Source organism: Streptomyces fuscichromogenes (assembly GCF_014645815.1).
GTDB lineage: Bacteria > Actinomycetota > Actinomycetes > Streptomycetales > Streptomycetaceae > Streptomyces > Streptomyces fuscichromogenes.
In genome coordinates this window covers 1-84,204 of the sequence record NZ_BMML01000036.1, presented here as the reverse complement: position 1 = coordinate 84,204, position 84,204 = coordinate 1, and the positions used below count along the sequence as shown (strand labels likewise).

Below are 84,204 nucleotides of genomic sequence, written 5' to 3'. Positions count from 1 at the left end.
GGGGGCCCCGCGTCCAGTTCGACACCGTCCCGCCAGACCCGCAGCGGACCGAGAATCTGCAGACGCAGGCGTCCACCGGAGGCAACCATGCCTGTTCCCACTCCTCCTCACGGCTGCCGGCCGACCGGGATCGGCTGCCGGCCAAGTGCTCCAGGAGTAGTCCGCGGCCTGCGGCCATCCGCTGTCAAGCGCTGCCGCTGCGACGGCCTCCCGCCAGTCCGCCGAGGCGGCCGAGCAGGCATGAACGCCTGGATACTATGTACACGTCCCAGGGTCTCCCCGGGCCGCGTCACACGGGAGCAGGCCATGGAACACAGGACAGACGGACCATGGGGGCCTGGAAGGTGCTGAGAGAGGTCACCGCGACCCGCTACGTCGAGCCCCTCCACTCCGGCGGCTCGGTTCCCGGTGTCGTCGAGGCCGACGACCTCGGCACCTACGTCGTCAAGTTCACCGGGTCCGCGCAGGGACACAAGGCGCTGGTCGCCGAGGTGATCGTGGGGGAGCTGGCGCGGGCGCTCGGACTGCGGTTCCCCGAGCTGGTCCTGGTGGACTTCGACCCGGCGATCGCCGCCGACGAGCCGCACCAGGAGGTGCGCGACCTGCACGCGGCCAGCGCCGGGGTGAACCTCGGGATGGACTTCCTGCCCGGCGCGCAGGACTTCACCCCGCAGCTCGCCGAGCTCTTCCCGGTGGACCCGCTGGAGGCGGGCCGGATCGTCTGGCTGGACGCGCTCACCGTCAACGTCGACCGCACGGTGCACAGCTCCAACCTCATGGTCTGGCCGACCCTGGGCGTCGCACCCCCGCGCCTGTGGCTCATCGACCACGGCGCCGCCCTCGTCTTCCACCACCGCTGGGACACCTCGGTGCCCGAGAAGGCGTACGACTTCCGCCACCACGCCCTCGGCCGGTACGCCCCCGACACCCGCGCCGCCGACGCCGCACTGGCGCCCAGGGTCACCGAGCGGCTGCTGCGGGACGTCCTCGCCGAGGTCCCGGACGCCTGGCTCACCGACTTCGGCTCACCCGGCGAGATGCGGGAGGCCTACGTCGGGTATCTGCTGGCCCGGGTGCGGGCCTCCGCCGAGTGGCTCCCCACCGATTTCCCGGGCCGTGACCAGGTCGCGGCGGAGGAGGCCGCCCGTACGGCCAGGACGCAGCGGGGGCGTCCGGACTGGCTGAAGCGGGTGCCCGACCTGCACGGCAAGCCCGCCGCCGAGCAGGACTGGTCCGTGCACCTCGGATGACCGACGGCGGGCGAGCGCCGGGCCGCCTGTCGCTTCGCGGGTGATCTCACCGTGTGATCACGTTCGGTTAGCATGCTCGGATGACTGAGAGCCGGCGCGTCGAGATCGAGTACTGCACACAGTGCCGCTGGCTGCCGCGCGCGGCCTGGCTGGCGCAGGAGCTGCTGACCACCTTCGAGACCGAGCTGACGGAGCTGGCGCTGAAGCCGGGCAAGGGCGGGATCTTCGTCGTCCGGGTCGGCGACGAGGTCGTGTGGGACCGGCGCGAGCAGGGCTTCCCCGAGCCCACGGCCGTGAAGCAGGCCGTACGCGACCGAGTGGCCCCGGGGAAGTCCCTGGGCCACTCGGACAAGCCCGCGCCGGAGTAGGTCAGCCGCGCAGCTGCTGGTACGCGGGCAGCGTCAGGAAGTCCGCGTAGTCCTCGTCGAGGGAGACGGTGAGCAGCAGGTCGTGGGCCTGCTGCCAGTGGCCGGCCGCGAAGGCCTCGTCGCCGATCTCCGCGCGGACGGCGGCGAGTTCCTCGGCGGCGATCCTGCGGGCCAGCTCCGGGGTGGCCTTCTCGCCGTTCTCGAACTCGACACCGGCGTTGATCCACTGCCAGATCTGCGAACGCGAGATCTCCGCGGTGGCCGCGTCCTCCATGAGGTTGAAGATGGCCACCGCGCCGAGCCCGCGCAGCCACGCCTCGATGTAACGGATGCCCACCTGCACGGCGTTGACCAGACCCGGGTAGGTCGGCCTTGCCTTCAGCGAGTCGACCGCGATCAGGTCGGCGGCCTCGACGTGGACGTCCTCGCGCAGCCGGTCCTTCTGGTTGGGCTGGTCGCCGAGGACCTTGTCGAAGGACTCCATGGCGATCGGGACCAGGTCGGGGTGGGCGACCCAGGAGCCGTCGAAGCCGTCGTTCGCCTCGCGGTCCTTGTCGGCGCGGACCTTCTCGAAGGCGACCTTGTTGACCTCGGGGTCGCGGCGGGACGGGATGAAGGCCGCCATGCCGCCGATGGCGTGCGCGCCGCGCTTGTGGCAGGTGCGGACCAGGAGTTCGGTGTACGCCCGCATGAACGGGGCGGTCATCGTCACGGCGTTGCGGTCCGGCAGGACGAACCGGGGCCCTCCGTCACGGAAGTTCTTCACGATGGAGAACAGGTAGTCCCAGCGCCCGGCGTTCAACCCCGAGGCGTGGTCCCGGAGTTCGTAGAGGATCTCCTCCATCTCGTACGCGGCCGTGATCGTCTCGATCAGCACCGTGGCGCGCACCGTGCCCTGCGGGATGCCGACGTGGTCCTGCGCGAACACGAACACGTCGTTCCAGAGCCGGGCTTCGAGGTGCGACTCGGTCTTCGGGAGGTAGAAGTACGGACCCTTGCCGAGGTCGAGCAGCCGCTGTGCGTTGTGGAAGAAGTAGAGCCCGAAGTCGACGAAGGCGCCGGGCACCTGCTCGCCGTCGACCTCGATGTGCCGCTCGTTCAGGTGCCAGCCGCGCGGTCGCATCACGACCGTCGCGAGTTCCTCGTTTGGCCGCAGTGCGTACGACTTGCCGCTCGCCGGGTCCGTGAAGTCGATGTTCCGGGTGTAGGCGTCGATCAGGTTCAGCTGTCCCAGGACGACGTTCTCCCAGGTCGGCGCGGAGGCGTCCTCGAAGTCGGCGAGCCAGATGCGGGCCCCCGAGTTGAGGGCGTTGACGGTCATCTTGCGGTCGGTGGGGCCGGTGATCTCGACCCGGCGGTCGTTCAGCGCCGCGGGGGAGGCGGCCACCCGCCAGGAGTCGTCCGCGCGGACGGCGGCGGTCTCCGTGAGGAAGTCCAGGGTCGAGGTGCGGGCGATCTCGGCGCGGCGTTCGGCGCGGCGGGCGAGGAGTTCGCCGCGGCGCGGCGAGAACCGCCGGTGCAGCTCGGCCACGAAGGCGAGCGCCGCGTCGGTGAGGACCTCCTCCTGCCGGGGCAGGGGCTCGGCGTCGACGACGGCCGGCGGAGACGGCGCTGGTGCGGACATGAGCGGTCACTTCCTTCAGCGGTGGCACCGGGTGCCAGTCGTTCCGGGCGGAGCGAAGCGCGCCCTATCAGGGACAGACGCTTCTGGGCAGTGGATACTAGTTTCCTCATTGTGGAAGTTCAATGGTTTGTTGACATCGAGATTCTCGGCGTCGAACCAAGGTGGCGCTCGGTGCCGTCCCGTTCACTCAAGGTGGCCCAGGTCCGCCTCCGTGTCGATGTCGTACGGCTCGGCCACGTCCCCGCACTCGACGAGCGTGATCGCGTCCTCGTGGGCCTTGAGATAGGCGCGGGCGCCCCGGTCCCCGGTCGCGCCGGCGGCGATCCCGGCCCAGTGCCGGGCGCCGAACAGCACGGGATGCCCGCGGACCCCGGCGTAGGCGGCCGACACCAGTGACGACTCGTCCCGGAAACCGGCGACGACCCGCGCGACCGCCGCTGCTCCGATCCCCGGCTGGTCCACCAGCGACACCAGGGCCGCCCGCGCCCCCGTCCCGGCGAGCGACTCCAGGCCCACCCGCAACGAGGACCCCATGCCCCGCGTCCAGTCCGGGTTCTCCACGACCGCGCAACCGTCCAGTGCGGCCCGCTCCCGCACCTCGTCCGCGCGGGCCCCCAGCACCACGACCACCTGCCCGCAGCCGCCCGCGCGCAGCGTCCCGACCGCGTACTCCACCAACGGCCGCCCGCGATGCGTCAGCAGCGCCTTGGGCCGCCCGCCGAGCCGTCTGCCGCCGCCGGCGGCGAGCAGCAGCCCGGCGATCTGGTCATGCGTGTCCGTCATGCGTCCTGCATACCCGACGCCGGAGCGGGCGGCCGGTTCCGAAGGACTGAAATTCGGTCCGCGCTGTAGCGCTTTCCGTACGGCAGGGCGTTTACTGACCCGCGTCCCCGGGCGCCCGACCACCGCCCTGGGGTACCTGGTGAGGGGGGAGCTGTGTTGCGGAGCTTGGGACAGAGGCCAGTGACCGGCAGTGACGAGGACCCGAGGGTGACAGAACTGCGCACGGCGGTCTCCCGGCTGCGCCGCGAACTGGCCGCGCATCCGGCCGAGTTCCCGGACCGCGCGATAGCCGAGGACGAGCTGGCGGCGCTGGCGGCGATGGCGACGGGCGGCATCCCGGAGATCCCGCGCCTGCGCCGCTCGCTGTTACTGATCGCGGGCGCGATCGGTTCGATGAGCGCCCTTTCCCGGGGTCTGTCGGAGGTGCGCCAGGCGGTGGACCTGTTCGGTCAAACGCCGAGAGCCTGAGCGCCCCGGAAGGGGCGCGGGGAACTGCGCGAGCAACCACGCACCCGCCCGCACCCGCCGACGCTCGTGCCGGCCCTGCCCCTTACGCTCCCGAACTCGCCAGCGCCTGGGACAACTCGACCGCCACCTGCTGCAGCACCGGCACGATCTTCTCGACCGCCGCCTCGGTCACCCGCCCCGCCGGCCCGGAGATCGAAACGGCCGCCGCGGTAGGCGAATCGGGCACGGACACCGCCAGGCACCGCACCCCCACCTCCTGCTCGTTGTCGTCCACGGCGTACCCCAGCCGCCGTACCTCCGCCAGAGCCGTCAGGAACCCCTCCGGAGTGGTGATCGTCTTCTCGGTCGCCGCCGGCATCCCGGTCCGCCCCAGCAGCGCGCGCACCTCGGCATCCGGCACGTTCGCCAGCAGTGCCTTGCCCACCCCTGTGGAGTGCGGCAGCACCCGCCGCCCCACCTCGGTGAACATCCTCATCGAATGCTTCGACGGCACCTGCGCCACGTACACGATCTCGTCGCCGTCGAGCAGCGCCATGTTCGCCGTCTCCCCGGTCTCCTCGACGAGCCGCGCGAGATACGGCCGGGCCCAGGTGCCGAGCAGCCGGGACGCCGACTCGCCGAGCCGGATCAGCCGCGGCCCGAGCGCGTACCGCCGGTTCGGCTGCTGCCGCACATAGCCGCAGACGACCAGGGTCCGCATCAGCCGGTGGATCGTCGGCAACGGCAGCCCGCTGCTCGCGGACAGCTCGCTGAGGCCCACCTCGCCGCCCGCGTCCGCCATCCGCTCCAGCAGATCGAAGGCGCGCTCTAGGGACTGGACCCCGCCGGACCTGGCGGAGTCGTTGGTGCTGGCGCTGGACGTCGGCACGGCGCGTTCCTTTCGGGACTGGCGGGAAGGGCAGAAGCCTACCCGGCAGCCGGTTGACTCCCTGGTGGTACGTAGCTACGTTCTGCTTGCTGGAATAATAATTCCGCTTTGTGGAAAGGTCCAGAGCATACGCTTCCGGGGCCCTGAAGGCGCAGTGTGCCCTTGACGGCACGGGAGCGGGAGTGAAGACTCCTTCAACAGAACGTTGAATTCCGTTACGCGGGTGTAAATCCCGTTTCGCGGAAGTAAATCGGCGGCAGGGAGAGGGGTCCGGGTGTCCGACGCTGAACTGGCGCTGCGCTCGACGCGCGTCATCACCCCGGAGGGGACACGGGCCGCCTCGGTCGCCGTGTCCGCCGGGACGATCACGGCCGTACTGCCGTACGACGCCCCCGTCCCGGAGGGCGCCCGCCTGGCGGACCTCGGCGACGACGTCCTGCTGCCCGGCCTGGTCGACACCCATGTCCACGTGAACGACCCCGGCCGCACCGAGTGGGAGGGCTTCTGGACCGCCACCCGCGCGGCGGCGGCCGGCGGCATCACCACGCTGGTCGACATGCCGCTCAACTCCCTCCCGCCGACCACGACCGTCGAGAACCTGCACGTCAAACAACGGGTCGCGGCCGACAAGGCACACGTCGACGTCGGCTTCTGGGGCGGCGCGCTGCCGGACAACGTCAAGGACCTGCGCCCGCTCCACGAGGCCGGCGTCTTCGGCTTCAAGGCGTTCCTGTCGCCGTCCGGCGTGGACGAGTTCCCGCATCTCGACCAGCGGCAGCTGGCCCGGTCGCTGGCGGAGATCGCCTCCTTCGACGGCCTGCTGATCGTGCACGCCGAGGACCCCCGGCACCTGGCGGCCGCCCCGCAGCAGGGCGGCCCGAAGTACGCCGACTTCCTCGCCTCCCGCCCGCGCGGCGCGGAGGACACGGCGATCGCCCAGCTGATCGCCGAGGCGAGACGCCTGCACGCACGCGTGCACGTCCTGCACCTGTCCTCCTCCGACGCGCTGCCGCTGATCGCGGCGGCCAAGGCGGACGGCGTCCGGCTCACCGTCGAGACCTGCCCGCACTACCTCACCCTGACCGCCGAGGAGGTCCCGGACGGCGCCAGCGAGTTCAAGTGCTGTCCGCCCATCCGGGAGGCGGCCAACCAGGACCTGCTCTGGCAGGCGCTGGCCGACGGCACCGTCGACTGCGTGGTCACCGACCACTCGCCCTCCACCGCCGACCTCAAGACGAGCGACTTCGCGACCGCCTGGGGCGGCATCTCCGGCCTCCAGCTCAGCCTCGCCGCCGTATGGACGCAGGCGCGCAGGCGCGGTCACGGTCTGGAGGACGTGGTCCGCTGGATGTCGGCCCGCACGGCCGCGCTGGCCGGCCTGGACGACCGCAAGGGCGCCATCGCGGTGGGCCGGGACGCCGACTTCGCCGTCCTCGCACCCGACGAGACCTTCACTGTGGATCCGGCGGGCCTCCAGCACCGCAACCGGGTCACCGCGTACGCGGGCAAGACCCTGTACGGCGTCGTGAAGTCCACCTGGCTGCGCGGCGAACGCATCGTCGCGGACGGCGAGTTCACACCCCCGAAGGGCCGCCTCCTCACCCGCACCCACTGACCTTGCGCACCCGCAACGGCCCGAAAGGAAGACCTTTGACGGCGATCCCGACCTTCACCGGCGACGCGCGCCCCTACGCCGGCGGCGACCCGTACGCGGACTACCGCACCGCCGGCTTCCCCTTCACCCGGTACGCCGACCTCGCCGCCCGGCAGCTCGGTGGCGCGGTCGTCGCCGCCAACGACGAGTTCTTCGCCGAGCGGGAGAACCTGCTGGTCCCCGGGCGGGCCGAGTTCGACCCCGAGCACTTCGGGCACAAGGGCAAGATCATGGACGGCTGGGAGACGCGCCGCCGCCGCGGGGTCTCGGCCGGCCACCCCTGGCCCACCGCCGAGGACCACGACTGGGCCCTGGTCCGGCTGGGCGCGGCCGGTGTCGTCCGCGGGATCGTCGTCGACACGGCCCACTTCCGCGGCAACTACCCGCAGGCGGTGTCGGTCGAGGGCACGACGGTCGCCGGCGCGTCGTCCCCGGCGGAACTCCTCGGCGACGACGTGAAGTGGACGACGCTCGTCCCCCGCACCCCCGTCGGCGGCCACGCGGCGAACGGCTTCACCGTCTCCGTCGAACAGCGCTTCACCCACCTCCGCGTCAACCAGCACCCCGACGGCGGCATCGCGCGCCTGCGCGTCCACGGCGAGGTCGTGCCCGACCCCGAGTGGCTCGCCGTGCTCGGCACCTTCGACGTGGTCGCCCTGGAGAACGGCGGCCAGGTGGAGGACGCCTCCGACCTCTTCTACTCGCCGGCCACCAACACCATCCAGCCGGGCCGCTCCCGCAAGATGGACGACGGCTGGGAGACGCGCCGCCGCCGCGACCTGGGCAACGACTGGATCCGCTACCGTCTGGCCGCCCAGTCCCGGATCAGGGCCCTGGAGATCGACACGGCGTACCTGAAGGGCAACAGCGCGGGCTGGGCGTCGGTGTCGGTGCGGGACGGCGAGGACGGCCCCTGGACGGAGCTGCTCCCGCGCACCCGCCTCCAGCCGGACACGAACCACCGCTTCCTGCTCCCGGCCCCCGCCGTCGCCACGCGCGCGCGCGTGGACATCTTCCCGGACGGCGGAATCTCGCGGCTGCGACTGTTCGGGTCCCCGACGGAGGCGGGAGCGGCGGCGCTGGTGACAAGGCACCGCGAGCTGTCCTGACCGGCATCTCCCACCCTGACCGGCACTCCCCACCCCGGGCGGGCGAAGGGAACCGCCGGGCCACCCGCTACGTTCTTCTCCCGTGACCCTTCAGCAAGAAATCGTCGGCAACGCCATGCAGATGGCGATCGTGAACCTCCACCCCGGCCAGACCGTCTACTGCGAGGCCGGCAAGTTCCTGTTCAAGACGACGAACGTGACCATGGAGACCCGGCTGAGCGGCCCGCAGGGCAGCGGCGGGCAGGCCCAGGGCGGCAGTGGTGGCGGCATGGGCGGCATGCTGCGCCAGGCCATGGGCACCGCCATGCAGGTCGGCCAGCGCATGCTCGCCGGCGAGTCGCTGGCGTTCCAGTACTTCACCTCCCAGGGCGGCGAGGGCACCGTCGGCTTCGCGGGCGTGCTCCCGGGCGAGATGCGCGCCCTGGAGCTGAACGGCACGCGCGCGTGGTTCGCCGAGAAGGACGCCTTCGTCGCGGCCGAGTCCACCGTCGAGTTCGGCATCGCCTTCGCCGGCGGCCGTACCGGCATGAGCGGCGGCGAGGGCTTCGTCCTGGAGAAGTTCACCGGCCACGGCACCGTGATCATCGCCGGCGCGGGCAACTTCATCGACCTGAACCCCGCCGACTTCGGCGGCCGTATCGAGGTCGACACGGGCTGCGTCGTCGCCTTCGAGGAGGGCATCCAGTACGGCGTCCAGCGCGTCGGCGGCCTCAACCGCCAGGGCCTCATGAACGCCGTCTTCGGCGGCGAGGGACTCTCCCTGGCCACCCTGGAGGGCAACGGCCGGGTGATCCTCCAGTCGCTCACCATCGAGAGCCTCGCCAACGCCCTGAAGAAGGCGCAGGGCGGCGACAAGCAGGGCCCGACCGGCGGACTGTTCTCGACGCACGCGGGGTGAGGCCACACCGGAGGCCGGCCGGCCGATGAGCCGTCGGCGCCACAGGGGTCCGGGGCGCCTGGTCAGGCGGTCAGACGGCGGATCTCGGTGACGAGAGCGGTGAGGGCCGCACGCTCGGGGAGCGTAGTCTCCGGGTGCCACAGGTCCACGAGCAGACAGGTACGGGGCCGTGTGCCGTGGTTCCACGCCTCGTGCTCGAAGGAGTAGTCGAAGAGCGGACACTCGCCCTCCTTCCACTCCCGGGCCTCGTCGGCCACCCGGATGCCGCAGTGCGGCTTGATGGCCGCCCCCGGCAGCAGGGTCGAGAAGTGGGCCTCCAGCAGCGGACAGTGCTTGCCCGTGTCCACGGCCTCCGTGGTGAGCACCCGCATGGCGACGGGGACCACCTCGGCCGACTCGGGAACGAGCTGTCCGGACCTGAAGAGGTACCGGGCCTGCCAGTTCTGCTGGCGCATCAGGTAGTGCTCGTAGTCCGCGAACTCCTTGCGGCGTTTCTCCCGGGCCACGGTGAGTTCTGCCTTGACGGCCGAGTGCGCCGTCTCGAAGGCGCGCACGACCGGTTCGATCTCCCGGTGTTCGTAGGGGTCGTGCCAGGGGCGTGAACTGATCCCCGGCAGAATCCATTTGGCATCCTTCTGAAGAGGGTGCCGGTTCTCGCCGCCGCCGTACAGCATTTCCTCGACCCGGTCTGTCGAACCCGAGTCGTGCGCACGTCTTATCTCTGCGCAAGCGGGATCGATTTCGGGCGTCATGTGCCCACTCCGTAACGGGAATCGAGGGCGGCCGAGGGGTTCGGTCACCGATATTCGCGCAGTGACTGCGCGGTGGCTAGTCACGAACATTCGTGTATCACCAAGAGCCTGCCAGGGCGTCATGCTGAGGGCCGGCGCATGCGACGCCCCGTCCCGACGGGTGCGGATCCCGGTGGCGCGGCGGCGCGGGTGGCTTCGATTCGTGACTTCCCGATGAGGTGCGAAGCCTTTCAGAATTTCCGGTGTGGGTGACGTGGAGCAGCGTTCCTGGCTGTGGAAGATTGGATGACGCAATGTCTGCTGACGGGCGCGGCGATCTGCCGCTGACATCGGCGCAGGTCGGTATATGGCTTGCGCAACAACTCGATCTGTCGCGTTCGGACTACAACATCGCGGAGTACTTCGATATCCGCGGTGAATTGGACGTGGAACACTTCCGCACGGCGGTGCGGGTGCTCCAGGCGGAGACCGACGCACTCAATGTGCGGTTCGTGGTGGAGAACGGCGAAGTCCGTCAGGTGCCCGTCCCCTACAGCGGCGAGGACGTGTGCGAGGTGGTGGACCTGACGTCCCGGTCGGACCCGCCGGCGACCGCCGTGGCCCTCATGCGCGAGGCGTTGGCACGACCGGTCGACCTGGTGGCGGGCCGGCTCGGCACCGTCGTGCTGTACCGGCTCGGTCCGGAGCGGTTCTTCTTCCTGCACGGCAGGCATCACCTCATCGCCGACGGGTTCACCGGATCGCTGCTGTCCCGGCGGATCGCCGACATCTACACGGCTCTGGTCGAGGGTGCCCGGATTCCGGTCGTCGCCCCGGCCTCCCCGCGGCGCATGGTGGAGATCGACGACGACTACCGTACGTCCGAGGCGTTCGCCCAGGACCGCGCCTACTGGCTCGCGCGCATGTCGGATCCGCCGGAGCCGGTCGGCTTCGGCGGCCGGAGCGAGGCGACGCCGTGCGGCCGTCCGGAGCGCTGTGCCGCGGAGTTCACCCAGGAGGACACCGAGGCCCTGCGTACCGCGGCCCGCGCGGCCGGGACCGGCTGGCCCGCCCTGGTGTACGCGGCGGCCGCCGCCTACCTGCACGGGGTCAGCGGTGCCGAGGACGTCGTCGTGGCGATGCCGGTCACCGGCCGGACCACCCCGGAGACCCGTGAGATGCGCGGTGTCCTCTCCAACATACTGCCGCTGCGGCTGGCCGTACGGGACGAGATGACGCTGAGGGAGCTGGTGCGGGCGACGTCCACGGCCATCAAGGAGGCGTTGCGGCACCAGCGTTACCCGCGGGAGGACCTGCGCAGGGACCTCGGGATCGGTGAGGGCGACCGCGAACTGTGGGGCGCCGAGGTCAACATCATGTCCTTCGACTATGACCTGACCTTCGCCGGAGCGTCCGCGACCGCGCACAACCTCGGGGTCGGTCCCGTGGACCACCTCTCGTTCAACATCTACAACCGGCGCACCGGCACCCCCTTCGCCATCCAGGGCGAGTACGACTCGGCCCGGGGCAGCGCGCCGGAACTCGCCGCCCACCAGCGCCGCTTCATGACGTTCCTGAGCACCTTCGCGCACGCCGGGAACGAGGCGACGGTCGGCGACCTGGAGGTGCTGACGCCCGCCGAGACCGCGTGGCTGCTCGCGGCCGGGGACGGCGGCACCGCGCCGGTCCCCGACCGGACGCTGCACGAGCTCTTCGAGGACCGGGCCGCCCGCACCCCCGACGCGACCGCCGTCCGCTGCGGGGACGAGGAGGTCGGCTACCGGGAACTCGACCAGCGCGCCGAGGCCGTCGCCGCCCGGCTGCGCGAGGTGACCGTTCCGGAACAACGGGTGGGCGTGTGCGTCGAGCGTTCCGCCGACATGGTGGCCGCGCTGCTGGGCGTCCTCAAGGCCGGGTGCGCCTACGTACCGCTCGATCCGGGGCTGCCTGCCGGCCGCCTGCGGTTCATCGCCCGGGACGCGGGCATCGAGGTGGCCGTCACCCGCCGGTCGCTGGCCGAGCGACTGCCGGCCGACATCGCCACCAAGGTCCTCGTCACCGCCGACCACGACGCCGAGACCGACCACGACGCCGGGACCGGCGACGGCGTCGCGACCGGTGCGGGCGGCGGCGCCGTGTCGCCGCTCGTGGAGGGCCGGCGCGTACTGCCCGCGAACGCGGCGTACGTGCTCTACACGTCGGGCAGCACCGGCCGGCCCAAGGGCGTGGTCGTGTCCCACGCGTCCGCGGTCAACTTCGTCGTGCGGTATCTCGACGCCGCCGGATTCGAGGCGACGGACCGGTGCCTGGGCTTCGCCGCCCTCACCTTCGACGTGTCGGTGCTGGAGGTCTTCGGCTCGCTGCTGGGCGGCCTGACCCTGGTCCTGGCCACCGACGAGGAGCGGACGGACGCGGACCGGCTCCAGGCGCTGCTCAAGGACCGCGAGGTCACCGTGGCCGACCTGCCCACCGCGCTGCTGCCGCTGCTCGACCCGGCGGAGCTGCCCGCCCTGCGGTTCCTCTCGGTCGGCGGCGAGGCCCCGTCGGGCGACGCGGTCGACCGGTGGACGGCGCCCGGCCGCCAGGTCTGGAACACCTACGGCCCCACCGAGACCGTGGTCGTCGTCACCATGCAGCACTGCACGGGCCCCTCGCACGGGCGGACCCCGCCGATCGGCCGGCCGACCGTCAACCACCGCGGCTACGTCGTCGACCGGCGGCTGCGCCTCGTCCCTCCCGGCTTCCCCGGCGAGCTGTGCGTGGCGGGCGCCGGCGTGGCCCGCGGGTACCTGGGCAACCCCGCCCTCACCGCGCAGCGGTTCGTTCCCGACCCGTGGGCCGCCGAACCCGGCACCCGGATGTACCGCACCGGTGACCTCGTCCGCTGGACCGAGGACGGCGAGCTGGAGTTCCTCGGCCGGATCGACCAGCAGGTGAAGATCAACGGGCACCGGATCGAGCTCGGGGAGATCGAGGCGGAACTCTCCCGCCACCCGCGGGTGGCGCAGTGCGCCGTCGTGGTGCGGGAACTGTCCGGGACGGGCCGGAGCCTGGTGGCATACGTCGTCGGGCGGGACGGCGCGGCCCCCGGTCCCGAGGACCTCCAGCGGCACCTGGCACAGGAACTGCCCCGCTACATGGTGCCGCACCACTACCTCGCCCTGGCCGGGCTGCCGCTCACCGTCAGCGGCAAGCTGGACCGGTCGGCCCTGCCGGCGCCGCAGCCGCGGCAGGCCTCCGAGGCACCGGCGCCGCAGACACCACGGGAAGCGCTGTTCTGCTCACTGTTCGCCGAAGCGCTGCGGACGCCCGCGGTCGCCGCGGACGACAACTTCTTCACCCGCGGCGGTGACAGCATCACCGCGATCACCCTGGTGAGCCGCGCCCGTGCCGCCGGGATCGTCCTCACCCTCCGCGACGTGTTCGCCCACAAGACGGCGGCCGCCCTGGCGGCCGCGTACCCCGAGGACGGGCAGCCCGCCGCCGGGGAACCGGAATCCGCCCGCGACTCGGCCGACGCCCACGGCCAGGTGCCGCTCACCCCGGTGATGCACGCACTGCGGGCGGCGGGCGGCCCCATCGGGCGGTTCAGCCAGTCGGCACTGCTCCAGGTGCCGCCCGGCGCCGGCCGCGACCCGCTGGTGACGGCCCTGCAGACGGTGCTGGACCACCACGACGCCCTGCGCACACGGGTCCTGACGGGCACCGGCCCCGCCGACTGGACCTGTGTCATCACACCCCCGGGATCGGTGGCCGCGGCCGAGTCGTTCCTGCGGGTCGGGATCTCCGGACTGCCCGACGAGGACGTACAGGAGACGATCGGACGGGAGACGCAGGCGGCGCTCGGACGCCTCGACCCGACGGCCGGCCGGATGCTCCAGGCCGTCTGGTTCGACGCCGGAGTCCGCGGGCCCGGCCGCCTTCTGCTGGTCCTGCACCACCTCGTCGTCGACGGGGTCTCCTGGCGGATCCTGCCCGCCGACCTCGCCGCCGCGTGGGAGGCGGCCACCGCGGGCCGGCCGGCCGCGCTGCCCGCGCCGACCACCCCCTTCCGGTCGTGGGCCCGGCGCACCGCGGCCCTGGCCCGGGCGGACACGACCGTCGCCGAACTGCCGTACTGGCTCGACGTCACGGCCGGGTCCGAGCCGCTCCTCGGCAGCCGCCCCCTCGACCCCGGCCAGGACACCGTCGCGGCCGCCGGAAGGCTGACCGTCACCCTGCCCGACGAGGTGGCCCGTCCCCTGCTGACCGGGGCACCCGCCGCGTTCGCCACCGGCCCCCAGGAACTCCTGCTGGCGGCACTCGCCGTGGCCGTCCGCCGCCGGCGCGCACGCCTCGGCCAGCCGGACGGACCGGGCCTGCTGCTGGACCTCGAAGGACACGGCAGGGGAGACGGACGGGGCGAGGAGGACCTGACCCGGACCGTGGGCTGGTTCACCACCCAGTATCCGCTCCGCGTCGACCTGGACGGCCTCGGCCCGGACGGTGCGGAACCGGCGTACGGTCCCCTGGTCCAGCGCGTCACGGACGCCCTGCGCGGGACGCCCGACGCCGGTACCGGGTACGGACTGCTGCGGTACCTCAACCCCGAGACGGGGCCGCGGCTGGCCGCCGCGGCCGCCCCGCAGATCCTCTTCAACTACCTCGGCCGGTTCGAGTCGCCGCACGGCGACTGGCTGCCCGCCCCCGAGGCGGATCCGCTGCGCGCCGACAGCGACCCGGCCATGCCGCTGGAGCACGCCCTGGAGGTGAACGTCCTGGCGCGCGAGCGGGACGGCCGCCTCGAACTGGACGCCGACTGGACCTGGGCGAGCGGGGTGCTCGGCCCGGACGAGGCGGCCGCCCTGGCCGACGACTGGACCGCGGCGCTGCGCCGGCTGGCCGGCGGACCCGACGGGTGCGACGGCCCCGGGGAACCCGCCGGCACCGCACCGGCCGTCCGCGCGCCGCTACCGCAGGACTTCCCCCTCGTACGGCTGGACCGGGCGGCGCTCGCCGGGCTCCTCGCCCGGCATCCCGGCACCGAGGACGTACTGCCGCTGGCGCCCCTGCAGTCCGGCATGTACTTCCACGCCTCCTTCGACGAGGCGGCGGTCGACGCCTACACCGGACAGGTGATCCTCGACCTGCACGGCGAGCTCGACGTGGCGGCGCTGCGCGCGGCCGGTGGCGAGGTGATCCGCCGCCACCCCGCGCTGCGCGCCGGTTTCACCGACCGCGCCCTGCCCGAGGCGGTGCAGTTCGTGCTCCGCGAGGTGGAGCTGCCGGTGGCGGAGGCCGACCTGAGCGGGCTGGGTCCGCAGGAACGCGAGGCCGCCCTGGAACGGCTGCTGACGGAGGACCGGCTGCGCCGCTTCGACCTGGCGGCGCCACCCCTGCTGCGGCTCACCGCCGTACGCCTGGAACCGGGCCGCCACCGGCTCGTCCTGACCAACCACCACATCCTGTGGGACGGCTGGTCGACACCGCTGATCCTGACCGAACTCCTGCACTGCTACGCCGCCCGTACCGCCGGTGCCGGGCCACGTGCGGACCGGCTGGAACCCGCCCGGCCGTTCCGGTCCTACCTGGAGTGGCTGGACCGGCAGGACCGCCCGCGGGCGCTGTCGGCGTGGCGGCAGGCGCTGGACGGCCTGGCCGCACCGACCGTGCTGGCCGGCGCGGACCCGCACCGCATGGACACCCTGCCGCGGCGGGTCGGCCTGGAGCTCGACGAGGAGACCACCGGGCGGCTGACCGAGTTCGCCCGCGGCCGCGGTCTCACGCTCAGCAGCGTGGTGCAGGGCGCCTGGGGAATCCTGCTCGGCCGTCTCACCGGACACTGCGACGTGGTCTTCGGCGGAGTCGTCTCCGGGCGCACCCCCGAACTCGACGGGGTGGAGGGCATGGTCGGACTCTTCATCAACACCCTGCCCGTACGGTTCCGGGTCCGCCCCGGTGAACCCCTGGTGGCGGCACTGGAGCGGTTCCAGGACGAGCAGGCCGCCCTGCTGGAACACCAGCACGTGAGCCTCTCCGACGTCCAGGAGGCCGCCGGACTCGGCACCCTCTTCGACACCGTCGTGGCCTTCGAGAACTACCCCCTCGACCAGGACGCGCTCCGGGACGCGGGCGGTGGCCTGCGGATCGTCGCGGCGCGTGCCACCGACGCGACCCACTACTCCGTGAACCTGGTCGCGCTGCCCGGCCCCCGGCTGCGGTTCGACCTCGACCACCGGCCCGAGGTGCTGGCCGGCCCGGCCGCCGAGCGGCTGGTCGCCGAGCTGCGGGACCTGCTGGTCGCCGTGGCCGAGGACCCGGAGACCACCGTCGACGCACCGCCCGCGCCCGCGGCCGAGACCGGCGGCCGTGCGGGAAGTGCCGAGGACACGACAGCGGCCGGTGTCTTCGAAGCCCCCGCCTCGGAGACCGAGGAGCTGATCGCCGACGTCTGGTCCGAGGTGCTCGAACGATCTCCGGTGGGGCGCCGGGACAACTTCTTCCTCTCCGGGGGCCAGTCGCTCAAGGCCATGCGCGTCGCCTCCCGGCTGCGCAGCGCCCTGGACCTGGAACTACCGCTCCGGCTGGTCTTCGAGAACCCGACCCTGGCCGAACTGGCCACCGCGGTCGAGGCGGCCCTGCTGGCCGACCTCGCCCCGGAACCGGCCACACAGGCTTCCCTCATCGGCTCGCACCCCCAGGGAGACACCCAGTGACCTCCGGGAGCCCGGACATCCCGCTCGACGCGCAGGCACGGATACGAGCCCGTATCCGCGCCGCCCGCGCCGCGGCGCCGCCGGCCGAAACGGCCGTGGAACGCGGCACCGCGCCCGACACACCCTCGTACGCCCAGGAACGCATGTGGCTGGTCGACCGGATGACCGGCGGCGCGCCCGGCTACGTCATACCCGAGGTCCTGCGGCTGCGCGGGCCGCTCGACACCGACGCCCTGCGGCGCGCCCTGACCGCCCTGGTCGACCGCCACCACCCGCTGCGTACCGTCTTCGAGGAACACGACGGCCGTCCGCGACCGGTCCTGCTCGGCACGGCGGAGGCGGCGCTGCCGGTGGTGGACCTGAGCGAGGTGGCCGCGGACCGGCGCGAGGACCGGGCCGCCGCGATCGCCCGGGAGACCGCCGCCCGCCCCTTCGACCTGGCCACCGGACCGCTGCTGCGCGCCACCCTGGTACGGATGGGCGCGCAGCACCACATCCTCGCCCTGGCGGTCCACCACATCGCGACCGACGGCTGGTCGATGTCCGTGCTCTGGGACGAACTCGGGGCGGACTACGCCGCCGAACCGCACGCCCGGCCCCGTCCACGGCCCGCGCCGCCGGTCGGCTACGCGGACTACGCGCGCTGGCAGCGCCGACGGCTGGACGCCGGCGCGCTGGCCGGCCAGACCGAGTACTGGACGCGTCGGCTGGCCGACCTCGCCCCGCTGGAGCTGCCCACCGACCGCAGGCGCACCGGGCGGCGCACCGGCCGCGGCCACACGGTCGCGTTCGACCTGCCCGCGGAGCTGACCGCCCGGCTGCGTCTGCTGGGCGAGCGGCACGGCAGCACGCTGTTCATGACGCTGCTGGCCGGTTTCCAGAGCCTGCTGGGCCGCTACAGCGGCCAGCACGACATCGCCGTCGGCACTCCGGTCGCCGGCCGGGACCGGGTCGAGTTCGAGCGGCTGATCGGCTTCTTCGTCAACACGCTGGTGATGCGCGCGGACCTGTCGGCGGACCCGTCGTTCGGGGAACTGCTCGACCAGGTCCGCGACACCGCCCTTGAGGCGTACACCCATGCCGAACTGCCGTTTGAGAAGCTGGTGGCACAGCTCCAGCCCGAGCGGGTCGCCAACCGCAACCCGCTCGTGTCGGTGATGTTCGTCGAGGCGAGGAACGAGACGGCCGGTTTCCGGCCGCCCGGACTCACGGTGGAGCCCGTCGACATCGACTTCGGCGGATCGCTCTTCGACGTCAACGTCTTCGTCACGGACACCGGCGACGGCGTCACCGGTTCGCTGACCGTGGACGCGGACCTGTTCGACGTCCGCACCGCGGACCAGCTGGCACGTCACTACCGGCGGCTGCTGGAGGCCGCCGCCGACGCCCCGGACCGGCCGCTCTCCCGGCTCGACCTGCTGGGCGACGCCGAGCGGCGGCGACTGGACGTCTGGAACGCCACGGACGGCGACCACCCGCCCCACACCCTGACCGAGCTGTTCGCCGCCCAGGTCCGGCGGACCCCGGACGCTCCCGCGGTGGTCACCGACGACACCGAGCTGACCTACGCGGAACTGGACGCCCGGTCCGCCCGGCTGGCCGATCGTCTCGCCGCGGCCGGTGTGCGCCGCGAGAGCCCGGTCGCACTGCTGGCGGAGCGCTCCGCGGACCTGGTGGTGGCGATCCTCGCGGTGCTCCGGGCGGGCGGCGTCTACGTTCCGCTGAACAGCCGGTTCCCGGCCCGGCGGCTGCGTACCGTCGTCCAGCGGTCCGGTGCCGTGCTGCTCCTGGCCGACGCCGCGGCGCTCGGGCACGAGTTCCTCGCCGACCCGCCCGTCCCGGTGCTGCCCCTCGCCCCGCAGGACGACGGTCCGGGCGACCGCGCCCCGGACACCGTGCCGTGCGCGCCCGACCAGGCCGCGTACGTGATGTACACCTCGGGGTCGACCGGTGAGCCCAAGGGCATCGCGGTGACCCACGCCAATGTCGCGGCGCTGGCCCTGGACCCCTGCTGGCGTGACGGCCACCACACGGTTCTCCTGCACTCCCCGCACTCCTTCGACGCCTCCACCTACGAGCTGTGGGTGCCGCTGCTCACCGGCGGCACGGTGGTGGTGGCGCCGCCCGGACCGCTGGACACCGAGACCCTGCGCCGACGGATCGTCCGGCACCGGGTCAGCGCGCTGTGGCTGACCGCGGCGCTGTTCAACCTGGTGGCCGAGGAGTGCCCCGAGGCGCTCGCCGGCGTCGGCCACGTGTGGACCGGCGGCGAGGCGGGATCGCCGGAGGCGTTCGCCCGGGTACTGGCCGCCTGCCCCACGACCACCGTCACCAACGGCTACGGGCCCACCGAGACCACCACGTTCGCCGCCCGCCATGCGCTGCCGCCCGGCTCCGCGGCCGACGGGCCACTGCCGATCGGACGGCCGCTGGCCGACACCCGGCTCCATGTGCTGGACGACGCGCTGCTGCGGGTACCGGTGGGCGTCGTCGGCGAGCTCTACATCGCCGGCAGCGGGGTGGCGCGCGGTTACGCCGGCCGCCCGGGAGCCACCGCCGAGCGCTTCGTGGCCGACCCCTTCGGGCCCGCGGGCTCCCGCATGTACCGCACCGGGGACCTCGTACGGCGCCGGGCGGACGGGGTCCTGGAGTACTGCGGGCGAGCCGACGACCAGGTGAAGGTGCGCGGTTTCCGTATCGAACCCACCGAGATCGCCTCGGAGTTGGCCCGCTGCCCCGGTGTGGGACGTGCCGTGGTGACGCTGCGTCAGGAGTCGGCACAGACAGCGGAGGGCGCGGGGGCGGAGAGGACGGAGAGGGCGGAGAGCCGGCTCGTCGGCTACGTCGTGCCCGCTCCGGGCGCCGCCCTGGACCCCGCCGAACTGCTGCGGCAGGCCGGCCGCGTGCTGCCCGACTACATGCTGCCGTCCGCCGTCGTGGTGCTGGACGCGCTCCCGATGACGCCGAACGGCAAGCTCGACCGGCGGGCGCTGCCCGCCCCGCCGACGCCGGCCGCCTCCCGCGGACGACCGCCGGCCACCCCGCGCGAGGAACTGCTGTGCGGGCTGTTCGCCGACGTCCTCGGGACCGAGGCGGGCGCCGACGACGGCTTCTTCGCGCTGGGCGGTGACTCGATCACCGCCATCCAACTGGTCGCCCGGGCACGGCGGGCCGGGCTGGTGCTGACGCCCCAGGACGTCTTCCGGCACCACACGCCGGCGGCGCTGGCCGAGGCGGCCCGCGAACACGAGCCCGAGCCCGACGGCCCGGCCCGGCCGTCCGGCGACGCCGTCGAGGTCCCGCCGGAGCGGGACGAACCGATCCCGCCGGAGCAGGACGAACCGATCCCGCCGGAGCAGGACGAACTGATCCTGCTGGAGCAGGACGAACTTGCCGAATTCGAGTCCGAATGGGAGATGTCCCGGTGAAACAGCCCCCTCTCGCGTCGTCGCCCACGGTGGAGGCGGTGCTGCCGCTCACCCCGCTCCAGGCGGGCATGCTCTTCCACGCCTCCTACGACGACCAGGGCGTCGACGTCTATCTCACCCAGACCCCCGTCGAACTCACCGGCCCCCTGCGCGTCGCCGATCTGCGGGCCGCCTGCGAGGCGCTGCTGCGACGGCACCCGGCACTGCGGGCCGGTTTCCTCACCCGGAAGTCCGGCGAACCCGTCCAGGTCATCCGCCGTGCGGTGGAGGTGCCGTGGCGGGAGGTGGATCTGAGCGGGTCCGCGGGGTCGGAGGGGGAGGTGGCGTTGGGGGAGTTGTTGCGGGCGGATCTGGCGGAGCGGTTCGATCCGGCGGTTCCTCCGTTGGTGCGGTTCCTGTTGGTGCGGTTGGCGGCGGAGCGGCATGTGCTGGTGATGACGAATCATCACATTCTGTTGGACGGTTGGTCGTTGCCTCTGGTGTTGCGTGATCTGTTGGCGTTGTACGGGGAGGGGGCGGTGGGTCTGCCGGAGCCGGTGGCGTTCCGGGAGTATCTGGTGTGGTTGTCGCGGCAGGACCGGGAGGCGGCGGCGGGGGCCTGGCGGCGGGCGCTGGACGGCCTCGACGAACCCACCCTCCTCGCCCCCGCGGACAGCCCGCGCGACTCGGCCCCGCCCCGCCGTGTCGTGGTCGACCTGGGGCAGGCGGAGACGGAGGCGTTGTCCCGGGCGGCGCGGGCGCGCGGGCTGACCCTGAACAGTGTGGTGCAGAGTGCGTGGGCGCTGACGCTGGCGCAGCTCACGGGGCGTCGGGACGTGGTCTTCGGGGCCACGGTCTCGGGGCGGCCGGCGGAGCTGGCGGGGGTCGAGGACATGGTGGGCCTGTTGATCAACACCGTTCCGGTGCGGGTCCGGGTCGATCCTCGGGAGCCGTTCGAGCGGCTGGCGCGGCGGGTCCAGGACGAGCAGGCGGAGCTGGCTCCGCATCAGCATCTGCCGCTCGCCGACATCCAGCGGGGCAGCGGACTCGGTGAACTCTTCGACACCGCCCTCGTCTTCGAGAACGCCCCGCTCGACCAGGACGCGCTGCACCGGGCGGCCGACGGACTCGGCATCGCCCTGCTCGACGGCGACCTCTCCTCCGGCGCGATGCACTACCCGCTGAGCCTGCTGGCCGTCCCCGGCCGACGGCTGCGGCTCGACGTCAACTACCGGTCCGACGTGGTGAGCCGGCCGCGGGCCGAGCGGATCGCGGAACGGCTGCGGCTCCTGCTGCTGGCCGTCGCCGACGACCCGGGCACCAGCACCGGCCGGCTGGCCCTGCTCGCACCCTGGGAGCACGAGCAGGTGCTGCACGCGTGGAACGCCACGGCCGCCGGGGACTCGGTGCTGCCCGGCGCCACCATGCCGGAACTCTTCGCACGACAGGTGGCACGCACCCCCGACGCCACCGCCCTCGTCCTCGACGGCGCGCACCTGACCTACGCGGAACTGGACCGGCGCGCCGAGCGGCTGGCCCGTGCCCTGCGCGCCCGGGGCGCGGGACCGTCCCGGCTGGTCGCCGTCCGGCTGCCGCGCTCCTTCGAACTGCTCGTCGCCCTGTACGCGGTCCACAAGGCCGGCGCGGCCTACCTGCCCATCGACGTCGGCCATCCGGCCGAGCGGGTGCGGTTCATGCTGGAGGACGCCGATCCCGTGGTCGTCGTCACGGAGGAGAGCTACCCGCTACTGGCCGCCGAGGGCGACGCCGCCGCCCCGCTCGAACCGGTACGGCCCGACCCGCGGCAGCCCGCCTATCTGATCTACACCTCGGGGTCGACCGGCCGTCCCAAGGGCGTACTGGTCCCGCACGAGGGAGTCGTCAACCACCTGCGGTGGAAGCAGTCGGCGTACCCGCTGGGCACCGGAAACCGGGTCCTGCACAAGACGCCGGTCACCTTCGACGTGTCGGTGTGGGAGCTGTTCTGGCCCCTCGCCACCGGCGCGACACTGGTGATCGCCCGCCCCGACGGCCACAAGGACCCCGCCTACCTGGCCGGCCTGATCCAGCGGGAACACATCGACCTCGCCCACTTCGTCCCCTCGATGCTGGAGTCGTTCCTCCACCTGCCCGAAGCCGCCGGCTGCACCACGCTGCGCCGGGTGATCTGCAGCGGGGAGGCCCTCTCGCAGAGCCTCGCCGACCGCTTCCACGCCGTGCTCGACGCGGAGCTGCACAACCTCTACGGCCCCACCGAGGCGTCGGTGGAGATCACCCACGGACAGTCCCGCCCCGGCGCGTCCGACGTGTCGGTGCCCATCGGGCGCCCCATCGCCAACTCCCGTACGTACGTGCTCGGTCCGGGTCTGCGGCCCGCGCCGATCGGCACCCCGGGCGACCTCTACCTCGCCGGTGTCCAGCTCGCCCACGGCTACCAGGGACGGTTCGGCCTGACCGCCGACCGGTTCGTCGCCGACCCCTACGGCCCGCCCGGCAGCCGGATGTACCGCACCGGCGACGTGGCGCGCTGGACGGAGGAGGGTGACCTGGTGTTCCTCGGCCGCTCCGACGACCAGGTGAAGATCCGCGGGTTCCGGATCGAACTGGGCGAGATCGAGGCGCTGTTGCTGCGCCGCCCCGACGTGCTGCGCGCGGCGGTGCTGGTCCGCGAGGACCAGCCGGGCGTCAAGCGCCTGGTCGCCTACGTCGTCCCCGCGGCGGCGGACGGCTGGGACGCGGAGGCGCTGCGCGCCCACGTCGCCGGGGAACTGCCCGAGTACATGGTCCCGCAGGCGTTCGTGTCCCTGCCGGAACTGCCCCTGACCACCAGCGGCAAGCTGGACCGGCGGGCGCTGCCGGCCCCGCGGTTCGCCGCCGCCGCGCGGGGACGGGCGGCTTCGTCGGACCGGGAGCGGACGCTGTGCGCCCTGTTCGCGGAGGTGCTGGGCGTGGACGGGGCCGGTCCCGACGACGGGTTCTTCGCGCTCGGCGGTGACTCCATCCAGTCGATCCAGCTGGTCGCCCGCGCCCGGCGGGCGGGCCTGGTCATCACCCCCCGCGATGTCTTCCAGTGCCGTACCCCGGCCGCGCTGGCGGCCGTCGCCCAGGAGGCCGACGCGGCCCGGGGCGAGGCCGAGGACGCCGGTCTCGGTGCCTTCGCGCCCACCCCGATCACGCACTGGCTGCGCGAGCAGGGGGCGGACCGGTTCGACGGGTTCAACCAGACCATGCTGGTGCGCACTCCGGCGGCGGCCGGCCTGCCGGCGCTGACCGAGGCGCTCCAGGCCCTGCTCGACCGCCACGACGCCCTGCGCATGCGCCTGGTGGAGCAGGACGGCACCTGGTCGATGCACGTGCCGCCGCCCGGTGCCGTGCGCGCCGCGGACGTCCTGACCCGGGTGGACGTCCACGGCCTGGACGACGGCGCCCTGCGCGCCGCGGTCACGGCACACGCCGAGACGGCCCGGCGCGCCCTGGCCCCCCGCGAGGGCACCGTCGTCCGCGCGGTGTGGTTCGACGCCGGTGCCGGACAGCCCGGACGGCTGCTGCTGACGGTGCACCACCTCGCGGTGGACGGGGTGTCCTGGCGCATCCTCCTGCCCGACCTCGCGACGGCCTGGCAGGCCGCCGACGCGGGCCGGCAGCCGCGACCGGCGCCCGTGCCGACCTCGCTGCGCACCTGGTCCGGCCGCCTCGCCGAGGAGGCCCGCGACCCCCGCCGGGTGGCCGAACTGGATTGCTGGACCGACCAGTTCGACGGCGGTGACCCGCCGCTGTCCGGCCGGCCGCTGGACCCGGCCGTGGACGTGTACGGCACGGGCCGGGACCTGACCCTGACCCTGCCGGCCGAGTACACCGGACCGCTGCTCACCAGCGTGCCGCAGACCCTGCGGGCCGGCATCGACGAACTCCTGCTCACGGCGCTCGCACTGGCCGTCGCCCACTGGCGGCAGGAGGACGGCCGTGACACCGCGACCCACCTGCTGGTCGACGTCGAGGGACACGGCCGGCACGAGGACGTCGCCGGCGCCGACCTCTCCCGTACCGTCGGCTGGTTCACCAGCCTCTTCCCGGTGCGCCTCGACACGGGCGGCACGGACTGGGCGGACCTGCTGTCCGGCGGCCCGGCGCTCGGCCAGGCGCTCAACACCGTCAAGGCACGGATGCGGGCCCTGCCCGACCGCGGCATCGGATACGGACTGCTGCGCCACCTCAACCCGCGGACCGCGGCCGAGCTGGCCGGTCACCCGCGCCCGCAGATCTGCTTCAACTACCTGGGCCGGTACGCCGCGGGGGAGGAGGGCGACTGGGCGGTCCTGTCCGACCCCGAGCTCACCCTGCCGGTGGCCGACGAGGACATGCCGCTGCCGCACGCCCTCGCGCTCAACGCGGTCACCGAGGACGGCCCGGCGGGACCGCGCCTGCTCGCCTCCTGGACCTGGGCGTCCCGGCTTCTGGACGCCGAACGGGTCGAGGCGCTGGCCCACCGCTGGTTCCGGATGCTGCGGGCACTGGTCGAGTACGCCGCGGACGCCGGCCCCGGCACCCTGATCCCGTCCGACACGGTGCTGGGCACCCTGGACCCGGCGGCACTGGCCGACCGCGAACTGCGTGAGCTGGAACGGCGGTGGCCCGGCCACCGGACGGCCGACGTGCTGCCCCTCACCCCGCTCCAGGAGGGCCTGCTCTTCCACTCCAGCTACGACACCGACGGCATCGACGTCTACAACGTCCAGGTCGTCCTCGAACTGGGCGGCACACTCGACGCCGACCGGCTGCGCCGGGCGTGCGGTGCCCTGCTGGACCGGCACGACACCCTGCGCACCGCCTTCACCCAACTGCCCTCCGGACACCCGGCACAGGTGGTGTTCCGTGCGGTGGAGGTGCCGTGGCGGGAGGTGGATCTGAGCGGGTCCGCGGGGTCCGCGGGGTCGGAGGGGGAGGTGGCGTTGGGGGAGTTGTTGCGGGCGGATCTGGCGGAGCGGTTCGATCCGGCGGTTCCTCCGTTGGTGCGGTTCCTGTTGGTGCGGTTGGCGGCGGAGCGGCATGTGCTGGTGATGACGAATCATCACATTCTGTTGGACGGTTGGTCGTTGCCGCTGGTGTTGCGTGATCTGTTGGCGTTGTACGGGGAGGGGGCGGTGGGTCTGCCGGAGCCGGTGGCGTTCCGGGAGTATCTGGTGTGGTTGTCGCGGCAGGACCGGGAGGCGGCGGCGGGGGCCTGGCGGCGGGCGCTGGACGGCCTCGACGAACCCACTCTCCTGGTGCCCCGGGCTCGTTCCGTACCCGCCACCGAACTGCCGCGGCACCTCACCGTGGAGCTGGGGCGGGCCGAGACGGAGGCGTTGTCCCGGGCGGCGCGGGCGCGCGGGCTGACCCTGAACAGTGTGGTGCAGAGTGCGTGGGCGCTGACGCTGGCGCAGCTCACGGGGCGTCGGGACGTGGTCTTCGGGGCCACGGTCTCGGGGCGGCCGGCGGAGCTGGCGGGGGTCGAGGACATGGTGGGCCTGTTGATCAACACCGTTCCGGTGCGGGTCCGGGTCGATCCTCGGGAGCCGTTCGAGCGGCTGGCGCGGCGGGTCCAGGACGAGCAGGCGGAGCTGGCTCCCCATCAGCATCTGCCGCTCGCCGACATCCAGCGGGGCAGCGGACTCGGCGAACTCTTCGACACCGCCCTCGTCTTCGAGAACTACCCCGACGCCCCCGCCGACTCCCCGCTGCTCGGGGACGGACTGCGGCTGACACAGGTCGAGGGCGTCGACGCGTACCACTACCCGCTGAGCGTCACTGTCGTACCCGGTGAACGCCTGCGCCTGCGCCTCACCCACCGCCCCGAGCTGCTGGACCGGGAGACCACCGACTGGGCGGCCGCCGAACTCGTGGCCTTCCTGTCGGCCGTCGCGGCCCGGCCGCAGGAGCCGGCCCGCCCGGAGACGGCCGAGGCGCGGACGGTGCCGGTCCCCGCGCACCGGCCGACGGCCGGCACCGCGCGGGGCCGGGCGCACGAGGCGGCGCTGCGGTCACTGTTCGCCGAGGTGCTGGGCGTCGGCGAAGTACGGGGGCACGACAACTTCTTCCTCCTCGGCGGCGATTCGCTGCTCGCGCTGCGGCTCGCCGGGCGGATCCAGGAGGCGTGGGCGGTGCCGGTCGGCCCGCGCACCGTCTTCGAGTCACCCACCCCGGTGAGCCTCGCCGAACGCCTGGCCGGCCGCGGCACCGCCTGACGACGACCCCGTACCCGGGCCCGACGCGGCCACACCGCCGACGACGTCGGACAACCGCAGACACACCGCAGACACACCGCGGAACACCCTCACGAGATACGGAGATCCCCTCATGAGCAACCCCTTCGACGACACCGACGGCTCGTTCCTGGTACTGGTCAACGACGAGGGCCAGCACTCGCTGTGGCCCGCCTTCGCCGACGTCCCGGCCGGCTGGCACGTGGCGCTCACCGCGGCGGACAAGCAGGAGTGCCTCGACTGGGTGGAGGCCCACTGGAGCGACCTGCGCCCGAAGAGCCTGATCGCGAGCATGGCATGAGCGCCGCCGCCCCGCCGGCGCCCGCCGCCCTGTGCGAGCCGGCCGCCCCCACGACCCCCTGGTTCCGCAGGAACCCGGTGCCCGACCCCGTGGCCCGCCTCGTCTGCTTCCCCCACGCGGGCGGCGTGGCCGGCGCCTTCCAGCACTGGCGGCGCCTGCTGCCGCCGGATGTCGAACTGCTCGCCGTGCAGTACCCGGGCCGCCAGGAGCGGCTGGACGAACCGCCGGCCGACAGCGTGGAGCAGCTCGCCGACCTGACGGCCGAGGCACTGGCCCCGTTCCTCGGACGTCCGCTGCTGCTCTTCGGCCACAGCATGGGCTCGATGGTCGCCTACGAGGTGGCGCGCCGGGTGGAGGAGAGCCATCCGGGCGTCCTGGCCCACCTGTTCGTGTCGGCACAGCGAGCCCCGCACACCGGGCCGCGCGGCACCCTGCACCAGGAGCCCGACGACCGGCTGGTGGCCCGGGTGCACCTGCTCGACAACCCCGGGGCGGCCGTCTACGACATCGCCGAACTACGGCCGCTCGTCCTGCCGTCGCTCCGCGCGGACTACCGGATGGTCGACCTCTACCGCCCCCGCCGCACCGTACCCCTGAAGGCCCCGATCACCGCGTGCGGCGGTGACGCCGACCCGGGCTGTCACGTCACCGAACTGCCCACCTGGCGCACGGCCACCACGGCCGGCCTGGACGTCCGGGTCTTCCCCGGCGGCCACTTCTACCTGGAGTCCCAGGCGGCCGAACTCGTCGCCCGTATCAGCGCCGCCGTCCCGCGCGACGGCGGGCCCGCCCGAGGAGACCGCGAACAGTGAAGCCCATCCGACTTGTCTGCCTGCCCTTCGCCGGGGCCGGCGCCTCCTTCTTCCGCGAGTGGACACCCCTGCTGCCCGAGGGCATGGACATCCTGCCGGTACAACTGCCCGGCCGTGAGGAGCGCTTCGCCGAACCACTGCTGACCGATGTGGAGAGCGCGGCCGACGAAGCGGCCGCACAGGTGACCGACGGTCTCGAAGGGGCCGCCCAGGTGGTGGTCTTCGGCCACAGCCTCGGCGCCGTGCTCGCCTTCGAGCTGGCCCGGCGACTGGCCGACACCGGTACGCCGCTCTGCGGACTCTTCGTCAGCGGCTCGCCCGGCCCGTGGAGCGGGCGGGCACAGCGCGCGACGGGCCTGGACGACGACGCCTTCCTCGCCAGCATCCGCGGCTTCGCCGGATACACGCACCCGGCGCTGGAGATCCCGGAGATGCGCGAACTGCTGCTGCCGCTGCTGCGCGCCGACGTCGAGATGCACGAGAACTACCGCCCCCGGTCCGCCGAGCCGCTGACGGTACCCGTCACCTCGGTGCGCGGACGGGACGACGAACTCGTCACCGCGGCCCAGGCCGCCGGGTGGGCCGAGGCCACCCGGGGCGGCTTCACCACCGCCGAACTGGACGGCGGCCACATGTATCTGACGACCGAGGCGGCCGGCCTGCTGGCCCGGATCGGCGAAGCGGCCGGGACGGCGGCCTCCCGATGACGGCGCCGCGCACCGGGCTCCTCGCCGGCAAGGCCGCGCTGATCACCGGCGCGGCCCGGGGGATCGGCCGGACCTGCGCCACGGCCTTCGCCCGGGAGGGCGCCGACGTCCTCCTGCTGGACGCGGCCGGCCCGGTCGCCGGCGTGCCCTACCGGTCCGGGTCCGCGAGCCAGCTCGACCACACCGCGGCGCTCTGCCGCGACCTGGGCGCGACGGTGCTGGTCCGGCAGGCGGACATCCGTGACCCGGGCGCGCTGCGGGACGCCGCGCGGGAGGCGCACCAGCGTTTCGGGCGGATCGACGTCCTGGTCAACAACGCCGGGATCGCGGCACCGTCCGGGCGGGCCGTGCACCAGTACGACGAGGACGAGTGGGAGGTGATGCTCGACATCAACCTCACGGGGACCTGGCGGGGCATCCGCGCGGTGGCCGACTACATGACGCGGCAGCGCGGCGGCAGCATCGTCAACGTCGCCTCCACCGCGGGCCTCGTCGGCTACCGCCACTTCGCCGGCTACGTCGCCTCGAAACACGGCGTGGTCGGCCTGACCAAGGCCGCGGCCCTCGATCTCGCCCCGCTCGGGATCCGCGTCAACGCGCTGTGTCCGGGTTCGGTGCGGGACGCGCCCGAGGCCGAGGGACTGATGCTGTCGGAGATCGCCCGTGCGCTGGAGATCCCGGTCGCCGAGCACGAGGCGACCTTCGTGCGCGACCAGCCCACGAACGAACTCGTCGAGCCCGACTCCATCGCGGAGGCGGCCGTGTGGCTCGCCTCCGACCGGTCCCGGCAGATGACCGGCAGCGTACTCACCGTGGACGGCGGCTTCACCAGCCGCTGAGCCGGCCGGCCCGGCTGCCGCCCCGGTCCGGGCCGTGACTTCTCGCCCTGCCCCGACCTGCCGACCCGGTCACGCGTCCGTTCCGCCCTTGTCGACCCACCCCTCGATCCACCGCACAGGAGGCTCTCCATGTCCGCATCCGGGACCGAACCCCCCCTTGTTCCCGGCGACCGCCCGTCGGCGGCGCACTGCCACGCCCTGCGCGTCCGCCTGCCGGCCGGGACCTCGGCGGACGACGTCGCCGCCGCACTGAGCGAGGCGGTCCGCGCCTGGTGGCCGCAGGACGCCCCGGAGCGTCTGCCACGGCTGTGGACGGAGCGGACGCCGGCCACGGCCGGAGCCCTCCGTGCGGAGCTGTACCGCCCCGTCGCTCCGGGCAGCCGGTTGCGTGCCGTCCTGTTCACCGGCCCCGGCCCCGGCGCCGAGACCGAGCTGGTGCTGACCGCGCACCGCGCCGATCTGGACATGGCCTCGTTGCGCCTGGTGGCCGACGTACTGCTCGGCCGCGTCCCGGCGGACCGGCCGCGGCCCCTGCGACCGGACTGGCCCGGACCGCGGCCCTCGCCGCCGAGCCGGCCGGACGGCGACCACGCGGGGCCCGCCGCCTGGGCCGAGGGCGATCCCACGGCCGGTACGGACACCGCCACCCTGGCGGTGCCGGTGCCCGCCACGGGCGGCGCGGGGCTCGACCCGGCCCTGCTCGTCGTCGCGACCGCCGTGGTCCAGGCCCGTTACGAGGGGGTGGAAAGGCCGGTGATCGGCGTCCTGACGGTTCTTCCCGGTCGGCCGGAGAGCGCGCTGGGCCCGTTCGAGGGGAACGTCCTGGTGCCCGTGGACGTGGGCGGCGGCCGGCCGGCCGAGCTCGTCGACCGGGCCCGGCAGGCGATCACCGCACCGCAGGCCTGGTGCGACCCGTCGACGTACGCCGAACTGACGAGCGGCGGACACCGGGTCAGGGCCGGTGTGCTCGCGGTGCCCGGCGGTGCCGGGCGGCAGGGGCCGGACGGGCTGCCCACCGTGCTGCCCTGCCTGGCCGGCACGTTCGACCTCACCCTGGTGCCGGACCGCGGCGCGGGCGGCGAGGACGTCCTGACCGTGCACCACCGCCTCGCCGAGATCGACGCCGGTTCCGCGGCCCGGTTCGCGCGCCATGTGGTGACCGCCTACACCCGGCTGGCCGCGCCCGCGCCGGAGGACCGGCCGGCCGTCGCGCTCGACATCGACCTGCTGGACGGCGCCGAGCGGGAGCAGCTGGTCCGCGCGGGCGGACCGGCGACCACGCCGGAGTGGCCGCCGTACCGCCTGGACGAGGCGTTCGCCCGGCAGGCGGCCCGGCGGCCGGACGCCGTGGCGCTCGTCTGCGAGGGCGACAGCATCACCTACCGGGAGCTCGACAGCCGTGCCGAACGGATGGCCGTAGGACTCCTCGCCCAGGGCGTGACCCCCGGCGAGCGGGTGGGGCTGTGCCTCGGCCGCTCGCCGGACCTGGTCGTCGCCATGCTGGCCGTGCTCAAGGCCGACGCCGTGTACGTGCCCATGGACCCGGCCCACCCCGCGGACCGGCTGGCCTACACGGCCGAGGACGCCGGCCTGCGCCTGGTCGTCACGGACGTCGACGCCCTGCCCGCCACCTCGGCGCGCGCCGTGCGCCCCGACGAGGTGGCCGCGGCGGGAGCGGACGGGACGCTCGCGCCGCCCGGCCGGGGTCCCGGGGAGGCCGCGTACGTCATCTACACCTCCGGTTCCACGGGCCGGCCCAAGGGCGTGGTCGTCCCGCACCGCAACGTCGTCGCCCTGATCGACGCCACCCGGGAGGACTTCGGCCTGGGGCCCGACGACACCTGGACGCTCTTCCACTCCAGCGCCTTCGACTTCTCGGTCTGGGAGATCTGGGGTCCGCTGCTGACCGGGGGCAGCCTGGTCGTCGTGCCCTACTGGGTCTCCCGTTCACCGGGGGAGTTCCGGGACCTGCTGGTCGAACGGCGGGTGTCCGTCCTCAGCCAGACGCCGTCGGCGTTCGCGCAGCTCATCGAGGCCGACCGCGGTCACGGCAGGCCCCTGTCGCTGCGGCTGGTGGTCTTCGGCGGCGAGCCTCTCGACACCCGTGTGCTGCGGACCTGGTTCGACCGCTACCCGGAATCGGCCTGCCGCCTCGTCAACATGTTCGGCATCACCGAGACCACGGTGCACGTCACCGCACAGACCGTCACCCGCCGCGAGGTGCTCGCGGGCTCCCGGTCGGTGGGCCCCGCGCTGCCCGGCTGGTACCTGTACGTGCTGGACGAGCGCGGCCGGCCGGTACCGTTCGGCGCCCCGGGCGAGATCCATGTCGGCGGTGCGGGCGTGGCCCTGGAGTACCTGAACCGGCCCGAGCTGACCGCCGAGCGGTTCCTGCCGGACCCCTTCCGGGGCGGCCGCATGTACCGCAGCGGCGACCGCGGCCGGCTGTGGCCGGACGGGCGGCTGGAGCACCTGGGACGACTGGACAACCAGGTGAAGATCCGTGGCTTCCGGATCGAACTCGACGAGATCCGCAACGTACTGCTGGACGACCCGGCGGTGACCGCCGCCGCCGTACTGGTGGCGGGCGAGGGGGCGCAGGACGCCGCGGCGGCGCGCATCGACGCCTACGTGGTGCTCGACGGTGACGACACCGCGGCGGTGCGCGGCCGGGCGGCCACGCTGCTGCCCGAGTACATGCTCCCCGCGACGGTGACCGCTCTCCCGGCGCTGCCGCTGACGGCCAACGGGAAGCTCGACACCCGACGGCTTCCGGCACCGGCCGCCGTCCGACGGCCGCCCGCCCCCGCCGCAGCGGTCCAGGATCCGCCCACCGCGCGCCGGCACTCCCGCGGACCGTCCGCGGAACTGTCCGCGCAGCTGGCCGAGGTGTGGGAGGCGGTCCTCGGGGTGCCCGTCGGCCCGGACGACAACTTCTTCTCGCTGGGCGGCAATTCGCTCTACGCCGTCCGGGTGGCCGCCGCCATGTCCGCCCGGCGGCTGCCCGCGCTGCCCATGCGGGAGCTCTACCTCCATCCGACCGTCCGCCGGCTCGCCAGGGCACTGGCCCCCGCGGCCGAGGCATGAGCCGCACGACCCGCACGAGCCGGGTGTCCCGCGAACGCCCGCACGGTGTGCGGTCGGCGGCGTTCCGCCGGCTCTCGTGGGCCTGGGCGGTCTCGATGTGCGGGGACGGGGCCCGTGCGGTCGCCCTGCCGCTGTACGTCACCGTGCACAGCCACGCCCCGCTCGCCGTGGCCGCGGTGGCGACGGCGGAGACCCTGCCGTGGCTGCTCGGCGCCCTGCCCGCCGGCGCCCTGGTGGACCGGCTGCCGCCGCGCACGGTGCTGGTGGTGGCCCACGCGCTGCGGGCGGTGGCGACGGCGGGACTGGTGGCGGTGCTGACGGCGGGAGCGCCCTCGGTGGCCGTGCTGTGCGCGTTCGCGTTCGTCCTCACCGCCCTCGAACTCTTCGCCGACCCCGCCTCCCAGGTGATGATGGTGCGGCTGGCCCGCCCCGACGAGCTGGAGGCGGCCAACTCCCGCTTCTACTCGATCAGTACGGTGGCGACGGGCCTCGTCGGCCCGCTGGCGGGCAGCGCTCTGTTCGCGGTGGGGCCGGTGTGGGCGTTCGCCCTGGACGGTCTCACCTTCGTGGTGTCCGCCGGGCTGACCGCCACGCTCCCCGCGCCGGGCGGGCCGGCCGCCACCGCCGGCCCGCGACGCCCGCGCGTGCGGTCCGAGATGGCCGAGGGCGCCCGGCTGCTCCTCGGCCACCCCGAACTGAGAGCGCTGGTCGTTCTGGTGGCGGCGGCCGGCCTGGCGGTTTCGGCGGTCAACACACTGCTGCCGCTGTACGCCGTCGACCAACTCGCCTTCGGCCCGCGCGCTGTCGGGCTCGTGGTCACCGTCTTCGGCGTGGCCGCACTGCTGGGGGCCGTGCTGGCCGCACGGCTGCCCGCGCGGGTCGGCGGCGCCCGAGCGATGATCTCGGGGATGGCGGCGGCGGGGGCGGCGTTCACCGCCTTCGCTCTGTTCCCCCGGCCCGCCGTGCTGTGGCTGGGGTGCGCTCTGGCCGGGACGGGGCTCGGCCTGTGGAACGTACTGTGCTCCAGTCGCCGGCAGCGCCTGACGCCACCGGCGGTCCTGGGCCGGGTCTCCGGTGTCTACCGCATGCTCGCCTGGGGCCTGAACCCCGTGGGCAGCGCACTTGCCGGCATCGCCGCGGCCGCGACCACCGTCCGCGCCCCGCTGCTGCTGGCGGGCGTGCTCGTCCTCGCCGTGCTCGCGGCGCTCGCTCCGGTACTGCGCCGGGAACAGAACTCCTCGCCCGATATGTCGACGTGTCCTCCTGATGCCAAGCAGTTAGCTGACGTGCCTTCTTCCTGGTGAGCGGGGCCCGCTCCCCGCACGCTGGTACCGGACGCGGTCACGTACCGGGCCGCGTCTCCCGCCGCCAGGAGAACTCGTCATCCGCCGGGGCGTCGACCGTGCGGCCTCGACAGCTCCTGGGACGGCTGACCGCGATGGAGCGCCCAGCTGTGGCCGGGCCGTATGCCTACTCACCAGGGGCTTTCATGTCTTTGCGAAAACTGGCCCAACCGACTTTCACCCCCAGGGAACGCGAAGTCCTCGTCCGGCTGTGCCGGGGGGAGACGTACCGGTCCATCGCCCGGGGCCTGGGTATCAGCCCGCACACCGTGGACACCCACATCCGGCGCGTCCGGAGCAAGGCGGGCGTCACCAACCGCTCCCAGCTGGTCATCCTCGCGGTGGAGCTGGGCTTCTTCCGGCCCGCGTCGCTGGAGGTCCGGACGGGACCGGGCGACGAGGGGTGACGGCCGCCCCCACGCCTCCGTGACGAGGGGCCCGCACCGGACCGGCCGGTGGGGGCCCCTCGTCACATCGGCCGTCGGCCCACCGCGCGCTCGCGGGGAACCGCTGCCCGGCCGCGGGGCTCGGTTCCGAAGGCCGGTCACGCGTAAGGAACGTCACGTGGTGTGCCGCCGCCTCGTCCTCGGGTCGCGTCGACCTTCGGCGCATCACGCGGATACTGGACGAATGAGCGAACCGAGAGCGCCGCTGGGCCATCTCCCCTGCGAGGATGACGACATCCTCGTGTACGGATGGATCGTCGACGGAGGGGGCTGCCGTACCGGCCAGGCGGCTTCCGAGCTCGGTCTTCCGCCCAACCGAGTGTCCGCGGCACTGGAGCGGCTGGGCAACCTCGGCCTGATCAGGGCCGTCGGGCCGGGGTCCGACGAGGTCATGGCGGTGGACCCCGACGCCGTGTCGACGATGCTGACCACACCCCTGCGCGACTCGATCCGCCGTCAGACGGAGCAGCTGGAGCACATACGCGGCACCATCGACCGGCTGCGGGACCGCTTCCTCCGGCGCAGGCCCGGCGACCAGGATTCCACCGTCGAGCTGGTCCCGACGCTGGAGGAGGTAAGGGCGGCCCTGAACCGGGCCTCGGCCGAGTGCCGGGAAGAGGTGGTCAGCAGTCAGCCCGGCGGCAACGCCCGGATTCCGGAGGCGATGGAGGAGGCCCTGGGCCGCGATCACGCGCTCCTTTCGCGGGGAGTGCGGATGCGCACCCTCTACCACCACACGGCGCGGTTCAACGGCCCGAGCCAGGCGTACGTCGCCGCGGCGACGGTCCTCGGCGCGGAGTACCGCACCTCGTACGAGTTGTTCGGCCGCCTGATCATCTTCGACCGCAGCCTCGCCTTCTTACCGGAGAAGACGGGGAGTTGGGGAGCGGTCGCCATCAGGGAGCCCACCATCGTGAGCTACCTCTACGACATATTCGAGCAGTCCTGGGTCCGGGCGACTCCCTTCTCGGACGCCGCCCAGGACGGTCTGGAACGCGTGGCGAAGGAGATCCACCACACCATCGTCGACCTGCTGGCCGCCGGTCTGAAGGACGAGTCGATCGCCCGTCGCCTGGGAATGTCGCTGCGCACGGCCCGCCGGCACATCGCCGACATCATGGACAGCCTGGGTGCCGAGAGCCGATTCCAGGCGGGCGTGCTCGCGGCGAAGACGCAACTGACGAACCGGCCGCCCGCATCCGGTACCGAGAACCAGTGACTTGAGCCGTCCTGTCGGTCTGCAGCAAAGTCATGGTTGGGGCGGGCACGCGTGCCCGCCCCCGACGGCGCCCGGTGACTCGGGACGAACCCGTCGTCCGCAACGCGTGGAACCGGCCTGAGAGCACGCTCTCACGCCCACGTCGGGGGTGGTCGTCGGTCCGTCGGGACGAGCGACAACAGTGTCACAGCGCGGCGGGACAACCGCTGCTGTGTCCACTCCGGTCAGGTGCCGGCGGGAGAGCGACCGGTCGGCCGGATCTCCTCCCGCATCGCTTCGACGAGGGAGCCGACACAGTATCTCCGCGTGTGCGGGACCACCTGAGGAGACGTGCATGGACGCAGAAGCACCGGACTTCCGGCTCGACCTGGAGCTGTTCCTCGAGGACATCGCGTTGTCCTTCGACACCCACGGCGGTCGCAGCGCGGCCGTGGTGTGGCCGCAGGGCGAGGCATCGGTCGTGCAGGCTCTCGTGGACGCCCACGGTCGGTCCGAGGTGCCGGTGGGGGATACCGCCCATGTCGTCGCACGCAAGTTCGGCGAGCTGGTGAACCGCCAGGTCTGCGTCGCGTATCGCACCGTCCGTGCCGGAGACGCCGACGAGGAGAGGCACATCGCGGCGGACGTCTTCGTCGTGATGCTGCAGGGCGTCGTGGAGGTACGGCTCGCCCCGCTCGGCACCCGGTGGCCCGCCCGGGTCGGGCAGTTCCAGCACCGCCTGCTGGCGGGCGAGGTGCTGTACATCCCGGCGGGCTTCAGCTGTGCCGTGTTCGGCCAGCGCAGCGTCGCGCTGCTGATGGAACTGGTCCTCGATGACTGAGGGCGCGCCCGAAGTCGCTGGGCACCCCACCCCCGCCGCGTGCCTTGCGGAGCACGGGCACATGACGGGGCGTGGGCCGGCCGGCGGGCGCTGGATCAACCGCCCCAGGAGGTGTCGTCGCAGCGCAGCGGCGCTTCGCAGGTCGCCTCGACTCTGGCGTGCTCCGGCCGTTCGTACCGACCGCCGTGGACGTGCCCCAGCAGGCCGACGGCGAGCAGGGCGGTGACCGTCGCGCAGAACCGTGTGAGGTGTGTGCGAAAGATGTACTTCATCCCAGTTCTCCTGTACTCGTTGTCTATGGCCGTATAGCGGCCGCGATGTCGCAACGATGTACAGCGTGAACTCCGCAGGGGGCCTACCGCGACAGAAGGACTCCCTCACCAAAATGCATGGCAGTAAAGCGACATGCAGAGAAGCTTCCCAAAGTGCAAGAGTGCGGACATTTGATATTGATCATCAACGTGTTTCCGCCAAGGTCCGAAGGATGCGGGCGGCGCCGCTGTGGCCCGTACGGACCCGGCATGTCCTAGCCGTCGACGTCGAGCACCGTGCCGTACAGCCGGTCCACCTTCAGCCGGATGACCACCCGGCGCTCGGCGGCCAACTCCTCCAGGAACGCGGCCTCGTCATCGGGCCTCGCGGCGATCGGGATCATCGCGAGCAGTTCCCGCCCGACCGCGTCCCCGGGGACCGTCGTGCTTTCGGAGACCACGGTCTCTCCTTCGGCGACGGCGAACGACCACACGTCACCGCCCGTCACGTGCAGCGCCGCACGTGGATTGTGCCGCAGGTGCCGGACTTTGACCCGGTCGGCCGTGGTCGAGAACCGTACGATGCGGGCTTCGGGGTCCCAGCTGTACGCCATGGTTGTCAGATGGGGGTGGCCGCTGCGCCTGACGGTGGCGAGCGTGCCGAACCGCTGTCGGCCGAGCAGGCCTGAAAGGGCTTCGTCGGACAGTGGGCGAGGCGCCGGGCGTCGAGTCATGAAGGGATCAACGCCCTTGCCCCTCCGGCAATTTCATGGACTCCAGCACGGGCCGAGGCGATGAGGACGTCCGTGCCCCTCGCCGTGGGGGGCGAGGGGCGGGAAGGCCGGCCGATCAGGGGGCAGGCCTCCAGCGGACCGCACTGTTCCTCGGATCGATCGACGGGTGACTCAGCAGCCGAAGTCGATGAGGTCGAACGTGACGTAGTGGTCGGAGGTGTAGTAGTCCTCCTCGTACTCCTCGCCCGTGACGATGCGGCGCGCACCGCGCGTGGAGGAGCCCGGGGTCTTCACGGTGTACTCGTGGTAGTAGCCGGACGGCTCACTGGGCAGGACGCCCTCCGAGTTGCGGAAGACGGTCCCGTCCTGCGAGTACGGGAACGGGCCGTCCGACGCGATCAGGTCGAGTGTGTCGTAGGCCTGCGACGGCAGATCGCTGTAGCAGATACTCCCGACCGAGGTGGCGGCGGCGTCCGCGGTGGCGGCGGTGACGGTACCGCCGACGAGGAGGGCGGACAGCAGGGCGCCCGCGGCGCCGATGCGGGTGATTCGTGGGGGGAATCTCATGGCTCCATGATGACGCGCGTAGACGATGGCATGTCAATGACAAGTCTGAAGAATTTCCCGCCAAGTCCGTTAAGTTTTCGGGAAGTTAACCTGGCGACCGAGCCCGCGCCGAGGTAGGTGTCGCGGGCCGGTCCGGTGCGGATCCGTCGGCCGTGAGCGGTGATGCGAGGGGCCGCGGCCTCCCGGTGTGCCGGTGGCCGCTGCCGGTCAGGCCAGGCGGTCCGGGATCTCCGCGAGCGCCACCGGTCTGCGCTCGTGCCGGGAGATCTCGCAGGCCTCCGCGATCCGCAGCGCCTGGAGTGCCTCGCGCCCGTCGCAGGGGTTGGTCAGCTGGCCCCGCACCACGTCCACGAAGGCGCACAGCTCGGCCTCGTAGGCGGGCCCGAACCGCTCCAGGAAGCCGGGCCACGGCTTGTCCGCGGGCGGTGGCCCGGTCGGCTCGGTCGAGGCCACCGGCGTACGGTCGTCCAGGCCCACCACGACGGTGTCCCGTTCGCCGGACAGCTCCATCCGCACGTCGTAGCCGGCGCCGTTCAGCCGGGCCGCGGTGGCCGTGGCCAGCGTGCCGTCGTCCAGGGTGAGCACCGCCGCGCCCGTGTCCACGTCACCGGCCTCGCGGAACATCGCGGGCCCCGCGTCCGAGCCGGTCGCGTACACGTCCACGACCTCGCGGCCGGTCACCCAGCGCAGTACGTCGAAGTCGTGGATCAGCGTGTCCCGGAACAGCCCGCCGGACAGCGGCAGCCACTCCGGCGGGGGCGGGGACTGGTCGGAGGTCAGCGCCCGTACCGTGTGCAGCCGGCCGAGCCGGCCCGAACGCACCGCCTCGCGGGCACCGATGTACCCCTTGTCGAACCGCCGCTGGAAGCCCATCTGGAGGACCGTCCCGGCCTTCTCCACCTCCGCCAGGGCGTGCAGGGTGCCGGGCAGGTCGAGGGCGATCGGCTTCTCGCAGAAGACCGGCAGTCCGGAGCGCGCGGCCCGGCCGATCAGGTCGGCATGGGCGGAGGTGGCGGCGGTGATCACGACGGCGTCCACGCCCCACTGGAAGATCTCGTCCGTCCCCGGCGCCGCCGTCTCGCCGAGCCGGTGCGCCAGATCCTGGGCCCGCCGGGGATCCACGTCCGTGAGGATCAGCGATCCGACCTCGCGATTGCGGCTGAGCGTGTTCGCGTGGATGGTGCCGATGCGGCCCGTCCCGATGACCCCGATGCGCATGGGAACAAGGTGCTGGTGAAGCCCGCGCGCTGTCAATCCGTATGTCCGGACAATCGAACTACACAACTTCCCGTCAACCCGTCACGGAGATACGCTCGGGCCCGTGCCGAAACCAGATGTGGACCCGACCGTGTCGCTCGACCTCAGTGTGGACCGGAGCTCCCCGGTGCCGTTGTACTTCCAGCTCGCCCAGCAGCTGGAGGCGGCCATCGAACACGGCTCGCTCACCCCCGGCAGCCTGCTGGGCAACGAGATCGAGCTCGCCGCACGGCTCGGCCTGTCCCGCCCGACCGTCCGCCAGGCCATCCAGTCCCTCGTGGACAAGGGCCTGCTCGTACGCCGTCGGGGTGTCGGCACCCAGGTCGTGCACAGCCAGGTCAAGCGCCCGCTGGAGCTCAGCAGCCTCTACGACGACCTGGAGTCGGCAGGCCAGCGCCCCGCGACGAAGGTGCTGGCCAACACCGTCGTCCCGGCGTCCGCGGAGGTCGCGGCCGCGCTCGGGCTGGCCGAGGGCACCGAGGTGCACCGGATCGAGCGGCTGCGGCTGGCGCACGGCGAGCCGATGGCGTACCTGACCAACTACCTGCCGCCCGGCCTGCTCGACCTGGACACCGTCCAGCTGGAGGCGACCGGCCTGTACCGGCTCATGCGGGCCGCCGGGATCACCCTGCACAGCGCCCGTCAGTCCATCGGCGCGCGCGGTGCCACGGCCGCCGAGGCGGAGCGGCTCGCCGAGCCCGAGGGCGCCCCGCTGCTCACCATGCAGCGCACCACGTACGACGACACCGGCCGCGCCGTCGAGTTCGGCGACCACATCTACCGCCCGACCCGGTACTCCTTCGAGTTCCAGCTGCTCGTACGGTCCTGAACGCGCCGAGATTCTGGTTCTAATGTCCTGACAATATGACGAGGGTTGTGCGGCGCCCCTCCGGGGGCGCGGGGAACTGTGCGACCAGCCACGACGCACCGGCACCCGGCGACGGCGCGCATCTCCTTATGTCCCCCGAACGGCACCCTTTCTCACGGTGAGGCACAATCAAGCCCGATGAGCACCTACCGCGACCTCACCGCCCCCATCGGCTCCCGCCGGGCCCCGGTCCTGCGTACCGTCGGCACCAGGGAGCGCCGGTCCCACCTGACGGCCCCGCGCGTGCCGACGGTCGGCATCGACATCGGCGGCACCAAGGTCATGGCAGGCGTCGTGGACGCCGACGGCAACATCCTGGAGAAGCTCCGCACGGAGACCCCGGACAAGTCCAAGAGCCCGAAGGTCGTCGAGGACACGATCGTCGAACTGGTCCTGGACCTGTCCGACCGGCACGACGTGCACGCCGTCGGCATCGGCGCCGCCGGCTGGGTCGACGCCGACCGCAACCGCGTGCTGTTCGCGCCGCACCTGTCCTGGCGGAACGAGCCGCTGCGCGACCGGCTCGCCGGCCGGCTCGCCGTGCCCGTCCTGGTCGACAACGACGCCAACGCCGCCGCCTGGGCCGAGTGGCGCTTCGGCGCCGGCCGCGGCGAGGACCACCTCGTCATGATCACGCTCGGTACCGGCATCGGCGGCGCCATCCTGGAGGACGGCCAGGTCAAGCGCGGCAAGTACGGCGTCGCCGGCGAGTTCGGCCATATGCAGGTCGTGCCCGGCGGCCACCGCTGCCCGTGCGGCAACCGCGGCTGCTGGGAGCAGTACAGCTCCGGCAACGCGCTGGTCCGCGAGGCCAAGGAGCTGGCCGCGGCCGACTCCCCGGTGGCCTACGGGATCATCGAGCACGTCAAGGGCAACATCAACGAGATCTCCGGCCCGATGATCACGGAGCTGGCCCGCGAGGGCGACGCGATGTGCATCGAGCTGCTCCAGGACATCGGCCAGTGGCTCGGCGTCGGCATCGCCAACCTCGCCGCCGCCCTCGACCCGTCCTGCTTCGTGATCGGCGGTGGCGTCAGCGCCGCCGACGACCTGCTGATCGGCCCCGCGCGGGACGCGTTCAAGCGCCAGCTGACCGGCCGCGGCTACCGCCCCGAAGCCCGGATCGCCCGCGCCCAGCTGGGCCCCGAGGCCGGCATGGTCGGTGCCGCCGACCTGGCCCGGCTCGTCGCCCGCCGGTTCCGGCGCGCCAACCGGCGCCGGGTGGAGCGCTACGAGCGCTACGAGCGGTTCGCGGAGGCCCGCCGTACCCGGGACACCGCATGACCGCTGCGCTGCCCCGCCAGGCCGCGTCCCCGGAGGAACCGCGGCGCCCGCCCGAGACCCCGGGGCACAAGGCCAAGCGCCGGGCGCTGACGCTGCTGATCATCGGGCTGCTCATCGGTGTGCCGGCCGGCTATCTGGTGATCTCCGCCGCCCAGAGCCGCGACAGCGGCAAGGACAAGGAGTCCAAGTACTCGGCGACCGGCCTCACCGCGGGCTGGCCGTCGAAGGTGCAGCGACGCCTCTACCAGGTGCCGGTCCCGCACCCGGCCGACACGATCGCCTACTACGAGACCAACAACTGGAAGACCAGCCGTCTCTACGTCCAGTTCCGCACCAACAGCGCCGGACTGGACAGCTTCCTGGAGGGCATGGGCGTCAACCGGGACGCGCTCAGGAAGGACGACATCACCATCAGCTCCCGCGACCAGAAGATCAGCGGCTGGAAGTTCACCGGCCCCGGGACCTGGTCGGGCCTGACGCACAAGCAGAAGAACCCGGCGCCCACCCAGGACGTGGTCGTGAACACGGCCGACCCCAACTTCCCGATGATCTACGTCGTCTCGCGCACCGTTCCGTGAGGCGCCGCCCCGGCCGGTCGCCGGGGCCGGTTGTCAGACCCCGCCCGTACAGTCGAAGACGTCTGATCCGACAGCTGGGCGGGAGGTGGCAGAACGTATGAGCGGCACGACGGCCGAGGCCGACCCGGGCGTACCGGTGCGCCTCGCGGCGGTCTATCTGCCCGCCGACCTCCCGCGCCAGGGCCGGATCGCCTTCTGGGACCCCGACGGGGACCCGCTGCCCGCCGCCGCGACCGAGGAGCTGACGGTCGTACGACGGCACGGCACCACCGGTGTCCGCCGCCGGCAGGTGCCCGCGCTCACCCTGCCGCTCGCCGACGCCCTTCCGCTGCTCGTCCGGGCCCGCCGCGACCCGGCCGCCCATCCCGCCACCGCCTGCTGGGGCGCCGCCGCCCTGCACGCGCTGCGGCTCGCCGCCCGCGGCCGGCTGCTGCCCGGCCTCACCCCGGCCGGCCACGACGCCTGGCGGGCCGGCCCCCTGGAGCCCGCCGACATCGCCCACCTGCGCGCGGTCGCCGCCGCCCTGCCCGCCGAGGGCCACGCCGTCCCGCTGCCCGGCCCCGGCCCGCTCCTGCTGCCCCGGCCGGAGGCACTGATCCGCTCCTTCCTGGACGCGGTCGCCGACACCCTGCCCCGCACCCCGGCCGCCCCGTACACCTCGGGCCGGCCCTTCGCCGCCCGCGAACCCCAGCGGCTGCCCGACGCCCACGAGTGGGCCGCGGAGGTCGCCGCCGGCATGGACGCGGGCGTGCGGATCTCGCTGCGCCTGGACCTGTCGGCGTACGACCTGTTCGACGACGCCGAGGGCGCGCGCCGCGCGGGAGCGGCGATCGTCCAGGTGCACAGCCTGGCCGACCCGACCCTGCTGACCGACGCGGCGGCGCTGTGGGCGGGCACCTCCGACGCCGCCTTCGGCCCCCGCGCGCGGGTGGACGCGGCACTGGCCGTGCGCCGGGCCGCGCGGGTGTGGCCGCCGCTGGACCGCCTGGCGGAGCAGGACGTGCCGGACGTGCTCGCGCTCTCCGAGGAGGAACTGGGACAGCTGCTCGGCGTGGCGGCGACCAGACTCGCCGCGGCCGGCGTCGCCGTGCACTGGCCCCGGGACCTGGCCCAGGACCTGACCGCCGCGGCCGTGGTCCGCACCGCACCCGGCTCGGCCACCGACGGCACCGGCTTCTTCGAGAGCGAGGAACTGCTCCAGTTCCGCTGGCAGCTGGCGCTCGGCGGCGATCCGCTCAGCGACGCCGAGATGGACGCCCTCGCCGAGGCCCACCGCCCTGTCGTACGGCTGCGGGACCGCTGGGTGCTCGTCGACCCCGCCCTCGTCCGCAAGGCCCGCAGACGCGAACTGGGCCTGCTCGACCCCGTCGACGCGCTCTCCGTGGCGCTCACCGGTGAGGCCGAGGTGGACGGCGAGCGGGTCGAGGCGGTCCCCGTCGGCCTCCTCGCGACCCTGCGCGACCGCCTCACGGCCGGCCTCCGTCCGGCCGAGCCGCCCGCCGGTCTGCACGCCACCCTGCGCGACTACCAGCTCCGCGGTCTGGCCTGGCTCGACCTGATGACCTCCCTCGGCCTCGGCGGCTGTCTCGCCGACGACATGGGCCTCGGCAAGACGATCACCGTCATCGCCCTGCACCTGAAGCGGGCCCGCACCGAGCCGACCCTGGTGGTCTGCCCGGCCTCGCTGCTCGGCAACTGGCAGCGGGAGATCGCCCGGTTCGCGCCCGGCGTCCCGGTCCGCCGCTTCCACGGCCCCGACCGCACCCTGGAGGGCCTCGCCGGCGGCTTCGTCCTCACCACGTACGGCACCATGCGCGCCACCGTGGCCACGCTCGCCGAACAGCCCTGGAGCATGGTCGTCGCGGACGAGGCACAGCACGTCAAGAACCCCTACTCGGCCACCGCCAAGGCGCTGCGCACCATCCCGACCCCCGCGCGCGTGGCCCTCACCGGCACCCCCGTGGAGAACAACCTCTCCGAACTCTGGGCCCTCCTCGACTGGACCACCCCGGGACTCCTCGGCCCGCTCAAGTCCTTCCGCGCCCGGCACGCCCGCGCCGTGGAGAACGGGGAGGACGCGGAGGCGGTGACCCGGCTGGCCCGCCTGGTCCGGCCGTTCCTGCTGCGCCGCAAGAAGTCCGACCCCGGGATCGTCCCCGAACTCCCGCCCAAGACGGAGACCGACCACCCCGTCCCGCTCACCCGCGAACAGGCCGCGCTCTACGAGGCGGTGGTCCGTGAGTCGCTGCTCGCCATCGAGACGGCGGACGGCATCGCGCGCCGCGGCCTGGTGCTCAAGCTCCTCGGCGCCCTCAAGCAGATCTGCGACCACCCCGGGCTGTACCTGAAGGAGGAGTCCCGCATCGAGGGACTGGCCGCCCGCTCCGGCAAACTCACCCTGCTCGACGAGCTGTTGGACACCGTGCTGGCCGAGGACGGCTCGGTCCTCGTCTTCACGCAGTACGTCGGCATGGCCCGCATGATCACCGCGCACCTCCAGGCCCGCGCGGTCCCGGTCGACCTGCTGCACGGCGGCACCCCGGTGCCGGAGCGGGAGCGCATGGTCGACCGCTTCCAGGCCGGTGCGACCCCGGTCCTCGTGCTGTCCCTGAAGGCCGCGGGCACCGGCCTCAACCTCACCCGCGCCGGCCATGTCGTCCACTTCGACCGCTGGTGGAACCCGGCAGTGGAGGAACAGGCCACCGACCGCGCGTACCGCATCGGCCAGACCCAGCCGGTCCAGGTGCACCGCCTGGTCACCGAGGGCACCGTCGAGGACCGCATCGCCGAGATGCTGGAGGCCAAGCGGGCCCTCGCCGACGCGATCCTGGGCTCCGGCGAGTCCGCCCTGACCGAACTGACGGACCGCGAGCTGTCCGACCTGGTGTCGCTGCGGAGGACGTCATGAGCGACGGGGCCGAGCAGCGTCCCGGGGACGCGGCCCGGCGCGCGCTGCGGGCGGCGCGCGGGCACGGGGCGGAGACCGGGGGCGACGGGACCGTCCCGCCGGGGGCGGCGGTCGAGGCGGCGGCCGAGGCAGCGGGGGAGCGCGCGGAGCGGGCGCCCAGGCCGGGGGACGCCGCACGTCTGGCGCTGCGGGTGGCCGCCGCCGCGAAGGGGGCCGAGCAGCGGCATACCGAGCCCGAGCCCGAGCCCGAATCCGAGCCCGGCGCCGGTGCTGCCGCCGACGGTGACGGCGAAGGCGGCGGTAACGGGCAGGCCGGCCCCGGCCCCGGCGCCTTTGCCGCCGTCACGGCCGTCCCGCCGTCCGGTCGTCCCGGAGACGTCGCGCGGGCGGCGCTGCGGGCGGCCCGCGCGGAGGCGCGGCGGGCCGAGGAGGCCGCTGCGGCGGACGCCCCGCAGACCTCCCAGCCCCGCCCGGTACGGCGATCGCCCTCGCCCTCGCCGTCACCGGCTCCGGCGCCCGCGGCTCGCGGCCGCACCGCCCGCGACCTGAAGCAGTACCTGGCGACGGCGTTCCTGATGCCGAAGGACGAGACCGACCCGGCTGACCCGGCTGACCCGATTGACCTGGCTGACCCGACTGACCCGGCTGAACCGGCTGAGCCCGTGCAGGCCGGCGTGCGGGCGGGCCGGGAAGCTCCGGCGGAGCGCCCCGAGGGCGCGCGGCCCCCGGCATGGCGGCTCTCCCGGGCCACCGACGCGGCTTCGCCGCACGCCTCTGCCGCCGCGCTTCCCGAACCGGCCGAGGACGCGCCCGCCGCTCCCGCACGGCGCCCCGCGCCGGCCGAGGTGCCCGCTCCCGCCGAGGCCCCGCACCACCCGGAGCCGAGCACCCCCGCTCCCGGCCCCGCCGCCCCGGGCACCTCGACCGTTCCCCGCCTGCCCCCCACCATGGCCACCCCGCACCGCGACACCGAACTCCGCCGCACCTTCCCTTCCCTCTCCTCCGGTGCCTCCGCAGCCGGTTCCGGCTTCGCGGAGACCTGGTGGGGCAATGCCTGGGTGCGGGCGCTGGAGGAGGGCGCGCTGGACGTCAAGCGGCTGGCGCGGGGGCGGGGTTACGCCGAGCGCGGGCACGTGGACGCCATCACCGTGACCCCGGGGCTGGTCCTCGCGTATGTGCAGGGGAGCCGGCCCCGGCCGTACCGCGTGCAGCTGAGCCTGCGGACCTTCGGCGAGGACGAGTGGGAGCGGCTGCTGGAGGCCGCCGCCGACCGGCCCGCCGACATCGCCGCGCTGCTCGACAAGGAGCTGCCGCAGACCCTCGCCGACAGTGGGGTGCCGTTGCTGCCGGGGCCCGGCGAGCTCGAACCCCGGTGCAGCTGCCCGGACTTCGGCCACCCCTGCAAGCATGCGGCCGCCCTCTGCTACCAGACCGCGCGGCTGCTGGACGCCGACCCGTTCGTGCTGCTCCTGCTGCGCGGCCGCGGGGAGCGCGAGGTGCTCGACGCGCTGTCCCGGCGCAGCGCCGCCCGCGCGGCCCGGGAGCGGCGGCCGGCCTCGCTGCCGGGCGTCCGGGCCACCGAGGCTCTGGTGCCGCGCCGGCTTCCGCCGCTGCCGCCCCCGTCACCGGCCCCGGCGCACCCGGAACAGCCCCCGGTCTATCCGGGGGTGCCCGGCGGCCCGGACCCGTTCGCGCTGGACCAGCTGGCCACCGACGCGGCGGCCCGCGCCCACGCCCTGCTCACCACCGGACGCGACCCGGTCGGCGACCTGACCCTGTGGCAGGACGCGGTGCGGCTCGCCGCGGCCCGCCCGGGTTCCGGCCTGACCGCGTCCACCCGTGCCCTCTACGCCGCGCTCGCGGACGCCGTGGACCGTACGCCGGGCGACCTGGCGCGCGCGGTCGCCGCCTGGCGCCAGGGCGGCCTGGCGGGGCTGGCCGTGCTGGAGGAGCCCTGGGACCCGCCGGCCGGCCGCTTCGACCGGGCCCGGCCGCTGCTGCTCGCCGCCGACCTCCCGGCCTTCCGGCCGTGGCGCAACCACCTCACCCACCCCGGCGGCCGGCTCCAGCTCCGCTTCGGCCGCGACGGCCTGTGGTACGCCTACGAGTCGGAGCCGGGCCACGACGACTGGTGGCCCAGAGGCACCCCCGACCTGGACCCGGTGGGCGCGCTGACCGGCCTGGGCGCATCGGACGACCTCTAGGTGTTGCGGGTCAGGACGTCGGTGACGGCGCACAGCGGTGGGCGAGACCGGTGGCGAGGCCGGGGGACCGGATGGCCGCGGGCATCGGCGGTGCGGAGAGACGCTCCTCCGGTACGTCGAAGCGGACGGCAGCCGTCCGTGCGGGCCCTGGAGCAGGGCGGTGCGCGGCAGCCGGACTCGGTCGAAACGGGTGACACCGTGGTCCACCGGGCTGCCGGTACGGTCCGGCAGCATCCTCACCGTGACTCCCGGCAGGGTGCCGTGGTGGTCGCCCAGCGGGGTGAGGAGCAGGAACACGCCCTGGTCCACGTCATCGACGAGCGTCCGGGCGGCGGCGACCGCGGTCTTCGGCGCCCCCACCGGGCCGTCCTACGACGTCGTCTTCTTCCCGATGTCGTCGTGCCGGGCCACGAACCGGGCCCGGCCGTCCTCGACGCGGTAGAGGAACCAGCCCCCGTCCTGGTCGGTCTCCAGGTACTGGGTCTGGCTCTCGTAGCTGAACCGGCGGGTGATGCCCTGCCAGGGTCTGCGCAGCAACTCCGCGCGCAGTGACTCGCGTTCGTCGCCGCCGGGCGCGGCGAGGCCGTGGGCGGCGTAGTCGACGGCGTCGTACGCCTCGGCCGCCCACGCAGGCGCGGCCGTGCGGTAGCGGGTGCGGTAGGCGGCGGCGAACGTCCGGGTCCTCGGGTCGGCGGCCGGGTCGCAGTACCCCGTGCTGATCCACCAGCCCGCGCCCGCCGTCAGGAACGGCGTGCCGAGGATGTGTTCGTCGCCGCCGCGAAAGCCGCGGTGCCCGCCGGCGGTCAGGGCCTCGGCGCAGGCGGCGGCGCGGGCCGGGATACCGCCCGCGAAGAGGACGGCCGTGTCCGGATGGGCGGCCAGGCCGTGGGCCACGCCGGAGAAGCCGGCCCCCTCGGCGACCTCGGTCACCTCGACGGTGCCCACCTCCAGCTTTCCGTACACGGTGACGATCCGGACGGCCGGCTCGCCCTCGTCGGCGTCCGTGAGGTCGTGCACGACGACGGTCCGGGCCGGTCGTGCCACCCGGTTGAGGTACTTCACGACGGAGCCGGGGCCCGCGGTGCGGGTGGAGCGCAGGATCAGGCAGCTGGTGGCGTTCGTGACGTCGAGTGCGTCGGTGTCCGCGCGGACGATCAGCAGGCACACCCCGGCCTCGGTGCACACCGGCACGGCGGCCGGCACGGCCGTGTTGGTGCCGGCGCCGATCACCGCGTAGACCTCGCGGGAGGCGACGAGCCGGGCGGCCGCGGCGGCGGAACCGGCCGCGGTGCCCCGGTCGTCGGCCGTGCGCAGAGCGAGGTCGAAGGTCCGGTCGGAGCGGGCGTTGTGCTCGTCGACCGCCAGCCGGGCCCCGCGTACCTGGGCCTGGACGACGGCGGTGGACAGGTCGCCGAGCAGCGCGATCGTACGGGTCGGCAGCGGGCCCTTGCCGGACCCCGGAGTCCCGGACCGCGCCCAGCGCCACCAGGCGGTGCCGCCGCCCACCGCGCCGACGCCGGCCGCCGCCGAGGCGGTCAGCAGCCACCGCCGGGACGGGCCGGGCGGGGTGTCGGTGAAGGGCTCGGCGGAGAGGGCGGTGGGTTCCGGCACCGGCAGGTCGAGGACCCGTGCGGCCCGGTCCGCGACCAGCGCGGGCAGACCCGCCGGCAGCCAGGACTCGGCGGTGAACTCGCCGAAAAGGGAACGCAGCCGGGGAACCGTGGGCCGGTCGGCGGGCTCTTTGGCCAGGCAGGCGCGGAGCGTCGGGGCGAGGTCCGCGGGCAGGCCGGTCAGATCCGGTTCCTCGCGGACCGTCCGGTACAGGACCGCGGCCGCGCCCCCGGTGCCGAACGGCGGCCGTCCGGTGGCCGTATGGGCGAGGACGCACCCCAGGGAGAAGACGTCGCTGGGCGGTCCCACGGTCCTGCCGCGGGCCTGCTCCGGTGAGAGATAGCCGGGGGAGCCGATGACCGAGCCGTCCGTGGTGAGCGCCGTGGCGCCCACGGCGCGGGCGATGCCGAAGTCGATCAGGCGGGGTCCGTCCGCGGCGAGCAGGACGTTCGCCGGTTTCACGTCCCGGTGGACGAGACCGGCCCGGTGCACGTCGTCCAGGGCCGCGGCGAGGGCGGCGCCCAGGCTCCGGACCTGCGCGGGCGGCCAGGGGCCGGACAGCGCGAGCGCCTCGGACAGCGGCAGGCCGGGCACATAGGCGGTGGCCAGCCAGGGCGCGCGGGCGTCCGCGTCGGCCGTGAGCACGGGTACCGTCCAGCGGCTGGTGAGCCGGGCCGCCAGCTCCGTCTCCCGGCGGAACCGGGCCCGGAAGCCGGGGTCCCCGGCGTACTCCTCGCGGATCACCTTCAGCGCGACCCAGGCGCCGTGCGGCGTCCGTGCCAGGTACACCACGCCCATGCCGCCGGCCCCGAGCCGGCCCACCAGCCGGTGCCCGCCGACGGACGAGGGGTCCACGGACTGGAGCCGCTCCAACTCCGCTACCCCTTCGTCTGCCCGGCCAGGATCGGCCCGACCTGCCGGAACCGCCCGTCGTGCACCTGGTGGACGAAGGTCTCGCCGCCCATGGTCCGCGCGTCGGCGTTGAACTGGTTGTACTGGTTGAAGGTGTAGGTGCGCGCGATGCCCTGATAGGTGGCCTTGTGGAGGCGCAGGGCGAGCGCGAGCCGGTCGGGGCGGCCGCCGCCGGACGGCACGGTCCGGGTGAACTCCCGCAGCACCATCCGGACGCTGTCGTACGCCTCGGCGCCGTTCGGGTCCGGGATCCCGCCGTACCGCTTCCGCCAGGCCGCCGTGAACTGCTCGGCGGCCTTGGTCCTCAGGACGCTCGCGTCGACGGCGGGCGTCACCACGAACCAGCCCTCGCCCGCCGCGCCCGCGAGCTTCGGGAAGTCGGAGCCGTACAGGAGATGGGACATCCAGCGGGGTCCGGTGAAGCCGGCCGCGGACAGCTGCCGGGCCGCCCGGACCGTCGCCTCCTGCGGACCCAGGTACGCGAAGTCGCGGACCCCGCGGGAGAGGACGGCGGCCACGGCGGCCGGGGCGTCGTCGGTGTCCTCGGCGACGACCTTCGGGACCACCTGGGAGTGCAGCGCCCCCCGCCACTGGGTGACCAGGACACTGCCCTGGTCGAGCTCGACGGTGCCCCCGGAACGGTCGATGACGATGCCCAGCGGGGCGGTCAGGCCGTGCACCAGCGCGTGCAGGGCGATCGCGGTGCCCGCCGCCTGCTGGCCCACGCCGGTCTGGAAGGTGACGGTCGGCGACCAGACGTAGTAGTCGTTCTGCCCGGTGGTGCTGGTGACATGGGTGAGCTTGGCCGACGCGTAGACGCGCGAGGCCGCCCGCAGCGTCAGCTCGGTGACCGGGCCGAGCACCGCCACGACGGCACTGTCCGCGGCCAGTTCATGGGCGGCCGCGGTGGCGCCGCCGACGGTGCCGTGGTCGTCCACGACGCGTACGCCCAGGTCGAAGGTGCGGCCCGCGGTCGCGTTGTGCTGGGCGACGGCCAGCCGCGCGGCCCGTTCACAGGCCCGTGCCAGCGGCGCCGCCGCCCCGCTCCTCGTCACCTGCACACCGAGCAGGTACGACGGCCGGGCCGCCGTGCTCCTCCCCGAACCGTCGTCGCGCCCCGCCGCCCAGAGCGCCGCCCCGGTACCGCCGCCCGCCAGCAGCAGCGCGCCCCCGGCCAGCAGCAGGCGCCGCCGGGAGGGGCGGGCCGGCTGCCCGGTGCCGGGGTCGTCGACCACCGTGGGCTCGATGTCCGGCAGGGCGAGGCTCTCCGCCGACCGCACCGCCACCATGCGGGCGACCGGGTCCGGCAGCCAGGCCGACGGCGACTCCGGCGCGCCGGCGGGCGGCCGTAACGGGAAGTCCTCGGCGAGCCGCAGCCGCAGGTCCCCGGCGCCCGGCCGCTCGGCGGGGTCCTTGGCGAGGCAGGCGTCCAGCGTCTCGCGGAGTGCGCCGGTGACCCCGTCGAGGTCGGGCTCGTCGTGCACCGTGCGGTAGAGCAGGGCGTCCGTGGCGCCGGTGCCGAACGGCGGGCGGCCGGTGCTCGCGTACGCCAGCACACAGCCCAGCGCGAAGACGTCGCTCGCCGCGGTGGCCGCCTCGCCGCGCGCCTGCTCGGGGGCGAGGAAGCCCGGGGTGCCGACCACCATGCCGGAGGTGGTCAGGGCGGTGTCGTCGGCAGCCCGCGCGATGCCGAAGTCGATCAGCCGCGGGCCGTTGACCGCGAGCAGCACATTGCCCGGCTTCACGTCCCGGTGGACGAGTCCCGCCGCGTGCACGCCGGCCAGCGCCTCGCCGAGCAGCGAGCCCAGCACCCGTACGGCGGACGGCGGCAGCGGTCCGTGCGCGGTGACCGCCTCCGCGAGCGCGGGACCCGCCACGAACCCGGTCGCCAGCCACGGCTCGCGGGCCGTGGCGTCCGCACCGAGCACCGGTACCACCCAGGGACTGTCGACCCGGGCCGCCAGCTCCGCCTCCCGCGCGAACCGGGCCCGGAAGCCGTCGTCGGCGGCGCCCTCGGCCCGGATCACCTTCACCGCGGCCAGCGCACCGGTCTCGGACCGGCCGAGGTAGACCACGCCCATGCCACCGGCGCCCAGCCGCCGCAGCAGCCGGAAGCCCCCGACCGCCGACGGGTCGGACGGCCGCAGCGCCTCACTCATCGCCCGCCCCCTTCACCTCGGTGGACGGCGAGGCGGACGGCACGGTGGAGGGCGCCGCGGACGGAGTGGCGGACGGAGTGGCGGACGAGGTGGCGGAGGCCCGGTCGCGGCCGTAGCGGTCCACGTTCGCCGTCACATAGCCGACGCCCGCCAGCGCGTCCTGGGTGAGGGTCGACTGCTCCTGCTCGCTCTCACCGGCGGCGTGCCGCACGGTCGCGGCCACGGTCACCGGGCCGAGCCGGTGCTTGTACCAGTCGAAGCGGCGCGGCTTCGCGTCACCGGCGACGACGTACTGGCCGAACTCGGTGAGGTCGTCGTCGGTGGTGGCGTTGCGCAGTTCGCCGAACGGGTCGCCGCGCGAGGTCATGTCCTGCACGGTGTCGGTCGCGTTGAGCCGCTCCTGCGGACAGCGCAGCGGCTCCTCCAGCGAGGACGCCATGTCCCGGCGCGCCTGGCGTGTCGAGGTGTGCACGGTGACGGTGAGGGACACGTACACCGCGCCGCTGCCGCCACTGCCCGGCCGGACGAACGACCTGGTCAGACTGGCCAGCACGGTGGACGGCAGCGCCTGCCGGCGCCACAGGCAGTCCGCGCCGAGCACCGCCCAGCTGGTCGGGCCCAGTTCGTAGGGGTCCCGTCTGCGGTACCCGGTGCCGAAGTAGTCGGGCTGCACGGTGAGCCCGCGCAGGAACGCCACCGCCTCGGCCCGCGTCTTCGGCGCGACGGCCTCGGCCAGCGTGTACGGCCGGCTCGACGCGGACGGGGAGGCACTCGCGCTTGCCGTGCCCTTCGGTGTGGCCCTGTCGTTGCCGTGCCCACTGTGCGTACAGCCCGCGAGCAGCAGTGCCACCGCCGCCGCGGACAGGACCGGTCTCCGTCCCATCCCGCTCACCCCCAGCAGACCGCAGTGCGGCCCTCCCCTGCGGGCCGCACCTCGAACGCTAGCGCCATCCGGTGTCAACTGGACTCACTGGAAGGAGAGTTGGATCGAACGGTAACCCCTTGGCCATCAGCCGGTGACAGTTCCGGCCTCGACCGACACGGCGACCGGTGTCCCGGCCTCGATCGTGCGGCTGACCGTGCACAGCCGGTCGTGGGAGACGGCGACCGCCCGGGGCAGGATGGTGCGGGCCCGGTCGCCGCCCGTGCCCTGCGGGAAGGCGACGGAGAAGGCCACCGTGAGGTCCGTCAGCCGGTTGCCGCCCTCGTCGTTCACCTTGTTGCCGCTGACGGTGACGGTGAAGGCGACCGGCTCCGCGTGGCGGCCGGTGGCGACGTCGACATCGGCCGCCGTACAGCCTCCGATCGCGGCGAGCAGCAGTTCGACCGGGGTGAAGGCCGTGCCGTCGCCGGTACCGAAGTCGATCGTGCCGCCACGGGCGTTCGTGGCGGTGAAACGGCCGGTGCCGGTGCGCTCGACGGTGACGAGGCGCGGGGAGTCTTCGCTCATGGCGACGAACCTAGGACACCCCCGCCGTCAGTGCAGGATGTTGACGGCTCGTGCCACCACCAGGACCACCGTCACCAGGGAGACCGAGGACTGCACCGTCATCAGCATCTTCGCCCAGTGCGACAGCGGCATCACGTCGGTCGGGCTGAAGGCGGTGGAGTTGGTGAAGGACAGGTACAGGTAGTCGAGGAAGCCCGGCTCCCAGTCCTGCGGAGCGGTCTCCGGGCTCTGCATCTGCACGAAGAGGAAGTCCGCGAACTGGTGCCGGCCCAGGGCCCGCGCCATCGGTCCGCCCCGGTCCCACTCCCAGTACCAGAGGGCGAACACGATGACGTTCGTCAGCCAGATGCCACCGCCGGTCAGCAGCAGCGGCCCGGCGTCCGTACCCTCGGTGCCGTTCACCAGCCCCGCCACCAGCCGGACCGCCGACCAGCCGTTGGCCAGGCTGATCACCCCCATCAGCACCAGTCCCAGCACCCGCAGCCACCGGGTGCGGGGCTCGACCCGCCGGGGGTTGCCGGCGATCAGGCCGGCCAGCAGCACCACCTCCAGGACCGGCAGGGCCCAGTACGGCTGGAAGGCGAGCCGGTGCGGCAGCATCAGCTGGAGGGCGATCGCCACCAGGATCACGGCGGTCACCGCCCACCGCGACTCGCCCTGCGTCGCCCTGCGCCAGGCGGGCACCACATCGCGCTCGCCGCTCTCCAGCAGCCCTTCGATCCGGGTCAGTCGCTTCTCGGCATCGGACATTCGGTCGGTCATGGCCACGATTGTCCCGAGCCCGCGCGCCGATCCGCAGACCGGCTCTCCCGAACCCGCCCGGGGCGCCGGCCGCACCGGTGTCACGGCGGATCCCGCGGCCTCGGTGCCGAGCCGGTCCACCCGGGTGCGCCCCCCGCCGGACGGGCGGCTCAGGCCGTCGTCCGGCCGGGTGTCCACCGCAGGTGAACGGTGTCCTGCGGGGTCTCGCGCAGCAGCGCCAGGCGCGGCCGGACCGCGTCCGTCCGCGACGTCGGCGGCTTGCGGCGCCCGGCCGCGAACTGAGCCGGCCACGCGGCACCGGACCCCCGGTACTCCTGCTCGGCGGCCGCCTGGAGGGTCCACTGCGGGTTGTAGAGGTGGGTACGGCCCAGCGCGCACAGGTCGGCACGCCCGGCCAGCAGGATCGAGTTGACGTCGTCGTACGACGAGATCGCACCGACCGCGATCACGGCCACCCCCGCCGGGGCGGCGACCTCGTGGCGGATCCGGTCGGCGAACGGCGTCTGGTAGGAGCGTCCGAACGCGGGCTTCTCGTCCTTGGTGACCTGGCCGGAGGAGACGTCGACGGCCGCCGCCCCGTGTGCGACGAAGGCCCGTGCGATCTCCACCGCGTCGTGCTCGGTGTTGCCGTCGGGGACCCAGTCGGTCGCCGAGATCCGGACCGTGACCGGGCGGTCGGCCGGGAAGGCGGCGCGGACCGCGTCGAAGACCTCCAGGGGGAGGCGCAGCCGGTTCGCCAGGTCGCCGCCGTACTCGTCCGTGCGGTGGTTGGCGACCGGGGAGAGGAAGGAGGAGAGCAGATAGCCGTGGGCCGCGTGCACTTCGAGCAGGTCGAAGCCCGCCTCGGCGGCCCTGCGCGCCGCTGCCGCGAAGTCGGCGACGACCGCGTCCATGTCCTGCCGGGTCATCTCCCGCGGCACCTGGCAGCCGGCGCCGTAGGGGACCGCGGACGGGCCGACGACCTCCCAGTTGTCCTCGGCGAGCGGCTCGTCGATGCCCTCCCACATCAGCCTGGTCGAGCCCTTGCGGCCGGCGTGGCCGAGCTGGAGGCCGATCCGTGCCGTGCTGCGGTCGTGGACGAAAGCGGTGACCTGGGCCCACGCGTCGCGCTGGACGTCGTTCCACAGGCCGGTGCAGCCCGGGGTGATCCGGGCCTCGGGCGAGACGCAGACCATCTCGGTCATGACGAGACCCGCCCCGCCGAGCGCCTTGGAGCCCAGGTGGACCAGGTGGAAATCGCCCGGCAGGCCGTCCACCGCCGAGTACATGTCCATCGGGGAGACCACGATCCGGTTCCTCAGCTCCAGGCCGCCGACCGAGAGCGGCTGGAACATCGCCGGGGCCGGCTCCGGCAGCCCCTGTGCGTCGGCGAAGCCGCGCTCCACCAGTTCGGCGAAGCCGGGATCGCGGGACCGCAGGTTGTCGAAGGTGATCCGGCGGGAGCGGGTCAGCAGGTTGAAGCAGAACTGCGCGGGGTCCTGACCGGCGTACATGCCGATGTTCTCGAACCACTCCAGGGAGGCCTGGGCGGCCCGCTGGGTGGACTCCACCACGGGCCGGCGCTCGGTCTCGTACGCCGTCAACGCCTCGTCCACACGGGGGTGTTCGTGCAGACAGGCGGCGAGCGCCAGGGCGTCCTCCATCGCCAGCTTGGTACCGGAGCCGATCGAGAAGTGCGCGGTGTGGGCGGCGTCGCCGAGCAGCACCACGTTGTGGTGGTGCCAGCGCCGGTTGCGGACGGTGGTGAAGTTCAGCCACTTGGAGTTGTTGGTGAGGAGCGCGTGACCGTCCAGTTCCGCGGCGAAGATCTCGCGGACGCGCGCGACCGACCGCTCGTCCGAGACACCGGGCGGGAACTCCTCGCCCTCGCTCGCGTCGAAACCGGCCCGGCGCCACACGTCCTCCGCCATCTCGACGATGAAGGTCGAGCCGCCGTCGGAGTACGGGTACCCGTGGATCTGCATGGTCCCGAACTCCGTCTGCCTGACGAAGAACTGGAAGGCCTCGAAGACCCGGTCGGTCCCCAGCCACATGTACCTGTTCGTCCGCCGGTCCAGCGTCGGGCCGAACGCGTCGGCGTACTTGGTCCGTACGGCCGAGTTGAGTCCGTCCGCGGCGATGACGAGGTCGTGGGTCTGGCGCAGCTCGTCCACGTCGGGGGCGGCGGTCCGGTAGCGCACCGTGACGCCGAGCTGCGCGGCCCGTTCCTGGAGGATGTGCAGCAGGTCCTTGCGGGACATCGCCGCGAAGCCCTGGCCGCCGACCGTGAACGGATGCCCGTCGAACTCGATGTCGATGTCGGTCCACCGGGCGAACCGGCTCTCCATCGCCTCGTGGACGACGGTGTCGGCGTTCTCGATGCCGCCGAGGGTCTCGTCGGAGAAGACCACCCCGAAGCCGAAGGTGTCGTCCGGTGCGTTGCGCTCCCAGACGGTGATCTCGTGGGCGGGGTCCAACTGCTTGGTCAGCGCGGCGAAGTAGAGCCCGCCCGGCCCGCCGCCCACGATCGCGATCCTCATGCCGGGCTCTCCTTCTCGATCAGGCGGCGCAGCAGGTAGTGCTGGAGCTTCCCGCTGGTGTTGCGGGGCAGGGCGTCGGTGAAGCGCACCGCGCGCGGGTACTTGTACGGCGCCAGCTGGGACTTGACGTGGTCCTGGATGTCCTTGGCCTTGGCGTCGTCACCGGTGACCCCCTCGCGCAGCACGACGAACGCGCAGACGACCGAGCCGCGTTCGGGGTCGGGCTTGGCGACCACCGCGCACTCGACGACGTCCGGGTGGGTGTCGATCGCGGCCTCGACCTCGGGGCCGCCGATGTTGTAGCCGGCGGAGACGATCATGTTGTCGGTACGGGTGCGGTAGTAGAAGTAGCCGTCCTCGTCGCGGACATAGGTGTCACCCGTGACGTTCCAGCCGTTCACCACGTAGTCCTCCTGGCGCCGGTCGTCGAGGTAGCGGCAGCCGACCGGGCCGATCACGGCCAGCCGCCCCTCGACACCGGGGCCGACCTCCTCGCCGTCGGGGCCGAGCACGGTGGCGCGGTAGCCGGGGACCGGCCGTCCGGTCGCCCCGGGGCGGATGTCGTCACCCGCGGCGGAGATGAAGATGTGGATCATCTCGGTGGCCCCTATGCCGTCGATGACCTTGATCCCGGTGTCCGTGTACAGCCGTCCCCACACCTCGTCGGCTATGTGCTCCCCGGCGCTGACCGCGGTGCGCAGACCGCGCAGCCGGCCGGCCTTGCCCGCCCTGAGGATCTGCTTGTACGCCGTCGGCGCGGTGGCGAGGACGGTGACCCCGGCCCCGGCGACGAGGTCGGCCAGCGGCTCCGGTGCCACGGCCTCGGTCAGCAGCGCGCAGGCGCCGGCCCGCAGGGCGCAGACGACGAGGATGCCGAGGCCGAAGGTGAAGGCGAACGGCGCGGTGCAGGCGACCAGGTCGTCCGGGCGCAGCCGCAGGACGTGCCGGCCGAAGGTGTTGTCGATGGACAGGATGTCGCGGTGGAAGTGCGTGGTGATCTTCGGTATGCCGGTGCTGCCGGACGTGGGCCCGAACAGGGCCACGTCGTCGGCCGCCGTGGCCACCGCGGTGAACTCCGCCGGTTTCGCCGCCGCCCTGCGGGTCAGGTCGTCGGGTGCGTCCCCGCCGTACGCCACGATCGTGAGGTCCGGCGCGGTGGTGTCGCGGACGGCCATGACGTCCTCGGTGAACCGGTGGTCGACCAGGGCGACGGCCGGCCGGGTCTTCGCCACGATCGGGGTGAGCTCACGGGCGCGCAGCGCCGCCATGGTCGTCACGACGATGCCGCCGGCCTTCAGCACGCCGAGCCAGGCAGCGACGGTCCAGGGGGTGTTGGGGGAGCGCAGCAGCACCCGGTTGCCGGGGGTCAGGCCGAGGTCGTCGGTGAGCACATGGGCGATCTGGTCGGCGCGGCACCGCAGTTCGCCGTAGGTCCACACCTCGCCCTGCGGGGTGCGCAGGGCGGGGCGGTCGGGGCCGAGGGCGGCGGTGGGCGCGTCGATGATCCCGGCGGCGGCGTTGAGGCGTTCGGGGTACTGGAGGTCGTCCGTGGTGAACTCGATCACCGGCCACAGCCGGTGCGGCGGGAGGTGGTCGCGCGCGAAGGTGTCCGGGTAGGCGGACGGCGACAGGGCCATGGGAATTCCTTTCCGCGGGGGGCTGCCGGGGGTCCCGTGCACCGGGTGCGGGCCGTGCAGAGGGCACGAGTTCAGGAGTTCAGGAGCCAGGAGGTCAGGAGTTCAGGAGCCAGGAGTTCAGGAGGTGGAGCGGATCAGGCCTTCCTGCACGACGGTGGCCAGGTGGACCCCGTCGGCGGTGAAGAACCTGCCGGTGGCGAGACCGCGGCCGGACTCGGCGGCGACGGCCTCCTGCGCGTACAGGAGCCAGCCGTCCACCGGACCGGGCCGGTGGAACCACATCGCGTGGTCGAGGCTGGCGGTGACCAGCCCCGGATCGGCCCAGGCGAGGCCGAGCACCCGCAGGACGGGTTCGAGGATCGTGTAGTCGCAGACGTAGGCGAGCGCGGCGAGGTCGCGCTGTGCGTCGGTCAGCCCGTCGACGGCCCTGAGCCGGTCGAACGGCCTTACCCAGAGCGCCTGTTGGGGAACGCGCTCGCCCTCGACGGTGAGGTAGACGGGCCCGGGAACGTGCCGCATGTCGAAGCTGCGGCCGCCGCTCCAGTACTCCTGCGACACGTCGGTCATCGTGCCCCGGGGAACCGCCGGACCGGTGCCGGAGAGGTACGACGCCGAGTTGGGCAGCGTGTCGGGGGCCGGCACCCCGGCGGGCGGAGGCGTCGCGTAGAGGGCCGAACCCGGCTCGCCCGCCGCGAAGTTGGCCAGGCAGACGTAGACGGGCCTGCCGTTCTGGAAGCCGCGGACCTGCCGGGTGGCGTAGCCGCGGCCGTCGCGCAGCAGCTCCACCTCGTAACGGACCTCGGCGCCGATGTCGACCGGCCGCAGGAAGTAGGAGTGCATCGAGTGCAGTGTCTTGTCCTCGACCGACCGCATGGCGGCGGCGGCCGCCTGGGCGACCATGTCGCCGCCGTACGCCTTGGGCCACGGGCAGGGCTGGGTGGTCGCGGTGAAGGCGAGGTCGAAGTGCTCGGGCGGGGCGGGCTTCAGGGTGAGGGCCGCGGTGACGATCGCGGAGGTCGGGGTGTTCGGCGTGTCGTTCGGCGCGTCGTTCATCGGCTCAGCCAGTCACGCAGTTCGGTGTCCTCGACGTCGGGCAGGTTGACGACGATGTTCTCCGGTGTCCGGGCGGTCATCCACGTCAGCGGCCTGGACCGGGAGAGGTTGCACTCGATGTGCGGCATGAACGGCGGGACGAAGACCCAGTCGCCCTCCGCCATGTCGACGTAGTCCTCGAACTTCACGCCGAAGTAGATCCGGGCCCGGCCCGACAGGACGTAGCCGCCGGTCTCGGCCTCGCCGTGGTGGTGGGTCACCGAGCGGTAGCCGGGCTCGTTGCTCACCTTGCCGAACCAGAGCCTGGTGGCCGGGGTGTGCTGGACGGAGACACCGGAGATCCGGGTCGCGCCGGCCGACTGGCCGGTGCCGCCGGCTTCGCGGCCGGCGCGGGTCACGACCGGGACGACCAGGCCCGACGCGTCGGCGTACACCGAGTTGTCGCCTTCCAGGACGTACTTGGAGAAATCGGGTTCCATGCTCAGCTCCTGGTGTCGGTGAGGCGGAAGCGACTGCGGAGGGGCGGGGCGGCGATATAGCGAGATTTTCACGACCGTCGAATAACGTCAATAGATGGGTTACGCTGCCTGCGACCACCCAGTGCCAGGAGGAACCCGCCATGACTCCGATCCCGGTGAACCCGCCCTCGCTGCCCACGCCGAGCGGCTACTCGCACGGCACCCTGAGCGGCAACACGCTCCATCTGGGCGGGCAGACGGCGCTCGACGAGCACCTGCGGATCGTCCCCGGCGGCATCGTCGAGCAGTTCCGGCAGGCCTTCGGCAACGTGCTCACGACGCTGCGCGCCGCCGGCGGGATCCCCGAGGACCTGGTGAGCATCACGCTCTTCCTCACCGACATCCCCGACTACCAGGCGCACGGCAAGGAGATCGGCAAGGTCTGGCGCGAACTGGCCGGCCCGGTCTACCCGGCGATGGCCGGCATCGGCACGACCGCCCTCTGGCAGCCCGAGGCGATGATCGAGATCCTCGGCGTCGCCGTGATCCCGGACGAGCGGCTGGTCCGCCCGCAGGGCTGAGGCGACCCGCCCTCGGGGCGTCCGGCAGGGTGCCGCATGGCACACTCGGACCGGGACGCCACAGGCGGTGGGAGGCAGCGCCTTGCTGACATTGGACTTGCACCCGATCTTCCGGAACAACCGCGACATCGAACTCTCGCTGCGGCAGATCGTCTTCCAGGCGAAACGCACGGGGGAGCCCGTCGTGCAGATCATCCACGGAAAGGGCACCGGACAGCTCAAGGGGCGCGTCCTCGCGTTCCTCGGCCAGAGACACATCAGGAAGCTGTACGACCGCGTGGAGATCGACACGGCCAACACCGGCCGGATCCTGGTCCACTTCGCGCCGCCGGGCCGGAGGACGCCCGGACCGGTCGCCTGAAAAGCGTTCGTCGCCCGTCGCCCGGCGGCACTAGCCTCGCCGGTCATGGGAGCACGAGCGCAGTACGTGGTGGTCGAGGACGGCGCCTGGCAGCGGTACTACTCGCACTGGGCCGCCAACCGGGTGGTCGACGATCTGCTGCCCGGTCCGGCCGCGGCGACACGCTGTTTCCGTGCCAACCGGGAGATCGACGAATGGCTCGACGACGTGTGGTGCGAGGGCGCCGCCCTGGTCGACCACGACCGCCGGGTCCTGCTCTGGTTCGCCGACGCGGGCAGCTGGGCCGACCACCTCGCCGCCCGCGCCGTACTGGCCCGGACCTGGCCCGGCTGGGACGTCCGCTTCGCACACGACGGCATGGGCGATCTCACCCAACACCTGGGCCTCGGCAGGGACCTGACCCGTGCCCCCGGCTGGTTCGAGACCTTCGAACCCGCCGGGTTCGCGGACACCGAGTACACCGAGCCCAGCTCCGTCGTCTCGCTGCGCCTGCCCGACGGGAGCGTCCGCGCATGGGGCAGCGACTGGGAGCCCATCGAACACCTCGCCGCCGGACCCGGCCTGATCGGCCATCTCGCCGCGTCGCCGGCCACTCCCGTGCTCACCGACATGCCGTACGGCGGCGTGCATGTCGACCCGCGGACCCGCACCGTCTCGTTCTGGGCGGTGCGGACCGCGGCCGGCATCCACGACTGGCCGTTGCCGCGCTGGGAGGACTGGGCCCTGGACTTCCGCGGTGACGACCACACCCGGCAGGCCGGGCTGCTCCCCGCGGACTTCCCCTTCCCCCGGCCGCCGCTCGCGGCCGCGCTGCGCAGGCTCGGCGACGGCCTCGGCACCCCGCCGCCCGACAGCGGTGCGGTCCTCGCCCGTGCCGCGGCTCTGTCCGGTCCGCAGGGCACCACCCCCGTGGTGACCCCCGCCGCGCTGGTGCCGCACGAGCCGGCCGATCCCACCCCGGCCGAACTGGCCGTGCTGCGTAGGGCACTTGATGCGCTGCTCGCGGGGGCGGAGACCGACTGACCACCGCCTCGTGGGCCCGGTGACCCGGCTCAGGGCCGGTAGACCATCCCGGGCTGGGGCTGGGCGGGGGCGAGCAGCTGCGACACGGTGACGATGGTGTAGCCGCGCTGCTTGAGCGCCTTGAGAATGCCGGGCACGGCGGGCACGGTCCCCTTGTGCAGGTCGTGCAGGAGGATGATGCCGTCGCGGTGGGTCTGGTCGAGCACCCGCTCGGTGATCAGGGTCGAGTCGGTCGTCTCGTAGTCCTTGGCGGTGACGCTCCACAGCACCTGCGCCAGCCCCAACTCCCGGCAGATCTTCTCCACTTTGCGGTTGGTGCGGCCCTCCGGCGGACGCATCAGAACGGGCCTGGTGCCGGTGATCCTCTCGATGGCGTCCTGGGTCCGGGTCAGTTCCTGACGGGCGTCCTTCTCGTCGAGGTCGGTCAACCTCCGGTGGTTCCAGGTGTGGTTGCCGATCTCGTGCCCCTCGTCCGCGATACGGCGCAGGATGTCCGGGTACTTCGAGATGTGCCCCTTGCCCTGCACGAAGAACGTGGCGTGCAGACCCTGCTGTTCGAGGATGTCCAGCAGCCTGGGGGTCGTCGGGCTGGGGCCGCCGTCGAAGCTGAGCGCCACGCACTTCGCCTTGCGGCAGTCGACGCCTCCGGTGACCGATCCCGATGCCTTCGCCCGGGCGGCGCGCGGCGAGGTGTGATCGTAGGTCGTGACCGTCAGGGCCAGAGTGACGGCGACGGCCAGGACGACGGCCGCCGCCGTGGCGACGGCGATGAGTATGCGTGACCGTCTGGTACGTGCGCGAAAGCGCATGGGAGTCCTTTCATCGGCGGCGTTCCGGGGTTCCGGGATTACCGCGCGCGGGTGGGGGCGGGGTGCGCCGCGAGGTCCCGCGGCCGCATGCCGAGCCTCATGTCGAGCGTCAGGCGATGCCTCAGACGGGGGCCGAGCCGGCGCTCCACCAGGGTGTGCACCAGCAGGGACAGCCCCAGCATGCAGCTGACGGACAGTACCGTCGAGGGCACCGGCCCGAGCCTCGGGAACACCTGGACCAAGCCTTTGGCCAGGGGGATTCCGAGGCTCTGATGGACGAGGTAGAAGGGGTAGGTGAGCGCCCCCGCGGTGACCGGCCAACGCCATCGCAGTCCGGCGAGCGGACCGATTCCGGCGAGGGCCAGCAGCCCCAGGCAGACGGTGAGTACGACCGCGCAGACGACCCAGGAGGGACGGCTCTCGCCCGGAGGGACGGCGCTGTGGTCGGCCACCCGCAGTTCGAGCACGGTGAGTTGGTAGCACCAGGCGAAACCGAGCAACAGCCAGAGCAGAAGGCTCTGTCCGAACCTCCGCATGAGGTGGAGCACGATCCCGGCGACGAACAGGCCGGTGTACCGCGGCAGTACGAATTCGTCGACCACCGGTGAGTGGATCTCAAGGGCGACGACAGCGGCAGCCAGCCAGACTCCGCAGAAGGCCACCACCCGTCGGTAGGAGAGGCCGAGGACGAGCAGCGCGGCCATCAGCAGGTAGAAGCGTGCCTCCACCCAGAGGGTCCAGCTGACTCCGTCGACCGGATCGAGCCCCAGCGGCCCCGGGGCCATCGTCAGGTTGCCCAGGACGGTGCGGGGGTCGATGTGCGTCGCGGCGGGCCGATGACCCAGCCGCGAGGCCAGGACCAGCAGGACGACCAGGAGCACGGCGCACCAGTAGGCGGGGAAGAGCCGTGCGATCCGGGAGACGGTGAACTGCGCGGGAGTCCGTCCCCAGCAGCTCATGCAGATCACGAATCCGCTGATGAGGAAGAAGAACTCGACGCCGAGCCAGCCGTAGCGGCTGATCTCGTGCAGGAACGGGGCGGAATCCCGGAGCTCGGTCCTGCCCCAGAAGTGCGGGGTGGGCGTGCCCAGGAAGTGGTACGCGGCCACCATCGCCGCGGCCACCGCGCGAAGCCCGTCCATCGCGCTCAGGCGGGCCCGGCCGTGGTGAGTTTCGGAGGACGGCACGTCGTACCGGGGCCGGGTCAGCGGACGGCGGGAAGGGGCGAGCGGCTCACACGTATCCCGGACCGGCCGTGCGGGCGCTTCTCCCGGTCGTCCATGAACCGCGCGTGCAGGCCGTTTTGCTGCGCCAGGGCCACCAGGGTCTCGGTGCGGTAGGGGAAGTCCTCGCGCAGCACCTGGTGTTCGGCACCTTCGGCGCGGTCGAAGGTGAAGTCGAAGAACCCGGTCTCGGTCAGCATCCGGCCGACGTGACCGAGCCACTGGTCGATGACCTCCAGCGGCGAGTGGGAGAAGACGCTGTGCGCGTGGACGACGTCGAAGTGGTCGTCGGGCAGGAAGTCCAGGGTGAGGTCGCCGGAGACCGTCAGGTGCGGCAGCCTGTCCCCGAGGCGGCGCTCGACGCCCCGCAGGTTGCCGCAGCCGATGTCGGGCATCCGGTGCTCATGGGTCCGGCTGCCGACCGCGGCCTCCGGGTTGCGGCGGGTGTCCGAGGCCATCACGGCCCGGTGGCAGCCGACGTGGTCGGGGTGGCGCAGGGCGTAACCGCTCCTGTGGGTGAGGGTGGCGCGATTGTGGCGCAGCTTCTTCGGTGACCTGGCGTCGACGGGCATGGCGAAGCGACCTCCGTGCAGAGAAAAAGGGAACCCGGGTGAGGGGTGAGGGGTGAGCGGTGAGGAACGCGGGACGAGGGGTGAAGGAGACGGCGACGGCGACGGCGACGGCGACGGCGTCAGACGCGGCGGCGCAGGAGCAGCACGGTGACGACCGTGAGCAGGACGGCGAGGCCGCCGAGGACCGCGGTGTCGGTCCACTGGAAGGCCCAGTAGTCACCGGCCGGGTTGGCCTCGTAGAAGCGCGCGACGTACCCGTGTGCCGTCATGCACTCCTTGAGCTGGGTGCCGGACGGGTAGGGGCAGTTGAACACCGAGTCGTGCCGGCCGGAGGCCGTGATCAGGCCGTAGTCGCCGGTCGACCACTTCTCGCCCATCGGCGCCTTGGGGGTGTCGCCGGCGCTGACATAGGTGTGCGGCGGGACCAGGAGCCGGGACCAGTGGGTCCACTCCAGCAGGAGTGTCGTCATCCCGGTCGCCAGCAGGGTCAGGCCCATCGCTGCCAGGACCCGGCGGGTCAGCAGGCCGAGAAGGGTGCCGGCCGCGAGGCCGAACAGGGCGGCCGCGACGACGCGGGGACCTGAGCCGCTCAGGGCCGTGTCGTCGTACCAGAACAGTCCGTAGCTGCGGTCGGCGGCCGGTCGCCACCACCATGCGAACACTCCCGCGAGCAGGCCGGCGAGAACGGCCGTGGTCGCCGCGGCCAGGGCGAACCGGGAGGCGAACCACTGCCCGCGGCTCGGGCCCTGGGCGAGGACCAGGCGGTGGGTCCCCAGCTCCCGGTCGCGGCCCAGCAACGGGGCGCCCCAGAAGACGCCGATGACGACAGGCAGGGCGATGTTCAGCGCCCCGAGGTACTTCAGCGGCTCCACGTCCAGCAGCAGGGGCAGGCCGCTGTCGGACCGGGTGCAGTACAGCGGTCCGGTGGCGCAGTGGTCGAACAGCCCGCTGCGCAGGGCGTCGAGCATGCCCGAGCGGGAGTACGCGGCGATCGCCGCGGCGAGGACCAGGGTGGCCGCACCGATGCCGGCCGCCACGCGTTGCTGGCGCCAGGCGAGCCAGAGGGAGCCTCTCATGCCGCGGCCTCCGTCCGCTCGCGCGCGTCCCGGCGCCCCGGCTCTTCCTCGGTCCGGAGATAGCCGATCAGGATGTCCTCCAGCCTGGGCCTTGCCACGTGCCAGTCGCCGCGCAGTGGTCCCCGCCGCCGGACCAGCGCGGTCAGCTGTCTGCCGGCGGTACGGCCCTGTACGACGGTGTGCTGTGCGGCCAGGTCGTCGGCCCGGTCGGCGGGTCCGGTCAGTACGGCGTGGCTCTCGCGCAGTGTCTCGGCGTCCTCGCTCAGCTCCGCGTGGCCGTCGCGCAGCACCAGTACCCAGTCGCAGGTCTCCTCCAGCTCGGGCAGGACGTGCGAGGACAGCACGATGCTCGTGCCGCGTTCGGCGGCCTCGGCCATGAGCTCGGCCATGATCTCGCCTCGCGCCACCGGATCGAGATCGGCCAACGGCTCGTCGAGCAGCAGGAGTTCGGGCCGCTTGCCCAGGGCCAGGGCGAGCGCGACGCGGGTGCGTCGCCCGGGGGACAGTTCACCGACGCGGGCGTGCAGCGGGATGCCGCCCTCGTGGACGATCCGCTCGGCGGCCGTCCGGTCCCACGAGGAGTTCAGCTTCTCGCCCATCAACAGGGTGTCCGCCACGGTGAATCGGGGGTAGAGCGGCTTGTCCTGGGTGAGCAGGGCGACCCGGGCACGGGCCTCGGCGGTGCCGGGCGCCAGGCCCAGCACGCCCAGTTCGCCGGAGCCGGCTCGCAGCAGGCCGCCGGCCAGGTGCAGCAGGGTGCTCTTGCCGGCGCCGTTGCGTCCGACGAGGGCGGCGATACGACCGACGGGCACGGTGAACTCGCAGTCCCGCAGGGCCCAGCCGCCCCGCCTTCGGTACCGGAACCCGAGTCCCGTGGCGCGCAGCGCGGCCGGCGCGTCAGGACCGGTCATGCGTCCTCCTTCTTCCGTCCCCGGTCACCCGGGGCGGGGCTGTCGTGTTCGTTGTCGTGTTCGTTGTCGTGGGCGTCCAGGGCGGCTGTGACCAGCGCGAGGACATCGGCCCGTTCGAGGCCTTCGGCCCGCGCGCGGGCCACCCAGTCGGTGACCTCCCGGCGCAGCGGGGAGTCGTCCTGCGCGCCGGGCCGGGCGAGTGACCGCGTCACGAAGGTTCCGAGACCGCGGCGCAGTTCGACCAGACCGGCCTGCTCCATGTCGCGGTAGGCCCGCAGCACGGTGTTGGGGTTGATGGCGGTCGCCGCCACCACCTCCTTGGCCGTGGGCAGCTTGTCCCCGACCTTGAGGAAGCCCATCCGGAGCGCTCGTTCGGTCTGCTCGACGATCTGCACGTAGGCCGGTACGCCGCTGCCGCGGTCGATCCGGTAGTCGATCACGTCGCCTTCCTCGGTTCCACCATGCTTGTACTAATGAATTAATGGAAGCATGGTGGATGTCCGGCGGCACTGTCAAACGCCTGTGAGCGCGCGGACGTGACCGGGCCGACTCCGGCGTCGCCGGGCGGGTCACGGCAGCGGAGCCGACGGGGGAGGAGCGGGCCGAGCTTCAGGCGTTACATTTCCGTCTGTGTCCAGCAAGTTCTCGAAACAGGCGGGCGGCCGGGCGGCCGGGGCCGGTGAACGGCTCAAGCAGTGCGGCGCCGCTCGCCAGGGCTGTGCCGCGCGGTTCTCCGCCGAACCGCACCGGACCCCGGCGGCGGACGGGTGACCGCGCGGCCCGCTCCGCGCCGCCAGATGTGGCCGCTGTACGCGGCCGGGTTCACCACCGCCTTCGGCGCGCACGGCATCGCCGCCAACCTCGGCGGCCACAGCGCGGACGCGGTCACCTCGCTGCTGGTGCTGGGCGGCCTGCTCGCCCTGTACGACGGCGCCGAGGTCGTGCTGAAGCCGGTGTTCGGCACCCTCGCCGACCGGATCGGCGCCCGTCCGGTCCTGCTCGGCGGCCTGGTCGCCTTCGCCCTGGCCTCCGCGCTGTACGTCCTCGCCGACAGCCCCGGCTGGCTCTGGGCCGCCCGCCTCGGCCAGGGAGCCGCGGCCTCCGCCTTCTCCCCGTCCGCCTCGGCCCTGGTCGCCCGGCTCAACCCGGCCGCCAAGCACGGCCGCGCATTCGGCGGTTACGGCTTCTACAAGTCGATCGGCTACACCCTCGGCCCGCTGCTCGGCGGGGTCCTGGTCCGGGCCGGCGGACTGCGGCTGCTCTTCGCCGTCCTCGCGGTGCTCGGTGTGACGGTCGCCGTCTGGGCCGCGCTCGCCGTCCCGGCCGTACCGCCCCTGCCCAGGGTTCGGCAGACGCTCCTCGACCTGGCCCGTCGGCTCACCGAACCGGTGTTCCTCGCCCCGACCGCCGCGCTGGCCGCCGCCACCGCGGCGCTGTCGGTCGGGGTCGGGTTCCTGCCGGTGTCCGGTCGTGCGGCGGGGCTGGGCACGGTCGCCACCGGGGCGGCCGTGTCGGTGCTCGCCGCGACCGCCGCACTGGTCCAGCCCCGAGCCGGACGCGCTCTGGACGCGGGGCGCCTGACGACTCGCACCGGCCTCACCGCCGGTCTGCTGCTCACCGCCGCCGGCCTGGCCTGCGCCATGCTGCCCGGTCTCGTCGGCATCCTCACCGCCGCCGTCCTGACCGGCGCCGGTACCGGGCTGATCACCCCGCTCGGCTTCGCCGCGCTGGCCGCGGGCACCCCCGCGGAGCGCCTCGGCCAGACGATGGGCGCCGCCGAACTCGGCCGCGAACTCGGCGACGCGGGCGGCCCGCTGCTCGTCGCCGCCGTCGCCTCGCTCGCCACCCTCACCTACGGCTACGGGGCGCTCGCGGCCTTGACCGGGCTGGGCGCGGTGGCCGCGCTAGTCCGCCGTCGCCTGCCCGGCCCGACTGGACCACCGCCGTCGACGGCGCTCTGATCTCGAAGACCGACCGGCCGGACCCGCCGGCGCCCGCCATGACCGGCACCGTGCTCGCGGTCATCGCCCAGGGCGCCAAACGCCTCGCCCTGGGCGACCGGGCCTACGAGTACGGTGCGGGGCAGTACCTGCCCCGGTTCCGCGAGCGTGGCAGCGGCGTGATCGTCAACGCGACCTCCAGCGTGGTGCTCGGGCACCTGCCGCTCTCGGCCGGCCACAAGGCGAGCAAGACGGCCGTCGAAGGGTTCACCGCGTCCCTCGCGCTGGAATTCGCACCGTTCGGCGTGTCCGCCAAGACCGTCGAGCCGGGCGCCTGCCTGACAACGAACTTCGCCGCCAGGGCGACGAACGGCACCCCGCTCGACGAGTTGGTCCCGGCGCCGTACGCGCCCTGGGCGAAGCAGGCCATGGCCGAGTTCACGGGCCAGGACCTGTTCACCCAGGAGGGCGACGTCGCCGAGACGGTCCGGCTCGCCCAGGCGAAGGGACGGCGACGCGGAACGTGACCGTCGGGCGCCGTTGACCGGGTGTGCTAGAAGCGCCGTATGCGGAGCAGGAACTGGCAGCCGCCGGAGCGGCCGTCCGCGTCGATGCCGACCGTCACGGGGTTGCCGGCGTAGGCCGTGCGGTACTGCCCCTGGGGCAGGTAGTTGACGCATTGGCCGGCGTCGCCGTCGGGGTAGAACTGCACGTCGAGGCCGACGTCGGAGCGGCCGGACACGGTGAAGGTGAGGTTGCACCAGCCCGCGCGGTTGTCGGTGTCGACCCTGACCGCCTGGCCGAAGGTCCGGAACGTCTGGATCGGCATGCCGTAGGTGCCCTGGTAGTCCCCGCACTGGCCGGCGTCCCCGCCGGAGCTGGGCAGGAACGTGTACGTGATGGAGGCGCCCGCGAGGGTCCCGTCCGGGTCGTAGACGCCGAACGCCAGCTGGCAGCCGCCGGAACGGTTGTCGGTGTCGAACCTGATGGCCTGCGTCCAGTCCGGTGAGGCCGCCCACTGCTGTCCGGTGGTCCCACCGCACTGGCCGGCGTCGCCGTCGGCGTTGAACTGGACACCGATCTCGGGTGCGGCGGCGAGCGGTGCCGCCGTCGCGGCCATCGCGGTGCCGGACAGACCGGCCGTCGTCAGCGCGCCTGCGGTCAGGGCCAGGGCGCAGGCCAGCGTTCTGAGACGGCCGGTCAGCCGTAATCCACTCATGAGGGGTCCCCTTCCAGGGAGTCATGGGTATGCGGGTCCGTACGTGTCGGGGCAGGGGGGCGCTGTCCGAGCGCCCCCCGAACCGGCTCCGACTGGTCCAGACCGAGTATGGCCGCCCCGGCCTCACCGGCATCGCCCGGAACAGGCCATCGCTCCCACAGGGTGACGTACCGGCCAGAACCGCTCCTCTCGGCGCCCCGAGATCATCGAGCTGCACCACGACAAGCACCACGCGTCGTACGCCACGAGCGCCGACGACACGCGCCGTGACCTCCTGGCACCCCCGGAGCGTCCTGCTTCGTGATCGTCTTCTCAACCGTCACCGGCGAGCCGTCCCGTCACCGGCGAGCCGTCCCATGACCGGCGAAGTCCGGCCGGTGACCTCGTCCCGCCCTGCCGGGCACCGCGGTCCTGGAACACCCGGCGCCCACTGGGAGTTCCCGCCTCGCACATGAAAGGAGACAGGTCCCGTACCAGGCCGTCCTGATCTTTGACTCCCTCTGCCCGGTCACGTACGTTCACGACAAGCCGACCGGTCGCTTAGTGGTGGCCCCGGCGGCGCCGCGCCCTCGGAGGTGCCGGTCCGCACGGTCGGACTTCGAGGGTTCCCGTAGTCGGCCTCTCTCCTGGCTGCGGGCGGAGCGGGCGCCGCGTGAGGACATCGCAGGCCGTTTCGCCCGGCTCCCGTCGGTTCATCCGGCGACGGCCGGCCCCGAGCCTGTCCGGACCGCCCAAGGACCGGCGGCCGACAACAAGAGAGGACCGCAACGCATCATGAGCACGTTCACCGGGATCGCCCACATCGCCATCGTGGTACGCGACATGGCCACCAGCGTCGACTGGTACAGGCGCGCACTGGGATTCGAGCCCGTCGGCGAAGTGCGGCCCGGCCCGGCCGAGGCGGGACATCCCCGGCAGGTCATGCGCCACGCCGACAGCGGGCTCACGCTGGCCGTCCACGAGCCCCTGCGACGCAGCGGCGACATGTTCGACGCCTCCCGCACCGGACTCGACCATTTCTCGCTGACCGTCTCCGACCGGACCGCCCTGGACGGCTGGGCCCGGCACCTGGACGACCTCGGAGTGTCGCGTTCGCCCGTGCGGGACGCCGGCTATGCGGAGTTCATCTCGGTGGCCGATCCCGACGGCATCGCCTGGGAGCTGTGGGCCCCCAAGCCGGGGCACTGAACCGGGGCACTGAACCGGGGCACTGAAGACGCCGCGTGCATCGGGCGGACTCCTCGGACTCCCCGCGAGCTGATCAGACGCTGGTGGGTGTCATGTTCCCGCGCTCCGCGCCGTCGGCGGATTTCGCCGGGGCGTCGCGATGGGTGCGTTCGACGGCCTGTCCCCAGTAGGTTCCGACGATCATGAGCATGGCGCCGAGGGCGGCCCAGAGAGTGAGCCGTTCTCCGCCGACGGTGATCCCGATGGCGACCGCCCAGATCGGTTCGGTGCCCAGCAGAAGGCTGGCCCGGCTGGCGGAGGTGCGCAGTATCGCCCAGGTCTGGGCGAGGAAGGCGAAGACGCTGCAGAACAGGGCCAGATAGATCAGTTGCGCCCAGGTGGCGGCGTCGCTGTGCGCCAGGTCGGGCAGGAAGGTGATGGCCGGCGCCGAGAACAGCGCCGAGCCGACGACGGTCTGGACGGTCGTGAGGTGGAGCGGGTCCACGGACCGGCCGGCCGTGAGCCGTCCGACGAGCGCGACGTGGCCGGCCCGGACGACCGCGGCGGCAAGCACCAGCGCATCTCCCAGGCGAGGTGTGTGCAGCCCGGTGCTGGAGGTGAGCAGCCCGACGGCCAGGACACAGAGACCGGCGGCGAGGAAGAACGTCCAGGGCAGCCTGCGACTGCCGGTCCGGTCCAGCATCGGCGTCAGCACAATGGTCAGACTGATGATCAGCCCGGCGTTCGCGGCGCTGGTGTGCGCCACCCCGTAGGTCTCCAGCGTGAGCACGGCCGCCTGGGTGACTCCGAGCAGCGAACCGACGCGCACCTCTGCGCGCTTCCAGCGGCGCGTACGGCGGCGGGAGGCGACCAGGACGCAGCAGGCGAGCGCGGAGATCGCGTACCGGACGAACAGCACCGCCGTGACAGGCAGCGCGACGGTGGCGGTCTTGGCCGAGAGATAGCTGGATCCCCAGACCAGGGCGACCAGGAGAAGTACCGCATCGGTGCGGCGGGCAACGGGCATGCGTCCCACGCTGCACCCTCGCAACGATGAAGAAAACCACCAACCTCTGAATCAAATATGTAGAAGACCTACATCGTCTCGAAACATGTGCGAGGCTCCGGCTCCCACAAGCGAGGTAAGAGGTCGTAGGAGCTCGGTCGCTCGTCATGACAACGCTTCACGCAGGCCGCACGAGTGACGAGCCGTCGGAAGCGCGTGGCTTGCGCGGCGGTCGGTAGGGGCGCCGTTGGAGAAGGACGGCAGCCGGACCGTCCTCGGGGGCGGTGCGCCGGTGACACGTGGAAAGTCGCAGGGGAATTGATGGCTGTACGGATCAGTGGCTATTTCGACCTGTTCAACTTCAAGGACGGCCCGGACTCGCTCCAGGAGCTGCTGTCCGACTGGGCGACCTCCGCCCTCACCTGGAACATGACGTCCCACGGCGAGGAAGGTGTCACGGCCGAATGGTCGCAGACCTGCACCAGCGCCGGTGGCCGGGCCGGGTCGCGCTCCGGAACGGCAGTCGCCCGCTTCGCCCCGGACGGTTCCATCGCGGAGTTGTACGCCTTCCTCGAACGATGTGAGTTTCGCCGACCCGGCCGCATCGGTACGAGGGCACGCGGAACTGAACTCGCTGATCTCCCGGACCCCGGTGATCACCGATTACCGAGTCGGGAGGTATCACGTCACCTTCGATCACCTGCTGTACCGCTGGGACACGAATTTCGCGGACGGAACCAGCTTCGGGGTCCCGGACACCCAGGCAAACTGTGACGTGACCACCTTCGTCACCGCCTTGACTGGTGACGAATCTGGGTGCAGCCTTGTGGTCACCGAACCGGCTGAAGTGGTTCGGTGCGACAAGAGGGAGGTCACCGTGGCCAACGAGTCTGCGACAGACATGGCAGCGGCGGCACGGCTCGCCAGGTTCGGCAAGCTGCCGGAGCGCGTCCAGTTCCATGAAATGGTCGAAGAGAGGAAAGCCGTGCCGAGCGGTGCGGAGATCATCTCCTACAACCCCGAGGGCTCCTGGAACCACTTCTCCTGCCTGGCGTCGGACCTGGGGTTGTGACAGGAGCGGCGCAAGCCGCCCGAGTGGTGCACGCGAGGTGGCGACCACGGCGTGGCCGAGCCTGCGGTAGCCGTCGACCAGGCCGGCGAGTCGGTCGCGTCGGCCCCTCCGTGTGCTGCCGACGGTCAGCCGGCGTCGGCCTGGGGCGCGGTCTTCTTGCGGGCGCGGTAGGCGGCGGCCTTGAACTTGTTGCCGCAGGACTCCATGCCGCACCACTGACGGCGCATCCCTCGGGAGCGGTCGATGTAGATGCGGGTGCACTCGGGGTTGCCGCACTCCTTCAGCAGGGGCATGTCCGGACCGCTGAGCAACTCCACGGCCTGCCGGGCGACGGTGGACAGGGCCTGTTCGGCGTTCGCCTCGGTCCGGCGTCCGGTCCGGGTGAGCTGCGGTGTCGCCGCGGGCCTGCGCGCGGCCCCGTTCAGCCGGCTCAGCGCCTCCTCGTCGTACTCCTGCCCGAGCCGGCGTGCCGTCACCAGTGCGTAGATCGCCTCCCGCACCTCCTTGGCCTCTTCGACGTCGGCCTCGTCGGCGGGCGCGATCGTGTCGACGAGCCCGGACTCGACGAACCAGGCGTCCAGCCGGTCCGGTGTGCCGAACATCTCGAAGCTCACCGTGCGCCGGGCGCGCAAGGTCGCGGCGAAGTCGAGGGCCGGGCTGCCGCAGACGAAAGCATGCGCGTCATTCACGTCACCATTTTGACAGGTGATTCTCGGCATGGGCAAGCGCCGCGGCTCATGTGCGGCCCGGCGTGGCCGGACCGCCCGCGTTCTGCCCCCGTCCGGCCGTCGGAGTGCGCCGTTGACGCCTTTCGCGAAGCTGTGCCGCTGCCAGCACCCCCGTAAGCCGGTGGCGATTTGAGTGTCCCGGCCGTTGCCCGACGGCACCGCATGTGCGCATGTGCGCATGTGCGCGTCGTGATCGGGCACCTGTGCATGGCCTACCGGTATCCCGAGGCCCGGTGCAGGATGCGTACGGGGCACGTGAGCAGGGCCTGGGCCGCGCGGCACCACTCCCGGTGGCTGCCGGCCGACAGCGCGTCCGCCGCTGCCGACGACCCGGACGGCGCCTGACGCGCCGACCGCCCGGAGGTCCGGCGTGTGTCCACGGTCCGTCGATGATGTGCGGGGCCCGAGCCTCGTCGCGCCTCCCGGGCCCGGCGCACGCCGGGCGGTGCGGACGCCTGCGCGGGACGAGCGCGGGTGCCCGGTCTCAGAAACGGCCCACGTCGACGACCGCCTGGGCGAAGGCGGTGGGTGCCTCCTGCGGCAGGTCGTGGCCGATGCCGGTCAGTGTGCGATGGGCGTACGGACCCGTGAACCGGTCGCGGTAGGAAGCCCCGTTGCCGGGTGCGGTGAACGGGTCGCGTTCGGGGTCGAGGGTGATGGTCGGCACCTCGATGACGGGCCGGGTGGCGAGCTGCTTCTCGTAGCGGTCGTAGCGGCGTTCGCCGTCGGCGAGCCCCAGCCGCCAGCGGTAGTTGTGGATCACGATCGCCGCGTAGTCGGGGTTCTCGAACGCGGCGGCCGTGCGCTCGAAGGTGGCGTCGTCGAAGTGCCAGGTGGGGGAGACGGTGTCCCAGACGAGCCGGGCCAGGTCGTGCCGGTCGGTCCTGTCCTCCATGGCGAGGCGGCCCCGCTCGGTGGCGAAGTAGTACTGGTACCACCAGGTGTGTTCGGCCTTGGGGGGCAGCGGCTTCTTCTGTGCCTCGACGTCGGTGATGAGGTAACCGCTCACGGACACCAGTGCCTTGACGCGCTCGGGCCACAGGGCCGCGATGATGTCGGCGGTGCGCGAGCCCCAGTCGAAGCCGGCCAGCAGCGCCTTGTCGATCTTGAGGGCGTTCATCAGGGCGATGATGTCCAGGGCGAACGCCGACTGCTGCGCGTTGCGGACGGTGCGGGAGGACAGGAAGCGCGTCGTGCCGTGGCCGCGCAGGTACGGCACGATGACGCGATAGCCCTGTGCGGCGAGCAGCGGGGCGACGTCGACGTAGCTGTGGATGTCGTAGGGCCAGCCGTGCAGGCAGATGACGACGGGGCCGTGCCCGGGTCCGTCCTCGGCGTAACCGACGTCCAGCGCACCGGCCTTGACCTGCTTCAGCCGGGCGAAGGAGGTGTGCGTGCCGGGGGTCATGGCGGGCACCGTCGGCGTGGGGGTGCCGCCTTGCCGGTGAGCGTGATCGGGTGCGGCCTCCGCGTTCGCCCGGAACCCGGCCAGTGAGGCCGCGGTCGCGCCGGTGCCGATGCCCGCGGCCTTGTTGAAGGTACGCCTGTTGATCATGAGAAGTCTCCGTCATACATGCATACGTAACGAGTGTGCCATGACAGTTCCAGAGTATTCGTCACCAGTCAAACAGGTGACGAATGAAGGTGTGTCCGCCATCGGACGGAGTGATCGCGAGGATGAGGTCACTTCGGCTGCCGACACATATGTCGAATATGTCGAGGGAGAGGCGCCGCCCCCTCCGGCACGTGTGTCGAACACCTGCCTTCCCGATCCTTCAGGAGGACGACGACGAACCGCCCGGCCCGTGAGCGCCTTCGAGGAACTGCCCGAGGTGATGCCGCGCCTGGCCTCCGGAGAGCTGTCGGCGCTGTGCCACCGCATCCGCTGCTCCGACTGACCCCGCACCTGCGGGGAGCGGCGCGGACCGTCCGCGCGAAGCGCTCGCGGGCGGAGGGCGGAGGGCGGCAGGGTCGGCGAAGGCGGCGCCGACCGTGGCGGGTCCGTCCTCGCCCGGCAGCGGACGAGCCGACCCGTGGCGGCCGTCGACGGTGCGGCGCCGCGGGGTCACCGCACCGCACGGCCCCCGCGGCGGCCGGGTCAGACGTGAGTCGGAACCTGCTGCTCCCGCACGCCCAGCAGCGTGCGGCAGTTCGGCCAGAGCGTGCCGAGCTGGGCGGGGTCGTTGTGCAGCTTGGCGAAGAGCACCTGGCCCTCGGTCAGCGCGACCATGGACCGGGCGACGGCGCGGGCGTCGGTCACGGTCACGTCGCCCCGCCGCCTGGCCTCGGTGACGACCGCGGCTACCAGTTCCACCTGGGTCTCGAAGATCTCCTGCAGACGTCGGCGCACGGCGTCGGCCTGATTGCTCATCTCCAGGGAGAGATTCCCGAACATGCACCCGAGGACCGATCCGCAGCCGTCCTTGCCGGCCCGCTGCTGGGTCTCCATGGACTCGAAGAGCTGCCGCAGCCGCTGCAAGGGTTCGGCGCCGCCGTTCAGCGCGCCCTCCCACTCGCGCCGCTCGTCGGCCCAGTGCTGGTCGATCACGGCGAGCGCGAGGGCTTCCTTGGAGTCGAAGAAGTAGTAGAAACTGCCCTTGGGCACGCTGGCCGTCTTGCAGATCTCAGCGACGCCCAGAGCCGAGTAGCCGCGCTCCTCGATCAGCGACCGAGCGGCGGTGAGGATCTTGTTCCTGGCATCACTCGTGCGTCCCATACCCGAAGTATACGACCGATCGACTATCTTGTGCGGGTCACTCGGCGGCGGCCGTCGCCGGTAGGAGGCCGGGGTTCCCAGCAACGAGGAAACGCGTCGTGGATCTCCCCGGGCCGGTGTGTGCAACCTGGGCTCATGGCGAGCAGGCGAGACATCGGCTCCACGGTTCCCGGCACCGGCCGTGAACCGGTCACCGTACCCCCGCGAGACACGTCCTCTGCCGCGAGAGGCGTGCCGCGGTCACCGTGGGTCCACGTCCTGCGGGCCGCGGCAGCGCTGGCGACGGGAATGGGCGTCGGCCGCTTCGTCTACACCCCCGTCCTCCCGCTGATGCACGCCCAGGCCGCACTGTCGGCCGGAGCCGGAGCGGACCTGGCGACCGCGAACTACGCGGGCTATCTGATCGGAGCCCTGGCCGGCACCTTCGTCCCCCGGCTGGTGCGCTCCTCGGCGGTACTGCGCGGCTCGCTGCTGGCACTGATCGCCACGCTGGCCGGCATGCCCCTCACGCACAGCACCACCGGCTGGCTGCTCCTGCGCCTCGGCGCGGGTGCCTTCAGCGCGATGATCTTCGTGACAGCCGCCAGTTCCCTGCTCAGCCGTCTGCGCGAGCACCCGGCCCACCTGCCCGGCTGGGCCTTCGGCGGAGTCGGGGCGGGCATCGCGCTGTCCGGCGTGCTCGTCCTCGTGCTGCGCACCGTCGGCAACTGGCAGACCGCGTGGTGGGCCTCGGCGGCACTGGCCGCGGTACTCACCCTAGGCGCCTGGGGCCTGCGTCCCGAGCCGACTCCCCTGCCCGTCCCCTCGGCGCCGGCACCTCGGGCCGGGTCGAGCGGGCCGCGGACCCACCGCTGGTTCGGCGCCCTGTTCGCGTCCTACACGCTGGAGGGAATCGGCTACATCATCGCCGGCACCTTCCTCGTCGCGGCCATCAACCAGACCTCGCCCGGCTGGATCGGCAGCGGCGCGTGGGTGCTGGTCGGGCTCGCGGCCGTCCCCTCCGCCGCCCTCTGGGCCGGGCTGGGGCGCCGCTGGTCCCGGCCGGACCTGCTGCTGGCCGCGCTCGGCGTCCAGGCCGTGGGCATCGCCCTGCCCGCACTGGTCGGGGGAGTGGCGCCCGCGCTGATCTCCGCGGTGCTGTTCGGCGCCACCTTCATCGGAGTGAGCACCCTGGCCCTGGGGACGGGGACGCATCTGCGGTTCCCGCGTGCCGTCGCCCTGCTGACCGCCGGGTACTCGGGCGGTCAGATCCTCGGCCCACTGGCGGCGACGCCGCTCCTGCACCACGGCTACCACCAGGCTCTGCTCCTGGCCGCCGGCATCGTCCTGGCCGCGGCGCTGGCCGCCTTCGGGCTCCGCATCCGGTTCCCGCACACCATGCCGACGACGCACACGGTGCCGCGTTCCGGACCGGTGCCCGGCCGCGAGCGGATCGCGGCCGAGGCGGAGGCGGCCGCCGAGGTCTGAAGCGAACCTCCGGGGGTGCGGCGCACGTCTCATCTCCGACAGGTCTTCCCGCCGCCGTCGGTGAGGTCGGCCATCTCGGTCAGGGCGGCGCGCGAGCTCCGTCGGTCCCGCCCGGCCGGAAGAGACCGGGGCCCGGTCCTCGCGCCCGGCCGTCTCTCCGGTGACCGGTTCCCCCTGCTCGGCACGGCCGACCGCGTTCGTGCCGGGTCACCTCCGCTCACCTGGCGGGTTCGGTCGAGCCCGACGGGTTTCGGCTCATCGCCGCCGGTCCGACGACGGAAGCCGTGGTCGCCGAGGTGGCCCGGCGCTCCGGCAGCGACATCCTGGCCGGTCGGTCGCCGGAACCGGTCGGAGAGTTCTGCGCCGGAGCCCGTCTCGACCTCTCCGTGGACCAGGCTCTGGCCGAGGCGCGCGAGTGGGAACCGGACATGATCGTGTCGGAGCACTGCGACTGCGCGGGTCGCCGCTCGTCGCCTCCACGCTCAAGGTGCCGACCGTCGTGATGCCCATCGATCCGGCGTGGGAGCCGGACGTCCTGGACGCTCTGGCACCCGCGGTGCGGCCGCTCCTCGCTGCCGTGGCCCGCGGCGACGTGTCGCCGTCGCCCACCGCGTCGACTCGCGCCGCCGACAGTCGCCGCTGCCTGCCTGCGACTTGATCCGTCCGGCAGACCCTGGCAGGTGGGCGGGCTCGGCCGCCGGGGGAGCAGCGGGGTGGGAGCGGTGCCCGGCCGGATCGCCGGGAGGGCATGGGGAGACACCCATCCGCGTGCGCCTAGCTGGAGCCGTGCCTAGGCTGTAGTGCGTTGCGACCGGTTCCCGGGCCGAGGTCCGCGCTCCCGGACACGCCGGTCACAGGACGGTGTGACCTCGCACGGGCGGAAGGACGGAGACGAGCATGCCTCACTCTGTCGATCCCTACGACGCGTTGCCCCCGGTGCCCGCGTTCACGCTGCGCAGCGACGACATCGCCGACGGGAAGACGCTGGACGTGGCGCAGTGCAGTGCCATCTTCGGCAGGCCCGGCGAGGACCGCTCCCCGCACCTGGAATGGAGCGGGTATCCGTCCGGGACCAGGAGCTTCGCGGTCACGTGTTTCGACCCGGATGCGCTGACGGTCAGTGGTTTCTGGCACTGGGCGGCTTACGACATCCCCGCGTCGGTGAACGGACTTGCCGCCGGCGCGGGAGACGCCGACGGTTCGAGCCTGCCCGCCGGGGCGAGGACGCTGACCAACGACGCCGGCCGGCGCGGGTTCCTCGGCGCCGCCCCGGCACCGGGGGAGGAGCCTCACCGGTACATGTTCGTCGTTCACGCGCTCGGCGTCCCCGCCCTCGACGACGTGACGACGACGGCCAGCCCCGCCTGGCTCGGCTTCCGGCTCGTGTCCCACGGTCTGGCACGGGCGAGGCTCACGCCGGTGTTCGGGATCCCCGCGGGATCGGACTGATGACTGATCACTGATCACGTTGTAGTCAGAAGTGCGTCCGGCGGCGTGGGAGCCGGCCCGCGTCCGCGGCGCCGCACGCCGGCCGCCCGTCCGTCCTGCGGCTTCCGCCGTCACCGGAAGCCGGAGGGCACGCGCGTCACCGGAAGTCGGGACCGCCGGTGCGGGTGCGCTTGATCTCGTAGAAGCTCGGCGCGGAGGCCACGGCGAGCACACCGTCCCAGAGCCGGGCGGCGTCCTCGCCCTTGGGGGCGGGGTTCACGACGGGCCCGAAGAACGCGACCGGATCGCCGCTCGGGTCGGTGCCCGGGACGGCGATGATCGGGCTGCCGACGTCCTGGCCGACCAGGGTGATCCCGCGGGCGTGCGACGCGCGCAGCTCCTCGTCGTAACGGTCCGTGCAGCCGGCCGCCGCCAGGTCCGTGGGCAGCCCCGCGTCATGCAGAGCCGCTTCCAGTGTGGCCCGGTTCTTCGGCTGCTGCTCCAGGTGGTACCGGGTCCCCAAGGCGGTGTACAGCGGCTCCAGCGCCTCGGGTCCGTGCAGGAGACGGGCAGCGGTCAGGACACGCACCGGCGCCCAGGCGTCGCCCATCAGCACGCGGATGCGCTCGGGCAGTTCGTCCAGCCGGTTCTCGTTCAGCACGGACAGGCTCATGACGTGCCAGGACACCTCCAAGGGGCGCCGGCCGGCGACGTCGAGGAGCCAGCGGGACGTCAGCCAGGTCCAGGGGCAGACGGGGTCGAACCAGAAATCCACCGGGATCGGTGACTCGGGGGTGGTGGGCGCGGCCATGGGAACTCCTCTTGCCTCTTGCCGTTGCTGCGGTGTCGTCGTGGGCCCGGGGAAAGTCGGGAAAGTCAGCCGTCGGCGCCGAAGCCGGTGGAGGAGCAGGCCGCCGCCCTGGCCCGAGAAGTGGGTCGGGCATTCCGTGTCGGGGGACGCGTCCTCGGGAACACCTTCGACCTGCACCGGCTCGTGCACTGCGCCAAGACCCGTGGCCGGCAGGCCGAGTTCATGGGTCTCGCCTTCCAGGCGAACGTCGCGGAGGAGCGTTCGGTCCACGACCGGGAGACCCGGATCGGTCTCGCTGTCGAAGCGGGCCTGGACGAGGCGGAGGCGAGAGCGGTGCTGGACGACCCGGACGCGTTCGCCGCTGAGGTACGGGCCGATGAGCGGCTGGCGGCTGACCTGGGCGCTGGACCAGGCCTGGGCGGACCGCCCGGCGGCGTGAGGGCTTCGCTCTCGCAGGCCGCTGCCGGACCGCGGCGCGGGCGACGCCGTGCCGCGTGGGCAGGCGGGGAACGGCATGCGGCCCGCGTCAGTGCCGTCCCGGTTCCGGGCCATGGCCAGGGGTCGGCATGTCGGCGCGGTCGACGGACTCGGGGGCGTGCTGGGAGCCGAGCATGTCGAGGAGGAGCATGGCGTCGTGGTCGGGGGTCCGGGGCTCGGCGAAGTAGGCGACGAGGCGGTGACCGGGGGTGCCTTCGAGTTGCATGGTCTGGTAGCCGAGGGTGAGGTCGCCGACCTGGGGGTGGTGGAAGTGTTTGGTGCCGGGGCGGTGCGGGCGCACGTCGTAGCGCTCCCAGAGGCGGGCGAAGTCCTCGCTCTTCAGGAGGAGTTCACCGACGAGCTGGGCGAGGTCGGGAGCGTCGGGGTCGGTGCCGGCCAGTGCGCGCAGGCGGGCCACGCAGCCGCGGATGCGGGTCTCCCACTCGGGGAACACGTCGCGCGCGGCGGGGTGCAGGAAGTAGTAGCGGGCGAGGTTGCGCTGCCTGGCCGGCCAGCTGTCGATGCCCGCGTACAGGTGCAGGCCGCCGGGGTTGGTGGCGAGGATGTCCAGGGTGCGGCTGAGCACGTAGGCGGGGGCGGGCCGCAGGTTCTCCAGCAGCAGCCTGACCCCGGGCCGTACCGTGCGGCTGGGCGCGGTGGGGGGCTCGGGGGCGGTGCGGGCGGCGCGGTCGGCCAGCCGGCGCAGATGCTCGCGCTCGTCCTGCTCCAGGCGCAGGGCGCGGGCGAGGGAGTCGACCACCGCGGGGCTGGGCCGGGTCTCCTTGCCGCGTTCGAGCCGGGTGTAGTAGTCGATGCTGACGCCGGCGAGGGTGGCCAGTTCTTCCCGGCGCAGTCCCGGGGTACGGCGCAGTCCCGGGCCGGCCGGGAGGCCCACCTGGTCCGGGGCGATCTGGGTACGGCGGGCGCGCAGGAACCCCGCCAGGTCGTTACTGTGCTGGTCAGAGCTCATGAGGACAGTGTCGCAGCCCGGTGACCGGGACGAGGGTGCCGTGGGGGGCCGTACCGCTCCCTGGAACGCCGCTCCCCTGCACCGTCCGGCCTGCCACGGGATCCCCGGGAACGCGACAGTGGACGAGCCGCCGGGGACCGTCGATCCAGCGGTTCTCCGCCCACGGGCTGCGATCCGGCAGCCTTCCGTTCCGGTACGAAGGCAGAACACAGCATGCGCACCACCACTCTGGGCACCCACGGACCGCAGGTCGGCGTCATCGGCCTGGGCGCGATGGGAATGACCTTCGCCTACGACATGGCCACCGCCCGTGACGAGGCCACCTCGGTCTCCGTCATCCACCAGGCCCTGGACCTGGGCGTCACCCTGATCGACACCGCCGACGTCTACGGCCCCTACACCAACGAGGAACTCGTCGGCCGGGCCCTGGCCGGCCACCGCGACCGTGCGGTGATCGCCACCAAGGCCGGCATGGAGTGCCTCGACCCCACCGGTGGCCCCGGCGGCGCCCCGCTGGTCAGGCCGAACGGCCGGCCCGAACACATCCGCGCCGCCGTCGACGCCAGCCTGCGCCGCCTGGGCACCGACCACATCGACCTCTACCAGCTCCACCGCGTCGACCCCGAGGTCCCCCTCGAAGAGACCTGGGGTGCCCTCGCCGAGGCCGTCGCCGCCGGCAAGGCCCGCCACATCGGCCTGTCCGAAGTCAGCGTCCAGCAGATCCAGCGCGCCCAGGCCGTCCACCCGGTCACCACCGTGCAGTCCGAGTTCTCCCTCTGGACCCGCGACGTCCAGGCCGAGGTCCTGCCCTACTGCCAGGAGCACGGCATCGGCCTGCTGCCCTACTCCCCGCTCGGCCGCGGCTTCCTCCTCGGCCGCTTCTCCTCCTTCGACGAACTCCCGGAGAACGACCAGCGTCGCCGCCTGCCCCGCTTCCAGCAGGACAACCTGCGCGCCAACCTCGACATCGCGGCCCAGGTCCGCGAAGTGGCCGACCGTGTCGGCGCCACCCCGGCGCAGGTGGCCCTCGCCTGGCTCGTCGCCCAGGGCGAGCACGTGGTGCCCATCCCCGGTACCAAGACCCCCGGGTACCTCGCCGACAACGTCGGCGGCGCCGACATCCGGCTGTCCGCGGCCGACCTCGCGGACCTCGACGCCATCCCGGCCCCCGTCGGAGCCCGCTACTGAACGCCCCGCCCCGGCGCCGCGCTGCCCGATCCGAAGCCACAGGCAGCGGTGCTGGTGGGGCAGGCGGCGCGGTGAGCGCGGGCTGAAGGGACCGGGAGACGCGAGGAGGAGACAGCGGTGTTCGTGACCCAGTAGAGCGTGATGTCGTCGAGCATCTCGTCCTTGGTCAGTACCCGTTCGGGATGACCGCCGCTGTAGGTCCAGGCGGCGAACTTGCCGTACATCCAGGCAGCGAGTCCGGCGGGGGAGTCCGTGAGTCCGTACCCCTCGGTCTGCAGGCCAAGGCCTACTACGAGCGGGCCGGATTCCGGCCGGACGTCGACTACGCCACCGACGACGGCTACCGGGTGGTGCACCTGACGCCTCCCGGTTCGCAGTGCTCGATCGCGGCACACCCGAGGGACGGGTCAGCGGCCCGGATCCGAAGCGCACCAGCTACGGCTCGTTCGCGGCCTTCCACGACGTGGACGGCAACGGGTGGGCACTGCAGGAGGTCACGACCCGCCTCCCCGGCTGGTGAGTGACCGACAAGCCCACCGAGCTTCAGCGAGGATCCGACTGGACCTCGGTCAGTCGATGCCTTCGACGATGCGGAAGTCGCGCTCGACGCCGTCGGCGAGGGCGGCCAGCGCCTCCTGGTAGGCCGCACTCTCGCGCGCCGCGACCGCCTGCTCGAAGCTGTCGAACTCGATCAGGACGGTGCGCTCGGCGATTCCGGCGTCATGCGCCACGATCCGACCGCCACGGACGAGGACCCGGCCTCCCCCGGCCTGGACGGCCGCAGGAGCCAGCTTGTTGTAAGCAGCCAGCTTCTCGGGGTCCGAAATGGTGCGGTAGACGCTGACCCAGTAGCCCTTGGGCATGGAACCTCCAGTGTGAGGATGAGTGCATCTGAACTTACGGGTTGGTCTCGGACGACCGTCGGCGGGCGAGAGCGAGGCCTGTCAGCGTCGTGATCGCCATGGCGCCGATGCCGACCAGCGCCGCGGTGGTGTAGGCGCTGTCGTCGGGGAAGAGATGGCCGGGCCCGGTGCCCGCGGCGAGGATCAGGCCGCCGATGGCGCTGTCCAGGGAGTACCCGACGCTGCGGACGACGTAGTTGAAGCTCATGGCGCTCGACGTCTCGCTCCTGGGGGTGACGGCCAGGATGACGCCGGGCATCGCGGCCGAGAAGCCGCCGACGCCGCAGCCGAGCACGCCCATCGCCGCGAACAGTTCGGCCAGGTCCGACCGGGCCGCCGCGAACAGGGCGAACCCGCCGCCGACCACGACGGCGCTGCCGGCCAGGAGCAGGGGGTCGGCGAGGCGTGTCCGTACCCGCGGCGTGAGCTTGCCGGCGACGAACCCCAGCACCGAGAACGGGACGAGGACCAGCCCGGCGACGAAGGTCGTCAGCCCGAAGCCGTAGCCTGCGCCGTGCGGCGTGCGGCGTCTGCGCGTACCGGGTGACGAGCGTGAGCAGGAGGTACATGCCGATCCCGCCGACGAACATGGCGAGGTTCGCCCCGGCGACCGCCGGATGCCGCACCGCCCGCACATCGACCAGGGGCGTCGTGCTGCGCAGCTCGATGACGGCCCAGACGCAGAACAGCACCACCGCGACGACGGCGAGGCCCGCCGCCACGGCGAGGTGCCGGCTCCACGGATTCCGTTCGCCGGCGAGGAACAGCACCAGGAGCAGTGCGGCGGCCAGGACGACCGCGCCTGCCACGTCCACGTGGGCCAAACGGCCTTCGGGGGCTTCGGGCACGGCACGCCACGCGGTCAGGAGGGCGGCGGCGGTGACGACCAGGCCGAGGCCGTAGGCGGCCCGTACCCCGCCAGCACGGATCCGCCCGTTCGGGGCGAGGTCGTTCTCGGCATGGACACGCACGGCGAGGCCCATGCCGCCTCTGTGGCCTCCCCGCTGGGGAAGGTCGTGGTTGCCGAGCCCTTTCCGGCCACGGCGGCTGGCTGTCGTTGCGGAGGGCACAGGCACCTTCGGAGCGGGCCTGTTATAGGGGCGTCCGTGATACGTGAGAGGGTCTGAGGCGTGAGTGAGACACCGTCGAACACCCTGCAATACCGCTTTGACGGGCCAGAAGAGGCTCCCGTCCTGATCCTGGGTCCCTCCCTGGGTACCACATGGCACAGGTAGTCGGAACCGTCTTGTGGGGTCCACGTGGTCCAAAGTGGTGCTGATTGTGCAGGTGAGGGCACTGCGGTCCCGGTGCCTCGATGGTGTTCGTGACAGGCAAGTGACAGAACAGGCGATGCGGAGCCCCGCTGGTCGGCGGATTCCAGTGATCATTCCGGCGGGGCTTCGTCGTACGGCTGGGTAAGACGGAATAGGGCTTGTGCTGGACGTCTCGTTGTACTCGGGCTCGCCGCTGTCGAGCACGCGGAGCAGGGAGGCGGTGACGATGCGGGTGCTGAGGCTGACGCGGAGCACACGGCACGGAAACCTCCCTTGGCGAACCAGGTCGTAGCCCTTCGCCATCGAGCACCCCAACGCCTTGGACGCTTCCTCCAGGCTGGGGCTATCAGTGGGTGTTCTGCGGGCCTTCGTCTGATTTCAGTTTGAGTCGGTCGCTGGG

The 84,204-nt window shown here is 72.9% G+C and carries 66 protein-coding genes and 3 pseudogenes; 36 read left to right on the top strand and 33 right to left on the bottom strand.

Annotated elements, in window-relative coordinates:
* Positions 1–344: 344 nt before the first annotated feature.
* Positions 345–1,250 carry a HipA family kinase gene (locus IEZ11_RS45260; RefSeq protein WP_189268915.1) on the top strand — a complete coding sequence of 302 codons (906 nt, stop codon included), beginning with the start codon at positions 345–347 and terminating at the stop codon, positions 1,248–1,250.
* Positions 1,251–1,330: 80 nt separating this feature from the next.
* Positions 1,331–1,618 carry an Rdx family protein gene (locus tag IEZ11_RS45255; protein WP_189268910.1) on the top strand — a complete coding sequence of 96 codons (288 nt, stop codon included), beginning with the start codon at positions 1,331–1,333 and terminating at the stop codon, positions 1,616–1,618.
* 1 nt (position 1,619) lies between these two features.
* Here IEZ11_RS45255 and aceB read toward each other — a convergent pair whose 3' ends face one another.
* Together aceB and IEZ11_RS45245 are read right to left on the bottom strand one after the other, a co-directional pair.
* Positions 1,620–3,242, bottom strand: a complete 1,623-nt coding sequence (gene aceB / locus IEZ11_RS45250; protein WP_189268909.1) for a malate synthase A — start codon at positions 3,240–3,242, stop codon at positions 1,620–1,622.
* Positions 3,243–3,425: 183 nt separating this feature from the next.
* Entirely contained in the window at positions 3,426–4,025 is a 600-nt protein-coding gene (locus IEZ11_RS45245; RefSeq protein ID WP_189268908.1) for a nucleotidyltransferase family protein, read from the bottom strand.
* A gap of 153 nt (positions 4,026–4,178) precedes the next feature.
* Here IEZ11_RS45245 and IEZ11_RS45240 point away from each other — a divergent pair, with 153 nt between their 5' ends.
* Positions 4,179–4,493: a DUF5955 family protein gene (locus IEZ11_RS45240; RefSeq protein WP_189268907.1), complete on the top strand. Its 315-nt coding sequence runs from the start codon at positions 4,179–4,181 to the stop codon at positions 4,491–4,493.
* A gap of 82 nt (positions 4,494–4,575) precedes the next feature.
* Here the strand turns inward: IEZ11_RS45240 and IEZ11_RS45235 are convergent, their stop codons facing one another.
* The gene (locus IEZ11_RS45235; RefSeq protein ID WP_189268906.1) at positions 4,576–5,361 is read right to left on the bottom strand and encodes an IclR family transcriptional regulator; all 786 of its coding nucleotides are present in this window, start codon (positions 5,359–5,361) and stop codon (positions 4,576–4,578) included.
* A gap of 274 nt (positions 5,362–5,635) precedes the next feature.
* Here IEZ11_RS45235 and allB point away from each other — a divergent pair, with 274 nt between their 5' ends.
* The 3 genes from allB (at position 5,636) to IEZ11_RS45220 (ending at position 9,022) form a co-directional block, all read left to right on the top strand.
* Positions 5,636–6,976, top strand: a complete 1,341-nt coding sequence (allB, locus tag IEZ11_RS45230) for an allantoinase AllB (RefSeq protein WP_189268905.1) — start codon at positions 5,636–5,638, stop codon at positions 6,974–6,976.
* 35 nt (positions 6,977–7,011) lie between these two features.
* Positions 7,012–8,124, top strand: a complete 1,113-nt coding sequence (gene alc, locus IEZ11_RS45225) for an allantoicase (RefSeq protein WP_189268904.1) — start codon at positions 7,012–7,014, stop codon at positions 8,122–8,124.
* Positions 8,125–8,206: 82 nt separating this feature from the next.
* Complete coding sequence (locus IEZ11_RS45220; protein ID WP_189268903.1) at positions 8,207–9,022, top strand: AIM24 family protein; 816 nt, start codon at positions 8,207–8,209, stop codon at positions 9,020–9,022.
* 62 nt (positions 9,023–9,084) lie between these two features.
* Here IEZ11_RS45220 and IEZ11_RS45215 read toward each other — a convergent pair whose 3' ends face one another.
* Positions 9,085–9,774 (bottom strand): aspartyl/asparaginyl beta-hydroxylase domain-containing protein, encoded by a 690-nt coding sequence (locus IEZ11_RS45215; protein WP_189268902.1) that lies wholly within the window; start codon positions 9,772–9,774, stop codon positions 9,085–9,087.
* A 293-nt stretch (positions 9,775–10,067) separates the two neighbouring features.
* Here IEZ11_RS45215 and IEZ11_RS45210 point away from each other — a divergent pair, with 293 nt between their 5' ends.
* From IEZ11_RS45210 to IEZ11_RS45155, 12 genes are all read left to right on the top strand, one after another.
* The gene (locus tag IEZ11_RS45210; protein ID WP_189268901.1) at positions 10,068–16,448 is read left to right on the top strand and encodes a non-ribosomal peptide synthetase; all 6,381 of its coding nucleotides are present in this window, start codon (positions 10,068–10,070) and stop codon (positions 16,446–16,448) included.
* Positions 16,445–19,876, top strand: coding sequence for a non-ribosomal peptide synthetase (locus IEZ11_RS45205; RefSeq protein WP_189268900.1), 3,432 nt, complete (start codon positions 16,445–16,447; stop codon positions 19,874–19,876). The genes IEZ11_RS45210 and IEZ11_RS45205 overlap by 4 nt, the downstream gene beginning before the upstream one ends.
* Positions 19,873–26,079, top strand: a complete 6,207-nt coding sequence (locus IEZ11_RS45200; RefSeq protein ID WP_189268899.1) for a non-ribosomal peptide synthetase — start codon at positions 19,873–19,875, stop codon at positions 26,077–26,079. The genes IEZ11_RS45205 and IEZ11_RS45200 overlap by 4 nt, the downstream gene beginning before the upstream one ends.
* 112 nt (positions 26,080–26,191) lie before the next feature.
* On the top strand, positions 26,192–26,398 hold the full coding sequence (locus IEZ11_RS45195; protein ID WP_189268898.1) for an MbtH family protein: 207 nt from the start codon (positions 26,192–26,194) through the stop codon (positions 26,396–26,398).
* Positions 26,395–27,210 (top strand): thioesterase II family protein, encoded by an 816-nt coding sequence (locus tag IEZ11_RS45190; protein ID WP_189268897.1) that lies wholly within the window; start codon positions 26,395–26,397, stop codon positions 27,208–27,210. Before IEZ11_RS45195 ends, IEZ11_RS45190 begins: the two co-directional genes overlap by 4 nt.
* The gene (locus IEZ11_RS45185) at positions 27,207–27,917 is read left to right on the top strand and encodes a thioesterase II family protein (RefSeq protein ID WP_189268896.1); all 711 of its coding nucleotides are present in this window, start codon (positions 27,207–27,209) and stop codon (positions 27,915–27,917) included. Before IEZ11_RS45190 ends, IEZ11_RS45185 begins: the two co-directional genes overlap by 4 nt.
* On the top strand, positions 27,914–28,756 hold the full coding sequence (locus IEZ11_RS45180; protein ID WP_189268895.1) for an SDR family oxidoreductase: 843 nt from the start codon (positions 27,914–27,916) through the stop codon (positions 28,754–28,756). The genes IEZ11_RS45185 and IEZ11_RS45180 overlap by 4 nt, the downstream gene beginning before the upstream one ends.
* Before the next feature lie 129 nt (positions 28,757–28,885).
* Entirely contained in the window at positions 28,886–31,843 is a 2,958-nt protein-coding gene (locus IEZ11_RS45175) for a non-ribosomal peptide synthetase (RefSeq protein WP_189268894.1), read from the top strand.
* Positions 31,840–33,147: an MFS transporter gene (locus IEZ11_RS45170; RefSeq protein ID WP_189268893.1), complete on the top strand. Its 1,308-nt coding sequence runs from the start codon at positions 31,840–31,842 to the stop codon at positions 33,145–33,147. The genes IEZ11_RS45175 and IEZ11_RS45170 overlap by 4 nt, the downstream gene beginning before the upstream one ends.
* A 185-nt stretch (positions 33,148–33,332) precedes the next feature.
* Positions 33,333–33,593, top strand: a complete 261-nt coding sequence (locus IEZ11_RS45165; protein ID WP_189268892.1) for a response regulator transcription factor — start codon at positions 33,333–33,335, stop codon at positions 33,591–33,593.
* Positions 33,594–33,816: 223 nt separating this feature from the next.
* Positions 33,817–34,851 carry a helix-turn-helix domain-containing protein gene (locus IEZ11_RS45160; protein ID WP_189268891.1) on the top strand — a complete coding sequence of 345 codons (1,035 nt, stop codon included), beginning with the start codon at positions 33,817–33,819 and terminating at the stop codon, positions 34,849–34,851.
* Positions 34,852–35,185: 334 nt separating this feature from the next.
* Positions 35,186–35,671 carry a hypothetical protein gene (locus tag IEZ11_RS45155; protein ID WP_189268890.1) on the top strand — a complete coding sequence of 162 codons (486 nt, stop codon included), beginning with the start codon at positions 35,186–35,188 and terminating at the stop codon, positions 35,669–35,671.
* A gap of 95 nt (positions 35,672–35,766) precedes the next feature.
* Here the strand turns inward: IEZ11_RS45155 and IEZ11_RS45150 are convergent, their stop codons facing one another.
* The 4 genes from IEZ11_RS45150 to IEZ11_RS45135 form a co-directional block, all read right to left on the bottom strand.
* Positions 35,767–35,943 (bottom strand): hypothetical protein, encoded by a 177-nt coding sequence (locus IEZ11_RS45150; RefSeq protein WP_189268889.1) that lies wholly within the window; start codon positions 35,941–35,943, stop codon positions 35,767–35,769.
* 254 nt (positions 35,944–36,197) lie between these two features.
* Entirely contained in the window at positions 36,198–36,656 is a 459-nt protein-coding gene (locus tag IEZ11_RS45145) for a pyridoxamine 5'-phosphate oxidase family protein (RefSeq protein WP_189268888.1), read from the bottom strand.
* 171 nt (positions 36,657–36,827) lie between these two features.
* Positions 36,828–37,223 (bottom strand): ribonuclease domain-containing protein, encoded by a 396-nt coding sequence (locus IEZ11_RS45140; protein ID WP_189268887.1) that lies wholly within the window; start codon positions 37,221–37,223, stop codon positions 36,828–36,830.
* A gap of 207 nt (positions 37,224–37,430) precedes the next feature.
* Positions 37,431–38,441, bottom strand: a complete 1,011-nt coding sequence (locus IEZ11_RS45135; RefSeq protein ID WP_189268886.1) for a Gfo/Idh/MocA family protein — start codon at positions 38,439–38,441, stop codon at positions 37,431–37,433.
* A gap of 130 nt (positions 38,442–38,571) precedes the next feature.
* On the opposite strand from IEZ11_RS45135, the gene IEZ11_RS45130 reads away from it, so the two are divergent.
* From IEZ11_RS45130 to IEZ11_RS45110, 5 genes are all read left to right on the top strand, one after another.
* The gene (locus tag IEZ11_RS45130; protein ID WP_189268914.1) at positions 38,572–39,309 is read left to right on the top strand and encodes a GntR family transcriptional regulator; all 738 of its coding nucleotides are present in this window, start codon (positions 38,572–38,574) and stop codon (positions 39,307–39,309) included.
* Between the two features lie 177 nt (positions 39,310–39,486).
* A complete protein-coding gene (locus IEZ11_RS45125; RefSeq protein WP_189268885.1) occupies positions 39,487–40,632 on the top strand; it encodes an ROK family glucokinase in 1,146 nt (381 codons plus the stop codon).
* The gene (locus IEZ11_RS45120; RefSeq protein WP_189268884.1) at positions 40,629–41,210 is read left to right on the top strand and encodes a sugar kinase; all 582 of its coding nucleotides are present in this window, start codon (positions 40,629–40,631) and stop codon (positions 41,208–41,210) included. Before IEZ11_RS45125 ends, IEZ11_RS45120 begins: the two co-directional genes overlap by 4 nt.
* Positions 41,211–41,307: 97 nt before the next feature.
* The gene (locus tag IEZ11_RS45115) at positions 41,308–44,118 is read left to right on the top strand and encodes an SCO1167/SCO6262 family helicase (RefSeq protein WP_189268883.1); all 2,811 of its coding nucleotides are present in this window, start codon (positions 41,308–41,310) and stop codon (positions 44,116–44,118) included.
* Positions 44,115–46,322, top strand: coding sequence for an SWIM zinc finger family protein (locus IEZ11_RS45110; protein ID WP_189268882.1), 2,208 nt, complete (start codon positions 44,115–44,117; stop codon positions 46,320–46,322). The genes IEZ11_RS45115 and IEZ11_RS45110 overlap by 4 nt, the downstream gene beginning before the upstream one ends.
* Before the next feature lie 369 nt (positions 46,323–46,691).
* On the opposite strand, the gene IEZ11_RS45105 is transcribed toward IEZ11_RS45110, so the two are convergent.
* The 9 genes from IEZ11_RS45105 to IEZ11_RS45065 all read right to left on the bottom strand — a co-directional run bounded on the left by IEZ11_RS45105 (position 46,692) and on the right by IEZ11_RS45065 (position 58,904).
* Complete coding sequence (locus IEZ11_RS45105; RefSeq protein ID WP_189268881.1) at positions 46,692–48,806, bottom strand: bifunctional serine/threonine-protein kinase/ABC transporter substrate-binding protein; 2,115 nt, start codon at positions 48,804–48,806, stop codon at positions 46,692–46,694.
* A 5-nt stretch (positions 48,807–48,811) separates the two neighbouring features.
* The gene (locus IEZ11_RS45100) at positions 48,812–51,004 is read right to left on the bottom strand and encodes a bifunctional serine/threonine-protein kinase/ABC transporter substrate-binding protein (protein WP_189268880.1); all 2,193 of its coding nucleotides are present in this window, start codon (positions 51,002–51,004) and stop codon (positions 48,812–48,814) included.
* Positions 50,997–51,887 carry a hypothetical protein gene (locus tag IEZ11_RS45095; protein ID WP_189268879.1) on the bottom strand — a complete coding sequence of 297 codons (891 nt, stop codon included), beginning with the start codon at positions 51,885–51,887 and terminating at the stop codon, positions 50,997–50,999. Before IEZ11_RS45095 ends, IEZ11_RS45100 begins: the two co-directional genes overlap by 8 nt.
* A 126-nt stretch (positions 51,888–52,013) precedes the next feature.
* Positions 52,014–52,454: an OsmC family protein gene (locus IEZ11_RS45090; protein WP_189268878.1), complete on the bottom strand. Its 441-nt coding sequence runs from the start codon at positions 52,452–52,454 to the stop codon at positions 52,014–52,016.
* 27 nt (positions 52,455–52,481) lie between these two features.
* A complete protein-coding gene (locus IEZ11_RS45085; protein ID WP_189268877.1) occupies positions 52,482–53,216 on the bottom strand; it encodes a hypothetical protein in 735 nt (244 codons plus the stop codon).
* Between the two features lie 149 nt (positions 53,217–53,365).
* A complete protein-coding gene (locus IEZ11_RS45080; protein WP_189268876.1) occupies positions 53,366–55,735 on the bottom strand; it encodes a bifunctional salicylyl-CoA 5-hydroxylase/oxidoreductase in 2,370 nt (789 codons plus the stop codon).
* Entirely contained in the window at positions 55,732–57,372 is a 1,641-nt protein-coding gene (locus IEZ11_RS45075; RefSeq protein ID WP_189268875.1) for an AMP-binding protein, read from the bottom strand. Before IEZ11_RS45075 ends, IEZ11_RS45080 begins: the two co-directional genes overlap by 4 nt.
* Before the next feature lie 117 nt (positions 57,373–57,489).
* On the bottom strand, positions 57,490–58,425 hold the full coding sequence (locus tag IEZ11_RS45070) for an acyl-CoA thioesterase (RefSeq protein WP_189268874.1): 936 nt from the start codon (positions 58,423–58,425) through the stop codon (positions 57,490–57,492).
* On the bottom strand, positions 58,422–58,904 hold the full coding sequence (locus tag IEZ11_RS45065; protein WP_189268873.1) for a cupin domain-containing protein: 483 nt from the start codon (positions 58,902–58,904) through the stop codon (positions 58,422–58,424). The genes IEZ11_RS45070 and IEZ11_RS45065 overlap by 4 nt, the downstream gene beginning before the upstream one ends.
* Before the next feature lie 140 nt (positions 58,905–59,044).
* On the opposite strand from IEZ11_RS45065, the gene IEZ11_RS45060 reads away from it, so the two are divergent.
* From IEZ11_RS45060 to IEZ11_RS45050, 3 genes are all read left to right on the top strand, one after another.
* The gene (locus IEZ11_RS45060; RefSeq protein WP_189268872.1) at positions 59,045–59,464 is read left to right on the top strand and encodes a RidA family protein; all 420 of its coding nucleotides are present in this window, start codon (positions 59,045–59,047) and stop codon (positions 59,462–59,464) included.
* 82 nt (positions 59,465–59,546) lie between these two features.
* Positions 59,547–59,825, top strand: coding sequence for a Smr/MutS family protein (locus IEZ11_RS45055; protein ID WP_189268871.1), 279 nt, complete (start codon positions 59,547–59,549; stop codon positions 59,823–59,825).
* Positions 59,826–59,870: 45 nt separating this feature from the next.
* Positions 59,871–60,848, top strand: coding sequence for a hypothetical protein (locus IEZ11_RS45050; RefSeq protein WP_189268870.1), 978 nt, complete (start codon positions 59,871–59,873; stop codon positions 60,846–60,848).
* A 29-nt stretch (positions 60,849–60,877) separates the two neighbouring features.
* Here the strand turns inward: IEZ11_RS45050 and IEZ11_RS45045 are convergent, their stop codons facing one another.
* The 6 genes from IEZ11_RS45045 to IEZ11_RS45020 all read right to left on the bottom strand — a co-directional run bounded on the left by IEZ11_RS45045 (position 60,878) and on the right by IEZ11_RS45020 (position 65,879).
* Positions 60,878–61,657: a polysaccharide deacetylase family protein gene (locus IEZ11_RS45045; RefSeq protein ID WP_189268869.1), complete on the bottom strand. Its 780-nt coding sequence runs from the start codon at positions 61,655–61,657 to the stop codon at positions 60,878–60,880.
* A 38-nt stretch (positions 61,658–61,695) separates the two neighbouring features.
* Complete coding sequence (locus IEZ11_RS45040; RefSeq protein WP_189268868.1) at positions 61,696–62,799, bottom strand: acyltransferase family protein; 1,104 nt, start codon at positions 62,797–62,799, stop codon at positions 61,696–61,698.
* Positions 62,800–62,861: 62 nt separating this feature from the next.
* A complete protein-coding gene (locus IEZ11_RS45035) occupies positions 62,862–63,452 on the bottom strand; it encodes a class I SAM-dependent methyltransferase (protein WP_189268867.1) in 591 nt (196 codons plus the stop codon).
* Between the two features lie 119 nt (positions 63,453–63,571).
* A complete protein-coding gene (locus tag IEZ11_RS45030; RefSeq protein WP_189268866.1) occupies positions 63,572–64,528 on the bottom strand; it encodes an ABC-2 membrane transporter-related protein in 957 nt (318 codons plus the stop codon).
* Positions 64,525–65,439 (bottom strand): ATP-binding cassette domain-containing protein, encoded by a 915-nt coding sequence (locus IEZ11_RS45025; protein WP_189268865.1) that lies wholly within the window; start codon positions 65,437–65,439, stop codon positions 64,525–64,527. Before IEZ11_RS45025 ends, IEZ11_RS45030 begins: the two co-directional genes overlap by 4 nt.
* Positions 65,436–65,879 (bottom strand): GntR family transcriptional regulator, encoded by a 444-nt coding sequence (locus IEZ11_RS45020; protein WP_189268864.1) that lies wholly within the window; start codon positions 65,877–65,879, stop codon positions 65,436–65,438. Before IEZ11_RS45020 ends, IEZ11_RS45025 begins: the two co-directional genes overlap by 4 nt.
* 190 nt (positions 65,880–66,069) lie before the next feature.
* Here IEZ11_RS45020 and IEZ11_RS45015 point away from each other — a divergent pair, with 190 nt between their 5' ends.
* The 3 genes and pseudogenes from IEZ11_RS45015 to IEZ11_RS45000 all read left to right on the top strand — a co-directional run.
* Positions 66,070–66,210: a hypothetical protein gene (locus IEZ11_RS45015; protein WP_189268863.1), complete on the top strand. Its 141-nt coding sequence runs from the start codon at positions 66,070–66,072 to the stop codon at positions 66,208–66,210.
* Between the two features lie 26 nt (positions 66,211–66,236).
* The gene (locus IEZ11_RS45010; RefSeq protein WP_189268913.1) at positions 66,237–67,400 is read left to right on the top strand and encodes an MFS transporter; all 1,164 of its coding nucleotides are present in this window, start codon (positions 66,237–66,239) and stop codon (positions 67,398–67,400) included.
* A pseudogene (locus IEZ11_RS45000) lies at positions 67,361–67,867 on the top strand (SDR family NAD(P)-dependent oxidoreductase); the annotation flags it as partial. The gene IEZ11_RS45010 and the pseudogene IEZ11_RS45000, both read left to right, overlap by 40 nt.
* Positions 67,868–67,932: 65 nt before the next feature.
* Here the strand turns inward: IEZ11_RS45000 and IEZ11_RS44995 are convergent.
* Positions 67,933–68,598, bottom strand: coding sequence for a hypothetical protein (locus IEZ11_RS44995; protein WP_189268862.1), 666 nt, complete (start codon positions 68,596–68,598; stop codon positions 67,933–67,935).
* Between the two features lie 774 nt (positions 68,599–69,372).
* On the opposite strand from IEZ11_RS44995, the gene IEZ11_RS44985 reads away from it, so the two are divergent.
* Positions 69,373–69,786 carry a VOC family protein gene (locus tag IEZ11_RS44985; RefSeq protein WP_189268861.1) on the top strand — a complete coding sequence of 138 codons (414 nt, stop codon included), beginning with the start codon at positions 69,373–69,375 and terminating at the stop codon, positions 69,784–69,786.
* Positions 69,787–69,859: 73 nt separating this feature from the next.
* Here the strand turns inward: IEZ11_RS44985 and IEZ11_RS44980 are convergent, their stop codons facing one another.
* A complete protein-coding gene (locus IEZ11_RS44980) occupies positions 69,860–70,792 on the bottom strand; it encodes a DMT family transporter (RefSeq protein ID WP_189268860.1) in 933 nt (310 codons plus the stop codon).
* Between the two features lie 559 nt (positions 70,793–71,351).
* Here IEZ11_RS44980 and IEZ11_RS44975 point away from each other — a divergent pair.
* Entirely contained in the window at positions 71,352–71,843 is a 492-nt protein-coding gene (locus IEZ11_RS44975) for a hypothetical protein (protein WP_189268916.1), read from the top strand.
* Positions 71,844–71,968: 125 nt separating this feature from the next.
* Here IEZ11_RS44975 and IEZ11_RS44970 read toward each other — a convergent pair whose 3' ends face one another.
* The 3 genes from IEZ11_RS44970 to IEZ11_RS44960 all read right to left on the bottom strand — a co-directional run bounded on the left by IEZ11_RS44970 (position 71,969) and on the right by IEZ11_RS44960 (position 75,287).
* Positions 71,969–72,532 carry a CGNR zinc finger domain-containing protein gene (locus tag IEZ11_RS44970; protein ID WP_189268859.1) on the bottom strand — a complete coding sequence of 188 codons (564 nt, stop codon included), beginning with the start codon at positions 72,530–72,532 and terminating at the stop codon, positions 71,969–71,971.
* Positions 72,533–73,055: 523 nt separating this feature from the next.
* The gene (locus IEZ11_RS44965) at positions 73,056–74,126 is read right to left on the bottom strand and encodes an alpha/beta fold hydrolase (protein WP_189268858.1); all 1,071 of its coding nucleotides are present in this window, start codon (positions 74,124–74,126) and stop codon (positions 73,056–73,058) included.
* Positions 74,127–74,669: 543 nt separating this feature from the next.
* Positions 74,670–75,287 carry a TetR/AcrR family transcriptional regulator gene (locus tag IEZ11_RS44960; RefSeq protein WP_189268857.1) on the bottom strand — a complete coding sequence of 206 codons (618 nt, stop codon included), beginning with the start codon at positions 75,285–75,287 and terminating at the stop codon, positions 74,670–74,672.
* Between the two features lie 288 nt (positions 75,288–75,575).
* Here IEZ11_RS44960 and IEZ11_RS44955 point away from each other — a divergent pair, with 288 nt between their 5' ends.
* Both IEZ11_RS44955 and IEZ11_RS44950 read left to right on the top strand, forming a co-directional pair.
* Positions 75,576–76,754, top strand: coding sequence for a YbfB/YjiJ family MFS transporter (locus tag IEZ11_RS44955; RefSeq protein ID WP_189268911.1), 1,179 nt, complete (start codon positions 75,576–75,578; stop codon positions 76,752–76,754).
* 897 nt (positions 76,755–77,651) lie between these two features.
* Positions 77,652–78,203, top strand: coding sequence for a YbhB/YbcL family Raf kinase inhibitor-like protein (locus tag IEZ11_RS44950; protein WP_189268856.1), 552 nt, complete (start codon positions 77,652–77,654; stop codon positions 78,201–78,203).
* A 136-nt stretch (positions 78,204–78,339) separates the two neighbouring features.
* Here the strand turns inward: IEZ11_RS44950 and IEZ11_RS44945 are convergent, their stop codons facing one another.
* On the bottom strand, positions 78,340–78,993 hold the full coding sequence (locus IEZ11_RS44945; protein ID WP_189268855.1) for a mycothiol-dependent nitroreductase Rv2466c family protein: 654 nt from the start codon (positions 78,991–78,993) through the stop codon (positions 78,340–78,342).
* 87 nt (positions 78,994–79,080) lie between these two features.
* Here IEZ11_RS44945 and IEZ11_RS44940 point away from each other — a divergent pair.
* Positions 79,081–79,386, top strand: a pseudogene (locus tag IEZ11_RS44940) (DsbA family protein); the annotation flags it as partial.
* Positions 79,387–79,519: 133 nt separating this feature from the next.
* Here the strand turns inward: IEZ11_RS44940 and IEZ11_RS44935 are convergent.
* A complete protein-coding gene (locus IEZ11_RS44935) occupies positions 79,520–80,440 on the bottom strand; it encodes a helix-turn-helix transcriptional regulator (protein WP_189268854.1) in 921 nt (306 codons plus the stop codon).
* A gap of 213 nt (positions 80,441–80,653) precedes the next feature.
* Between IEZ11_RS44935 and IEZ11_RS44930 the strand changes: the two genes are divergently transcribed.
* A complete protein-coding gene (locus IEZ11_RS44930; RefSeq protein ID WP_189268853.1) occupies positions 80,654–81,628 on the top strand; it encodes an aldo/keto reductase in 975 nt (324 codons plus the stop codon).
* Here the strand turns inward: IEZ11_RS44930 and IEZ11_RS52665 are convergent.
* Positions 81,622–81,984, bottom strand: coding sequence for a hypothetical protein (locus IEZ11_RS52665; protein WP_373295063.1), 363 nt, complete (start codon positions 81,982–81,984; stop codon positions 81,622–81,624). The genes IEZ11_RS44930 and IEZ11_RS52665 overlap by 7 nt on opposite strands.
* Between IEZ11_RS52665 and IEZ11_RS44920 the strand changes: the two are divergent.
* A pseudogene (locus IEZ11_RS44920) lies at positions 81,901–82,148 on the top strand (hypothetical protein). The gene IEZ11_RS52665 and the pseudogene IEZ11_RS44920 sit on opposite strands and share 84 nt — an antisense overlap.
* 49 nt (positions 82,149–82,197) lie before the next feature.
* Here the strand turns inward: IEZ11_RS44920 and IEZ11_RS44915 are convergent.
* Together IEZ11_RS44915 and IEZ11_RS51565 are read right to left on the bottom strand one after the other, a co-directional pair.
* Positions 82,198–82,491, bottom strand: coding sequence for a DUF1330 domain-containing protein (locus IEZ11_RS44915; protein ID WP_189268852.1), 294 nt, complete (start codon positions 82,489–82,491; stop codon positions 82,198–82,200).
* Between the two features lie 34 nt (positions 82,492–82,525).
* Positions 82,526–82,981: an MFS transporter gene (locus tag IEZ11_RS51565; protein ID WP_229713753.1), complete on the bottom strand. Its 456-nt coding sequence runs from the start codon at positions 82,979–82,981 to the stop codon at positions 82,526–82,528.
* Positions 82,982–84,204: the final 1,223 nt, after the last annotated feature.

Bases quoted from the DNA above. Each gene is read 5' to 3' on its own strand.
- IEZ11_RS45120 (WP_189268884.1), top strand. From the start codon at position 40,629: ATGACCGCTGCGCTGCCCCGCCAGGCCGCGTCCCCGGAGGAACCGCGG.
- IEZ11_RS45110 (WP_189268882.1), top strand. From the start codon at position 44,115: ATGAGCGACGGGGCCGAGCAGCGTCCCGGGGACGCGGCCCGGCGCGCG.
- aceB (WP_189268909.1), bottom strand. From the start codon at position 3,242: ATGTCCGCACCAGCGCCGTCTCCGCCGGCCGTCGTCGACGCCGAGCCC.
- IEZ11_RS45115 (WP_189268883.1), top strand. From the start codon at position 41,308: ATGAGCGGCACGACGGCCGAGGCCGACCCGGGCGTACCGGTGCGCCTC.
- IEZ11_RS45125 (WP_189268885.1), top strand. From the start codon at position 39,487: ATGAGCACCTACCGCGACCTCACCGCCCCCATCGGCTCCCGCCGGGCC.
- IEZ11_RS45100 (WP_189268880.1), bottom strand. From the start codon at position 51,004: ATGAGTGAGGCGCTGCGGCCGTCCGACCCGTCGGCGGTCGGGGGCTTC.
- IEZ11_RS44955 (WP_189268911.1), top strand. From the start codon at position 75,576: ATGGGCGTCGGCCGCTTCGTCTACACCCCCGTCCTCCCGCTGATGCAC.
- IEZ11_RS45180 (WP_189268895.1), top strand. From the start codon at position 27,914: ATGACGGCGCCGCGCACCGGGCTCCTCGCCGGCAAGGCCGCGCTGATC.
- IEZ11_RS44930 (WP_189268853.1), top strand. From the start codon at position 80,654: ATGCGCACCACCACTCTGGGCACCCACGGACCGCAGGTCGGCGTCATC.
- IEZ11_RS44995 (WP_189268862.1), bottom strand. From the start codon at position 68,598: ATGAGTGGATTACGGCTGACCGGCCGTCTCAGAACGCTGGCCTGCGCC.
- IEZ11_RS44950 (WP_189268856.1), top strand. From the start codon at position 77,652: ATGCCTCACTCTGTCGATCCCTACGACGCGTTGCCCCCGGTGCCCGCG.
- IEZ11_RS45070 (WP_189268874.1), bottom strand. From the start codon at position 58,425: ATGAACGACGCGCCGAACGACACGCCGAACACCCCGACCTCCGCGATC.
- IEZ11_RS45095 (WP_189268879.1), bottom strand. From the start codon at position 51,887: ATGGGACGGAGACCGGTCCTGTCCGCGGCGGCGGTGGCACTGCTGCTC.
- IEZ11_RS45080 (WP_189268876.1), bottom strand. From the start codon at position 55,735: ATGAGGATCGCGATCGTGGGCGGCGGGCCGGGCGGGCTCTACTTCGCC.
- IEZ11_RS44960 (WP_189268857.1), bottom strand. From the start codon at position 75,287: ATGGGACGCACGAGTGATGCCAGGAACAAGATCCTCACCGCCGCTCGG.
- IEZ11_RS44980 (WP_189268860.1), bottom strand. From the start codon at position 70,792: ATGCCCGTTGCCCGCCGCACCGATGCGGTACTTCTCCTGGTCGCCCTG.
- IEZ11_RS45145 (WP_189268888.1), bottom strand. From the start codon at position 36,656: ATGACTCGACGCCCGGCGCCTCGCCCACTGTCCGACGAAGCCCTTTCA.
- IEZ11_RS45160 (WP_189268891.1), top strand. From the start codon at position 33,817: ATGAGCGAACCGAGAGCGCCGCTGGGCCATCTCCCCTGCGAGGATGAC.
- IEZ11_RS45065 (WP_189268873.1), bottom strand. From the start codon at position 58,904: ATGGAACCCGATTTCTCCAAGTACGTCCTGGAAGGCGACAACTCGGTG.
- IEZ11_RS45215 (WP_189268902.1), bottom strand. From the start codon at position 9,774: ATGACGCCCGAAATCGATCCCGCTTGCGCAGAGATAAGACGTGCGCAC.
- IEZ11_RS45035 (WP_189268867.1), bottom strand. From the start codon at position 63,452: ATGCCCGTCGACGCCAGGTCACCGAAGAAGCTGCGCCACAATCGCGCC.
- IEZ11_RS45090 (WP_189268878.1), bottom strand. From the start codon at position 52,454: ATGAGCGAAGACTCCCCGCGCCTCGTCACCGTCGAGCGCACCGGCACC.
- IEZ11_RS45050 (WP_189268870.1), top strand. From the start codon at position 59,871: ATGGGAGCACGAGCGCAGTACGTGGTGGTCGAGGACGGCGCCTGGCAG.
- IEZ11_RS44945 (WP_189268855.1), bottom strand. From the start codon at position 78,993: ATGGCCGCGCCCACCACCCCCGAGTCACCGATCCCGGTGGATTTCTGG.
- IEZ11_RS45155 (WP_189268890.1), top strand. From the start codon at position 35,186: ATGGACGCAGAAGCACCGGACTTCCGGCTCGACCTGGAGCTGTTCCTC.
- IEZ11_RS45045 (WP_189268869.1), bottom strand. From the start codon at position 61,657: ATGCGCTTTCGCGCACGTACCAGACGGTCACGCATACTCATCGCCGTC.
- IEZ11_RS45245 (WP_189268908.1), bottom strand. From the start codon at position 4,025: ATGACGGACACGCATGACCAGATCGCCGGGCTGCTGCTCGCCGCCGGC.
- IEZ11_RS44985 (WP_189268861.1), top strand. From the start codon at position 69,373: ATGAGCACGTTCACCGGGATCGCCCACATCGCCATCGTGGTACGCGAC.
- IEZ11_RS45190 (WP_189268897.1), top strand. From the start codon at position 26,395: ATGAGCGCCGCCGCCCCGCCGGCGCCCGCCGCCCTGTGCGAGCCGGCC.
- IEZ11_RS45175 (WP_189268894.1), top strand. From the start codon at position 28,886: ATGTCCGCATCCGGGACCGAACCCCCCCTTGTTCCCGGCGACCGCCCG.
- IEZ11_RS45140 (WP_189268887.1), bottom strand. From the start codon at position 37,223: ATGAGATTCCCCCCACGAATCACCCGCATCGGCGCCGCGGGCGCCCTG.
- IEZ11_RS45060 (WP_189268872.1), top strand. From the start codon at position 59,045: ATGACTCCGATCCCGGTGAACCCGCCCTCGCTGCCCACGCCGAGCGGC.
- IEZ11_RS45040 (WP_189268868.1), bottom strand. From the start codon at position 62,799: ATGGACGGGCTTCGCGCGGTGGCCGCGGCGATGGTGGCCGCGTACCAC.
- IEZ11_RS44915 (WP_189268852.1), bottom strand. From the start codon at position 82,491: ATGCCCAAGGGCTACTGGGTCAGCGTCTACCGCACCATTTCGGACCCC.
- IEZ11_RS45165 (WP_189268892.1), top strand. From the start codon at position 33,333: ATGTCTTTGCGAAAACTGGCCCAACCGACTTTCACCCCCAGGGAACGC.
- IEZ11_RS45010 (WP_189268913.1), top strand. From the start codon at position 66,237: ATGTGGCCGCTGTACGCGGCCGGGTTCACCACCGCCTTCGGCGCGCAC.
- IEZ11_RS44965 (WP_189268858.1), bottom strand. From the start codon at position 74,126: ATGATCAACAGGCGTACCTTCAACAAGGCCGCGGGCATCGGCACCGGC.
- IEZ11_RS45195 (WP_189268898.1), top strand. From the start codon at position 26,192: ATGAGCAACCCCTTCGACGACACCGACGGCTCGTTCCTGGTACTGGTC.
- IEZ11_RS45210 (WP_189268901.1), top strand. From the start codon at position 10,068: ATGTCTGCTGACGGGCGCGGCGATCTGCCGCTGACATCGGCGCAGGTC.
- IEZ11_RS45135 (WP_189268886.1), bottom strand. From the start codon at position 38,441: ATGCGCATCGGGGTCATCGGGACGGGCCGCATCGGCACCATCCACGCG.
- IEZ11_RS45150 (WP_189268889.1), bottom strand. From the start codon at position 35,943: ATGAAGTACATCTTTCGCACACACCTCACACGGTTCTGCGCGACGGTC.
- IEZ11_RS45030 (WP_189268866.1), bottom strand. From the start codon at position 64,528: ATGAGAGGCTCCCTCTGGCTCGCCTGGCGCCAGCAACGCGTGGCGGCC.
- IEZ11_RS45075 (WP_189268875.1), bottom strand. From the start codon at position 57,372: ATGGCCCTGTCGCCGTCCGCCTACCCGGACACCTTCGCGCGCGACCAC.
- IEZ11_RS45085 (WP_189268877.1), bottom strand. From the start codon at position 53,216: ATGACCGACCGAATGTCCGATGCCGAGAAGCGACTGACCCGGATCGAA.
- IEZ11_RS45255 (WP_189268910.1), top strand. From the start codon at position 1,331: ATGACTGAGAGCCGGCGCGTCGAGATCGAGTACTGCACACAGTGCCGC.
- IEZ11_RS44935 (WP_189268854.1), bottom strand. From the start codon at position 80,440: ATGAGCTCTGACCAGCACAGTAACGACCTGGCGGGGTTCCTGCGCGCC.
- IEZ11_RS45025 (WP_189268865.1), bottom strand. From the start codon at position 65,439: ATGACCGGTCCTGACGCGCCGGCCGCGCTGCGCGCCACGGGACTCGGG.
- IEZ11_RS45170 (WP_189268893.1), top strand. From the start codon at position 31,840: ATGAGCCGCACGACCCGCACGAGCCGGGTGTCCCGCGAACGCCCGCAC.